Origin of the sequence: Pseudarthrobacter sp. NCCP-2145 (assembly GCF_023708005.1) — a bacterium.
In the GTDB taxonomy this organism is placed as follows: domain Bacteria; phylum Actinomycetota; class Actinomycetes; order Actinomycetales; family Micrococcaceae; genus Arthrobacter; species Arthrobacter oxydans.
Genome location: NZ_BRCG01000013.1, coordinates 1 through 115,343, shown reverse-complemented (window position 1 = coordinate 115,343; position 115,343 = coordinate 1). Strand labels below are relative to the sequence as shown.

The following is a 115,343-nucleotide window of genomic DNA, read 5'->3' as shown; positions in this document are numbered from 1 at the left end:
ACAGCCGCAGCCGTGGCGGAGGCCAAACGGCTTGGCGTGGTCACGCTGATGACACTGCACACCGCCAAGGGACTCGAGTTCCCGGTGGTCTTCCTGACCGGGATGGAGCACGGACTGTTTCCGCACCAGCGGTCAGCCACTGACCCCAAGGAACTGGCGGAAGAACGCCGGCTTGCCTACGTTGGCCTGACGCGCGCCCGGAAACGCCTGTACGTCACCCGTTCCGAGGTCCGGAGCATGTGGGGCCAGAGCCAGTACAACCCCGCCAGCCAGTTCCTGGAGGAAATTCCCGCCGAGCTCCTGGAATGGAAGCGCGAAGGAACCAACAGGCAGTCAGGCGGGTGGGGCGGCGGGTCAATCGGTTCGAACCGCTACAGCGGATCCTTCTGGGGCGCCGGAACGGCCCGGGGCGCGGCTGCTGACTCGTCAGCCGGATTCAACGCCGACGTGCCCGCGGCCATTGCGAAGAACCGTGTGCAGCCGCAGAAAGAAATCGTGGCGGTCACCGTGGGGGACAAGGTCAACCACACGAGCTTCGGCAACGGTACCGTCCTCGCGCTTGAGGGGGCAGGGGACAAGACCGTGGCCAAGGTGAAGTTCGACGTCGGTGAGAAGCGTTTGCTGCTGCGCTACGCGCCGCTGACCAAGCTCGACGCCTAGCAGTTCACGGACAGCGACGGCGGGGGCCGGCAGGTACGACTCCTTGCCGGCACCGGGCGCCCGGGACTAAGGTTCAGGAACCGTCCTGCTGCAGCGCAGGACCAGTCGGAGCACGGCCATGAAAATCCTGTTCGCCAGCCAGGCCATCGATGGGCACTTCAACCCCATGACGGGGGTGGCGGTCCGCCTCAAAGAACGCGGGCACAACGTCGCCTGGTACACCGGTCCCGTCTTCCGTGACAAGCTCCGGGACCTGGACATCCCGCTCCTTCCTTTCCAGCGGGCCATTGAGCACCGCGTGGATAACCTCTTCGAGCTGTACCCTGAACGCGCCGAGCTCAAAGGACCGCGGGCTATCGGGTTCGATGGGGAAAAGATCTTTGCCAGCAACGTCAGCAACTTCTTCGAGGACATCCGGGAACTGGAACAGGACTTTTCCTTCGACGTGGCCGTGGTGGACAGTTCCATGTTTATCCACCGCCTCGTGGCGAGCCTGATGGGCAAGCCGCTGGTGAACTTCGTGGCTATTCCCAACATGGAGAGCGACCCGCTGGTACCGCCGCTGTTCTTCGGCTTCAAGCCTGCCCGCAACCCGGTAGAGCGATCCATCCAGGCGGCGGCGGGCTTCCTGTCCGACAACGTCATCCTGCGGCCCGCCGGCCTGAGCTACCGCCGCCAGCTTGCGGCCTACGGGCAGGCCGCCCCCAGGCACGGACGTCTGACGGACGAGCCCTACCGGTCCTCAGCGGCCGTCATCCAGACCGGCCCGGAAGCCCTGGACTTCCCGCGGCGGCACCGGAACCCCGCGGTGCACTATGTGGGGGCACTCCTGCCGTACAGGCCCCCGGGACCGGCCGGGGCCGTGGCTGAACGTGACACCAAAGAAGCGGAACGCTGGCCGCAATACCCACGCACGATGCTGGTGACCCAGGGAACCGTGGACAACGTGGACCAGGACAAGCTGATAGTCCCGGCGCTCGAGGCGGTCAAGGACATGGATGCGCTGGTGATTGTGGCCACCGGTGGCCGCGGGACGGAGGCCCTCAGCGCCCGCTACCCGCAGCCCAACATCGTGATCCGCGACTTCGTGGATTTCGCCAGGGTGCTGGATTTTACGGACGTGTTCATCACCAACGGCGGCTTCGGCGGGGTGCAGCTCAGCCTGTCCAAAGGAGTGCCAATGGTGGTGTCAGGGATCAACGAGGGCAAGAGTGACGTCAACGCCAGGGTGGAATTCGCCGGCGTGGGCATCAGCCTTAAAACGGAACGGCCCAAGCCATGGCGAATTGCCCAAGCTGTGCAGGAGATCCTCTCGAATGCTGCCTGGCGGACGCGGGCACAACAGATGCGTGACCACTTCGCCGCAGGGGATCCCGCCGCTGTTGCCGCCGCCGTCGTCGAAAAGGCAGCCGGCCTGGCACCAGACTGAGCGCCGCCATGAAGCATAATGGACCGCATGCGACGGACTGTACGGGGGATGCTCGCCGCCCTTTTCCTCCTGGCTGCAACAGGCTGCACCGTGACGGTGGAGGACCCTGGATACGTGGCACCGCCTCCACTGCCGCCGATTGAACAGCTGGAACAGGCGCCGCTCGTTGACCGGCAGGAATTTTCCCGCGGTGACGATGTCCTCTCCTTCATTACCGAGGACCGGACAGTGGCGTGTTCCCTGACGGCAGCCCGCGGGCCGCACATCAACCTTCCCTATGAGCAGAACAGCTTCAGCGACAGCGACAACAACAAACTGGCCATTGTGCCGGTAGCCCACTGCGAACTGGCCGGATACCCGAAACCCGCCCCGGACGACGTGGCGGATGACTGCGCGGGAACGAATCTCGGATACCTGGGCGGGGTGGCCCTGCTGACGCCGGACAAAGCAACGTACGGAGAGTGCCGGTCCGGCGTCACACAAATGGAAGCAACATACGGCCCCCGCGGCAGCAAGGCCGGCCCGATCGCGGAATTGGCTGTTCTGGCTGACGGACAGAACCTCGAACGCAACGGACTTCGCTGTTCCGCCTACAACGGCGGCGTAGCCTGCGGAAACGTCTCGGCCGGTGTGGGGTTCTTTGTTTCGGAGAACCGTTACGAGCTGATTTCCAGCCCTCCGGAAAGTACCCCGCCGGCACCGTGAAGCCCTCAAAAACCGCGGAAATCCGCGGTTTTTCTACGCTCCATAGAATAGTGTCCTTACTCACATAAGGGGTACTCTGGGACGGCCCGGTCCTCCCAAAGGACTAGAGTTCCCAGTGGAGCATCACGCCGCGTGGCTCGTTTCCAACAGGCCGCCGGTGCGTGCAATTCCGCAGCCCGGTCATCGTCTTCGATGGTGTCCGACTGTACAGAAACTACTTCGACGTAGAAGGACACTAAACCGTGGACCTGTTTGAATACCAGGCGCGCGATATGTTCGAGGCGCACGGTGTACCCGTGCTTGCCGGCATCGTGGCGTACACCCCAGAAGAAGCAAAGGCAGCTGCCGAGAAGATCGGCGGCGTAACTGTCGTTAAGGCCCAGGTTAAGGCCGGTGGCCGCGGTAAGGCCGGCGGCGTCAAGGTTGCCAAGACCGCCGATGAGGCACTCGAGCACTCCACCAACATCCTGGGCATGGACATCAAGGGCCACACCGTTAATAAGGTGATGATTGCCCAGGGTGCGGACATCGCCGAGGAATACTACTTCTCCGTCCTGCTGGACCGGGCCAACCGCAACTACCTGGCCATGTGCTCGGTTGAAGGCGGCATGGAAATCGAACAGCTCGCCGTCGAACGCCCTGAGGCGCTGGCGAAGATCGCCATCGATCCCGCCGTGGGCATCGACCAGGCCAAGGCTGACGAGATTGTCGCAGCAGCCGGCTTCGCCGAGGAACTGCGCGGCAAAGTCGCCGCCGTGATCCTGAAGCTCTGGGATGTCTTCAAGAAGGAAGACGCCACCCTGGTGGAGGTCAACCCGCTGGTCAAGACCGGTGCCGGTGAGATCGTGGCCCTGGACGGCAAGGTCTCCCTGGACGAGAACGCCGACTTCCGCCACGCCAAGCACGCCCTCCTTGAGGACAAGGACGCTGCTGACCCGCTGGAGGCCAAGGCCAAGGCGCAGGACCTGAACTACGTCAAGCTGGACGGTGAAGTAGGGATCATCGGCAACGGTGCCGGCCTGGTCATGTCCACCCTCGACGTCGTTGCCTACGCAGGCGAAAACCATGGCAACGTCAAGCCCGCAAACTTCCTGGACATCGGCGGTGGAGCTTCCGCCGAGGTCATGGCCGCAGGCCTGGACGTCATCCTGGGCGACGAGCAGGTCAAGTCGGTATTCGTCAACGTCTTCGGTGGCATCACCGCGTGTGACGCCGTCGCCAAGGGCATCGTTGGTGCGCTGGCCGAGCTGGGCCACTCCGCGAACAAGCCGCTGGTAGTCCGCCTCGACGGCAACAACGTTGAGGAAGGCCGCCGCATCCTGGCCGAGGCCAACCACCCGCTGGTTACCCTGGCCGCAACCATGGACGAGGGCGCCGACAAGGCCGCCGAGCTCGCCAACGCAGCTAAGTAAAGGGACGCACCATGTCTATCTATCTGAACAAGGACTCCAAGGTCATCGTCCAGGGCATCACCGGCGGCGAAGGCACCAAGCACACCGCCCTGATGCTCAAGGCCGGCACCAACATCGTTGGCGGCGTCAACGCCCGCAAGGCCGGCACCACGGTCCTGCACGGCGACAAGGAAATTACTGTCTTCGGCACCGTCAAGGAAGCCATGGCGGAAACCGGCGCGGACGTCTCCATCGTCTTCGTGCCGCCGGCATTCACCAAGAGCGCCGTTGTTGAAGCCATCGAGGCCGGCATCGGCCTGGTCGTTGTCATCACCGAAGGTGTGCCGGTCCAGGACTCGGCCGAGTTCTGGGCACTGGCCCAGTCCAAGGTGGACGCCGACGGCAACCAGGTCACCCGCATCATCGGACCGAACTGCCCCGGCATCATCACCCCCGGTGAGGCGCTGGTTGGCATTACCCCGGCCAACATCACCGGCAAGGGCCCCATCGGCCTGGTCTCCAAGTCGGGCACCCTGACCTACCAGATGATGTACGAACTGCGCGACCTGGGCTTCTCCACCGCCATCGGCATCGGCGGCGACCCCATCATCGGCACCACCCACATCGACGCCCTCGCCGCGTTCGAGGCCGACCCCGAGACCAAGGCGATCGTCATGATCGGCGAAATCGGCGGTGACGCTGAAGAGCGCGCTGCCGACTTCATCAAGGCCAACGTCACCAAGCCGGTTGTCGGCTACGTGGCAGGCTTCACCGCTCCCGAAGGCAAGACCATGGGCCACGCCGGCGCCATCGTCTCCGGTTCCGCCGGAACCGCCCAGGCCAAGAAGGAAGCTCTGGAGGCCGCAGGCGTGAAGGTCGGCAAGACGCCGTCCGAGACCGCCAAGCTGCTGCGCGAAGTCTACGCAGCGCTCTAGTTCCAGTAAGAACCAACGCGGGGTCACTCCCGGCCCGATCCATCCCCTGGATTGGGCGCAGAGTGACCCCGCGTTGCTGTTTAACGTACGACGACGGGAGGTCACCTTTCCAAGCGAAAGGTGACCTCCCGTCGTCGTACTTTTTGCCTGTCAGACCTTGGCGCCGCTGAGGAGTTCGTCCAGCCGCTCATAGCCCTCGCTCATGCCGCCTTCCATTCCGGACTGCGCCATGCCGTCGCGGGCCTCCTGCGTGGGATAGACCGAATGTCCGCGGAGGCGGCACCGGCCATTGCCCAGGTCCTCGAACGTCATGAACTCCAGGCTGACGACGTCCGGATACCCGCCGAACTCGAAAGTCTGGATGGCGAAATCGTTCTCGCGGACCGTGTGGAAGATGCCTTTGAACTCATAGGGCACTCCTTCCGGCCCGGTGTGCAGGTAGCTGTAACTGCCGCCGGTCCGGAAGTCGTAGTGGTCGATGTCCATCTTGTAACCACGCGGACCCAACCACTGGACGAGAAGGTCCGGCTCCTTGTGGGCCCGGAACAGATCAGCGACAGGAAAATCGAACTCACGCTCGTAGTCGATGAAGGGGACTCCCTCAGGAACGCTGAGCTTCAAAGAATTGCTCACGATGACTCCTTTGTATCTGGGCCGCTGCCGGGTGCAGCGTTCGAGATCAGCACGGCATCGAGGCTGCGGAACTGCCCCTCGCGGACCAACCTGTACTGGTCGATCCATGCGGTGAGTGCCTCAAGCCGCGCGGGATTCAGGTGCACGGGCCGCCGCTGTGCTTCCCTGGTGCGGGTGACCAGTTCCGCCTGCTCGAGTACCTGGATGTGCTTCGAGACAGCCTGTTTGGAGATCTCGAAGGGTTCCGCCAATTCATTCACGGTGGCCGGTCCCCGGCTGAGCCGGGCGATGATGCTCCGCCGCACGGGATCGGCCAGGGCCATAAACGCCGAGTCCAAGGCTGCGCTTTCGGAGCCCATCAGAACCTTTCGTATTCAACCACATATTTTATCAACCAACTGGTTGTCTAAGAATATTCCGTCTGCTTCTGTTGCACAAGATGCCCGAAAGTCTTGCCGCCGTTCCAATAACTTTGTTAGTATGTCAGTACAAACTTAAAGGAGAGACAATGCCACTCGTTCGTATCGATGTAAACCAGGGCCGCAACCGGGGGGACCTTCAGAAACTGAGCCGCGGGATCCATGACGCGATCCTTGCCGAGTATGGCATTCCGGAGCGCGACTACTTCCACATCCTCACCGAGCACCCGGAGGGGCAGATTTTTGCGCAGGATGCCGGTCTTGGCTTTGAGCGGACCAAGGGGGTTGTGATGATCCAGATCTTCACCCAGGGCGGCCGGTCCCAGGATGCAAAGCAGCGCCTCTTCGCTGCCGTGGCCGGGAAGCTCGCTGAGGCGGGCATTGCCGGGGAGGATGTTTTCATCGGCTACGTGGAGAACACGGCCGGCGACTGGTCATTCGGCTTTGGCCGCGCCCAGTACGTCACCGGCGAGCTGGCCGTGCCCCGGAAGTAGGGCGTCGTTCAGGCGATGAAAGGCCGCAATGCGCGGCAAAACAGGCCTTATGGCAAGTTGTAAACATGTCAGTACAAACCTTTGACAGGACATTAATTCTAGGGCAAAGTAGTGGATGTGACCCCGCTCATGGAGGGGCCAGCCAGTCACTGGAGCTCTAGCTGTTGAGGACAGAGTCCACATTAGAAAGGTCCGCGATACCGTGACCCACGAACTGCTCACGATCGGGCGCATCAGCGTTGATATCTACCCGAACGACATCGGGGTGGACCTGGAGGACGTGACGTCCTTCGGCAAGTACCTCGGCGGGTCACCGTCGAACGTTGCCGTAGCAGCCGCCCGGCATGGCCGCCGGACAGGCGTGATTACCCGCACCGGTGACGACGCTTTCGGCACGTACCTCCACCGGGAACTGAAGAAGTTCAGCGTTGACGACACGTATGTCACCCCGGTCAAGGAATGGCCAACGGCGGTGACGTTTTGTGCGATCAAGCCGGCCACGGACGAGTTCCCGCTCTACTTCTATGGGCGCTTTCCTACCGCCCCGGACCTGCAGATCAGGGCCGACGAACTTGACCTGGAGGCCATCCGCGAGGCGGGCATCTTCTGGTCCACTGTTACCGGGCTGTGCCAGGAACCCAGCCGAACAGCCCACATCAAGGCACACGAGGCACGTCCCCGGACCGGGCTGAAGGAAGGCCAGTTCACCATCCTGGATCTCGACTACCGGCCCACGTTCTGGGCATCTGAAGGGGAAGCGCGGGCCGAGGTGGCCAAGATCCTGCCGCACGTCACCGTCGCCATCGGCAACGACAAGGAATGCGCCGTGGCGGTAGGGGAGGGAACCCCCGATGAGCAGGCGGACCGCCTGCTGGCCGCCGGAGTCGAGATCGCCGTCGTCAAGCTTGGGCCCGAAGGCGTCATGGCGAAAACCCGCACGGAACGCGTAGTCTCCGCCCCCGTGCCGGTGCAAACCGTCAACGGCCTGGGAGCCGGCGATTCCTTCGGCGGTGCCTTCTGCCACGGACTGCTGTCCGGCTGGCCGCTGGCCCAGGTTCTGGACTACGCCAATGCCGCCGGCGCGATCGTCGCCTCCCGCCTTTCCTGCGCGGATGCCATGCCGACGCCGGATGAGGTCACCTCGCTGCTCGCGGAACGCGGCCGCCTGTTGCCTGGCCAGTTTGCCACCGAAGGAGCAGCACTGTGACCCTTACACCACTGGCCTCGAACAATGCGCTGGACGACGACCCGCGCCGCTATGCCCACCTGAGCACCATCCGGCTCGAGGACCCGGACGCCGTTGCCCGGGCAGCGAAGGCACGGCGCCGCCACCCTGGGCTGAAGTACGGCAGGCAGAACTTCATCGTCGCCGCCGACCACCCTGCCCGCGGCGCCCTGGCCGTGGGCAGTGACCCTGTGGCGATGGCAGACCGCCGCCAATTGCTGGACCGGCTCCAGATTGCCCTGGCAAATCCGGACGTGGATGGCGTGCTTGCGTCGCCGGACATCATGGATGACCTGCTCCTGCTGGGTGCGCTGGAAGGAAAACTGGTTTTCGGCTCAATGAACCGCGGCGGACTCGCCGGCCTGGTCAATGAAATCGATGACCGCTTCACCGGCCACACGGCAGCCGCCCTGGAAGCGCTGGGTGCCGACGGCGGAAAGATGCTGACCCGCATCTGCCTGGGGGACCCGGACACGGTGGCAACCTTGGAGGCTACTGCCAAGGCCATCGACTCCCTTGCCGAGCGCAAGCTCATTGCCATGGTGGAGCCCTTCCTTTCGGTCCGGGACAACGGCCGCGTACGGAATGACCTGTCCACGGACGCCGTCATCAAGTCCATCGCCATCGCCGAGGGCCTGGGATCCACCAGCGCCTACACCTGGATGAAGCTTCCCGTCGTGGCGGACATGGAGCGGGTCATGGCGGCCACCACCATGCCCACCGTCCTGCTGGGCGGGGATCCGGACAGCAGCCAGGACGAGGTTTTCGCCAGCTGGCAGGCAGCCCTTGCGTTGCCGGGAGTGCAGGGCCTCACTGTTGGCCGGACGCTCCTGTACCCGGCCGACGGCGATGTTGCCGGTGCCGTGGCCACGGCCGCCTCACTGCTGAACCACACCACCCCAAACCGAACCGAAGAAGTATCGGAGTAGCCTCCCCATGGGAACAACATCAGGAACTGCCACCCGCAGAATGACGGTCGCCCAGGCCGTGGTGGAATACCTTTCAAAGCAGTACACGGTGGACTCCATTGGCGGGGTTGAGTACCGTGAGCGGCTGATTCCGGGAACATTCGGCATCTTCGGGCACGGGAACGTGGCCGGCGTGGGCCAGGCCCTGAAGCAGTACCAGCAACTGGACCCGGCCATCATGCCGTACTACCAGGGCCGGAACGAGCAGGCCCAGGCGCACCAGGCCGTGGGGTATGCCAGGCATACCCGCCGCCGCCAGACCTTCGCCATCAGCACCTCGATCGGCCCGGGGTCCTCCAACCTGCTGACCGGCGCCGCTCTGGCCACGACGAACCGGCTGCCGGTGCTGCTGCTGCCCAGCGACACCTTTGCCACCCGCGCCGCGGACCCGGTGCTGCAGCAGCTCGAACAGCCCTACGCCTACGACATCACCGTTAATGACGCCTTCCGGCCACTGTCCAGGTTCTTCGACCGTGTTTCCCGCCCGGAGCAGCTGTTCTCCGCGTTCCACCACGGCCTCCGTGTCCTGACGGATCCGGCGGAGACCGGCGCCGTGACCATCTCCCTGCCCCAGGACGTCCAGGCCGAGGCGTTTGATGTGCCCGAGGAGTTCCTGGCCGAGCGGGAGTGGCGGATCCGCCGCCCGGACGCGGACGACGACGACATCGCCCGCGCTGCCGCGGCCATCCGCTCTGCGAAGCGGCCGCTGATCATCGCCGGCGGCGGCGTCCTCTACGCCTACGCCAACGAGGAACTCGCGAAGTTCGTGGAGCTGACCGGAATCCCGGCGGGCAACACCCAGGCGGGCGTCGGCGTCCTGCCGTGGGACCACAAGTACTCCCTTGGCGCCATTGGCTCCACGGGCACGACGGCGGCCAACGCCATCGCCGCCGAAGCGGACCTGATCATTGGCGTCGGCACGCGCTACGAGGACTTCACCACCGCCTCCCGGACCGCGTTCCAGAACCCGGACGTGAAGTTCATCAACATCAACGTCGCTGCGATCGATGCCTACAAGCACGGCACCGCGCTGCCGATCGTGGCGGACGCCCGCAAGGCCCTGGTCAAACTGAACCAGGCACTGGGCGGCTACCGCGTCGGAGCGGACCTCGAGCAGAAGATCGCGGCGGAGAAGAAGCGCTGGGACGCCACCGTGGACGAAGCCTTCGACACCCGCTCCACGCCGTTGCCTGCCCAGAACGAGATCATCGGTGCCACGTCCCGCGCCATGGACCCGGCCGACGTCGTTATTTGCGCGGCGGGTTCGCTCCCCGGAGACCTGCACAAGATGTGGCGGGTCCGTGACCCGTTCGGCTACCACGTGGAATACGCATACTCCTGCATGGGCTACGAGATTCCGGGCGGCCTCGGAGTCAAGCGCGCGGCGCTGGCTGAAGCCGCCAACGGCGGAACCCAGCGCGACGTCGTCGTCATGGTGGGGGACGGCTCCTACCTGATGATGCACACCGAACTGGTCACCGCCGTCGCCGAACGGATCAAGCTGATCGTGGTCCTGATCCAGAACCACGGCTACGCCTCCATCGGATCCCTCTCCGAAACCCTGGGCTCGCAGCGGTTCGGCACCCAGTACCGCGCGCTGAACGAGGAACAGCACAGCTTCGACGAAGGCGACACCCTGCCCGTGGACCTGGCACTGAACGCGGAATCCCTGGGCGTGAAGGTCATCCGGGTGGAACCGGGCGAGAAGGTCATCGCCGAACTCGAGCAGGCCATCCGCGACGCCAAGGCAGCGCCCGAACGCGGCGGCCCCATCCTGATCCACGTCGAATCAGACCCGCTGCTGGACGCGCCGTCCTCCGAATCCTGGTGGGACGTTCCCGTCTCCCAGGTTTCCGAGCTCGACTCCACCCAGCAGGCCTACCAGGCCTACACCAGCCACAAAGCCCGCCAGCGCAAGCTGCTCGGCTGATTCCCTCGTCGACACCCGAACGCTTTCAACTCAAGGAAGAGCCCCATGACTGTTACAACCGAGACCTCCACCATCAACCACTTCATCAACGGCGCCGAAAGCGCCGGCGAGGGTGACCGCACCACGAACGTCTACAACCCGGCCACCGGCGCCGTGTCCGCACAGCTGCGGCTGGCCAACCGGGCAGACCTGGACGCCACCGTCGCCGCTGCCCGCAAAGCCGCCGACACCTGGGGCGACATCTCCCTGGCCAAGCGCACCGCCGTGCTGTTCAAATTCCGCGAACTCGTCGCCTCCCACGTCGAGGAACTCGCCCAGCTGGTCACCGCCGAACACGGCAAGGTCCTCTCAGATGCCAAGGGTGAAATCGGCCGCGGCCTGGAAGTCATCGAGTACGCCTGCGGCATCCCCACCCTGCTCAAGGGCGACTACTCGGACCAGGTCTCCACGGGGATCGACGTCTTCAACTTCCGCGAGCCCCTCGGTGTGGTCGCCGGCATCACCCCGTTCAACTTCCCGGTGATGGTCCCGCTCTGGATGGCACCGATGGCCATCGCCACCGGCAACGCCTTCATCCTCAAGCCCTCCGAACGCGACCCCTCCGCCTCCATGCTCCTGGCCAAACTCTGGAAGCAGGCCGGCCTGCCCGACGGCGTGTTCCAGGTCCTGCACGGCGACAAGGAAACCGTGGACGGTCTCCTGACCCACCCGGACGTGGACGGCATCTCCTTCGTCGGCTCCACCCCGATCGCCCAGTACGTGCACGAGACCGCCACCAAGCACGGCAAGCGCGTCCAGGCCCTGGGCGGGGCGAAGAACCACGCCATCGTGATGCCCGACGCCGACCTGGACAACGCCGCCGACCACCTCGCGGCCGCCGCCTTCGGCTCCGCCGGGGAACGCTGCATGGCCATCTCCGTCGCCGTCGCCGTCGGGGACGCCGCGGACCTGATCGTCAAGAAAGTCGAAGAACGCGCCCTGGCCGTCAAGGTCAACAACGGCACCGCCCCCGACGCCGAAATGGGCCCGGTCATCACCCCGGCCTCCAAGGAACGCATCGTACGGATCGTCACCGAAGCCGAAGCAGCCGGCGCCGCCATGGTGGTCGACGGCCGCGACCTCATGGTCCCCGGCCACGAAGACGGCTTCTGGGTGGGCCCCACCGTGATCGACCACGTCAAGACCGAAATGACCGCCTACACCGAGGAAATCTTCGGCCCCGTGCTTGTGGTGGTCCGCGTCGACACCCTCGAGGACGGCATCAGGCTGATCAACGCCAACCCGTACGGCAACGGAACTGCGATCTTCACCTCCTCCGGCGCCCACGCCCGGAAATTCCAGCGCTCCGTCACGGTCGGCATGATCGGGATCAACGTGCCCCTGCCCGTCCCGGTGGCCTACCACTCCTTCGGCGGCTGGAAGGCATCGCTCTTCGGCGACAAGCACATCTACGGCCCCGAAGGCGTCTCCTTCTACACCCGCGGCAAAGTCATCACCTCCCGCTGGCCCGAACCCACCCACGCCTCCGGCGCCTCCTACAACTTCCCCTCCAACTAGTCAGAGAAAGACAACGCTGTCATGACTGAGAACAAGCTGATCATCGGCACGGCGCCGGACTCCTGGGGAGTCTGGTTCGCGGATGACCCCAAGCAGACGCCCTGGGAACGGTTCCTCGATGAGGTTGCCGAGTCCGGTTACAAGTGGATTGAACTGGGCCCCTACGGCTACCTGCCCACCGATCCCACGCGGCTGGCGGAAGAACTGAAGCAGCGCGACCTCCAGGTTACGGCAGGCACGGTGTTCACCGCCTTCCACCGCGGACTGGACCAGTGGGAATCCGCCTGGGAACCGGCGCGCAAAGTCGCCGAACTGACGGCCGCTATGGGCGGCGAGCACATCGTGGTCATCCCGGCCATGTGGCGTGATGACGTTACCGGCGAGGCGGTGGAGAGCGGCACCCTGACCGACAAGGCGTGGAACGACCTTTTCGCCGGCCACAACCGACTGGGGAAGACCCTGCTGGAGGATTTCGGGCTCAAGCAGCAGTTCCATTCCCACGCTGACTCCCACGTCGGGGAGCAGGAAGACATCGAAACCCTCCTGGCCGCCACGGACCCGAAGTACCTGAACCTGTGCCTGGACACGGGCCACGCCGAATACTGCGGTGCCTCCAGCCTCGAGCTGATCAAGAACTACCCGGACAGGATCGGCTACCTGCATTTGAAGCAGATCAACCCGGAGATCCTCAAAAGGGTCAACGAGGAAAACATGACCTGGGCCGCCGCCAACCTGGCCGGCGTCATGACCGAGCCGCCGAACGGGCTTCCCGACCTGCGCGCCGTCATCGAAGCGGTGGAGGCCCTCAACCGGCCCATCTTCGGCATCGTGGAGCAGGACATGTACCCGGTAGCCTTCGATGTGCCCATGCCCATTGCCAAGCGCACCCGCAACTACCTGCTGTCCTGTGGTTCCCGAACCACTGTCAACTGACAACCACACTGCAGCATCCGCTAAGACCCCTGGAGGAACGAAAACAATGACTGAAGCACTCCGCGTCGCCGTCATCGGCGCCGGGCGCATGGGCGCCGACCACATCCAGCGCCTTAACACCCGAATCCACGGAGCCGAGGTTGCCGCCGTCGTGGACGTTGACCTGGCCCGCGCACAGGCGGCAGTTGAAGGCATTCCGGGCACCGTGGCCCTTGCCGACGCCGAGGAAGCCCTCAACAACGGCGACGTCAACGCAGTACTCATCGCCACGCCGGGCTTCCTGCACGAGGACATCCTGCTGAAGGCCATCGCCAAGGACATCCCGATCCTGTGCGAGAAGCCGCTGACCCCCGATGCCGAGTCCTCCTGGAAGATCGTGGAGGCTGAGGTTGCGCTGGGGCACAAGCGCATCCAGGTGGGCTTCATGCGCCGCTTCGACGCCGAATACGCTGCCCTGGGCCAGATCATCGGCAACCACGAGCTGGGCGAACTGCTGATGCTGCACCACCAGCACCGCAACCCCACCACGCCGCCGGGCTTCACCAACGAGATGCTGATCAACGATTCCGTGGTCCACGAGTTCGATGCCATCCGGTTCTTCACCGGAGAGGAAATCACCAGCGTCCAGGTCCGCATGGGGAAGGCCACCAAGAACGCCCCGGCCGGCCAGCACGATCCCCAGCACGTCCTGTTGGAGACGGAATCAGGCGTCCTGGCCGACGTCGAAATCTATGTCAACGCCAAGTTCGGCTACGAAGTGGCCACCCAGGCCTCCTTCGAAGAGGGCATCGTCAACATCGGCGGCGACAAGGGCCCTTACACCCGCAGCGCCGGCCGCTGGGGCGGCAACGTCACCCCCGGGTTCGAAGAGCGCTTCGGCGCGGCGTACGACGTCGAAATCCAGTCCTGGGTGGACGCTGCACTCAAGGGCGAAATCGGCGGTCCCACCGCGTGGGACGGCTACGCCACCGCGGCCTGCTGCGAGGCCGGCGTCGAAGCCCAGAAGAGCGGCGAGAAGGTGGCCGTGAAGCTCGCCGCCAAGCCGGACCTTTACCGCTGACCCGCGGAGTTTTGTCCAGATATGCCGACTTCCGGGCCTTCCAACCCTGCGTATCCGGACAAAAACTCCTCCTGACTGATCCACAATGGAGTGTTCCTCGTGAAAATCGCGCTTGACCCCACCCCGTTCCACCACAGCCACGGTCTGCTGGAGTTTCCCCGCGTGGCTGCAGATCTGGGTTACAAGTACCTGCAGCTGACGCCGCATGCAGACATGATCCCCTTCTACAACCATCCAAAGGCGGATGACGAACTCGTCACCAAAATGAACAAGGCGTGCAAGGATGCCGGCGTGGAAATCGCTTCCGTCCTTCCCGTGTTGCGCTGGTCCGGCCCGGACGAGGATGCCCGCGAAGCAGCTGTCCGCTACTGGAAGCGCGCCATCCAGATCACGGTGGATCTTGGCGTCGGCACAATGAACACCGAGTTCAGCGGCCGCCCCGAGAAGGCTGAAGAGTCCGAGCGGGCGTTCTACCGCTCCATGGAGGAACTGCTGCCGATCATTGAACGCGAAGGACTCGATGTCCTGATTGATCCGCACCCGGACGACTTCGTTGAAGACGGCCTGGCCGCCATCCGGGTCATCCGTGGCGTCAACTCTCCCAACATCGGCATGGTCTACGTCGCCTCGCACAGCTTCCACATGGGCAACAAGGCGCTGGAAATCATGCGGACAGCAGGGGACAAGCTCCGCCTGGTCCATGTGTCCGACTCGATGGACCACCATGCCTCCCACGGCCTGCGCTACATCACGAATCCGCCGGGCAATGCCGTGCGCGTGCACCAGCACCTGAAGATCGGCGACGGCGACGTGAACTGGGACGAGTTCTTCGGCGGCCTCAAGGAAATCGGCTTCCTGGACAAGGACAACACAGTGATGGTCTCCAGCGTGTTTGCCGAGGATGAGAAGGCCGAGGACGTCTCCCGGTACCAACTGGAGACCATGCAGAACTACATCGCCACAACCAAGTAGGGGAGGCGCCGATGGAACTCAGCAAAGCAACCCTGGCAGCGGCCGATGCGGCGGGAACGCCGGACGCCGGTAAGGCCCCCGCACCGTCCCGGCCCTCCGATCCGAAGAAGTTCATGCGGAAGGTGGCCCTGTTCTCCACGTTCGGCGGCCTGCTGTTTGGCTACGATACCGGGGTCATCAACGGGGCACTGCCGTTCATGCAGCGGGACCTTGGCCTGACACCGCTGACAGAGGGGCTGGTCACCTCAACGCTGCTATTCGGTGCCGCATTTGGCGCCATCAGCGCCGGCCGCCTGTCCGACCGGTTCGGCAGGCGCAAAACCATCATGGGGCTGGCACTGATCTTCGTTGCCGCCACCATCTTCTGCACCCTTTCGCCAAGCACTGAGCTGCTGATAGCAGCCAGGACCCTGCTGGGCCTGGCCGTGGGCGGCGCCTCAGTCATCGTCCCCGTGTACCTCGCGGAAATGTCGCCGGCGGCACAGCGTGGCCGCATCGTCACGCAGAACGAATTGATGATCGTCACCGGTCAGTTCCTGGCGTTCACGTTCAACGCGGTGCTGGGCAACGCCTTCCCGGAAGAAGCGAACATCTGGCGCTGGATGCTCGTGATCGCCACGTTGCCGGCTGTGGTGCTGTGGTTCGGGATGCTGGTCCTGCCGGAAAGCCCGCGCTGGCTGGCGTCTGCCGGCCGGTTCGGTGCCGTCCTGGAAGTGCTGCGCTCCACCCGGGCTGCCGGGGACGTCTCCACGGAGTTCGACGAGGTGCGGCAGGCGGCCCGCGAGGACTACCAGTCCAAACTCGGAACGGTGAAGGACCTTACCGTTCCTTGGATCCGCAGGATCTTCGTCGTGGGCCTTGGCATGGCAGTCATCAACCAGATCAGCGGTGTCAACGCCATCATGTACTACGGGACGTCCATCCTGTCCTCGTCAGGATTTGGCGACCGGGGAGCCCTGATCGCCAACGTGCTCAATGGCATCACGTCCGTCGTTGCAGTGGTCGTCGGGATGTACCTGATGTCGCGTGTTCCCCGTAAACCAATGCTTATTGTGGGCCTTTGCGGCACGTCCTCATCCCTGCTGGCCATCGCGGTCATCTCCCTGGCCCTGCCGGAAAGCACCCTGCGCGGCTACCTGGTTCTGTTGTTCATGGTGACGTTCCTGGCGTCCATGCAGGGCTGCATCGGCACCGTGACCTGGCTGACGATGTCCGAGATTTTCCCGATGCACGTCCGTGGTGTCGCTATGGGTATCTGTGTGTTTGTCCTGTGGATGGTCAACTTCCTCATTGGCTTCTTCTTCCCGCAGATGGTCTCGTGGATCGGCGTGTCGGCGACCTTCCTCATCTTCGTGGCCTTGCAGCTCGGCGCTATCGTCTGGGTCAAGCGCGTGGTCCCGGAAACGAAGGACAAGTCCCTGGAGGAGCTTGAGCACCTGTTCAAAGAGCGTTCCAGTATCCACGCCTAAGAACAGTGAACAACGGAGGCGGCGCGCAGGCGCCCCACGGGAAACGCCCGACGCCGGCCGGCGTCGGGCGTTTCTCCGTCCAGGTTGACGGGGGTGCGAGAGCTCAACGACAGCGTTCCGCAGAGCGCTCTCGCCTCGGGTCACGGCGCCCGTTGTGGCAGACCGAAAGACAGCGGGCGGGGGGGCGCTGGGGCGCCGCCCCTCCTGCTGTCTTGGGTGTCCCGCGTTATCAGGCGGTCAGGTTCAACGAAGCCGAGAGGGCTGCATCGGCGTCCTTCAACACTTTGGCGGCAACTTCCAGTCCTTCGATCCTGCCCAACGACACGTCCTCATGCTCGATATTGACCAGCATTTCCGGATCCACCTCGTGCAGAGCGCGGAGGAACTCAGTCCAAAAAGCGGTGTCGTGCCCGCGGCCAAGGGCCACGAAGTCCCAGGCGGAGTTCTTGGGCCACTCGTTGGCCCACTCGTCGCCGCCGAGGTTGGTGCGGTTCTCGTTCGGCGAAAGCCGGCGGAAACTGTTGTCCAGCACGCCGTACAGCGCGGCGTTTTCCCTGTTCACGCGGACATCCTTTGCCGCGGCCTGGAACACAAGTGGGCCAAGCTCGCGGACCACGGCCACCGGATCCATTTGCTGCCAGAACAGATGGGAGGCATCAAGCTCCACGCCAACGTGCGTTGCGCCCGTGAGCTCGATGAGTTTGCGGACGTCGGCGGTGTTGAAGACGATGTTCTGGGGGTGCAGTTCAAGGGCCACCTTGACGTCGTGATCAGCAGCAAGGCGGTCCGTTTCCTTCCAGAACTTCGCTGCCACGCCCCACTGGTAGTCCAGCACGTCCAGCGCAGCCGAATTCCAGGCGTTGACCACCCAGTTGACGGTGCTGGCCCCCGGTTCGCCCCCGGGCAGGCCGGACATGGTAACAACCCGGTTCTGCCCCAGGCGGTGTGCCAGTCGGATGGAACGCCGGATGTCTTCGGCATGCTTCTCACCGATGTCGCGCTTAGGGTGCAGGGGGTTGCCGTTGCAGTTCAGGCCCGCAATTGAAACACCCGTGCCTTCGAAGATTGCCAGGTAGTCGTCCCGCGCGGCGTCGCTTTCCAGGATCTGGTCCATGGTGGGGACATGAACCGCGGGCAGGAAACCGCCCGTATTAATTTCGATGCCCGTCAGGCCGAGATCGGCGATGACTTTGAGTGCCTCGGGAAGGGGCCTGTCGTGCAGGATGGCGTTGTAGACACCAAGTTTCATAGCGTGATCTTCTTTCCATCGTTCAGGGCGGACTCGGTGACAGCGCCGAGCAGCTCCATGTTGCGGACACCCTCGTCGAAGGTGGCGCACCGGGGGAGGGACTCTGCCTCGCTGAGGCCTGCCACTTCTTCGAGGAAAGCACGCGCCTGGTAGCCGAACGCGTCATTCTGGCCGAAGCCAACCTCGGGGGCGTCCATGGCGAGGCCTCCGGCGATGTAGGGGTGCCCGGGGCCGAGAATGACCTGCCGGTAGCCGTTGTCGTTGCTGGAGCCCTCATTGAGGAACAGCTGGATTTCGGCCGGCCGGCGCTGGTCGAACTTGGCGGCGCCGTTTTCGCAGAACACTTCGAACTGCAAGCTGTTGGCGTGGCCGGCGGCAACGCGCGAGACTTCGAAGCTTCCCGCGCCGGTGGCGAATTCCGCATTGAATGCTGCGTAGTCGTCGTTCTCCACAGCCTCGAAGGTGTCGCTGACAGCGGCGTGGTCGTGGCCCATCACGGCGGCGAGCGGCAACGGGCGTTTGTTGATAACCGTGCTGAGCTGCCCCCCAGAGACGGACTGGATGTCGCCGCAGAGGAATTCGGAGACGTAGGCCAGGTGGGATCCGACGTCGGCAAGCGCGCCTGAACCCGGACCCCCTTTGTAACGCCAGCTCATGGGAGCGGAGGGGCTGAATCCGTAGTCGGTCCAGTAACGGCCGCTGAAGTGCAGGACGTTGCCGAGCACCCCGGTCCGGATGAGGTCCCGAATGTAGGCGATGCCCGGCGTGCGGCGGAAGGTGAAGCCGATCCGCGCGATGCTGGACGAGTTGCGTGCGGCATCGGCCATCGCGCGGGCGTCTTCCGTGGAATCGCTCAGGGGCTTTTCGCACAGCACGTGCTTTCCCGCGGCGAGCAGGCCCTCCACAACTTCACGGTGGAGGGAGTTGGCGATCACCACGCTGACCACATCGATGTCATCGGCCTCGGCAATTGCCTGCCACGAGGTGTCGTTACGCTCATAACCGAAGCGGCGGGCGGCCAAAGAACCGAATTCGGCGTTGACGTCGCCGATGGAAACCAGTCGTACTGGGGGTAGCACCGGGCTGTACAGGGCGGACGCCGTCCGGTAGGCGGCGGCGTGCGCCTTTCCGGCCATGCCTGCGCCGATAACGGCTACGCCAAGGCTTTCAGCCATTGATTTCTCCTTTGAAAATCAGCCGCGGCGGGAACGCCCTACGGCATTTTGTAGCGCTACAATTTTTACGCTGACCTTGAGCGTATACATGTCTATATGTCCTGTCAATCAATCCTCAGGATATTCTCGACGCAGCGACGAAAGGCATTTTTTGATGACGCATGACCGCTCGAAAACCCGACGACCCACCATCTATGACGTGGCGAAGCAGGCGGGTGTTTCGCCGTCGCTGGTTTCTTTGGTCCTGCAGAACCCTGTGCGCGTGAGTGAGAAGCGGCGCGAAGCTGTGCAGGCAGCAATCTCTGAGCTTGGCTATCGGCCCAGCCGGGCCGCCACGGCGCTCGCCAGCACCCGGACGAAGAGTGTAGGCCTCGTGATCGACGACTACCGGAACCTGTGGTTCGTCGATCTGCTGCGCGGCATGGAATCCGTGCTGACGAAGGATGGCTACCATGTGCTGCTGGCCGATTCCAGGCCGGGTGAAAACCGCATCAGTGAGGCTGTCGACGGACTGCTTGCCATGCATATTGACGGGCTGGTCATCGCGGCGGAACCCAGTGAGTCCATGCTGTCCGGCGCCGGTGTTCCTACCGTGGTAGCCGGTTGGCGGAGCGGCGTGCCTGCCGGGGCGGACCTGATAACCAATGACGACGACGCCGGCGGTGCCATGGCTGCCGACCATCTGTTGGGCCTCGGCCATACCAGGATTGGACACCTGTCGGGATCCGGAGGTGCCGCCGCCCACCGAAGGGACGGCTTCACTGGCCGACTGCGGGGGGAGGGCATCGACGTACTCGTGGTTGGGGAGTCCGGAGGGACGTCGGAGGAGGACGGCTATGCGTCGGCAGGCTGGCTGCTGGACCACCACCCGGAGACTACGGCTATTTTCGCCGCCAACGACACCATGGCCCTTGGCGCCCTCGGGGCCATCAGGGAACGGGGGCTGGCTGTCCCATCGCAAATTTCCGTGGTCGGGTATGACAACTCCACGTTGGCCAAGTCCAGGTACTTGGAGCTGACTTCCGTCGACAACCGAAGCGACGTTGTCGGCGCTGATGCAGCGGCGGCCTTGCTGGAGCGGATGGGGAATGGTGCCACGGCGGGTTCCCGGAAACTTATCGAGCCGGTGTTGGTGATTCGCGGCACCACTGCTCCGCCGGCGGCAAATCCGGGCCAGTAACACAGGGCTTCGTTAAAACATCCTAATGTCAGGACAAACTCTTGACATTGGTGAGCCAAGTCACCATGATCTACATAGACAGAGCTCATGGGGCTGCAGAGTGGCAGCCCGGGGCCTGGGATCAAAGGAGATTATGGTGGCTACTATTTCTTGGCGTAAGGCGGCTCTGGTTGCGGCGGTAGTGCCGATGTTGGCGTTGAGCGCCTGTTCCAGCGGCGGCGGCCGTACCCCTGAGACAGGGACCGGCGGAGGTGGCGGCCAGGTTGCCACCACCGAGCGGATGAAGATAGCGCTGATTGCGCACGCCCCCGCTGGTGACACTTTCTGGGATACCGTCCGTAAGGGCGCAGAAGAAGCTGCAGCAAAGGACAATGTCGAACTGCTCTACACGTCAGATCCTGAGGCCGGCCGGCAGGCGCAGCTGATCGAGCAGGCGGTGGACCAGAAGGTGGACGGAATCGCGGTAACGCTGGCCACTCCCGACGCGCTGAAGAGTGCCCTCAAGAAGGCCTCTGATGCGGGAATCCCGATCGTCAGCTTTAACGCTGGCGAAGCGGCTTCTGCCCAGCTCGGGGCGTTCACCCACTTCGGCTCGAATGAGAAGCTCGCGGGCGAAGCAGTGGGTTCCAAACTCGCCGAGGGCGGCTACAAGCACCCGGTTTGCGTTATCCAGGCGCAGGGGCACGTAGGGCTCGAGGCCCGGTGCGCCGGTGTGAAGGCCAAAGTGCCGGGGACCGAAATCCTGTATGTCAACGGTGCAGACATGACGTCTGTTGAGTCGACAGCGACCGCAAAGCTCCAGGCTTCCGCTGATGCTGACGTCATCATCGGCCTCGGCGCACCCATCACGCTGACGCTCATGAAGTCAGTGTCTACGGCCGGAAGCTCGGCCAAGGTTGCCAGCTTCGACCTGAACAAGGAACTCGCACAGAAGGTTGCTGATGGCAGCGTACTGTTCACCGTGGACCAGCAGCCTTGGCTGCAGGGCTACGGCGCAGTGGATGCGCTGTGGCAGAACAAGCGGGGCGGCTTCAAGCTCGGTGGCGGACAGTCCGTCCTCACCGGTCCGGCAATCGTCGACCAGTCCAATGCAGCCGAAGTCCTGAAGTTCGCCGAACAGGGAATCCGCTAACAGCCCGCTTGGCGGGCCGGCCGGTGCCGGCCCGCCAGCAAGGAGAAACATCATGACCATCACCCAGACCAAGATCGCATCACCGGCGACCGATGAGCGCGTCGCCAAGCGCAATCCCCTGCAAAAGCTCCTCGGCCGGCCTGAGGTCGGTGCCCTGGTGGGCGCAATCGTCCTTTTTGTCTTCTTCGCGTTGGTGTCCCCGACGTTCACGCAGCCCAATGCGCTGGCGACCATTCTCTACGGCAGTTCCACAATCGGCATCATGGCCGTAGGGGTGTCGCTGCTGATGATCGGCGGTGAGTTCGACCTTTCCACAGGTGTTGCCGTGATTTCATCGGCGCTGACCGCGTCAATGTTCAGCTGGTACTTCAGCACGAATGTCTGGGTTGGGGTCCTCCTGGCTTTGCTGGTGTCCCTCGGTATCGGCTTCATCAACGGCTGGATCCTGATGAAGACCAAGCTGCCAAGCTTTATCGTCACCCTCGCAACCTTCCTGATGCTGACCGGCCTGAACCTGGGCCTCACTCGTTTGATCGGTGGCTCCGTCTCATCGCCGTCAATCTCCAACATGGATGGCTTCGATACGGCCCGCGGTGTCTTCGCCTCCGCGGTGAACATCGCCGGCATCGAAGTAAAAATTACGGTCTTCATCTGGATCGCTCTCGTCGCCGTAGCCACCTGGGTGCTGATGCGGACCCGCGTCGGTAACTGGATCTTTGCCGTGGGCGGGGACGAGAACGCGGCCCGCGCCGTCGGCGTGCCGGTCAAGGCCACCAAGATCGGCCTGTTTATGGGCGTGGGATTCTGTGGCTGGGTCCTCGGGATGCACAACCTCTTCGCCTTCGATACCGTGCAGTCCGGTGAAGGGGTGGGCAACGAGTTCCTCTACATCATCGCCGCGGTGATCGGCGGGTGCCTCCTGACCGGCGGCTACGGTTCTGCGATCGGCGGCGCGATTGGAGCCTTCATCTTCGGCATGGCCAACAAGGGCATCGTCTATGCGCAGTGGAACCCTGACTGGTTCAAGTTCTTCCTAGGCCTGATGCTGCTTCTCGCCACGATCGTCAACCTCATCGTCAAGCGCCGCGCGGAACTGAAGTAAGGGGCCGGAAAATGAACGCACATAAAATCGACCAGCAAACGCTGCTCAAGAACGAACGGGACCCCCTCACTCACACCCCCGTCCACCTGCTCTCCCTTGAGGGCGTGGGCAAGCATTACGGCAATATCATCGCCCTGAGCGACGTCACCATGGCCGTGGACAACGGCCGGGTCACCTGCGTCCTTGGCGACAATGGTGCAGGCAAGTCAACCTTGATCAAGATCATCGCGGGACTGCACCAGCATGACGCAGGGGTGTTGAACATCATGGGCGAGGAGCGGAAGTTCTCTTCTCCCCGTGATGCCTTGGATGCAGGCATTGCCACCGTGTACCAGGACCTCGCGGTGGTGCCCCTGATGCCGATTTGGCGTAACTTCTTCCTCGGCTCGGAACTGACCAGCGGTTTCGGCCCGTTCAAGAGCATGGACGTCGAGAAGATGAAGGACATTACCAAGAAGGAACTCGCGGACATGGGCATCGACCTCCGCGACGTGGAACAGCCCATCGGCCAGCTCTCCGGCGGTGAGCGCCAGTGCGTGGCCATTGCACGGGCCGTGTACTTCGGCGCCAAGGTCCTGATCCTGGACGAGCCGACGGCGGCGCTCGGCGTGAAGCAATCGGGCGTCGTCTTGCGCTACATCCTCCAGGCAAGGGACCGGGGACTCGGCGTCATCTTCATCACCCACAACCCGCACCATGCCTTCCCGGTAGGGGACCGGTTCCTTCTGCTCAAGCGTGGCAAGTCCATCGGCTACTACGACAAAAAAGACATCACCCTGGACGAGCTCACCGCCCAGATGGCCGGCGGCGCTGAACTTGCCGAACTTGCGCACGAACTCGAACAGCTCGGCGGCCACAGCGATGTGGTCAAGGAAGTGCAGGCAGAAGTCGCCGACGTCACCCACGGCGCAGAGACGCCGAAGGAAAGCGGCCCCCGGCACGCCTAGTACTGACCGGAACGGGGCCCCCGGAATGCCGGACGGGCCCCGCTCCACATCGCCCACAGACAACGAACAGCAGACAGGAAGAGAACATGCCGATCCGTGTGGGCGTCATCGGCGCCGGCGTCATGGGCGCAGACCACATCAGGAACCTGACCACCGCCGTCAACGGTGCAGAAGTCACCTTCGTGGCAGACCTCGACGCCGGACGGGCAGCGGCAGCTGCACCGCCGTCGGCCCGGACCACCACCGACCCTTCCGAGCTGATCAACTCCAGCGAGGTGGACGCCGTCGTCATCGCTTCCCATGACTCGACCCATGCGGGACTGGTGCTGGAATGCTTCGAAGCTATGACGCCCGTGCTCTGCGAGAAGCCCCTGGCCCCCACCATCTTGGAAAGCCTCGACGTGGTGGAGGCTGAGGCGGACATCCTTGCGGCAACAGGGGCCAGGCTGCTGTCGATGGGCTTCATGAGGCGGTTTGATCCCGGCTACACAGCACTCCGCGAAGCCACGCGGGTCCGCAGCAACGGCGAACCGCTGCTGGTGCACTGCACCAGCCGCACCGCAACTGCGGGACCCGGTGCCGGCTCGGAATCAGCCATCACCAATTCGGCCATCCACGAGTTCGACATCATTCCCTGGCTGCTGGGGACACCCATCACCGAAGTTTCATGGCAGGCGGGGCGCAGCTCCCGGCACAGCACCGGAGACCTTCAGGACCCGGCCTTGATGCTCCTCCGGACAGCCGACGGCACCCTTGCCACCCTCGAACTGTTCCTGAACGCACAGTATGGCTACACCACCCGCTGCGAGGTGGTGTCCGAGAGCGGTACAGCTGCCCTCCCGGAACCCGCCGCGCTGCTGGTCCACCACGAGGGCCAGCAGCGGTCCGTCATCCCCGCTGACTGGCGCCCGCGCTTCGCCGACGCGTACCGCCTGCAGCTCCAGGCCTGGATCTCTGCCCTGGAACGCGGAGACACCCCGCCGCTCGCCACGGGGGAGGACGGCCTGCGGGCATCGCAGGTGGGCCAGGCAATGATCCGTTCACTGCACAGTGACGGATCCTTTACGAAAGTGATCTATTGATGGCTGCCGCCGTCCTGCCGGCATCACGCGTCCCCGATTCGAAGGACGCACCGTCGCTGCGGTGGGGCATCATGGGGCCGGGGTGGATTGCCGAGCGGTTCACGGAGTCGGTGCAGGCGCATTCGCGCCAGGTGATTGCCGCCGTCGGTTCCCGCTCGTTGTCCCGCTCCAAGGAATTTGCCGAAAAGTTTGGCGTGCCCGCCGCGTACGGAAGCTACGAGGAACTGGCATCTGCTCCTGATGTCGACATCGTTTATGTCACCACGCCGCACAATTTCCACCACAGCGCTGCCCTGCTCGCCCTCGAAGCAGGCAAACATGTCCTGGTCGAAAAACCCATCGGACTCAACGCGGAGCAGGCGCGGGACATCGCCGCGCGTGCCAGGTCCGCTGGCGTTTTCGCCACCGAAGCGATGTGGACGTTCTTCCTGCCGAAATTCGACATCATCCGGCAGATTCTCGAGGCCGGAACGCTGGGGACCGTAACCACCGTCGTGGCGGAGTACGGCGAGCACTTCAACCGCACCCACCGGATCTTCGATCCGGCACTTGCCGGAGGTCCGCTGCTGGACCTCGGAACCTACCCCTTGGCGCTCATCACCGAACTCCTGGGCGCCCCGGAGCGGATGCATGTCCTGGGACAGCCGCACGAATCCGGGGTCCACGCCCAACTCTCGGCCATCATGGGATTCGCGGGCGGGAGCCAGGCTGTCATGAACACGCAGCTGCACAATTTCACACCAACGGCTGCCACGATTGTCGGCTCCCAGGCGACCCTGACCATCGATGGGCCCTTCACTATGCCCGGCGGTTTTGACGTGCGTTTCCCCGACGGGACACAGCTGCGCCACAACGAACCCGCGGGCGGGCACTTCGAGGGTTTGCACTACGAAGCGGCCGCAGTTGCCCGTTGCATCGCTGCCGGTCGGACGGAAAGCCTCGAGCGCCCGCTGGACGCCTCCGTCCGCACCATGGAAGCAGCAGACGAAATCCGCCGCCACCTCGGCATCACTTTCCCTGGTGACGACAGAACAAAGGAAGAACTGTGAAGGACATAACTCTTGGATTGGTGGGCGTGGGCCGTATCGGCGCCATGCACGCGGACAACATCTCCATGCTCAACGGCGCATTCAAGGCTGAGGACATCAACGTCCGGCTCCGGCTGACGGACGTCGCCGAAGAACACGCCAGGGCCGTGGCTGCCAGGGTGGGCGCCGAGTTCCTGCCGTCCGTGGAAGCACTGCTCGCGTCGGGCCTGGACGGGCTGGTGATCGCCACCGGCACGGGCACCCATCCCGGCCTGATCAAGGCCGGCGTGGACGCCGGAATCCCGGTCTTCTGTGAAAAGCCGGTAGCCATGAACGTTGCGGAGGCCCTCCCGGTGCTTGACTACATCCGGGAGAGGAACGGCATGGTCCAGATCGGACACCAGCGCCGTTTCGACGCCGGCTACCTTGAAGCCAGGCGGGCTTACCGGTCCGGCGAGCTGGGCTGGATCCACTCCCTGCGCGCAGTCACCTGCGACATGGCACCGCCGCCTGTCGAGTTCCTCGCGACCTCCGGCGGGCTTTTCCGCGACTGCTCGGTCCACGACTTCGACATCTTGCGCTGGCTGACCGGCCGCGAAATCGTCGAGGTCTATGCCAAGGGCTCGAACAACGGCGACCCGGCGATCGCCGACGTCGGTGACGTGGATACCGCGCTGGCGTTAGTCACTTTCGACGACGGGACGGTAGGCACAGTCTCGGCGACGCGGTACAACGGGGCTGGCCATGATGTGCGGCTGGAAATCCAGGGGTCCAGCCGGTCGCTTATGGTGGGGCTGGACGAGAAGACCGCCATGGCATCGGCCGAACCCGGAGTGGGCTTCCCCTCGGGCGGGCCGCACAGGACGTTTGCGGAGCGCTTCGACCAGGCCTATCGATCCGAGATGGCCGCCTTCGTTGAGTTTGTCCTCGGCCGGAGGGGCAACCCTTGTACACCTGAGGACGCTGTGGCCGCCTCCCGCGTGGCCGATGCTGCCCAGGAGTCCCTGGCCACCGGCCTTCCGGTGAAGGTGGCGCTGGCCCCGGCCTAAACGGCGGAGGGGTCGGAGGAGCGCCGGACCATCAGGGCAGGTGGGCAAAAATGGCCGTAGGCAGGGTGGCTCCGGAAGCCAGGAATGCCTCCATGACAGCCCGCCCGCCGCGCTCCGTCATGTCGCTGTGCATCAGCATCGGCTCAAGGCCGAACTGCCTCATCGCGTGCAGGTAGCCTTCCCGGCGGGCCAGGTAGGGCAGCGGTCGAGGAAGAGGCTCCACTATGCCACCGCCCGTCCATGCCGGGGTCAGGCGCCGAACGGGAGCCGCGGATCGACGTCCCGGCCGTCCCAGGTCCGCCGCACCCAGCCATGGTGGGGGTCGTCGCTGATGAGCCATTCGCGCACGGGCCCGGGCCCGGCCATGACGTTCAGGTAGTAGAGGTCGTACCCGGGTGCGGCCATGGCAGGACCGTGCCAGCCGTAGGGAACCAGGACAACGTCCCCGGTGCGGACCTCCGCAGAGACGTCGATGGGGCGCTCGTCCGAGGCGTAGACGCGCTGGTAGCCGATGGCGTCCGCGTCGTCGGGAGCGGCCGAGCCCTCCGCCACCCGCGTCTCGAAGTAGTAGATCTCCTCGAGGTGGGTCTCGCCGTCCTTCTCCTCGTCGTGCTTGTGCGGGGGATAGGAGGACCAGTTGCCGGCGGGGGTGAGGACCTCGCAGACGATGAACCGGTCAGCCTCCAGTGCGGCCGGTGTGCCAAAGTTGTGGACCTGCCGAGAGCAGTTGCCCGCGCCGCGCAGCTCAACCGGGGTTTCGGCGGCGGTCACCAGGCGGGTGGGGTACGCGTCCTTCGCCGGCGCCGTGGCTACCGCTACCCTCCCGCCGTCGGCCGAGCGGATGCTGACGGCGCGTCCTGTGCCGGAGTACAGAACGTCGCTGGGGCCGTGGAAGACGGAGGCGCGGCCGTCCAGTTGGTAGGCGGTGCCGTCGACCGTGACAGTGAAGGGTCCATTAAGGGGCACCACGATGCGTTCCTCGTCTGCGGCGGGAAGGACGACGTCGGCCCCTGCGGCGAGCGTGGCAACTTTCAGCCCGGTGTGTGCCCAGCCGTCCACGGACAGTGCCGAGTCGGAGGTACCGATCGAGACGTCCCATGTGCCGTCGGTGGCGGTGCCCAGTGGGTAGACCCAGTTGGTCATGGAGGGTGGCTCCTTGCGTTAGCGCTGTACGAGTGTCATTTCAAAGCTGTAGGAATCCCCGCGGTAGACGTGGTGCCCGGTTTCCACGCGGCGGCCGGTGTCATCGGTGGCAGTACGCTCCATGGTCACCAGCGCGGATCCGGGCGCGGTCTCGAGGAGGGAGGCCTGGTAGTCGTTGGCCACCACGGCGCCGATGCGCTGGTTGGCGAGCCGGAAGTTGACGCCGCCGCGGCGCAGGATGGCATAGAGGCCTTCCGCGGACAGTGTGGCTTCATCCATTTCGGCGATGTCGTCACGGACCCAGTTCTCCATAAGCGCCAGGGGTTTGCCTGCCACTTTCCGCAGCCGGGTGAAGTGGTAGACCTTGGAGCCGGCCGGAAGCTGGAGGGTGGCCAGGGTGGCGTCGTCCGCCTCCACGTGGGCGAAGCTCAGGACGTCGGTGGTGGGCTTCTTGCCGTTGTTGGTGAGGTCGTCGTAGAGGCTGGAGAGCTCAAGCGGGCGGCGCACCTGGCTTGATACCACCTGGGTTCCGACGCCGCGTTTGCGCACCAGCAGCCCGGACCGGACCAGTTCATCCATGGCTTTGCGCATCGTGGGGCGGGAAAGGTTCAGCTGGGCGGCCAGGTCAATTTCGTTATCAAGCCGGCTGCCGGGCTCCAGCACTCCGCTGAAGATTGCGGCCTCTATTCCCTGCACCACCTGGTGGTAGAGCGGGACGGGGGAGGAGCGGTCGATGCTGAGACCCAGGTTGTGCGCCACGGTACTTCCCTCATGTTCCTTGTCGCGGACGTTGTCGCCCGGGTGGGGCGCGAACGGCCGCTTTGCCGCCATATGTTTGCTTGATAGGACATACTTTTCTTCTTCTCCGATCCTAGCAGTCCGGCCATCCGGGTCAAGGGGAGCGGGGCCGCGTTGCTTTAGGTTTAGAGAGTGAACCTCTCCGGAAACGTGGGCCCCCACCCGCACAACCTTGAAGTGCAGGACCTGGACAGCTTCGACCGCCTGGTCAGCGCCGGTGCGGTGGACATGCGCGGCTGGCACGCGCAGTCCCTGGACCTGAGGGGGAGGACCGGCGCACTGCAGCGCCTGCACGTGGAGGGTGCCATCTTCCTGGGCTGCACCTTCGACGACGGGGTGGAGGACGTGCTGCGGCGGCGGGGAGCACTGATCTTCCCGCGGCTGGAGACGGTGCCCTTCAACCCCTACCGGGCCGATTTGTACTCACCCCAGGAGCTGTACGCCGGGCTGCCCGACGCCCCCTACGAAGCCCTTCCGGACGCCCGGATCTACCAGTGGAGCATCCAGCCAGGCATGCGGCACCGGCTGGACGCCACCCTGGCCTCAGCGCTGCACGACCACGCCATCGGCGACGCCCTGGACGATGTGACCCGGACAGGCCCGTTCCACGGCCGGGCCATGGTGGGTGTAATGGGCGGGCATGCCGCACAGCGCGGCAGCACCGAATTTGCCCAGGCCGCCCTGCTGGGCAGGCTCCTGGCGCAGGATGGGCACGTGGTGGCCACCGGCGGGGGACCGGGGGCCATGGAGGCGGCGAACCTCGGCGCGTACCTCAATGAAGTGGACGACGACGGCGTGCAGGCGGCGCTGGACATCCTCGCCTCCGTCCCCGGCTTCCGTCCCTCGGTGTCCGCGTGGGCGCGGGCGGCGGCAGCCGTCGTCGAACGCTTTCCCGGCGGTACGCCGTCGCTTGGGATCCCCACCTGGTTCTACGGGCACGAGCCGCCCAACTACTTCGCCACGCACATCGCAAAATACTTTGCCAATGCCATCCGGGAGGCGATCCTGCTGGAACTGTGCACGGGAGGGATCGTGTTCCTGCCCGGAGCTGCCGGCACCGTCCAGGAGATCTTCCAGGATGCGTGCGAAAACTACTACGGGGCGCGGGAGAAGGTGACGCCCATGGTGCTGGTGGGCCGGCACCACTGGGAACGCCAGTACCCGGCCTGGCCCATGCTGCAAAGCCTTGCGGCCGGCCGGCCGATGGAGGACCGGATTTTCCTGGTGGACACTGTCCAGGAGGCGGTGGAGGTGCTGCGGCTGTCCGCCTGAGCGGTGGGGCAGCCGGCCGGTCAGAGATCCTTCCGGCACTGCGCCTTGCTGAGCTCATAGAGCCCGTTGAGGTCCCCGGCGGACAGTCCCTCGGGGGTACCGATCTCGGGATACATCAGTTGGGTGGGGTCGTCCACATGGTCGAGGCCCATCACGTGGCTGAGCTCATGCAGGATCACGGCCCGTGCATACAGGTGGCCGTCCGGGTTCAGCAGTTCATCGGCGATTTGTGGCGCGTCCAGGTCCAGCCCGCCCGTGACGAAGGCCTTGGGGCCGTCGTCGTAACTGAAGTGGGTGCTGCCCCCGGTCCCGATCACCTTGCCCTTGAGCTGCGGAGCCACCTCCGGTGTTGTCCAGGCGATGAGCAGCGGCGCCCAGCGCTCGCCGTAGGCCCCGGGCTGGTACGGCGGGCGTTGGGGGGAGGGCTGCTCTGCGGTGGTGCCGTCGTAGATGAACCGGATGCCGGTGGCGGCGGAGATGGTGGCGATGGATTCCGTGACCAGCTGCTGCGAGCCGGCCGGTGCGAGCTCGTCATTGATGACGTAGTGCAGCGGCCGGCAGGGGGAATACCCCACCGGGCTGCCGTCCCCGTTGACGGCGAGGAAGCGGTAGGAATCGCTGCCCAGCGGCGGAGGGTCTGCGGCGGCCAGGGGAGCGTCCGACTCCTCCAGTCCCGGGGGAGGCGCGCCCAACCGGCCCTCGGCCTGGGGTACCTGGCCTGCTTCCCCCGCGCTGCCGGGGTCCTGCTGCCCGGCGGACTGCCCGTTTCCCGGGCCGATGCGGACGTTCAGCAACTCCTTGAAGCGCGGGTCATTGAGTGCCAGTGCTGCTCCGAACACAGCACCCGCGGTCAGCGCCGCGGTGAGCAGCAGCTCCACGACCCGGCGCACGCCCAGGCGGGCCTTGCTCCCCGCATGGCGCGACGGCGCGCGGCGCGGCGGCCGGTTCTCCACTAGCCCACAACTGTGCCGAAGGCCAGCCCCAGCAGGTAGGTGACGGCTGCCGCGCCTAGGCCAATGGCCAGCTGGCGGAGTCCACGCGTCAATGGCGACGTGCCGGAAAGAAGGCCCACCGTGGCGCCGGTGACCAGGAGGGCGAGGCCCACCAGAATGCCCGCCGTCACCAGGGCGGCGACGCCGGTCAGGCCAAACAGGAACGGCAGGATTGGAACGATCGCGCCGGAGGCAAAGAAGCAGAAGCTGGACAGGGCAGCGCCCCACGCGGTCCCCACGGCTTCATGCTGGTCCTCGACGTCGGGCAGTTCCGGCTGCAGCGACAGGCTGGGATCGCAGTCGCAGGGCAGCAGGCCCATACGTTCGGCCACCCGGTGCTCGGCTGCTTCCTGGGTCATGCCCCGGGCCAGGTACACCAGCAGCAGTTCGTTGTGTTCCAGGTCCAGTTTGGGGGCCGCCAGCAGGGTGACCTGGGTGGGGCGCGTTGCGGCCAGCAGTTCGCGCTGCGACCGGACTGAGATGAACTCCCCGGCGCCCATGGACATGGCTCCGGCCAGCAGCCCCGCGATTCCGCTGAGCAGCACCACACTGCTGGCGACGCCGGACGCGGCCATGCCCATCACCAGCGACAGGTTGCTGACCAGGCCGTCATTCGCGCCGAACACGGCGGCCCGGAACGTGCCCGCCAGTCTGTTGCGTCCCCGGGTTGCCAGTCCGCGGACCACTTCCTCATGGATCTGCTCGTCCGCCGCCATCGCATCCGTGGCGTTGGGGTCCTTGGCGTAGGGGGAGCGGCCCTCTGCGCGCTGGGCCAGGGCCAGCACAAACACCGACCCGAAGTGGCGGGCCAGGAACCCCAGCATCCGGCTGCGCAGCGAGGCGCGCCGGGGCTTGCCCGCACGCTCCCCCAGCAGTCCCAGCCAGTGTGCTTCATGGCGGCCCTCGGCTTCGGCCAGGGCCAGGAGGATGTCGCGCTCTTCGCCCTGGCGGTTCTGTGCCAGGTCTCGGTAGACGGCGGCTTCTGCCCGTTCGTCCGCGAGGTATTGCCGCCACCGCTTGACGTCCGACGGCGAGGGCTGGCCCTGCTGGCGTGCGCCGGCTTGGTCCTGGGGCGGTGAGGGTTGCGACGCTTGCGGCATGGCGTGGCGGTTGAACCTGGCGTGCTGAGACACGGAAACTCCTGGGCTGGATGGGGCATGGTGCGGCCCCATTGCAGTGCAAGCTTACTGCGAAAATCCGCGGATTTTTGGCCGGTCAGCCTCCTCCGGATATTTCGGTGTGCCTTAAACATGGCGGGATCCATGGGTCCCGCGGCACGCTATTGACCCCTCTGCAGTGCGGTGCTGTGATGAAGGTGTGGCGCGTCCAGCGCCCTCACTGAAAGAGCACGTCAGGCGAACAAACGGAGGTTCAATCATGAGCACCACCGGACAGCACCCGGACATGCCGCACCTGGATGCCGTAGAGGCGGATCCCGCCTATGACTACGCCGAGGATGCACCGGTAGTTGAGGACGACTGGGGTACCGAGGACGAACTCCTGGACGAGGAAGAGCCGGTGGTCCAGGTGCCTCCCGTCGTGGTCGACGCCGAGGACCGAGTGGTCCCGTTGGATGACCCTGACGAGGTCCGCGAAACCGACTAGGAAACCAGGACACAACGACGGCGGCACCTCTCCTTCGCCGGAAAGCGAAGGTGGGGTGCCGCCGTCGTGCGTTGCTCCTGTTGTCCTATCCTGCCGGGGCCTAGCGGGCAGCGGTGGGAAGGGGGGCTTCTTCTGCGGCCTGTCCTGCCACCCGGCGCTGCCAGTTGCGCATTACCTGCGGGTCGGTCGGTTTGCTCAGCAGGGAAACCGCAACGTAGACCAGGGCGGACGCCAGCAGGCCGTAGTAGATGGGCTCGTTCGCGTAGATGCCGTCCAGCGGTGCCTTGGCGTTGATTTCCAGGATGATCATGGTGCCCAGCGTCACCACGGAACCCACGGCCATGGATGCAGCCGCAGCGATGCCCGTACCGCGCTTCCAGACCAGGCCGCCGAGGATCGCCACGAGGAGGCCGCCCACCAGGATGTCGTAGGCAATGGTCAGGGCTGCCACCACGTCCTTGGTGATGATGGCGATGACGATGGCGATGATTCCCAGCGCGAGGACCCAGATGCGGTTGGCCTTGACGTCGTGCTCGGGGTTGTCCGAGTCGTCCGTGTTGATGTCCTTGCCGAACCAGCTGGCAACGAACGGCAGGACGTCGGCACGGGCCACGGTTGCGGCGGCGATGAGGGCGCCTGACGCGGTGGACATCATCGCTGCCACGGCTGCTGCCAGGACCAGCCCGCCGATGCCGACGGGAAGCAGCGTCTGGGCCACCTCCGCGTAGACGTCGTCCTTGACTGCGATGTCGACGCCGGCAAGGGCCACGCTGGCGGCCATGCCGATCAGGGCGCCGGCAACTCCGTAGAGGATGCAGTAGATGCCTGCGGTGGCGCCGCCCCAGCGTGCCACGGTGGGGGTCTTCGCCGTGAAGACGCGCTGCCAGATGTCCTGGCCGATCAGCAGGCCCAGGGTGTAGACAACGAAGTACGTGATGATCGTCTGGACGCCGATGCCGTCGATCTGGAAGAAACTCTCGTCCACCCGGCTGCGGATCCCCTCAAAGCCACCCGCCGCGTTGAGCGTGAAGGGCAGCATCAGGAAGAAGATGCCCACGGTCTTGATGATGAACTGCACCTGGTCGGCCAGGGTGATGGACCACATGCCGCCCACCGTCGAGTAGACCAGCACGATGGCTCCGCCGACGGCGATCGCAATCGGACGCTCCCAATCGAAGAGCACCACGAAGATGGTGGCGTAGGCGCCGGTGGACGTGGCACACAGCATGAGGGTGTAGGCGAGCATTACAATGCCGGAGGCCTCCGTGGCCCTGCTGCCGTAGCGCAGGGTAAGCATCTGGGAGACCGTATAGATCTTCAGCTTTTGGATGGTTCCGGCAAAGAGGAGGCTCAGCAGCAGGACGCCGGCGCCGATGGCCACCACCAGCCACATGCCGGAGATGCCGAATTTGTAGCCGAGGCCCACACCGCCCACGGTGGAGGCGCCGCCCAGGACGACGGCGGCCATGGTCCCGGTATAGAGGAAGGGCCCGAGGCGGCGGCCGGCCACCAGGAAGTCGCTGTTGTTCTTGGTGCGGGACTTGCCCCACCAGCCGAAGGCCAGCATCGCGAGCAGGTACACCACCACGATGGCGATGTTGATGAAACTTGCATCCATGTTGGGCTCCTTGGAGCGTGTTGGCAGCGTGGGGCACACCGGAGTGACGGTGGACCGGGTGCCGCTGCGGGATTTTGGGGAGTGAGAGGGGATTCTCGGCTATTGCTCTATAGGCAACAAGTGTTTCCAAAGCGTAGGCTGTGACGGTGATAACAGTCAAGACCGCGTTGGACCACGGGCCACGCGTGCAATGAGGCGTCACAGAAGGGGCCGGCCACTAGTATTGCTCCAAAGTGGGGCCGGGCTGCCGGCCATGAAAGGTTCGTAGATGAAGGCACTGCCAGTTGAGCCGAGCAACGTTCCAGTGGCTATCGGCTCGAGGATCCGGGCCGCCCGGCAGTCGCAGCGGCTGACCATTGAGCAGGTTGCTGACGCGACAGGGCTGACCAAGGGATTCCTCAGCAGGGTGGAGCGCGACCTTACATCCCCGTCTGTGGCCTCCCTGGTCACACTGTGCCAGGTCCTCTCGGTCTCGGTGGGAGACCTCTTTGCGGCGCCCGAGACGCACCTGACCAAGCGCAATGACGGGCCGCGGATCTCGCTGGGCGGCCAGGGCATCGTGGAGCGGCTCCTCACCGCCCGCTCGGAACGGCGCGTCCAGATCATCCAGGCCTGCATCGAACCGCACGGCCGCGGCGAATCCGAGCTCTACGCTGTGGACTGCGACGTTGACGTCCTGCATGTGATCAAGGGCAGTATCCGGTTGATCCTCACCAACGAGGAATACGACCTCAGTGCAGGGGACACCGTCACCTTTCCCGGCCGCGAGCCGCACACCTGGATCAACCCCACCGACAAGCCCGTCGAGGTTCTCTGGGTCCTGGTGCCGGCCGCCAGCCGCTGAGTTCCTGCCCGGTTGCCCGGCCGCCCTGTGCGCTCCCGCCCGGTTGCCCGGCCGCGCTCCGCGGATTTGCGCTGCACCGCGCCCGGCCGGCCCTCGGCCACCGCAGGAAACTGGGCGGGAGCGTCCGCTGGTCAGCCTCGGGATGCCAGGGCAGCCCTGATCTCGGAGACAACCTGCTCTGGGTTGAACCAGATGTGCTCGGGCATGTAGCGGAGAACGGCGTAGCCCTTAACCGTTGAGGAATTGTTCCTGTCCCGGTCCCTGAGCATGTCGGCACGCTTGGAGTGGAACGCGTAGCCGTCGATCTCCACGATAAGGAAGCCGTTGAGGAGGAAGTCCACCCGTCCAATTCCGGGTAAGTGGACCTGCGCGTCAAAGTCGATGCCGTTCAACCGGAAAAGATGCTGGGCGTCCACTTCAACGATGGATTCGGCGCGGAGATCCAGATCCCGGAGGGCCCGCAGTACCGGCGCGGACCGGTCCGCGCGGAGTTCCTGTTTCAGAAGCTCCAACGGCAGGCTGTAGAGCCGGATGGCCGATGTCGCCAGGGCGGTTGACGCCGGCCGCGGCAGGCATCCCAGTGCGTGCAGCACGACGTCTTCGACGCCCGCCACCGGCAGGGTTGGGTGGCCGCTGAAGCGCACCGATCGGTGCCGGATGAACCCTGCACCGTGGCCATGGTTGCAGGCCAGGTGCAGTTGGGCTGGCGGCTTCCTGAGCCAGAGCCCATAGTGCAGCGCTGCGCTCGCGCAGGTCAGCCGCGCGTTGTGGTGGATGGCTGCCGCCAACTCTTTGGTGCAGCCGGGCGCGAGGAAGGCGCACGCTCGGTGCTTCCCGGCAGAGCGCCCCCCCGCCCGCGGGCTGCGTAGTGCAGAAGGGGAGGGGCCCGGGGCAACTGCGGAGGAGCGCGCATGGATAGAGGAACCAGGGCGGGACCCCTGCCGATGAAGTAAACAAGTGATGCACATAGGGAAACCACCTGTATGATTGCAGTCACACCAGTCCCTCAACTCCTCGAAGGAGAGGCCTCCATTGGAAGAGCTGCGCATCGAAGCCAACGGCAACCTTGGCCCCATCGATTCATCCAGGATTCCCCGTTACGCGGGAGCCGCCACCTATGCCCGCCTTCCCCGCCTGGACCAGGTGGCCAAGGCCGACGTCACGGTGGTGGGTGTGCCTTTCGATTCCGGCGTCTCGTACCGCCCGGGGGCCCGCTTCGGTGCAAACCACGTCCGTGAAGCAAGCCGGCTCCTGCGCCCGTACAACCCGGCATGGGACGTCAGCCCCTTCGAGAACATCCAGGTAGCCGACGCCGGGGACATGGCCGTCAACCCCTTCAACATCAACGAGGCCATCGAAACCATCCAGCAGAACGCCCTGGACCTCACGGCAGGCGGCGGCAAGCTGGTGACCCTGGGCGGCGACCACACCATCGCCCTGCCGCTCCTCCGCGCCGCTGCCGAGCGTGCCGGCGGGCCCATCGCCATGCTGCACTTTGATGCGCACCTGGATACCTGGGACACCTACTTTGGAGCCGAGTACACGCACGGCACCCCGTTCCGCCGCGCCGTCGAGGAAGGCATCCTGGACACGGAAGCCATCAGCCACATCGGCACCCGCGGCCCCCTCTACGGTAAAAAGGACCTCGACGACGACCATCGCTTTGGGTTCGGCATCGTCACCTCTGCCGATGTCTACTACCAGGGCGTCCTGGAAACGGTGGCGAAGGTCCGTGACCGGATCGGCAACCGCCCGCTGTACATCTCCGTTGACATCGACGTCCTGGACCCCGCCCACGCCCCGGGCACCGGCACTCCCGAGGCCGGCGGCATCACCAGCCGGGAGCTTCTGGAAATCATCCGCGGCTTCCGAGGCATGAACCTCGTGGGAGCGGACATCGTGGAGGTGGCCCCCGCCTACGACCATGCCGAGATCACCGGCGTGGCCGCCAGCCATGTCGCCTACGAACTGGTCACGCTGATGGCCGACAACGCCGTGGCAGGGGACCGCTTTGGAGCGGCCAACGGGTACGCCGCCCAGGCCCTGGGCCAGGAATCCCGCCGTCCGGCGGGGTTCGCACCGGCAGGCAAGGAGTAGCCGGATGGGCGACGTCACTGCGGATGGGGCGGCAGCACAGGCTGAAAAGAATCCGGGCGAGGGTGTGCGCAACGGCGGGGACCTCGTCGTCGAAACCCTTGAGGCGCTGGGCGCCAAGACCGTCTTTGGCATCCCCGGCCAGCATGCCCTGGGCCTCTTCGACGCCATGGGCCGCGGCAACCTGCAGTTCGTCTCTTCACGGGTGGAAAACAACAGTGCATTCGCCGCGGACGGGTATTCCCGCGCAACGGGCGAGGTGGGTGTCCTGTTCCTGTCCACCGGTCCCGGCGCGCTGACGTCCCTGGCCGGGCTGCAGGAAGCCTACGCCACGGGGGTTCCCATGGTTGTGGTGGCCAGCCAGATCCCGCTCGAGGGCCTGGGGGCCAGGCGCAAGGGCATGCTGCACCAGCTCGATGACCAGAAGGCGTCCGCGGCCAACGTCACCAAGAGCCAGCGGCTGATTCAGCACGCCTCCGGCATCCCCTCTGCCATCCAGGACGCCTGGACCGAGGCGATCTCCTCGCCCCAGGGTCCGGTCTGGCTGGAGATTCCGCAGAACGTCCTGCTCGATCCCATCATGGTGCCCCCGGTGGAGGATGCGCTCGCCGAGGCGGCGGACAATCCACCCCGGGTGGAGCTGGTCCGGGAAGCCGTGAAGTGGCTGCAGTCCGCGGAACGTCCGGCCATCATCGCCGGCGGCGGCACGCGGCGGGGCCGGGCCGAAAAGTCCCTGCTCTCGATTGCCGAGAAGCTTCGTGCTCCCGTGATCTGCACTCCGGGCGGGAACGGTGCCTTTCCCTGGAACCATGAGCTCTCGCTGCAGTCCTGGATCGAGGACCGCTACATGACCGACCTGCTGGAGGACGCGGATGTCCTGGTGGTGATCGGATCATCCCTGGGCGAGGTTACCTCCAACTACTTCACGTTCGAGCCCCGCGGCCGGATTATCCAGATCGACGCCGAACCGAGGGTCCTGGAGTCCAACCGCCCCGGGCTGGGGATCCGGGCAGACGCAGGCCAGGCGCTCGCCGCCCTTGATGAAGCCCTGGACGCCGGGGCGGGCCGGACAATGCCGATCTGGCACGGAAAACCGCCCGAGGAGCTGGTCAGGGAATCCCTGGCGAAGGTCCGCGCACGCCTGGAGTCGCAGGACCTGTCCAAGGAACTGAAGTTCATGGCGGACATCCGCGAGGCGGTGCCGGCGGACATGCAGACCTTCTGGGACATGACCATCGCGGCCTACTGGGGCTGGAGCTGCTGGGACGCCCGCGAGGGCCAGTTCCATTCAGCCCAGGGCGCCGGCGGGCTGGGCTTCGGGTTCCCGGCAGCCATCGGCGCGGCCGTGGGACTCGAAACTGTTGGCAGGCCCTCCGGCTCTGCCCGGGTACTCGCAGTGTCCGGTGACGGATCCTCGATGTACTCCATCTCCGAACTTGCCACCGCGAGGCAGCACAACGTTCCGGTCACCTGGCTGATTGTGGACGACGGCGGCTACGGCATCCTCCGCGAATACATGGTGGGCGCCTTCGGCAAAGCCACGGCCACCGAATTGGCCCGCCCGGACTTCGTCAAACTTGCCGAGGCGTTCGGTGTGCCTGCCGTCAAGGTGGCGCCGGAGGGCGTGGGGGACGCGCTGAGGGCAGGATTCGCCGCTGACGGGCCGAACGTCGTCGTGGTGGAAACCCTGCTGAAGATGTTTGCGCCCACGCACCTGGCGGAATGACCGCCTGCTCCTCCACACCCGGACGCCCCAAAGGCCCCAGCTCGCATTGAGCTGGGGCCTTTTGCGTGCCCCGCCGGGAGCGTTTAGTTTCCCAAAGCAACGAGTTTAAGATATGGTTGCTTCAGGCAAACAACTGAGGAGCCCTTCAACCATGGCAGTAGCGCCGGATACGGCAGCGGATCTTGTGTACCAAATCTTCGATCTCCAGCGGGCGGTGCGGTGCATCGCCACGGCCAGCGTGCGCGGGCAGGACACAGGTGTGGCGCTCCAGGGCGTGCTGCGCTTCGTGGGGGAGGGGGAGGCCAGGGCCACGCGCCTCGCTGAGCGGCTGGGAGTCAGCGCGCCGGTGCTCAGCCGGCACATCGCGGACCTGGAGGAGCATGGGCTGGTGGTCCGCAGGCAGGACCCGGACGACGGCCGTGCCCAGCTGGTTGCCCTGACGCCCCTGGGGGCGGAGAAACTCCGCCACATCGAGGACCAGCGGACGGCGGTCCTGCAGGACTACCTGCGCGACTGGAGCGAGGAAGACGCCGGTAACACGGCCAGGATCCTGCACAAGCTCACCGAATCACTCAAACAATCAGCCCGGGCAACGGCGGCCGGCACCATCACAACCACCGCTTAGGAGCAGACCTATGGCAAGAACTGCCGCCCCCGCCACATCAGCCGGCGCCCCAGCAGGCACTCCGCCCGAGATGTCCCACCGCCAGATCATGGAAGCCCTCACCGGTCTCCTTGCCGCCTTCTTCACGGCGATCCTCAGCAGCACCATCGTGGCCAACGCGCTGCCCACCATCATGTCCGACCTGCACGGCACGCAGACCGACTTCGCCTGGGTCATCACCGCAGCGCTGCTGGCCAACGCCGCCACCACCCCCATCTGGGGCAAACTCGCAGACCTCTACAACAAGAAGGTCCTGGTCCAGCTCAGCATCATCATCTTCGTGGCCGGCTCCGTCATGGCCGGCCTGTCCCAAACCATCCCGCTGCTGCTGGGTGCCCGCGTGATCCAGGGCGTGGCCATGGGCGGACTCACTGCTCTGTCCCAGGCCATCATCGGCACCATGATCCCGCCGCGGAACCGCGGGAAATACTCCGGGTACATGGGAGCGGTCATGGCAGTCGGCACCGCCGGCGGACCGCTGCTGGGCGGCTTCATCGTGGACAGCCCGCTCGGCTGGCGCTGGACCTTCTTCGTTTGCGTGCCGCTCGCCGTCGTCGCCCTCATCCTGCTGCAGGTCACCCTCAAGATCAGCCACGTGCGCCGACCCGCCAAGATTGACTGGCTGGGCTCCATCCTGCTGACCTCCGGCGTGAGCCTCCTGCTGATCTGGGTCTCGTTCGCCGGCAATCCCGCCTACTACGACTGGATTTCGTGGCAGACCGCCGTCATGGTGGGCGGCGGAATCCTCCTGCTGGCCCTGCTGGTGCTGGTGGAATCCAAGGTGGAGCAGCCCATCATCCCGCTCAAGATCATCTCTGAGCGCACCACGGCGCTGGCCATCCTCGCCTCCGTGGCCGTGGGCGTGGCAATGTTCGGGTCCTCCACCTTCCTGGGGCAGTACTTCCAGGTGGCGCGCGGTGCCAGCCCCACGGAAGCCGGGCTCCTGACCCTTCCGATGATCGCCGGAAACCTGGTCGGTTCAGTGGTCTCCGGACAGCTGATCAGCCGGACGGGCAAGTGGAAGGGCTACCTGATCGCCGGCTCCATCCTGCTGATCGGCGGGCTGGGACTGTCCGGAACCCTGGACCACACCACCGAACTCTGGCACGCAGGGGCCTTCACCGCAGTGCTGGGCCTCGGCCTGGGCATGCTGATGCAGAACCTTGTCCTGGCCGTGCAGAACACTGTCCGGGCGTCAGACATCGGCACGGCAAGTGCCTCGGTTGCCTTCTTCCGGTCCGTGGGCGGCGCCATCGGTGTCTCCGTCCTGGGCGCCATCCTGGCCAACCGGGTGAGCGAGCTGGCCACGCAGGGCTTGGCAACCGCAGGCATCCCCGTTGAGGGAGGCGCGGCCGGTGCCAGCATGGACCTGGCGCACATGCCGGAACCTGTCCGCGACATCATGCGGGCTGCCTATGGTGACGCCACGGCGGAGGTGTTCCTGATCTCGGCTGCCGTGGCCGTCGTGGCGCTGGTGTCCGTGCTGTTTATCAAGGAGAAGCCCCTCCGGCGCACGGTGGACATCCAGCCGGGTGCCGGGGATAAGGGCACGACGGCGGAGCTCGCCACGGCAGGCAGGTGACCCTGAGGGGTACTCCCCGCGGATGATCTTTCCCGGGGCCTGTTTCACCACGGGAAGGAGTTTCGTAGAGTGGGAAGGCTGAGGATGTCGGCCCCGGCTGCTACTACTTAAGCCTCCTACTCTTTGCGAACCCATCATCAAACTCATCACTAAGGACACGTGGGCATGCTCCTCACCCTCATACGGCGGTTTTCCAGGCCGTATAGGCCGTTTATCGCGGCCGTCATTGTGTTCCAGCTGGCGTCCACCATCGCGGCGCTATACCTGCCCAGCCTGAACGCCCAGATCATCGACCAGGGGGTCTCCCGCGGGGACACCGGCTTCATCTGGCGGACGGGTGCGGTGATGCTGGCGGTGGCGTTCATCCAGGTGGGCACCGCCATTGCGGGTGTCTACTTCGGCTCGAAGACCGCCATGGCCATGGGCCGCGACCTGCGCCGCGGGGTGTTCCGCAAGGTCACCAGCTTCTCTGCCATGGACGTCAATGCCTTTGGTGCCCCGACGCTCATCACCCGCGGCACCAACGACGTCCAGCAGGTCCAGATGCTTGTGCTGATGGGGCTGAACTTCATGGTGGCAACGCCCATCATGTGCATCGGCGGAATCATCATGGCGCTGCGCGAGGACCTCAACCTGTCCTGGCTGGTGTGGGTGTCGGTGCCCCTCCTCACCGTGGTGGTTGGATACCTGGTGGTCCGGCTCATGCCGCTGTTCCGGTCCATGCAGAAAAAGATCGACCGCATCAACGCCGTCCTGCGCGAGCAGATCATCGGCATCCGGGTGGTCCGCGCCTTCGTCCGGGAACCGTATGAAACGCAGCGGTTTGGCGGAGCGAACAAGGAACTGACGGATGTCTCGCTGAAGATCGGCGCCCTGTTTGTCCTGATGTTCCCTGCCATCGGCATGATCCTCCACCTGTCCACCGCGGCCGTGCTGTGGTTTGGCGGGCAGCGCGTGGACTCAGGCGAGATGCAGGTGGGCGCCCTGACCGCCTTCCTGCAGTACCTGCTCCAAATCCTGATGGCCGTCATGATGGGCACCTTCATGGCCATGATGATCCCGCGCGCGTCAGTCTGCGCGGACCGTATAGGCGAGCTGCTCGACGTCGAGCCCTCCATCCACGATCCGGAACACCTGGAGGTGCCGGGCACGCTGGCCGGCGTGGTGGAGTACCGGAACGTCACCTTCGCCTACCCTGGCGCTGAGTCGCCGGTACTGAGCAACATCAGCTTCACGGCGCAGCCCGGCCAGACCATCGCGATCATCGGTTCCACAGGCTCGGGGAAAACCTCCCTCCTGTCCCTCCTGCCGCGGCTTTACGACCCCGCCGAGGGGGAGGTGCTGCTGGACGGGGTCCCGGTCAGCAGGATGGACCGGGCCGACATCACCCGGCGGGTGGCCCTGGTGCCCCAGCGGCCCTACCTCTTCTCCGGCACCATCGAGCACAACCTGAGGTTCGGAAAAACCGATGCCACGGACCAGGAACTGTGGGAAGCGCTGCAGGTGGCGCAGGGCGACGAGTTCGTCCGTGCCAAGAAAAACGGCCTCGGATCCCGCATCTCCCAGGGCGGGACCAACGTCTCCGGCGGCCAGCGCCAGCGCCTCTGCATCGCCCGGGCACTCGTGAGCAGGCCCCGCGTGTACCTCTTCGACGATTCGTTCTCCGCACTGGACGTGGCCACCGATGCCCGGCTCCGGGCCGCGCTGAAAGGCATCACCGCAGACGCCACCGTGATCATCGTGGCGCAGCGGATCTCCACCATCACCGAGGCGGACCAGATCCTGGTGCTGGACAACGGACGCATCGTGGACCGCGGTACGCACCAGGAACTCCTGGAAACCTCGCCCACCTACCAGGAAATCGTTGAATCCCAGCTGAGCGTGGAGGAGATGGCATGAGCGCCCGCAGGAAGGACTCCACCGAGATCAGCGCAACATCAGCTGCCCAGGACGCCCCCGACGCGGAGCTGGTGGAGGGATCCGTCGAGGACGACGACTTCGTGGAGGAGGAATTCAAGCCCTCCGAGGCCGACGGAGACATGTTCGGCGGGATGCCCGCCAAGAAGGCCCAGCACTTCTGGCCCTCCGCCAAGCGGCTCATGGGGCTGCTGAAGCCTGAGGCCCTGGGCATTTACGTGGTGGTGGGCATGGTGGTGATCGCCGTGGTCCTGAACGTCATCGCCCCCAAGATCCTGGGCCAGGCCATGGACGTCATCTTTGCCGGAGTGGTGGGAAAGCAGCTTCCGGCCGGCGGCAGCAAGGAACAGTTCGTGGACGGTCTGCGCCAGCAGGGCCAGGACAACTTTGCAGACATGGTTTCCCGGATGGAACTGGTGCCGGGCACCGGCATCAACTTCGACAAGCTCAGCATGCTCATTGCAGTGGTCCTGCTGATGTACTTCGTGGCCAACATCTTCCTCTGGCTGCAGGGCTACGTGCTGAACCGCATCGTGATGAAGGTGATCCGGCGGCTCCGCGATGACACCGAACGGAAGCTGAACCGCCTCCCGCTCAACTACTTCGACACCCGCCAGCGCGGCGACGTGCTGTCCCGGGTAACGAACGACGTCGACAACATCCAGCAGGCGCTCCAGCAGGCCTTCGCCCAGCTCATCAACTCGTTGCTGACCGTCGTCGGCATCGTGGTGATGATGTTCATCGTGTCCTGGCAGCTGGCCCTGATAGCGCTGGTTGCCCTTCCCCTCTCGGGGGTGGCAGCGGGCATGATCGGCGTGCGCAGCCAGAAGCTCTTTGCCGCCCAGTGGAAGAACACGGGCGCGCTGAACGGGCAGATCGAGGAATCCTTCTCGGGGCATGACCTGGTGCGGGTGTTCGGCCGCGACGCGGACATGCTGGAACGGTTCGAGGAACGCAACGAGGAACTGTACAAGGCCAGCTTCGGGGCGCAGTTCGTCTCCGGCATCATTTTCCCGGTCATGCAGTTCGTCTCCTACCTCAGCTACGTGGGCATCGCCGTGGTGGGCGGCTTGCGGGTGGCTTCCGGGTCCATGTCCCTGGGCGACGCCACCGCATTCATCCAGTACTCCCGCGAGTTCACGCAGCCGCTGGGCCAGATGGCCGGCATGGCAAACATGCTGCAGTCCGGCGTGGCCTCCGCTGAACGGGTCTTCGAGTTCCTCGACGCCGATGAGCAGGATGAGGAAACCGCCACCGAGCACCTCCCGGCCAGGACTGACGGGCACGTTGACTTCAACAGCGTCACCTTCAGCTACACGGAGGACAAGAAGCTGATCGAGGACCTGTCCTTCACCGCCGAACCGGGAAACACCGTGGCCATCGTGGGGCCGACCGGCGCCGGAAAGACCACCCTGGTCAACCTGGTCATGAGGTTCTATGAGCTCAATGCCGGCTCCATCATGCTGGACGGCGTGGACATCACCCACCTCAGCCGCTCCGAGCTCCGCTCCAAGGTGGGCATGGTGCTGCAGGATGCCTGGCTGTTCGGCGGGTCCATCTACGACAACATCCGCTACGGCAACCTTGAAGCCACGGAGGATCAGGTGATGGCGGCCGCCAAGGCCACTTTCGTGGACCGCTTCGTGAGGGCCCTGCCGGAGGGCTACAACACGGTCATCGACGAGGAAGGCAACAACGTCAGCGCCGGCGAAAAACAGCTGATCACCATCGCCCGGGCCTTCGTGGCGAATCCCTCGCTGCTGATCCTCGACGAGGCCACCAGTTCCGTTGACACGCGCACCGAGCTGCTGGTGCAGAAGGCCATGGCCGCGCTCCGCACGGACCGCACCAGCTTTGTGATTGCCCACAGGCTCTCAACGATCCGCGACGCCGACACCATCCTGGTGATGGAGAACGGCAGGATCGTGGAGCAGGGGAACCACAAGGTCCTCCTCGCTGCACGGGGCGCGTACTACCGCCTGTACATGTCCCAGTTCGCCGGGGCGGATGCAGGGGACGTCCCGGTGGACGATTCGACGGCGGTGCACAGTTGAGCACCAACGGAAGCCAGCGGATCGAGGTCCTTGTCCCCATGCGCTGGGGAGACATGGACGCTTACGGGCACATCAACAACGTCCAGATTGTCCGGATGCTTGAGGAGGCCCGCATCGCGGCCTTCGGCCCGCCCCGCGGTGCCGGCGCGCCCGGAATTGATCCGCATGTCTCGCTGTTCAATGACGTCCCGGAAGGCACCATGGCTTTGGTGGTGGACCACAAGATCCGGTACGTCAGGACCCTCGAGTACCGGAACGTGCCGGCCGTGGTGCAGGTGTGGATTGGCGCCGTCAAAGGGGCCAGCTTCGATATCCACTACCTCATCCAGGACCCCGTCACCCTGGAGGACTGCGTCAGGGCGAGCAGCCACCTGGCATTCGTGGACGAGGCCACGGGCCGCGTGCAGCGGCTGACGCCTGAACAGAAGGAACGCCTGGCGCCTTTCACGGCGTGACGCGGATGCGCCGGCACACGCCCCGTTGCGCGGGAGCAGCAAGCATCGGAAACTGAGAACCTATACAAGGAGCAAACATGGCCCAGAAAAAGACCTGGAAAGAAATGTCCCCGTCAGCAAAGGCCGGCACCATCCTGGTGGCCATCGCGCAGGTGTCCCTGCTGGTGGCGGCGCAGCGGGACATTTCGAAGCGGCCCGCGGCGCTCATCAATGGCCCCAAGGCCGCATGGCGGGCAGCATCCTTCATCAACTTCATCGGCCCCGTGGGCTACTTCACCTTCGGCCGGAAGCGTCCCGGCGCAGGCAAGTAGCGGCACCGGAGCTGCCGGGGGCGTACGACCTTTAAGGGCCCGTCCAGCTTGACCCTGTAAATTTGGAGGCATGACCCCCGCCTCCCCTGCTGCCATGACCCGCGCCCTCGGCATCTCACGGGAGATAGAGGACGCGGCCTGGTTTGTGCTGGGCCCGGGGCTGCTGGGGAAGCCGTCGGCCCTGGATGGCCGGACCCTGACGTGGACGTCGGAGGCCGCGGCCGAGCTCCTGGAGCGGCTGGAGCGGGGCACGCCGGACCCCAAGGCCCCCATGATGACCAACCTCCGGCGGAACCTTGAGGGTGCGTCCCGGGAAGCGAAGCAGCTGGCCGTCGAACTGCTGTTCCTGCAGTCGCTGCCCCTGGCGCACGAGGTGAAGTCGCTGAAGGTCAAGCGTGCCCGCGTCGCAGAGGCCGCGTCCTGGCTGGAGCCTCCGCTGGAGCTGCCGGGTGAGCTCTACCAGGGAATGACGGACCACGGCGTGATCAGGGACCGGACGGCGGAGTTCAACTGGACCATCTGGGACCACTTGAAGTGGCTGTGCCGGTTCGTGCAGCACGTGGACCAGCAGCCGCCGGCGGTTATCACCGGTGCGCTGCAGGATCCGCTTAACTTCCATCGGCTGGCGGCGGGAACGCCGGACGACCAGCCGGCCATCCGCCGCAGCATCGAATTCCTGTCCTGGCCGAGCTACTTCGAGCCCGTGGTGGCCGATGTGGAGCGGCAGGAAATCCGGGACGCCTTTGCCTCCCTGGTGGGCGGCGCCATGGGGGACGCCGAAGGGGACATCACAGCCGATATCCACCGCATCCGCCTGCACCTCGACGAGCAGGCCGGGCAGCGCATCGACTGGTACTCGCGCCAGCTGGTCAGCCAGTGGCGCAAGGTGGGCGACCCCGGCCGGCGGGCCTGGCTGCTGCGCACGCACAGCGACAACACCGAGCTCCTCACAGCCTGGCAGGGCGAGGAGAAGGCGACCCTCGACGTCGAACATCTCCGCCTGCTGGACCCCGGCGTTACCGCAGGGCTGGTCCAGCACGCCGTGGACGAGGACTACAAGCACCTCGGCTACGTGGAGCGGGAGGACACCAAGACTGCTGTCTTTGCCTTCCTGACGGTCATGAAGCCGGGGGACGTGGTGCTGTACCAGCACGCCGGCACCGTGAGCCTGGGGGTGGTGCTCGGGGAGCCCGAACACAACGACGACAACCGGCGCCTGCGCCGCAAGGTCCGCTGGTTCGACGAGGGACACACCACCACCAGCCTGCCGCGGCACGTCCAGCGGCAGCTGGCCACCGCCGGAATCGTCGTGGACGTTACCAAGGTGGTGCAGGCGCTGCAGGCGCTCCTGCCGGCCGAAGCGGAAACAGAGCCCGACGGCGACGCTGAAGCGGCCGCCGTCGTGCCTCCCGTCCAGGAGGGCTTCCGCCCGCTGACCCGCGAGTTCGCCGACTCGCTGCACATGGAGCTCGAGCCGCTCCAGGAGATCGCCGAGCTGCTGGAGGAGAACCGCCAGCTGGTCCTGTATGGGCCGCCGGGGACCGGCAAGACCTACCTGGCCAAGCACCTCGCCGCCGAACTGGCGGATGACACCACGGACGAGCGGGTCAAGCTGGTCCAGTTCCACCCCTCCTACGCGTATGAGGACTTCTTCGAGGGATACCGGCCGGACAAGACCGACGAAGGCCAGGTCTCCTTCAAGCTGGTGGCGGGGCCGCTGCGCCGGCTCGCGGAGGAAGCGGCGAAGCCCGGCAACGAAAACAAGCCGTACTTCCTGATCATCGACGAGATGAACCGCGCCAACCTGGCCAAGGTGTTCGGCGAACTGTACTTCCTGCTGGAATACCGGGACGACCGGATTTACCTCCAGTACAGCCCCAACGAGCCGTTCACGCTGCCGGACAACCTCTACATCATCGGCACCATGAACACGGCAGACCGTTCCATCGCCATGATGGACGCCGCCATCCGCCGCCGGTTCTCCTTCATCGAGCTGCACCCGCAGACCGAGCCTGTGAAGGGCTCCCTGCTGCGGTTCCTCCAGGCCCGGCAGCTCGACCTCACGCCGGCGCTGCTGCTGGATGCCCTGAACAGTGCGATTGACGAGTGGGACCGGGACCTGATGATTGGCCCGTCCTACTTCATGAAGCCCGCCGCCCAGACCCCCGCCGGGCTCCGCCGGATCTGGAAGTACGAGCTCATGCCGCTGCTGGAGGAGCACTACCACGGCCAGCTGACCCGGGCGCAGCTGGAGGAGCGCTTCGGGCTGGACCAGCTGCTGGGACGCCTTGCGGCCCGCTGACCCCGGCACGTCTGTCCGGCACCTGGTGCTGGATGAACTGTCCCGCGGCATCGTGGAGCGGCTGGACCCGGCCAGCGCGTCCTTCCTGAATTCCAGCGGCCTGGCCAAGGCATCACCCATGGGCCTTGGGCTGTACCGGATCGAGCCGGTGGGCAACGTGGGTTCGGTGCGCACGGCCACGGTACAGCTCGACGTGCGTCCCAAGGACCGGCTGGGGCTCAGCCGGCTCCTGTTCCTGCTCAGCTACGCCGGCGAGCAGGGCTTCCGCCCCGATTCGGTCTCAGCCGTGGAGGACCGGGAGCTGTGGAGCGCGCTGGCGGAGTCGCTGGCGCAACTGGCCGAACGTGCCCTGGGACGCGGCGTCCTGCAGGGCTATCTCACCGTGGATGAATCGCTCCGGACGGTCAAGGGACGGATCAGGATTTCGGACCAGATTTCCCGGCGGCCCGGCATGCTGGTGCCCCTGGAGGTGTCCTACGACGAGTTCACCGAGGACATTGCCGAGAACCGGATCCTGCGCGCCGCGCTGGAACGGATGGGCCAGGTGCCGCGCGTCCGCCCCGAGGTGCTGAGCCGGCTGCGCCAGCTCAAGGGAAAGCTCGACGCCGTTACGCGCCTCCCGGCAGGAGCACCGCTGCCCCGGTGGAAAGCAAACCGCATGAACCTCCGCTACCACGCGGTGCTGCGCCTGGCTGAGCTGATCCTGCGCAATGCCTCCGCCGAGGCCGGGCAGGGAACCCAGCAGACCGCCTCCTTTGTGGTGGACATGGTCCAGGTGTTTGGGGATTTTGTGGGCACCGCGCTGCGTGAGGCGATGGCTGCCTACCCCGGGGAACTCCGGCTCCAGTTCAGCACCCTCCTGAGTGAGGCAGTGAACGACGCGGACAGGCTCTCGGTGCGGCCGGACGCTGTCCACCTGCTCGGCGGACGGCCCGTGGCGGTGTACAACGCCAAATACAGGGCGGCCACTGATCCCGGCGCTTCCCTGACCGCAGACCATTACCAGATGCTGGGGCACTGCACGGCACTGGCTGTGCCCACAGCCTGGCTTGTGTACGCCGGCGCCGGCGAGGTAAAGCTCCGCCGCATCCTCAACACGGACATCGACATTGTGGAATTTCCGCTGGACCTGTCCCGGCCGCCGTCGGACATCCTCGCCTCAGTGCGGGAGCTCGCACGGCAATCATGGGGAGAAGTAGTCCCCACCCGCCCCGACTAGACCGGAACCCGGAACGTGAAGGTTGTCCCTTCGCCTAGGGCGCTGTCCACCTCGATGGTACCGCCATGGGCCTCAACGATCGCCTTGCTGATCGGCAGGCCCAGCCCCACCCCGGGGATGGCTGTCCGGCGGACACTGCTGGCCCGGAAGAACTTGGCGAAAACCTCAGACGCATCTTCCGGGCTCAGGCCCATGCCGGTATCGGTGACCCGGCAGGCCACGTGCCCGTCCTCCTGCGCGAGCGAGACCATCACGCTGCCGCCGTCGGGGGAGTACTTGATGGCGTTGGACACCAGGTTGTCCAGCACCTGCGCGATTCTGGGCCCGTCCACGTGGGCCTCCAGCCGGTCCGGGGTGTCAGCCTCAAGCGCCACTCCCGAAGCCGCCGCGCGTGGGATGGCGGAGGAAACGCTGGAGCGCACCAGTTCTGCCACGTCCACGGCCTGGGGCGTCACGATCAGCTGGCCGTTCCGGCTGGACAGCAGGTCCGACACCAGCGTGAGGAGCCGTTCGGAGTTCCGGCGGATGATGTCCAGCATGTCGCGCTGGCTGTCCTCCGGCTCTTCGGCGAGCAGGATTTCAACGTAGCCCAGGATCGAGGTCAGCGGCGTCCGGAATTCGTGCGAGACGCTGGAGACGAAATCATCCTTGGCCGTCAGGGCGTTCACGAGGTCCGTCACATCGCTGAAGACAATCACGGAACCGGCAAACGCGCCGTCGTTGTCCTTCATGGCCCGCGCGGTGGTCACGAAGGCGCGCTGGTCGCGGCCGGAGCCCAGCCACACAAGGTAATCGGTGAAGGTTTCCCCGAGGACGGCGCGGCGGACCGGCCGCTCCTCAACGGGAACCAGCGTCACGCGGTCCGGCCCGAAGACCAGCAGCTGGGACTCGTTCGGATCCGCAATGTCCTTGGGCCGGGCGAGCTCGTGGTTGACCCGCTGCCTCCTGTTCATCAGGACGTCGTGCCCGTCCGCATCGACTGCCAGGACTCCCAGATGGACGGTGTCCAGGATGGTGTTCAGGAGCGCCCCCTGGCGCTGGCTGGTGCCCAGGTTGTCCTGCAGCTGGGCGTCCTTCTCCTCAAGAGCGCGCTGCTGCCGCGTCATGCTGAGCGTCAACACGCTGACGGACACACCGATGCCGAGCATCATGACCGGAAGGAGCAGGGACCGCGCCAGGTCCTGGGGCGTCGGGTTCCCCTTCAGCAGCAGCGGGACCCAGATGATGGCAAGCGGGGCCACGAAGGACAGCCACAGGGACGTCCGGGGGTAGTACCCGGATGCGCACAGCCAGATCACCGGGAACACGGCCAGCAGGCTGATTCCGGTGAGGCTTTCCTGGCCGCCTCCCTCCCGGCCCACGGCTATGGAGACAAAATCCAGCAGCGGAATGATCAGGAAACTCGTGTACGGCAGCCGGTCCCACGGGACCAGGTAGCAGAGGGCCATGATCACCAGCTGGGACACCAGGAAGGCCACGAACAGCGGGTTGTCCATAGTGACGGGGAAGAACGCCCACACGAGGAATGCCGTGAGGAGAGTTGTCACGAACAGCGGCATCTGGCTCAACGCCACCCGGTCCGTCAGCCGGTACTCGTGGAAGGGCCGCCGGAAGAACCTCAGCTTGCCCGAGGACCAGGCCACGGGGTGGTCCATGGCACGGAACTTGCGGGGCGGAGTGTGTGAGGCCATGCCAGCAGGATATCGGCAGCCAGCTATACTTCAGACGTTGGCTGCTGAGGGGGCGCTATGAGTGATGCACGAGTGGGACTGGTCATCGAGGATGACCACGACATCCGGGAACTGGTACGCACCGTGCTGTCCCAGGCCGGGTTCGACGTAAGCGTGGCCAGCAGCGGGGCAGAAGGTGTCCTCGTGGCCAAGACCCTCAACCCTGACGTCATCACCCTGGACCTCGGCCTGCCGGACATCGACGGTTTTGAGGTGTCCCGCCAGATCCGCGAATTTTCGGACGCGTACATTGTGATGCTCACGGCCCGCACCGAGGAGCTGGACACCCTGATCGGGCTGGAGTCCGGAGCTGACGACTACCTCACCAAACCTTTCCGCCCCAGGGAGCTCCGCGCCCGCATCGCCGCGATGATGCGCCGCCCCCGTTCTGTCGCCGAACCTTCTGAAGCCATGCCAGGAGATGCCGCAGCCGACAGCGGAGCCGTCCACCCTGAGCGGGGGAACTTCAGCCACAACGGGCTGGAGCTGAGCTACGCGTCCAGGACCGTGGTTGTTGACGGCAAGGAAATGAACCTGACCCGCACGGAGTTCGAACTCCTGCATGCCCTCCTGGAAGCGGGCCGGACGGTCCGGACCAAGTCCGACCTGGTGCGCCGGCTGCGGGACGAGGATTACGACGTCGGCAGCTACATTAGCGAGGCGGACGAACGGTCCGTCGAGGTCCACATGGGCAACCTCCGCAAGAAGCTGGGCGACTCACCGCAGAAGCCGCGCTGGCTCCAGACTGTCCGCGGCGTTGGTTACCGCCTGGCTCCGGGCGAGCACTGAGACTGCAGGCGGTGCATGGTCTGCCGGCTGCACAGGTTGATGGGCCGGAGGAATGCGGCGGCCAGCTGCGGCAGGACGACTGCCACATCCGAGTGGCGGGCCTCGTTGCGGAGCTCGCCCTCCAGATCCATGGCCAGGCCGGCCAGCCGCTCGGCGCCCACCATCTGGCTGGAGGTTTTCAGGCTGAGGACTGCGTCCACTGAACCCTCCAGGTCTCCCGTGGTCAGCGCCAGCCGGAGGCGTCCAATCCGGTGCGGCAGGTACTCGATGAAGTTCCCCACGAAGACCCTGCAGTACCCCTCTTCTTCTTCCAGTTCCTCCCTCAACCGGTCGAGAACCGACTGGTCCACCAAGGGCCGGGGGGCATCATCTGCGGCGCTCATGACGGTCCTTTCGGCGGGAACAGTCCCTTCCTGGAAGGGGGCGGTTATGTGGGGCATTTGTTTCACTTCAGGTTAGGGGCGTTGCTTTCGCGCGACGGGTTTTGGAAACAGAATTGTGGGTTTCTTGATGAGACTGCGGGTTTACCCCTAATCCGTGGGCCCATAGTTTTCTCCCTTGATTTTCCGCACCGTTCCAACAGTGGGAGCGGTTGCAGCGGGGCCAGGAATTTCTGTTGTAATTGCCGTGATTTGAACCCATCCATCTTTCCGGCCGGCACTCAAGAACCGCGGCGGGAATGCCGAAAGATTCGCTCAAGATGCCTGAAAAGCGGCGAATCCTCATTGGGGCAGGCACGCAGGAGCGGCGATTCAGCGGCCGGTGTCCAGGAACCGCACCAGCTCGGTTTCCAGCGCGGAGCTGTCCTTGAGTTCGCATTCCCACACGGTGAGCACCTGCCAGCCGGCGTCCTCCAGCAGGCGGCGTTGGCGGGCGTCGCGTTCGCGGGTCCGGCTGCGCTTGGCAGCCCAGAATTCGGCGTTGGCCTGGGGCGCGTGCAGGCCCACGCGGCAGTCATGGAAGTGCCAGAAGCAGCCGTTGACGAAGATCACTTTGCGGCGGCCGGCGAACACCAGGTCCGGGTTGCCGGGCAGGCGGGTGGCGCCGGCTTTTCCGTGCAGCCGGTAGCGGTATCCCTTGGCGTGGAGGAGCCTGCGCACCAGCAGTTCCGGCTTGGTGTTCTTGCCCCGGATCCGGGACATGTTCCAGCTGCGCCGCTCGGGAGTGAGCTTGTCCGCCATGCCTTCAGTCTAGGAGCTCCTAGATTTCGCGTTCTGGCTGTTCTCCGAATTCGAAGTGGCGGCCGCTGACGGAGGTGGGCTCAATCTCCACGTAGAAGTCCTTCAGGGTGGGCACCCAGGTCTTCAGCCCGAGCTCCTCCACTGCTGCCAGTTCCGCGGAGTTGCTGAGGACGCGGGCTTTTCCCCGCAGCACCACGGACCAGGCTTCCTCCGAGAGGATGCCGTCCGTTTCGAAGAGAACCGTGGAGTTGATGGTCAACTGGGCCAGCTTGTTGCCCGGAGCCGTCCGGAGATAGATTTTCCGGTTGGCCGTGACGTAGTTCACCGGGAAGATGTCCGGCTCTCCCGCGACGGACACCACCAGCCTTCCGTGCTTGGTGCCCTCCAGCAGGCGCCAGGACTGCTCGTCGTCGAGTTCCAGTACGGGTTGTCCATCCACATGTTCAAACATCATGAAGCCATTCTTCTACGTTATGTAGAAACGCGCCAGAGGGTTTGGTGAACTTTGGGTCAGGAGGCGGTGGTTCCATGGCGTGAGCAGGTGGCCGTCCAGGCGTGGGGTGACACCTGGACCTTGAGGCGGCGTCCGCACTGGCCGCAATAGCGCGGCGGTTCCAGCTGAAGCCGCGCAGCGCACTCCTGGTGAGGGGCGGCCGCCACCTGCCCATCGCCCGTCTGGAGGACGTTCGACGGCGGTGCGCTCCCGCCGTCGAACGTTTCCTTCGGGTACGACTCGCCGCAGTGGCCGCAGAAGCTCCCGATGATTGAGCTGGTTGAGCGGGTGGGGATCATAGGGTCTTCTGGAGTTCCTTGATGGGCATGTTGAGGTCCACCAGCAGGTTGAGGTCGGCGGCGGCGGGACGGCCCAAGGTGGTGAGGTAGTTGCCGACGATGACCGCGTTGATCCCGCCCAGCAGCCCCTCGCGGGTACCGAGATCGCCGAGGGTGAGCTCCCGGCCGCCGGCGTACCGGAGGACGGTGCGGGGCATGGCCAGCCGGAACGCGGCGATGGCGCGGAGGGCGTCCTTGCCGTCCATCAGTTCCTGGTTTTCCAGCGGCGTGCCGGGCCTCGGGTTGAGGAAGTTCAGCGGCACTTCGTGCGGTTCCAGGGCAGCCAGCTGCGCGGCCAGCTCTGCACGCTGTTCGAGTGATTCGCCCATGCCGATCAGCGCCCCGCAGCACAGTTCCATGCCGGCGTCCTTGACCATGGCGCAGGTCTCCAGCCGCTCCTCGTAGCTGTGGGTGGTGACAACCTGGGGGAAGTAGCTCCGCGCCGTCTCGAGGTTGTGGTTGTAGCGGTGCACTCCCCACGAGGCGAGCTGGTCAACCTGGCGGCGGGTGAGCATGCCCAGGGAACAGGCGATGTTGATGTCCACTTCCTCATTGATGCGGTCGATGGCGAACTTGATCTGGTTCATGAGTTTGATGTCGGGTCCGCGGACGGCGGCGACGATGCAGAATTCGGTGGCTCCGGTGGCGGCCGTTTCCTTGGCGGCCTTGACCAGTTCCGGGATGTCCAGCCAGACGCCGCGGACGGGGGAGTCAAAGAGGCCTGACTGGCTGCAGAAGTGGCAGTCCTCGGGGCAGCCGCCGGTTTTGATGGAGATGATCCCTTCAACCTCCACGTCCTCCCCGCAGTGCTTGAGGCGGACCTGGTGGGCAAGCTCCAGCGCGGAGGGGACTGCGGGGTCGGGGAGGCGCAGAACCTCCAGCAGTTGCGCTTCCGTGAGGCCGATTCCACCCTCCAGGACCTGCTGCCGGGCCGTCTCCAGGATTGGGTATTCCGTGGTGCGGGAAATGGTTGTCATCGCCGTCCTTGCTTTCGGTTGTGATCTCCTTTTCGACAGTAATTCCGGCAGATGCGGCCGGTTTTGTGGAAGGCCAACAATGGGCGGTAACTGCTTTTGTTTACACCAGCAGTCAAGGCTTAACGCCGCCGAAACAAGCCCGTGACCGGGCTGTCGTTCGTGCCGGATAGCGTCGCATCAGATCCCTTAGACACGAAAGCGACGCAATTCCATGAGCAATGACAAAGAGACAACGCAGCTGCTGGACCCGCCGGCACAGCCTGGTGCCGCCGTCGTCGGAAGCGCTCAAGCGGCCCCGGCGGCGGGCAACGCCGCAGCGCTGAACGCCACCAAGGAAAGCCTGGAGGACTACACGCTCCGCTTCGCACCACGCTCCTACCGCAAGTGGAGCGCGGGGGTGGTGGCAACCAGTGCGCTGGGCGGCATCGCCTATCTGGCGGACTTCTCCATCGGCGCGAACATCGGGATCGCCTATGGGACGGTCAACGCCATCTTCGGCATCCTGGTTGCCGCCGTCATCATCTTCGCCACCGGCTTCCCGCTGGCATACTACGCGGCGCGGTACAACATCGATCTTGACCTCATCACCCGCGGCTCCGGCTTCGGCTACTACGGGTCGGTGGTCACCAACGTCATCTTCGCGACGTTCACCTTCATCTTCTTCGCCCTGGAAGGCTCCATCATGGCGCAGGGCCTGGAAGTGGGCCTGGGCATTCCGCAGTGGTTGGGGTACGCAGCCTCCACGGTAATCATCATTCCGCTGGTGATCTACGGGATGAACACCCTGGCCAAGCTGCAGGTGTGGACCACCCCACTGTGGCTGCTGCTGATGGTGGTGCCGGTGGGATACCTGCTGGTCTCGCACCCGGAGAGCATCAACACCTTTTTTGCGTACACGGGCGAATCGGGCGACGGCGGCCCCAACCTTGCGTCGGTGATGCTGGCAGCGGGTGTCTGCCTGTCCCTGATGGCGCAGATTGCCGAACAGATCGACTACCTCCGTTTCATGCCGCCGCGCACCGAAGCCAACAAGGGGGCGTGGTGGCGGGCGGTCATCCTGGCCGGACCCGGCTGGGTGATCTTCGGCGCGATCAAGCAGATCGTGGGCCTGTTCATCGCCATCTACCTCATCGCGACCCTGGACCCGGCGGCGTCTGCCACGGCGAATGAGCCGGTGCACCAGTTCCTGGGCGTCTACCGGGAGATGATGCCGGCCTGGCTGGCGATGACGCTGGCCGTGGTGCTGGTGGTCATCTCGCAGATCAAGATCAACGTCACCAACGCGTATTCGGGTTCGCTGGCCTGGACCAACAGCTTCACCCGCATCACCAAGACCTATCCGGGACGCATGGTGTTCGTGGTGGTCAACCTGGCCATTGCCCTGGTCCTGATGGAAGCCAACATGTTCGACTTCCTCAACACGATCCTGGGCTTCTATGCCAACTGCGCCATGGCCTGGGTTGTCACGGTGGCGTCCGATATCGCCATCAACAAATACCTGCTGAAGATTTCCCCCAAGGTCCCCGAATTCCGGCGGGGCATGCTGTATGCCGTGAACCCGGTGGGCTTTGTGTCGATGCTCGCCTCCGCTGGAATTTCGATTGCCGTGTTCTTTGGTGCATTTGGTTCCGCGATCCAGCCGTTCTCGCCGATCTTCGCGGTGGGCCTTGCCCTGGTCCTTCCGCCGGTGCTGGCGCTGGCCACCCGCGGACGGTACTACCTCCGCCGCACCGACGACGGCATCGACCTGCCGATGTTCGACGCCGACGGGAACCCCAGCGACGCCAAGCTCCTCTGCCACGTCACGGGGATTGAATTTGAGCGTCCGGACATGGTGCGGTCGGCGAAGGACGCGCCCAACGGCGGCCCGCAGTATGTCTCGTCGCTCGCCTTGTCCACGGACAAGACAGGGGAGTTGGTGTTGCCTCCGCAAAAGTAGCTTCGCCTGGTCACGGGAAAGGGCTTTGAGGGAAGGGAGCCGGCGCATTCATGCGCCGGCTCCCTTTATGACGTCTTTCAGGGCTTCTGTGGTGATAAACCATTGGCGGTAGCTGTGGATAAGTTTGATGGGTGAAATGTGACCTGGGCTACCCTTAAGTCATTGTCCGGAGTTAGCCGTCTTGAAACTACTGGGGGATTAGCGGCCCATGACATCAATCAACGTCTCCACGCCTTGGGGAATCCGGTCAGCTGCTGCCGGTGCTGCTGTTGCTGCGGCACTCATGCTGGCCGGCTGCGCGGGTGGAGCCCCCGCAGATCCCGGTGCCGTGCCCTCCACACCGACGGGTTCGGCCACGTCCAGCCCTCCGTCCACCCCGACCCCGACACCCACCGCCGTGTACAAGCCGGCCGACGCGTCCGGTCCCGCCCAAAACGTCCCCGTCCCGGTGCTGCCCGAGGTGGCGAAGACGGAGACGAAAGAGGGGGCAGAAGCCTTCGCGAAGTATTGGTTCAGTGTGCTGAGTTATTCGTACGAAACTGGGGACGTCGCTACCTTCGAGAGCATCGAGCCACCGGCCTGTGCGGCGTGCCAAAAAGTTAAAGGAGTGATCGTCAACTGGAACTCGGAAGGACGATGGCTTGTAGGCGGAAAACTCACCACACCTGTTGCGGACACAACATTTGAGAAGGACGAACCGGGAAACTACAAGGTCGCTGTTCAAGTTCGTCAGGAGCCCTTGTCTTACATGCGTGCTGACGGAACCATAGCTCGGACTGACCCGCCGATGCCTGATCAAGGTAATCTGCTTGTCCTCGCTTACAAGAACGGCGCTTGGTCAGTGACTGAGCTCGGAAGTATAGTCGGCTAGCAGTGGGTGGTTATCGTCCGCTCAGTACCTTCCTCGTTGCGGCGGTCTTAATTGCCCTTTCTGCCTACCCGTCGAGTGCAGAAGACGCGAGCGATCCTGAGTTCGGTGGGGAATGGAACCCCGGCCTGCAATTCAATGGATATGCGTGGGACGCTGGGATCAAGGATTTCGTACGAGCTGATCCATCCCTCCCATATACCGACCCGAACGAGTACAAGTACGAACTCCAGTGCCACCTCGGTGGGGGAGACTTTGATACTCCTTGCCTTGCCCGCCAGTTGGAGTGCAAGGACGGGCCCGACGGTGAAGAGGGCATTCCCGTCACCTGGCTCTCCCGCCCCCGAGGTGTGCCCGGCGCTGTTTGGGCTCATCACTCCGGCCCCACGTGCCTTTTCGACGCCAGGCCCGAGGACTTGCTGCCCAGGATCGCAGCTGACATCCAGCGGGAGTTCCAGAGCCTGCCGGTCAATGCTGGAACAGTGGTGGCACAACCCAGCCCGCACACGTTGCGGGGTGCTGAGACCAACTTCTACGCGGAGGCAGCCGAGCAGCAGTTCGACGTCACCATGTTCGGGCAGCAGGTGCACATCGTGGCCACCCCATTCCAGTACACGTGGAACTACGGCGACGGGACCGTGTTCGGACCCCAGCCTTCCATGGGCGGGCCGCTGCCCCAGGACCGGTGGGGCGAAAAGACCCGGACGAGCCACGCCTACGGGGCTACTGGTGACTTCCAGGTTGTGCTGACCACCACCTTCCAGGGAACCTATTCGGTCAATGCCGGGCCGCCCCTGCCGATTCCCGGCCAGGGCCAGTTCAGCGCTCCTCCGCAAACCATCAGTGTGTGGCGCTCGCTGACGCGCAACTACGCTGACGACTGCAACGCCAACCCGAGGGCCAGGGCTGCCCCGGGGCTGCAAGGTAGGCGGCGGCCGAAGGCCCCGCAGCCCGCCGTCCACCTGCTGTGATTCCCATCGCAACAGGAATAGTTGCTGCAGTATCTCGGTTGGCCAAGGCAGTACGTCTTCAGCCTTCGAAAGGAACCGCGCATGCTGTTTTCCCCCCTCAGCCTCGGCGAACTTGAGCTTCCCAACCGCCTGGTCATGGCACCCTTGACGAGGCTCCGCGCAGGTGAGGCAGGGGTCCCCGGTCCGCTTGTCGCAGAGCATTACCGCCAGCGCGCGTCCCTGGGCCTCATCGTCAGCGAAGGAACGTTCCCGACCCGGGTTGGCCGCTCCTACGCCGGCCAGCCCGGCATCGTCACCGAGGAACAGGTTGCCGGCTGGAAGAAGGTCACCGACGCCGTCCACGCCGAAGGCGGCCGCATGTTCGCCCAGATCATGCACGGCGGACGGGTATCGCACCCTGACATCACCGGCGGGCTCGAGCTGGTGGCCCCCAGCGCCGTCGCAATTGACGGCATCGTCCGCACCCCGCAGGGGAAGCAGCCCTACCCGGTGCCGCATGCCCTGACCACTGACGAACTCCCCATGGTGATCCAGGAATTCGTCAACGCGTCACTCAATGCCATTGAGGCCGGATTCGACGGCGTGGAGCTGCACTCGGCCAACGGGTACCTGCTGCACGAATTCCTGGCCCCGAACTCCAACGTGCGGGACGACAGCTACGGCGGCTCACCCGAGAACCGTGCCCGGTTCGTCATCGAAGCGGTCAACGCGGTGGTGGCAGCCGTGGGCGCCAACCGCGTCGGCATCCGCATCTCCCCGGAGCACAACGTGCAGGGCATCGCCGAGACCGACGCCGCTGACGTCCGCGCCACCTACGAGGTGCTGGTGGACAGCATCGCCCCGCTCAACCTCGCCTACCTGAGCATCCTGCACCACGAGCCCGCGGGTGACCTGGTCCAGGACCTTCGGGTCCGTTTCGGCGGGACCTTCCTGGTCAACACCGGCTTTGGCGTGATCACCACCCGCGACGAGGCAGCAGCCCTGGTGGACGACGGACATGCCGACGCCGTAGTGGTGGGCCGCCCCGCCATCGCCAACCCGGACCTCGCCCGCCGCTGGAAGGAAAGCCTTCCCCTCAACGAGCCGGACCCCTCCACGTTCTACGCGGACGGCGCGGAGGGCTACACGGACTACCCCGCCTACCAGAACTAGGACGGAAATTAACGACGGCGGCGGCACCCGGCCTGGGTGCCGCCGCCGTTGGCTGCGCGGTGTGCTGTTCCGGCAGCGGGCGCCGCAGGCCATCCGACGGCCTTTGGCTCAAACTCTGGAGATTTGGCCCGCCGGGTCCTCCAGGATGCCGGCGGTGATCAGATCGTACTCCAGCGAATGGACTTTTACTAGGGCCATATTTCGAGCTGCTTTAACCCGCTACAGCAGCGCCTCCCTGCCGGTTCCCTCTTTCATCACAAGCCTGCCGTCCTCGATCGAAACCAGCACGCTCTTCGGCCTGCCGCTCACCTTGGTGATGGCCTTCAGGCCGCGGTTCGTCACCTCCACACCCACCTGCGCGCCTTTTGCCGGCAGCTCAACGGACACCTCGTTGGCGATGCCAAGGATCGGATTGGTGGAGACCCCAATATCCCGCCGCGCCTGCTTCCCGTTAACCGTCACGGTGATGTTTGCCTCGTCGAACCCCTCCTGAAAAATGATAAGCAGTTCCCTCATGGTGGCCTCTTCCTCGAGCATTGGGTGCCTGTGACGGCACCTCAACTACAGCACTTTGCCGGCGGCAGCGGAATACCCTTGCCCGGAACAACCAGGGTGGAGCGGACTCGCGCCCCAGCAGTGGAGCCGCGCAATCCGGTAAGGCAAGATGTTCTGGTGACTCAACTGCCGCAGGCCCCTTCCGCCCCGTCCGCCTCCCCGACAACGGACGATGCCATCCATACCCAGATCGCCACCGAGCTGGGCGTCAAAGCATGGCAGGTGAAGGCAGCCGTTGAACTGCTCGACGGCGGATCCACCGTGCCATTCATCGCCCGCTACCGCAAGGAAGCCACCGGGACGCTGGACGACACCCAGCTCCGTGAGCTCGACGAACGGCTCCGCTACCTCCGCGAACTTGCCGACCGCCGTCGTGCCGTCCTGGAAGCGATTGACGCACAGGGCCAGCTGACGCCGGAGCTGAAGAAGGCCATCCTCGCGGCGGACACCAAGTCCCGGCTGGAGGACATCTACCTGCCCTTCAAGTCCAAGCGGCGGACCAAGGCGCAGATCGCGCGGGAAGCCGGCCTTGAACCCCTGGCAGACTCCCTGCTTAAGCGGCCGGACCTGGACCCGGAACGCGAAGCCGGCAAGTACCTCAACCCCGAACACGCCGTCACCGACGCCGCAGCGGCTCTCGCCGGGGCACGCTCCATCCTGGTGGAGCGGGTGGCCCAGGATCCGGACCTGGCCGCTGACCTGCGGGAGCGCCTGTGGGTGCAGGGCCGCATGGTCTCACGCGTGAAGAAGGGGAAGGAAAGCGACGGCCAGAAGTTCGCTGACTACTTCGAGTTCGCCCAGGCGCCTGCGGGCATGCCGTCCCACCGGGTCCTCGCGCTGCTGCGCGGGGAAAAGGACGGCGTCCTCGAGCTGGACCTTGCCGAGGCAGATCCACAGGACGACGCCGCCCTTGCCGCCGCACGCACGCGCTACGAGTCAGCGCTGGCCAGGTGCCTCGGGGTCGCCGACAGGGGACGTCCCGCCGACTCCTGGTTGATCCAGACCGCGCAGGTGGCGTGGCGTTCCCGCCTGCTGTCCCGGCTGACGGCCGACCTTCGCGGCAGGATGTTCGCCGCCGCGGAGGACGAAGCCGTCCGCGTTTTCGCGGCGAACCTCCGGGACGTCCTCCTGGCCGCCCCCGCAGGGAACCGGGCAACCCTCGGCCTGGATCCGGGGCTCCGGACCGGCGTCAAAGTGGCCGTGGTGGACGGCACCGGCAAGGTCGTGGCCACCGACACCGTGTACCCGCACGCCCCGTTGCGGAAGTGGGACGAAGCACTGGCCACGCTGGTCCGGCTGGCGCGGCAGCACGACGTCGAACTTGTGGCCATCGGTAACGGCACGGCGTCCCGGGAAACCGACAAGCTCGCCGCCGAACTGATCAAGCGGCTGCCGGAGGTGGACCGCAAACCCCAGAAGCTGGTGGTCTCGGAAGCGGGCGCCTCCGTGTATTCCGCCTCGGCACTGGCTGCGGCGGAGCTGCCGGGCATGGACGTGTCGCTGCGCGGTGCAGTGTCCATTGCACGCCGCCTCCAGGACCCCCTCGCCGAGCTGGTGAAGATCGATCCGAAATCCATTGGCGTGGGCCAGTACCAGCACGATGTGACAGCCTCGAAGTTGGACCGCAGCCTGGACGCGGTGGTGGAGGACTGCGTGAACGCCGTGGGCGTGGACGTCAACACCGCCTCGCCCGCGCTGCTCAGCCGCGTGGCCGGCGTCGGACCCTTGCTGAGCGAAAACATCGTGGCCTACCGGAACGAACACGGGCCCTTCGCCAGGCGCACTGACCTGAAGAAGGTGCCGCGGCTGGGTGCGAAGGCGTTCGAGCAGTGCGCGGGCTTCCTCCGGATCACCGGGGGAGCGGAGCCGCTGGACGCCTCCAGCGTCCATCCCGAGTCCTATGCGGTAGCCCGGAAGATCCGGGCGGCAGCGGGGTCGGCTCCGGCCTCCTCCCTGGACCCCCGTGACTTCGTGGACGAGACGTTCGGCCTGCCCACGGTGCAGGACATCCTCTCCGAGCTGGACAAACCGGGACGGGACCCGCGTCCCGCGTTTGCGGCCGCAACCTTCTCAGACGGGATTGAGAAGATTTCCGACCTCAAACCAGGGATGGTGCTGGAAGGAACCGTGACGAACGTTGCGGCGTTCGGCGCGTTCGTGGATGTGGGCGTCCACCAGGACGGACTGGTGCACGTGTCCGCCATGGCGAACCGCTTCGTCTCCGATCCGCGGGAAGTGGTGAAGTCCGGCCAGGTGGTCCGCGTCAAAGTGCTGGAGGCCGACCCGGACCGGAAGCGGATCTCCCTGACACTGCGGCTCGACGACGAACCCGCTGCCGGACGCGCGGGCACAGGGCGCGCCGGCGGCAACCCGCAGAACCCGGGCCGCGGCAGGGAGCAGGGTGGCGGCCCGGCCCGAAGGGCGCCCTCGCCCGGGCGTTCCCCTGCGGCTCCCGCGCCTGCGAAGAAGGAAGCTCCCCTCAACACAGCCATGGCAGAGGCGCTGCGGAAGGCCGGCCTGGGCAAGTAGCTGTTTTGTGGGGGCTCAGGCGAGCGACAGGACGAACGCGAGGACAAAGCCCGCCGCAGTGCTGAGGGCCACCGCGGGGCCGCCGTGTTCGTAGGCTTCCGGCATCAGGGTGTCCGCCAGGGAAGCGATCACAGCCCCGGCGGCAAAGGCCAGCGGTATTGATATTGCTTCCGGATCGGTCCCGGACAGGGGCCCGGCGCCGAGCACGACGGCGATGACCAGCAGGGCGGCACAGGCCACCCAAAGCCCGATAATGCTGCCGGCCGACCGGCCCTGGCTCCGCATGGAGGCTGAACCCACGAGCGCTTCAGGAAAGTTGGAGACAAAGATTGCGGCCAGCAGCGCCAGACCGCCTGTTCCTTCGCCCAGGGAGATGCCAAGGGCCAGGTTTTCCGGGACGCCGTCCAGGGTGACGGCGGCCAGCAGGGCCAGGCCGGCCGCTCCGCTTGTGGACGCTGAGGTGGGGCGCTTGTCGCTTGCCGCTGCGTCAGTGTCGAGCTTGGCGCTGCCCTGGACCTCGTCAGCCGCCTTGGCGCGCTTCAGGTCTCCGGCCTGCGCCCACCGGTCCAGCAAAGCGCTCAGGACCGTGAACACCACTGCGCCCAGCATCAGGCCAAGGGCGGCGCGGATAATGCCGCCGTGTTCGTAGGCGTCCTCGAACAGTTCGAAAGCGAGGGCGGTGATGAGGGCGCCGGCGGCGAAGGCCAGGAGCATGGCCAGCAGCCGCTTGGGAAGTTCGAACCGGACGCCGATGAAGGCACCCAGAACCAGGGCACTGGATGCTATGACGCCAAACCACAGCGACATCATCATCCGGCAAGTATAGGAGCGCCCGCTTGACGTGGGAAGACGCCGCGTTGGCTCCTGTTGGCCCCTGCGAACCCCTCTGTGCGGGTGGGCTTTCGGCGCCGGGGGGATTCTGCAAAGGTGGTTTCATGACGTATTTCCTGGAGTACACGATTCCTGCGGCAGCCGAAGACACCGGGTTCGATTTTCCCCACGACGAGATCAACCCCGGCACCACCATCCCGTTGTCCGAGACCGGTGCTGAGACCGTGCACACCACGGAGCTGCCGGCCAGGACCGGCATCCTCGGAGCCACCGTTCCGGAGGCGAAACTTGAAGCTGAGCAGCTGATCCTCCACAGCCGCGCCTCTGAAGGGTCCCTCTTTTTTGACCCGTCCAACTCTCTCCAGGCCGGGGTTGGAACGCTTGTTGCCACATTCAGCGAAGGCCGGGGCTGGCAGGACGCCTGACTTCCGGGCCTTGGCTTTGCTCCCCGCCTTAACCGTGAGCGCCGGTCACAACCCTCGGCCAGCCGAACTGGGTCCGCACGCCGGGGGAGTAGAGGACCGATTCCGGCGGGCCGCCCACCTCGATGCTGGCGGAGCTGATGAGGCCATCGTGAAGCTCGTGGACATCGGCCTTGTGTAGCGCCCAGGGTTCATGGGTGTTGGGGATGTGGATGGTCCGCCCGTGGAACCTGCTGTGCAGTCCGAACCGTGCTGTGACGTGGATGGACAGGGGGTCGCCAGCAACCGAGCGCGGGTCCGGAATGACGCTGAAGCGGCTGGATGCGCCTCTCCGGAAGCGGCTGACGGAGTAGCCGCTGGGGCCGCCGCCCTCGTCTCCAGACGGTGTTCCCCAGGACCGGATGCGGGACCACACATAAGGTATCCCCGCTTGCCGGGCAGCCAGGACAACGGGAAGCCGGTTCGCATCAAGGCTCAGGAACACCACGCCCCTGGTTCCGTCCGGCTCCCGCGAGTAGAGCCGGACGTTGACCTCGTTGAAGCTGCCCAGGTACGGAATTCCGGGGCCGCGCCCTATCCCGGCGTCCTTCATGCGGAAGCCGATGAGGCCCACCCAGGAAGAGCCGTCGAAAACGTCCGGCTCCACCCCCGGCGGCATGAACCGGGCCGCGGATGATTCCGGAATCCGCCAATGCAGGAAAACTGCGTCAAGCCAGCGCTGGTCCATGATGGTCGGCAGGGGCAGGTCAGGCGGATCGGGCCAAAGGGCAGCGGCGCCCAAGCGTTGTTCCATGGCCAAAATTCCCTACGTAGGACGCGATATTAATGTGAGTACACATTACTGGTGTCTACCTTGCGGGCCGACCCTATGCTCAACCTACCCGGGTCCTGGGAAGGAACCAAGGCCCGGTGATCGCTCCTGCAGTGGGGCGTCCAGAGGTCGGAGTTCTCCGAGTGCAGTGAAGTGGTGAGGCGTTTGTCCATTTCCACCCAGCCCCCAAATTCTTTCTCCAAGCCTTCGGCAGCGCCGGAGGGAGCATCCATCAGCGTCGTCATCCCCACCCTGAACGAGGCCCAAAACATCCCCTGGGTCCTTCGGCGCATGCCGTTGTACGTGGACGAGGTGGTGATTGTTGACGGCCGTTCCACGGACAACACCGTTGGGGTGGCCCAAGCGCTGCGCAAGGACATCGTGGTGGTGAACGAGCTGCGCAAAGGCAAAGGCGTAGCGCTGCGGTCAGGGTTTGCCGCAGCCACAGGCGACATCATCGTCATGCTGGACGCTGACGGAAGCATGGATCCCAGGGAAATCGGCTGGTTCGTTTCTCCACTCCAGCACGACTACGACTTCGTCAAAGGCTCCCGGTACGTCACGGGAGGGGGGTCTGAGGACCTGACGTGGCTGCGGCGCACAGGAAACCGTGCGCTGACCGGGCTGGCCAATGCGGTCCTGCACAGCAACTACTCTGATCTTTGCTACGGCTACATCGCCTTCCGGCGTGAGTGCCTGGAAGTCCTGCAGCTCGAATCCGACGGGTTCGAGATCGAGACCGAGCTGATCGTCAGGGCCGCCAAGGCCGGCCTCCGGATAGCAGAGGTCCCCAGCCTGGAGTTGAACCGCATCTCCGGGGCGTCAAACCTCCAGACGTTCCGGGACGGGTGGCGGGTACTGGGGACGATGGCCCACGAGTGCCTCCTCTGGGAGGCCCCCACTGCCGGTGCGCGCCCCGAGGCGCTGCGCCGCGTGAAGTACGCCTACGCCAACGTGAGCTTCCCGCGGACGCCCACCGATCCGATGAGTGTCCTCCCTGCCATAAGCGTGGCGTGACCATGTCGCATGTTGTGTTCCCCACGGTCACCGTGATCATCTGCGCGTACACGGCCGAACGCTGGGTGTGGCTGCTGGACGTCATCGATTCGCTCCGGTTGCAGACCTGGGCACCCAACGAAGTCTTCGTGGTTGTTGACCACAACGAGGAACTCTTCGAACAACTATCCAGGACCGTCGATGACGTCACCGTCGTCAGGAACACCGGCCCCCGTGGACTTTCCGGGGCACGCAACACGGGCGTGGGCCTGGCGGATTCAGACGTCGTCGCCTTCCTCGATGATGATGCAGAGGCTGCGCCCGACTGGCTGGAACGCCTGATCACCTTGTACGACGATCCCGAGGTTCTCGCAGTAGGCGGCCGGGTGGAACCTGTCTGGGAGGCCGGCCGGCCCGGCTACTTTGCTGAGGAGCTGGACTGGATCGTTGGCTGCAGCCACCGGGGCTTGCCGCGGGTCGCAACCGAGGTCAGGAACGTTATTGGTGCCAACATGTCGTTCCGGCTTGATGTCATCAGGACGGTGGGCGGTTTCAACCTCACCCTGGGCCGGCGCGGCTCCATCCCGTTGGGCTGTGAGGAAACCGAGATCTGCATTCGGTCGAAGATGGGGGCCCCCGGGTGCCGCATTGTTTATGAGCCGGCAGCGCTGGTGCGCCACCATGTACCCGCCAGCAGGGGAACGGTCCGTTACATGCTTTCGAGGTCCTGGTCGGAAGGTATCTCCAAGGCCCAGGTCAGCCACATCGTAGGGCACAAACGCGCGTTGGGCCCCGAGCGCAGGTACGTCCGCAGAATCCTGCCCCGGGCCATCTTTGCGGGGATGAGGGACTGGAGCCGTGGCGATCCGGCCGGCCTTGGCCGCGCGGCCGCCGTGGTGGCGGTCGTGGCCTTTACTTCCGCAGGCTACTTCCGGGGACGCCATCTTGCGCACTTTCCCGGACGCCCCCTGGACCCGCCGGTCCTTGCCGGGGTCAGCCAGTGGCGGGAGGTGCAGTGAACGTCGCCACCGGCCCACCCGGGGCCACCTGCTTCCGCTACGCCACCGCGGACACCGTGGACACGGCCGGCGCCGTCCACATCATCTGACCGACACCACCCAGACAGGGACGACAATGCGCACATCGCAGACCAACGCACTGCACTTCGATATCCACGGCCGCGTCACGATCCGCGTTGACGCCAAGGCGCCGGCAGCCCACCAGCTCCGGAGCATGCTGGCCTGTTTCGCCACAGACGCCGAGCGGCCGGCCGACATTGTCGTTGATGACCAGCCGGAGCCGATGCCTGATGCCGGCCTGCTCGAGCACGAGCTTGCTTACACGGAAGACAGCGTCCGCTTCAATGCCGACAGGGTCCAGGTGGTGAGGGACGGAGAACAGTGGCGCATCCACGGCGCGGGCGAGCTGCTGACCTCCGTGGTACCCGTCCTGGACGCCGCCATGATCGGCCGGGGAGCCGCCATGATCCACGCGGCAACGATGGCTTACCGGGGCCAGGCCATCGCGCTTCCTGCCGCCGGGGGAACCGGCAAAACGAGCACCGCCGCCAAGTTGATGCGCCGCGACGGGTGGTCCTTCATGGGCGACGACTGGGCCTTCCTCGCCGAGGACGCCACGCTGCTTGGCTACGCAAAGCCGATGTTCATCAAACCCCATCACCGGGCCATCTACCCGCACCTGTTCGAAGGTGTCCGGAAGCCCCTCGTGCCGTCGCAGCTCTCGCAGGGCGTCGGCCGGCTCACCACGATCGTGCACCCGTATGTCATCCGTTATCCGCGCCTTGCCGACTTCTCCCGCCGGTGGTCGCCGGAGCACCGCATGGTGACGGCGGAGACCGCGTTCCCAGGACGGAAAGTCACCACCTCGGCCCCCCTTGCGGCCGCCGTGTACGTCGAGCGCTTCGAGGGCTCACGGACCCGGATTGTCGAACGGACGGCCGACTGGATGGTCGACCGCATGATCGGCAACTTCCATATCGAGATGGCGGGTTTCTCGCAACAGGTTGTGACCGGCCTGGCGGCCACGTCCGTTGTCCCGTGGCGGGAGCACTTCGCGGCCAAAGGGGTCGTGCTGAGCAAGGCACTCGACGGACGGCCGTGCCACCTGCTGCAGGTACCCTCGGCGTACACGGCAGACGAGGCATCGGACGACATTGTCCGGCATCTGGAACAGCTCCTGCCGTCGGTCCTCGACGAGCAGGACTAGGGGGCGGACACCGTGGATCACAGTCCTGCCGAGGTCACCGCGGTTGTCCCTGCCCGGAACGCGGAGCACATGCTGCCCCGGTGCCTGGAGGCCCTGCGCCAGTCGGGGGTCGCCGAGATCATCGTCGTGGACGGACGCTCCACGGACGCCACCGTCGCCATCGCCCGCGCGGCCGGCGCCCGGGTGGTCAGTGACGAGGGCCGCGGCCTGCCGTGGGCTCGAACTCTTGGTGTGCGGAACAGCGGCACCCGTTGGGTCCTGCTGGTCGACTCCGACGTGGTGTTCGGGCCCACGGGGGTCGCCGACCTGCTCAAGGAGCTGCTGGAGGGCGGCTATGACGCGCTCCAGGCCGGGTTGGAGAGTGTGGGCGGACCGGGATATTGGGGACAGGCGCTCGCACACCACCATCGGACCGGGCGCAGCCGCAACTGGTTCGGGCTCGTCGCCACGCTCGTTGACCGGGAACTGATGCTGGGTGTGGGTTTCGACGACTCGTTCAAGTCGGGTGAGGACATCGAGCTGCGCTGGCGGATGCGGGACTCTGGCCTGCGGACGGCTGTGTCGCAGCGTGTGATGGTGGAACACCGCTTCGCCGCAGACGACTTCGACTTCGCGCTGGACCAGTTCCTCATGGACGGAACCGGCCTGGGAAAGATGATCCGCAAGCACGGCTGGCGCGGTGCGAGGCTTGCGCTGCTGCCCGCCGCAGCGGCAGTCCGGGGCAGCGCCTTGAGCCTTGCCGCGGGCCAGCCGCGGTGGCTGCGCTACTACGTTGCCTTCTGCTGGTACAACTATGCAGGCCTGGCGCGGGGTCTCGCGTCGTGAGGGCCGGGCGGGGGACAGCTGAGACGAACGCCTCAACCGTCCGGCACTCCGCCCTGCGCAGCTCGCTCGGCCTCGTCATCGCAAAAGCCGCCCAGACAGGCGCAGGTTTCGCTTTTTGGGTCGTGGCCGCCCGTGCCACGTCCGACCGTGAAGTCGGGCTCACCATGGCCGCGGTCTCGGCGGTGATGCTCTGCACGCAGCTCGCGGTGCTGGGTGCAGGGTCCGCCGTGATCGTCTCGGTGGGGCGCGGAGAGCCGCCCGCGCGGGTGCTGGACGCCGCGTTCGCCATCGTGGGGGTGGCCGGCACGGGGCTGGCCCTTGGCTACCTTGTGCTGCAGGCGGCCGTGACGCCGGACACGGCCTCCCTGTCGGTTCTCTTCTGGCTCACGTTCCTCGTTGCTGCCGTCACCGGCACCTTGGTCATCGTGCTGGACCAGGCGCTCGTGGCGCTGGGACGCGGTGCCAGCGCGGCCCCAAGGTACGCGTTGGGCGGCGGGGTGGCACTCGGGGCCGCAGGGCTCGTGGCCTGGCGGGCGCACGGCGCCTCCGCCGACGTGCTGATGGCCTGCTGGACGCTCGGAACCACCGTGGCGTGCGTTGTGGGTGCCGTCCAGCTGCGAAGACTGGTCGGCTACCGGCCGAGGCCCACCTTGCGGGCGGCGCGAGGCCGTTCACTGCTGGCACTGGGCCTGCCGAACCAGATCCTGACGCTCACCGAACGTGCCCCCGGGCTGTTGCTGCCGCTCCTGCTCGCGCACCTGGTGTCGCCGGAGGCTGCTGCCTACTGGTATCCCGCCTGGATGATGGCCTGGGCCGCCTACACCGCTCCCATGCTGATGGGCATCGTCCAGTTTTCCGAAGGTGTCCGCGAGCCGGACCGCCTGGTAGCCACCACCTGGGCGAGCCTCCGGTGGTCGCTCGCCGTAGGGGGCCTGGCCGCCGTCGTCCTGGTGGTCTTTGCCCGCCCGCTGCTCGGCCTGATGGGCGAGCGCTACGCCGACTCGTCCGCGGATGCCCTGCGGCTGTTGGCTGCCGGACTGCTGGCCTACGCCGTGCTGCAGGCCTACAACGCCGTGTGCAGGGCCCGCGGCCGGTACGCCGAGGCGATCATTGTCGGCATGACCTTTGGAGCCGCGCTCTGCGCCGCGGCCCTGCTGGCCGCCGGGAGTGGAGCCAGCGCCATGGCGCTGGCGTGGCTGGTGGTGCTGTCCACCGGTGCAGCGGCGGCCGGCATCCGGCTGGTCGCCGTCCTCCGGCGAGTCAAACAGGACGCAGGATGACCAGGACGCTTGATGCCCCCAGCCGCACCGGGCGTCGCTGGAAGCCCCGCGACGTGGGATGCGCTGTGGCGGGCGCCGCATCGCTGGCTCTCGCCGCGGGAGCCGCGTCCACCGTGGCGGTGCCCGTTGACAGCGACCTTGGGCTCCTCGCCGTGCTGCCCTACCCGTTCTGGGTGGGGGTCGTGCTCCTCAACGTCGCCTTCGCCGTCGCGCTGCGGGGTGACGACGCGGGCCCGGCACGGCGCCCGGTCATGCTCTGGCTCATCGCGGTGCTTGTGCTCATGCTCTTCGGGACCGCAGCCTTCGTAACGGACATCCCGCGGGGGGAGGTCGCTTTCCGACACCTCGGCATCGCCGACGCCCTTTCCACGACGCAGGGGATCAACCCTGACATTGACGCCTACTTCAACTGGCCGGGCTTCTTCGCCCTCCTGGCGACCATCCTGGGGGCGACCGGCCTCGACCCGGTCGCCGTTGCCCTGTGGGCACCGGTTTTCAACATGAGTCTGTGGCTCGCTGCCATGGGCGTGCTGACACGTTATCTGACGCGCGATCCGCGGCGTCGGTGGCTGGCGCTTTGGCTCTTCTGCCTCGGCAACTGGCAGGACCAGGACTACCTGTCGCCCCAGGCCTTCGGCTTCTTCCTGTACCTTGTCGTCATCGCACTGCTCGTCGGGCCCCTGGCCGCACGGACCCCGGTCTTCGCAGGCTTCAAACGTACGGCCCTGGAATGGTGGTGGAGGGAGCGATCGCCCGCTGAGCCGCGGCAGGCCCACCGGGTAAGCGCCATCGCGGTGGTCATCCTGCTCGTCGCTGTCATCTGCGCGAGCCACCAACTGACGCCGTTCATGCTGCTCATCGCCATGATCGCACTCACCCTGAGCGGACGTGTCTGGCCGAGCCGACTGCCCCTGATCACCGCTGTCCTGTTGTCACTCTGGCTCGTCTACCCCGCCAGTGCATACCTCGTGGGGCACCCGCCCCTCGAGGACGCTGGCCTGCTGGCCGCGGCCGAGGCGAACGTCGTCGACCGCGTGAGCGGAACCGCCGGACACCTGGTCGTGGTCCAGGTCCGGATGGCCCTCACCGTTGTACTGTGGCTGCTCGCCGCAGCGGGAGCCCTGCGCGACTGGCGCAGGGGGCGTCTGGACATCCGTGTGGTCCTCCTGGCGGTCAGCCCACTGGTGCTCTTCCCCGCGCAGGCCTACGGCGGGGAGATGCTCATCCGGGTCTCGTTGTTCGCGCTGCCCTTTGTCGCGGTCCAGGCCTGCTCGGTCCTGCTTCCCAGGCATCGCGGCTGGCGGCCCTCCGCCGGCGCCGCGGCCGGGCTTGCCCTGACCTGCTCCATGCTGGCCCTGCTGACCGTGACGGGGCGCTTCGGGAACGCCCAGTATGACGTCTTCACCGACGGCGAGATGGCCGCCGTCGCCGCCGCGCAGCGCCTGGCGCCCCCAGGCTCCGCAATCATCTCGGCCGCCCACCCGACGCCGTGGCGCAGCGATTCCTACCTTGAGCACAAATACCGGACGATCGACGAACTGTGCCAAACGGACTTGTCAGCGGAGGTGTGCGGCCCCCTCGTCTACAACTACGCCCGGCACAACCCTGCCGGTGCGGTCCTGCTGCTCACGCGCTCGTCAGAGGCTAGCCTTGTGCTCCAGGGCGCCACCAGCGAGCGCGGCTTCGCCGAACTGGAGGACTGGCTGGGAGCACAGAACGGCGTGGAATTCGTCTTCGGCAACGCCGACGCACGCGCGTACCGGGTGGCGCCATGAGCGGCAGCGTCAGCCGGTTCACGCTGGCGCTCGGTCTTGCGGCGGTGGTTCTGTCGCTGGTGACACTTGTCGGGCTGCCGACACCGCTGCAGGCCGTGACGGCGACGGCCGTCCTGGTCCTGTTGCCGGGGCAGGCCCTGGCGCGGCTTACGCCGGTGACCGACGCCGCGCTCGGCGCCCTGCTCGTCCTGGCGCTCGGACTCGCCACGCTCACGGCGGTATCCACGGCGATGTTCTACCTTGCTGTGTGGTCGTGGCAGGCGTGCGTCGTCACCATGGGCGCCATCACCGTCCTCGCCTGCCTGGCCCGCGCGCGGACGGAGGCGTCATCATGATCGATGTGGTGATCGACCTGGCGGGCCTGCTCGGGGCCGCAGCATTGCTTTTCACCCTTGTCGCGCTTGAGGTCGGGCGCACCCAGCCGGGCACCGGGCAGCCCGCCCGTCCCAGGATCTTCGGCCGGACAGTGGGCCCCAGGGTGGTCGCCGCCATGTGGGTGGTGTACGTGATCCTGTTCCTTCCACGCGTGCTGGGACTGCTTGTATGAGCGGCGCAGCGCGGTGGCGGCTCCTCAGCGACCTCCACCTGGATGTGACGGACCAGGACCCCCGGTATCCCGGCAGGGTGCTGGCCGGGTTCCTGCGGCGCGAGGTGCCCGCGGCTCCCGGTCCGCAGCAGAACGTCGCGTTCGTCGGCGACACGTTCGAGCTGACCGGCTGCAGCGGTGACGGAAGCGTGGCCCGGCTTGAGGCCATCCGCGCCCGCCATCCCGGCACGTTCGAGGCGCTGCAGGAGTGTGCCGCACGCGGCGTGCAGCTGCATTTCGTGTGCGGCAACCACGACGTTGAGCTGGCCCGCCCCTCGGTGGCCGCACGCCTGGCGGCCCTGCTGTCACCGGCCGAGCCCGCGCGTGTCCAGGTGCACCCGTGGTTCCTGCATGTCCCCGGCGTGCTGGTGGCCGAGCATGGACACCAGCACCACGCACTGCACCGGATACCCGACATTCTCCGCACTGCGGTCAATGGCACCGACGGGCTGGATCTTCCCCCGCTCGCCGCCTGGAACGCCGATCAGTCGAGGTCACGCCTGGGACGTGCCGGGGCGGTGGCCCAGGCCTGCCTGGCGTCCGAGCGTGCGGAACGCCGCGTGCGGGAGCCCGCCTACGCAGAGCTGTTGCAGGCCGAGTCGTTCCGGCTGGGGCTCGACGGGGTTGCCGTCCGGGACCTGGCGCGCCTGTCCCGTTTCCGGACCGCGTCGGCGCTTCCGAGGGCCGCGACCCGCTTGGCGCTCGCGGCTGCCGGGCGCAGTGCCGCCGTCGGGAAGCCTCCTGCCTCGGCGGTCCGGGTGGCACGTACCCTTGAGGCGCACGGTTCCGGGGTGGCCTGGTACATCTCGGGCCACACCCACCGGGCCCTGGAGTCGGCGCTCGGGTCCCGCCCTACCCGGTACGTCAACACCGGCACGTGGTGTTCTGACGTCCGCGGCCGCGGGCCCGACCAGTCCGACCGCCGGGTGTTCCCGTTTGCCGTGGTGGACGTCGCCCCTGGCGGCGGCACCAGCGGCGGCCTGCGGTACTGGCGTCCCGACGCCGGCTGAGCAGCGCCAGCGCCGGCTGCAGCAATGCGCCGGCGCCCGCTGCCGGGCGGAAGCTAGGGGTGGCGAACCCCGGTGCCGGCGAGGACGGCCTGGTAGCCCTCACGGAATGAAGGATAGGTGAACGCGAATCCGGTGCTGCGCAGGAGCCTGTTGCGGCAGCGCTTGTTGCCGCCCCGCGCCGGCCCGGCATCACCCGCCGGGGGTTCGGGGAGGCGCATCTCCGTGGCGAGGAAGCGCAGTACCGTACCGAGATCGGCGGGATCGTTGTCCACGCCAAGATAGGTCGGTGCCAGGCCTGCGGCCATCGTGGCGAGGTGGACGATGGCAGCAGCGGCGTCGTCCCGGTGGATGCGGTTGGTGTAGCGGATATCCCCGGGAACAACGGCGGAACCGCTGCGGACCTGGTCGATTAACCTGGTCCGTCCCGGTCCATAGATGCCGCCCAGCCGGAGGGACGTTGCCGTGGTGGCCGTGCCCCTGAACCGGTCCCGGATGAGCTGCTCGGCTTCCAGCAGGACCCGTCCGGAGTACCCGCCCGGCGCAGTCGGGGTGTCTTCGTCCACCCAGCCGCCCCCGGCATCGCCGTAGACGGCCGTGGAGGAAACAAAGAGCACCCGGCCCGGCTGCACGCCGTCGCGTTCCAGGGCGTCGAGGACGTGGGCGGATCCATCCACATAGGCTGCGCGGTAGGCGTCCTCGGAGGGCGAATCGGCAGCGACGGCTATGACGACGGCGGTGGTGTCGGCGGGAACCGGCGGCAGTCCGGGTGCGCCCAGGTCAGCCGCGACACCTTCGATGGCGGCCGGCAGTTTCGAGGGGGAGCGGCGCCAGCCAACCACGCGGTGGCCCAGGGTGTGGAACCGCAGTCCGGCTTCGGTACCGAGGTCGCCACAGCCGGCGAGGAGGATGGTCATGGGTTACGGTGCCTCCACCGGGAAGAACACGCGCGGGTCCTGGAGGAGCGCCGGGTAGGTGAACGCGGAACGGTCGATGACTTCGGTGACCGTGAAGTTCCTGCCGAACCTGCCGTCCTCCAGCGTGATGGGCCGGCCGACGACCTGCCCCACCGCGAACTTCGCACCGTGCTCGAACGGGACGGCAACGGGCGTCTTTCCGGGAAGAGTGGAGAAGGCCTCCTCCTGCGCCAGCCGCTTGCGGGTGGGCTTCTTCACCAGCTGCTTGGGCGGTGCCTTGCGGGACTGGCGGGACGGGCGCCGGGACCCGTCGTCGACGAACACGGGGGAGTAGTCCCCGTCCGCGCCCGGCGCATCAGCGGCGGCAGCGGGGCTCCCGTTCACCGGCGGAAGGGCCACGGTATCCAGCGTCTGGGGATCGACGTCGTCGTGCGGGGACCTCAGGATCCACAGGATCTCACCCTCGGGCTCCTGCGGCAGGAACTCGTGCCGCGGCTCGGGCCAGACGTAATCCATCTCCGGTATCGCATCCGCGAAGACCGGGGTGTAGAACCTGGGTTCCTTGCGGACCAGCTTGGAGCGGTGGCTCAGGTGGAAATCCGGGTCGCCAAGCCACGGCGGCATGGGGATCTTCGCCGCATAGTCCGGGTGGGCTGCCTGCGGCGCGAACTCCGCAATGTTGGCGCGGGTGTTGTCCGGGTGCCCGCGCCTGGTCCACTCGTCAACCATTGCCAGCCCGTACATGGTGAGGGCAGGCACGTACCCCATCCACATCCGGATGGCCGGGTGGGTCTGCCATCCGTAGCCGGGAATCACCAGGGCACGCAGGCTCTGCAGCGCCTCGACGCGCTGCTTGCCCAGCCTGGCGGTGTCCAGGGCAGCGGCGCTCTGCCGGAAATCAGGGTACGGGAGGAAGGTTTGCATCCCTTCAGTCTGACGGCACCTGGCGGATGTGCCAATTGCAGTGCCACGGACCACATGTACACGGCAAGGATGTTCACATAGTGGACCTATGCATACGACGGTGCTCTCCACCCACTAAGATCACCCCAACCACCCCAGCGTTTTGGAAGCTCCCTCATGACATCAACACCTGAAAAAACCACCGCAACCACCCCCGCCCTGCCCCGCTACGGGCAGATGCTGGCCCCGGAAGCAAAGGGCATCCTCGTCCTTGACGAGTTCACCATTGATCCCGCCGCCGCCCGCAAGGAACAGCACCGCTTCCGCGACGGCATGGCCGCGGTCGCCCTCACAATGCGCCGCATCGCCGCGCTCCGCATTGTGATCGCCATCGTGGCCATTGGAAACCTGCCGCTGTTCCTGCTCTCGAGCGGGTGGTGGATCTACGGCGTTTCGCTCACCCTCGTGGTTGCCGTCCACGCCGCCGTCACCTGGCTGAACCGGCACGAGCCGCGGCTGAAGCAGCGCTCTGCCCTGGAGCTGCACAGGCACCGCGAAAGCAGCGCGAATTACCGCAAGGTCCGCGACGCCGTGAAGTACATGATCGATACCCCCGCAAGGATGAACGAGCACCTCTACCTTGAGCTGCTTGCTGCCAAGCGCGTCGCCCTCAACCTCGCCCACGGCACAGTCGCCCTGCTGGACACCAGCGACGATTCAGCCTGGAAGGTGCGGATCGTCCGGGAACTCCCCGCCGTCGCATAGCGCCCCGTCCGGGCTGCGGCTCTACAAGCGTTAAAGAACGACGCCGGCACATCCCCTCGTGGGGGTGTGCCGGCGTCGTATTTGGTCAACGGAATTTGTCTATCGCCGACCTGATCTTGGTGCCCCGAAGGGCAGCTGCCTCAACAGCCACTAGGCCGGAAGCTGGATGACCTGTCCCTCGAACACAACGTTGGGGTCCGCAATGGTGTCAAGGTTGGCGTCGGCAAGATGCTGCCAGCCGCCCTCGATCCCCAGCTTCTCCGCCACGATGCTCAACGTGTCGCCGGCCTGCAGCGTGTAGGTCTCTCCGCTCAGGGCCACGGCCGTCACGTGCTTTGCAACCGGGGCTGCCTGCTCGGCGGGCACGCTCTGCTGCACCGGTGCGGCCTGCGCCGGAGCCGCCTGTACTGGTGCGCTCTGGACCGGCACGGACTGCGGCGCAACGCCGGTGCCGCTGCCGCTCAGGCCCAGCTGGGCGGAGCAGGAGGGCCAGGCGCCCCAGCCCTGCGAGGCTTGGACCTGCTCGGCTACGGCGATCTGCTGCTCGCGGCTGGCGTCAGCGGCGGAACCCGTGCCGCCGTAGGCAGCCCAGGTGGTGGGGCTGAACTGCAGGCCGCCGGAGTAGCCGTTGCCGGTGTTGATGGACCAGTTGCCGCCGCTCTCGCACTGTGCCAGGGCATCCCACGTGGAGGTGCTGGTGGTGGCGTTTGCCGCCGTGGCTGAGAGGGCCAGTCCTGCCGCGGAGATGGCGGCTACGGTGGCTCCGCGGCGTGCGGCAGTGCGGAATTTGGTGTTTTTCATGATGGGTGATGCTCCTGAAGGCCACCTGCGCTGCTTCCGTCCCCGGAGATCATCGCGCCACTGCCCGCCCCTGACGAATAGAGGTCATGTCGGTAGCTGCCTGCTGGGCAGTTGTGGTGAAGGCAGCACCGGGCATTCATGGGCCCGCCAGCAGCGGGCATGCTTTTCACGCTAGGACATTGCACCGGCGTTATCAAATCGAGATGTTTCTGGGCGTTAGCTGGTGGTTCCCTGACCGAGGGCGGTTGCGAGGTACGCGGCGGTGCGGCTATCGGTGGAACGGGCGACGGCGGCAGGCGTCCCGGTTGCCATGATCCGGCCGCCTTTGTCCCCTCCTGACGGGCCGAGGTCAATGACCCAGTCGGCGCCGGCAACCACGGCCATGTCGTGTTCAACAACCACCACGGAGTTGCCGGCATCCACCAAGCCGTGGAGCTGGGCCATCAGGAGCTGCACATCGGCGGGGTGCAGGCCGGTGGTGGGCTCATCCAGGAGGTAGAGGCTGTGCCCGCGCTGTGCCCGTTGCAGCTCCGTGGCCAGCTTGATGCGCTGCGCTTCCCCGCCCGAGAGCTCTGTGGCCGGCTGTCCCAGCCGCAGGTAGCCCAGGCCAACATCCCGCAGGCTCTTGAGGCTCCTGGCTGCGGCGGGCACGGCGGCCAGGAACCCGGATGCGGCGTCCACGGTCATGGCCAGGACCTCGGCGATGTTCTGCCCGCGATACTGCACCTCAAGGGTCTCAGGGTTGTAGCGGGACCCAGCGCACTCCGGGCACGGGCCGTAGCTGCCGGGCAGGAAAAGCAGCTCGACGGCGACGAACCCCTCGCCCTGGCAGGTTTCGCAGCGACCGCCCGCAACGTTGAAGGAGAACCTCCCGGCGCCGAAGCCGCGGGCCCTGGCCTGCTCCGTGGCGGCAAATTCCTTCCGGACGGCGTCGAACAGCCCGGTATAGGTGGCCAGGTTTGACCGCGGGGTCCGGCCGATGGGCTTCTGGTCCACCGTCACCAGGCGGTCAATGCGGTGGCCGCCCAGGACGCTTCCCAGCTCCAGGGGCTCCGCGGAGCCGTCCTGTTCCACGGGGGTCCTGAGCCCGGAGCCGACAGCCTCGCCCAGGACCTTGCTCACCAGCGTGGACTTGCCGGAGCCTGACACCCCCGTGACAGCCGTCAGCACGCCCAGGGGGAACTCGGCATCCAGCCCGCGCAGGTTGTGCCGGGTGATGTCCTTCAGCTCCAGCCACTCCTCCGGTTCCCTGGCCCCGCCGTCACGGTAACCGCCGCCCGGGACGGATGCGCCGTCGTCGAACAGGAACGGCCTGGTGACGGATTCCTCAACCGCGGCGAGGCCGTCAACGGGCCCGCTGTAGAGCACCTCGCCGCCGCCTTCGCCGGCGCGGGGGCCCACGTCGACCAGCCAGTCCGCCCTGCGGACCACATCCATGTTGTGCTCCACCACGAACACCGAGTTGCCGGAGGCCTTCAGCTGCTCCAGCACCTCCAGCAGCGGCTCGGCGTCGGCCGGATGAAGCCCGGCGGACGGCTCATCCAGCACGTAGATCACCCCGAACAGGCCGGAGCGCAGCTGGGTGGCAATCCTTAGCCGCTGCATCTCGCCCGGCGACAGGGTGGGGGTGGCCCGGCCGAGCGCCAGGTAGCCGAGCCCGAGGTCCAGCAGGACCGTGATGCGCTGCAGCAGGTCCCGGGTGATGGCCACCGCCACCTCATTGGACTCTCCGGAAAGCTGCGTGCGGGAGGCCGTGCCGGCGTCGTCCAATATCGCGGTGGGCCGGACAACCTCGGCGAGTTCCACTATGGGGAGCCCATTGAGTTCCGCGATGGTCCTGCCCGCAAACGTGACGGCCAGGGCCTCGGGCACCAGCCCCGTCCCGGAACAGCGGGGGCACGGCCCGGACTCCATGTAGGCCAGTACGCGTTCACGCATGGAGGCGCTCTGCGAATCGGCCAGCGTATGGAGGACATAGCTCCTGGCGCTCCAGAAACGCCCCTTGTACGGTTTGGCCACGCGGTCCCTCTGCGGTGTCACTTCCACCACGGGCTGTTCCTCGGTGAAGAGGATCCAGTCACGGTGTTTTTTGGGCAGCTTGCGCCACGGGACATCGACGTCGTAGCCCAGGTGGGTGAGGATGTCCCGCAGGTTCTTCCCCTGCCAGGCACCCGGCCAGGCCGCGATGGCGCCGTCGCGGATGGTCAGGGACGGATCCGGGACCAGCGAGGACTCTGTCACGGTGTGCGCGACGCCCAGGCCGTGGCATTCCCGGCAGGCGCCGGCAGCGGTGTTGGGGGAGAAGGCATCCGAGTCCAGCTGCGTGCTGCCGGCCGGGTACGTGCCCGCCCGGGAGAACAGCATGCGGAGGGAGTTGGAAAGCGTGGTGACGGTTCCCACCGTGGACCGGCTGCTGGGAGCGCCGCGGCGCTGTTGAAGGGCGACGGCGGGCGGAAGCCCGCTGATCATCTCCACCTTGGGGTTGTGCCCCTGCTGGATCAGGCGGCGGGCGTACGGGGCGACGGATTCGAAGTAGCGCCGCTGGGCCTCGGCATAGATGGTGCCGAACGCCAGGGAGGACTTGCCGGACCCGGAGACGCCGGTGAACGCCACGATCGCATCGCGCGGGACATCCACGTCCACGTTGCGCAGATTGTTTTCGCGCGCTCCCCGGACCCGGACAAAGCCGTCGGTGGCGGGGGCCGGAACCGGGTACTGCAGGTCATCAGCGTGCTTGGCGTTCTGCATTGGTCCGACTCTAGTGGTGATTCCGGCGCGGGGCATTATCCTGACCCGATGGATAACTTTGCCGGCGGCACTGCCGTGCCCGAAACAGAATTGGACGCAGCAGAGCTGGAAGTCCCCGCCAGGATCCTTCCGGTGGCCGAGCTGCACCTGCACATTGAGGGAACCCTCCAGCCGGAGCTGATCTTCGCGCTCGCGGAGCGGAACGGCATCGCGCTCCCGTATGCAGGCCTCGACGAGCTCCGGGAAAGGTACGAGTTCACGGACCTGCAGTCATTCCTCGACCTGTACTACGCCAACATGGCCGTGCTGCAGACGGAGCAGGACTTCGCCGACATGACCCGCGCCTACCTTGAGCGGGCCGCTGCCGCAGGGGTGCGGCATGCCGAGATCATGATGGACCCGCAGGCGCACCTCTCGCGCGGCATCCCGCTTTCAACGTGCGTCAACGGCGTTGCGTCCGTCCTGGCCACCTCGCAGGAGGAGTTCGGGATCTCCACGTTGCTGATTGCGGCCTTCCTGCGGGACCTCTCCGAGGAATCCGCGCTGGAGGTCCTGGACGGACTGCTGGCCATGAATGCTCCGATTGCTGCCATCGGTCTGGATTCTGCCGAGGTGGGGAACCCGCCGTCCAAGTTCGAGCGGCTCTATGCGAAAGCCCGCGAGGCAGGGCTGCGGCTGACCGCCCACGCAGGGGAGGAGGGGCCGGCGTCGTACATTATCGAGGCCCTGGACATCCTTGGCGTCGAGCGGATCGACCACGGCATCCGCTGCATGGACGATCCGGATTTGGTGGAGCGCCTGGTGGATGCGCGGATTCCGCTCACCGTCTGCCCGCTGTCCAACGTCCGGCTCCGGGCCGTTGACACCCTGGCAGACCATCCCCTTCCCGCCATGCTGGCGGCCGGGCTGAACGTGTCCGTCAACTCCGATGATCCGGCCTACTTTGGCGGCTACGTGGATGACAATTTCGCCCAGCTTGGGGCGGTCTTCGAGCTCTCCGACTTCGACAAGGCCAGGCTCGCCGCGAACTCCATCCACTCGTCGTTTGCCTCCGAGGAGCGCAAGGCTGAGCTGCTGGATGAACTGAACGGCGGGGACGTGGCGCACGCGTAACGTGTCCGAGGCAACAGCAGTGCCGTCATACCGCTAAACTGGGTGCCGCAGGCGTGTCTGGGAAGTGCAGTGCGGCACCCATGTCAGCGCTCAAGGGTTGTGCAGCCAGCCCGTTTCCCGAGACCTCAGCCTCACTTGTTGGGACGTCCGCTTAACAGTCGGTCACGACACGCAGTGTTAACCATTTCAAGTCGCGCGATTTAACGGGCAGTTGGCAAGATGCCTAAGACCGATCGCTTTTATAAAGGGGAATCATGGCCAAGTCCACCGCAGAAAACACCTTCCTTCGACTCAAGACCGTGCTGGATGTCCTGACCGAAGGTGTGTGGTCCGGCGATGCACTGAACGCGGGCCAGGTCCTCGCCGAGGCAACGGCCCGGGTGCCGTTCAACGAGCACGAGGCCGAGCTGCTCAGCGGCGGCATTCCCCGCGGCCACAAGACGCTCACCTCGGCCACCGCAAAGCTGGTCAAGGCCGGCTGGCTGGTCAAGGGCCGCTCCGGCTGGACCATCACTGACGAAGGCATGCGCGCCACGGTTGCCTTCCCGGACGCCGTCTCCTTCGCCAGCGCCCTCGACGCAGGCACGCCCATCCCCGCGGATGTCCAGGTTCCCACCGCTCCCGAGGGCTTCGTCCGAAAGACCACCGCGGTTCCCGAAACGGCAGTTGCCGCCACGGACACCAAGAAGGCCACCAAGAAGACGCCTGCCAAGAAGGCTGCCGCCGCCGTTGGCAAGGCAGCCAAGGTACTCGAGGACGCCGTCGAACCCGTGGTGAAGGCTGTCCGCAAGGGCAAGGCTCCGGCCAAAACTGAGGAAGCTGCCGCACCCGCACTCGCAGAGTCCTTTGAAGGCCCGGACGTGGAGACGCACCCCCAGCCTGAGGCCGTGGCTGTAGCCGGCGACTTCAACACCATCCTGGGTGCTCCCGAGAACTGGGCGCCGCAGTACGACGAAGCGCAGATGGAGTTCGACTTCCTGGACCAGATCTGGAAGAAGAGCGCCGAACTGCCTGCCGGTTTCTACACCTTCAAGATCGCCCTCAACCGCTCTTGGGATGAGAACTATGGCGCTTTCGGCGCGTTCGACGGCCCTAACCACGAACTGCACCACGCCGGCGGCACCGTCACCATCCGCTACAACCACAGCACCCGCGACATCACCATCAACTAACGGGTTGTCCTTCCGCCCAGCCAGGTAGCAGGTGATGTCGTTTTGGCGGCTCAGAACGACACTTACTGCTACCTGGTTGGGCAGGGGGCGCTGATTCAGGGGAGGCACCATGGCGAGGCATGCAGGGCCGCCATCCGGGGCGCCTGATGCCCCGGACAATGACGCTGTGGCGGGCACGGTCCGGCTGGAGGCGCGCGTTTTCGGCATCGTGCAGGGAGTGGGCTTCCGCTTCCGGACCATGGGCAAAGCGGAGGAACTGGGCCTGGCCGGCGAAGCGAGGAATCTCAGTGACGGTTCGGTCGCCGTCGTTGCCGAAGGCTCCGAGCTGCAGGTCCGGGCGCTTCTCGACTGGCTGAAGTCCCGGAACACCCCCGGCCGGGTGGAGAGGGTTGATGACTCTTTCTCAGCAGCGCAGGGCAACTTCCGCGGGTTCAGGGCCCACTGACCGGCATCTCCTGTCAGGGGCGGGGGCTAAGGCCCAGGAACGCGCCCAGCTCCTCCAGTGCTGCGGGCCGGTGCGGCATGTAGCTGGTGAGCTCGGGGGAGCGGATGATCACTGCCCGCCACTGCCCCCGTGAGACGGCAACATTGATCCGGTTCCTGTTCAGCAGGAACTCTGCACCCCGCGGTGCTTCAGCCACGGCCGAGCACGCCATGGACACCAGTACCACGGGTGCTTCCTGCCCCTGGAACTTGTCCACCGTGCCCACCCTGACCTGCGGCAGGCCGGCTTCCTCCAGTGCCTTGCGGACCAGGTGGACCTGGGCGTTGTAGGCGGCCACCACCAAAATGTCCTGCTGACCGAGGGGCCGGAACTCATTCTCGGCACCAGGCTTCCACTTCAGTCCCAGGTGCCGCTTCGCCTGACGAACCACCTCAGCGGCCTCCTCCACGGATGCCGTGGTATTGCCGGAGTGCTCCACGAACACGGTCTCGACGCCGGGCGGCAGCTCCTCGAGGCTGCGCAGCGAAGCCGCCGGTGCGGACTGCAGCTTTCCTTCGTAGCTGAGCCGTGACACCGCACGGCACAGGTCCGGATGCATCCGCCAGCTGTCTGCCAGGAAGTAGCCAAGGCTCGCGGGCAGGGTGGCGTGCCCCGCGGCAAGCCAGCCCAGCGCCGATTCATCCACCGGTTCCGGGTGGGCGCCCTGGGTGACCTGGGGGAGCTGCTGCGGATCACCGAGCAGGAGGAGCCGCTTGGCCGCCCGCGCAACGGCAAGGGTGTTGGCCAGCGAAAACTGTCCGGCCTCGTCAACCACCAGGAGGTCCAGCGAGCCGGCCGGGACCTCCTTGCCCGTCATGGTCCACGCGGTTCCGCCCACAAGGCAGCCGCCGGCGGATGCGAGCAGCTGGGCGACGTCGCCGTCTCCCGTCCGGGTCCACGGGACGTCGTGTGGTGCAGCGAGCTTCTTGGCCACGGACGAGGGGGAGACCCCGCCCGTGTCGATGGCACGGCAGAGCAGGTTTTCCACCACGTTGTGCGACTGGCCCACCACGCCAATTTTCCAGCCCTCAGCCACCAGGCTGCCGATAACGTGGGCGCCCACGTACGTCTTTCCGGTTCCGGGAGGACCCTGCACTGCCAGGTAGGAATACTCAAGATCCCGGAGGGACGCCGTGATGGAGGCGGCGTAATCCGGCGGGCCCATGGTGCCATGGCGCACCTCCACCGGCCCGGAAAGCGTGCGGAACCGCGGGGCCTTTTTCCGCAGGATGTCCAGGCCGGGGTGGGCCAGCAGTGACGGCACGTAGGAACCAACCGTGCGGGCAAGCTCGGCGATGGCAGCCTCAATGCTGGTGGTGGCCAGCGGCTGGTCCTCGGTCAGGGCGACGGGAAGATGCGGGTAGGCGGCCACCTTTCCGGTCTCCCGCTCGGCAACGGTGATGATGGTGTGCTCCGGGTTGTCAGGCGCAGGGGCGACGTCGCTGATCCTCGTGCCGAACGAAAAGGCCCGTGCGCCGGGCGCAGCATCCGGGGCAGCCATGCCTTCCGGTGGCGGCGCGTCGTAGAGCCGGCACCAGGTGGAGTCCGCGCGGAAATCCGAGCCTTCGGTCATGGTGCCGCGCAGCCGGAGGGTGCGGGTCCGCATCCGTTCCCGGGGTTTGGCCAGCGCCCAGTCCGAGGCAACCTCCGCCGACGACACCAGGAACACGTTCCGCTGGTCCGCCCAGTTCTCGACCGGTGCCTCGACCCGGTCGAAGTGCTGCCACCAGAACTGCTTGCGTTCCCGGCGGTGGTAGCCGGTGGCGGCGGCCACCATGGCGATGGCGCGTTCGTCGTCAGTCCAGGCCCGGTCCTCCGGCAGGCCTGCCAGGTATTCACGCAGCGTGGCTTCCTCAGCAGTTTCCTGAGGCGCATCGGTTTCCTGAGCCGCTTCCCCTGCCGCCGCTGGCCGGCGGGCCCCGGCCTCGCTGGCTTCCGCTCCGCCGGCCTGCCCGGCGACGTCCAGCAGCCAGTCCCGGAGGCGGAGCGTGGACAGGCAGTCGTACTGGTTGTAGTCGGAGATGGACGCCAGGACCTTGCCTGCTTCGGTGTGATCTCCCGCTTCCCTGGCCGCGCAGTAGGCAGCGTAGGCCACCACGGACGCACCGGCGTCTTTGACGTCACCCGAGCGAAGGTTGCTGCCCATGTACAGCGGTTCCAGTTTCTTGATGGAGTAGGACGCTTCAGAGATGCGCAGCGACTGCCGGACCGTGGCGTAGAGATCCACCAGCAGCCCTTCCCGCAGCCAGGAGTCCACGGTGTCCTCCCCGGCCTGGTGCGCCAGCGAGAGGTTGCGGAGGGCCGTCTTTTCATAGGCGGCGTAGTGGTAGACGTGCATGTCCGGGAAGCGGGCGCGGCGTTCTTCCACGTACCCGAGGAAGTCCAGGAAGGCGCGGCGCTCCTCGGAACGGGAATGCGCCCAAAACGGGCGGAACACAGGATCGCCGGGGTGGTCCGCGTCCGGCGCCTCAACCACGCCGAACAGGTACTCGATGCCCCAGGCTCCGGTGGCGGGATCCTGCCAGAGGGGATCGCCCTCGAAGTCGAAGAAGATGTCCCCGGGGCTGGGCGGTGGGAGCAACCCTATGGTGTTGTCGGGCAGGACGGTGAACGAGACGGTGTGGGGCCCGCCGTCCTTGGTGAAGGTCCGGGACCCCGCCACGGCGTCCAGCCCCAGTTGCATCCGCGCCTGGGCCCGCAGCCGGACCACGGAATTCCGGGCGTCCGAGGCAGGCATCGCCGCCAGTTCATCAATGGTGGTGATGCCTGCCGCGTGCAGCTTCTTCCGCTGCACCACGGACATTCCCGCCACCATCAGCAGGTCCCGGTGCGCCTGGACCTGCCCGGCGCAGTAGTCGCACCGGCCGCAGTGGACGATCCCCGGTTGCTGCCACTGCACAGTGGCCTCACCTGCCCTGTGCTCCGCGGTCAGCTCGCGGAAGCGCCGGCGCCGTTCACGGAACACCGGCAACAGGTCCGGGAGGGAATGGCTGCTGCGGAGCCAGTCCCCGCCCACGCGGGTCCCCAGGACCAGGGTGACCACCGGCGAGGGGTCCAGCCCCATCCCGAGCAGCTGGTCGCCGTAGGCCGCAAGCTGCAGGAGGGCGCCCACCTTGGCGTGCCGTGCAAGTTTGGTGTCCCAGACCTCGTACCGGCCCGGGCTGCCTGTGCCCGCGGCCTCGTTGACCAGGAAATCCGCGTAACCCAGGAACTCCCCGTCAAAGAAGGTGGCCTGGAAGACCACGTCCGCCCCGGACCGCAGGGCGAGTTCGGTCTCCGCGTGCCTGGCCTGCAGGTCCCCGCGCAGGTTCGGGCCGCGTTCGAGCGAATAGACGCCGGCGCCGCGGCTGGCATCCCACTCTCCGTACCGTGCAACCAGGCTGGCCAGGACGGTCTGCTCGTGCCGGTCGCCCAGCTCGCCGGCGCGGACCTGCATCTCGTCCGCGGGGAACTCCGCCTTGGGGGCGCGGCCCAGCTTCTCGTCAAGGATCCGGAGCGTGCGGTACTCACACTCGCTGGCGGCCACGAGGTCGCTGGCGGAAAACACCAGGTCCGGCGGCGCGCCGGCCACTGCGGCTTCGAGCAAGAACACGGGGCCTCCCCATAGACAGCCGGGCTGTCATTGCCAGGCCGGAGGCGGATCCCCTGGCCCTGGTCCAAACGTAGCAAGGGGCACTGACAAACAGACAAGCTTCAAAGTGGGTAGCAGTAAGTGTCGTTCCGAGCCCTCAAAACGACACTTACTGCTACCTGGTTGGGTGGGACGGTCAGTTCTCCGCGGCCGCCCGCACCTGGGCTTTGTCGTGTTCGTCGTGGGCTTTTCGCAGCAGGTCCAGGAATTCGGTCTCGTTGCGGATGAGCCGCTTGTACTTCTCCGGCAGCTTCCGGATCTCGTTCTCCTCGCGGCACATCGCGGCGAAGATCTTGTCCCGCTCGTTCATGTCCGTCTCGTAGTTGAGGTCCAGGTACTCGACGGCGTGCCGGCGGGCGCCGGAGACGGCATTTTTGGCCTTGCCCTTGGGGCTGAAGATGGACGCCAGCACCGTGATCACCAGGACGCCGAGGATGACGCTCAGGGAAACGCCCGTGCTGACTTCCACCACGCTGACGTGCTCGCCGTCGTTGATGAACGGCAGGGTGTTCTCATGCAGGGCGTGCAGGATGAGTTTGACGCCGATGAAACCCAGGATGACGGCGAGGCCGTAGGACAGGAAGATCAGCCGGTCCAGCAGTCCGTCGATCAGGAAGTAGAGCTGGCGCAGGCCCATCAGGGAGAACGCCGTGGCCGTGAAGACAATAAAGACGTTCTGGGTCAGGCCAAAGATCGCCGGGATGGAGTCCAGCGCAAACAGGATGTCCGTGCCGCCGATTGCCACCATCACCAGGAGCATCGGGGTCAGGACGCGCTTGCCGTTCTCGACGGTGAACAGCTTGTCGCCGTCGTAGTGTTCCGACGCCGGCAGGAACTTCTTGGCGAGCCGGACCACCAGGCCCTCGGAGTCGTCGTCGTGGCTGCCCGGCTTGAGCAGGTTTCCGGCGGTGATCAGGAGGATCAGGCCGAAGATGTAGAACACCCACGCGAAGCTGTTGATCAGCGCAGCGCCCAGGAGGATGAAGCCCGTGCGCGCGATCAGGGAAAAGACGATGCCGAACAGCAGCACCTTCTGCTGGTCCGCGCGGGGCACCCGGAAGCTGGCCATGATGATCAGGAAGACGAAGAGGTTGTCCACGGACAATGCCTTCTCCGTGATGTATCCGGCGAAGTATTCGGTGCCCATGGTGGGTCCCCCGAACAGCAGCACGCCCAGTCCAAAGAGCACGGCGATGCCCACATAGATCGAGGACCAGAGGGCGGCTTCCTTAAGCGAGGGCGTGTGGGCCTTGCGCACATGGAAGAAGAAATCGAAGGCCAGCAGGCCCACGATCCCGGCAATGGTCAGGGTCCAAACATAAGCAGGTACTTCCACGCTGCGGGCCTTTCGTCGGAGTCTCCTTAAAGCCTACCCACCTATGCCGGCTTCAGGAGTCCGTGTTCCACAACGGCGGCGCGCGAGAGGGTCTTGTAGCCCTCGTGTTCGAACAGGACGGTGATGACGTCGTCCTCATGCCGCATCACCAGGCCCGGCCCCCACTCCTTGTGGACCACGGCGGACTGGAGCGGGAACGGCTCCGCCGCCCGCCCACCCGGGGCTCTGCCGCCGTCGTCCGCCCCGTCACGGGAGGGGTGCCTGGCGGCGTCAGCGCAGGCATCACAGTTGCCGCAGGCCTCCGCCAGGTCCTCGCCGAAATAGCCCAGCAGGAACTGGCGGCGGCAGCCGTCCGTCTCCGCATAGGCGCGCATCATGGTGAGCCGGGACTGGTCAACGCGCTGGCGGGCCTCGGCGAGTTCGACGGCGCCGCGCACCAGGGCGGGCAGCCTGGCTGTGGAGGCCAGCCGGACGCCGCGCTTGCCCAGGGCAACGGCGCCGGTTTCCTCCAGCTGGTTCAGCAGCCCGGTGATGCGCCGGGCGGGAAGCCCCGTGAGATCAGGCAGCGATGACTTGGGCGTGGGCCCGTCCGCTGCCTTCAGAACTTTCAGCAGAGCCAGCAGAGAGGCGGGATCGGGGGTGTGGGTGGCAAAGAACTTCCGCAGGCCCAGGTCCTCTGACCGGTAGTGGAGCACAGCGGACGCGGGTTCCCCGTCACGTCCGGCCCTGCCGATTTCCTGGTAGTAGGAGTCCAAGGATTCCGGAATGTCCGCATGGACCACGAAGCGCACATTGGGTTTATCGATGCCCATGCCGAAAGCGGTGGTGGCCACCACCACGTCGAGGCCGTCCGCCAGGAACTGTTCGTGGATGCGTTCGCGATCCGCGGCCGAACGGCCTGCGTGGTAGGCCTCCGCGCGCAGCCCCACCTTGCACAGCTTGGCGGCGTACTTTTCGGTGTCCTTGCGGGTGGCGGCGTAGAGGAGCCCCTGACCGTCACGGGCCAGGGCGGCCACCTGCTTCAGCACGGCCTTGCGTTTGTCCTTGTCCTCGTGGTGGCGTACGACGTCCAGCGTGATGTTGGGCCGGTCGAACCCGCGGACCAGGACCAGCGGGTCCTTCATGCGCAGCCGCTCCACGATTTCGTCCCTGACTGGGGGAGATGCGGTGGCGGTAAGGGCGGCCACGGGAGGATTGCCGAGCTGTTCGCGGATGCGGCCCAGGCCGAGGTAGTCGGGGCGGAAATCGTGGCCCCAGGAGGAGACGCAGTGGGCCTCGTCCACCACAAACAGGGAAATGCCCAGCGCTGCGATGCGGTCAACGGTCTTGTGCTTGGCCAGCTGCTCCGGGGCCAGGAACAGGAACGTGGCTGTGCCGCTTTCCACCGCCTGCCAGGCCGCCTCCACCTCGGAATCGCTGCGGGAGGAGTTGACGGCCACTGCCGCACCCGGACCCAGGTCCCCGTCCAGCCCCTCAAGCTGGTCCTCCTGCAGGGCAATGAGCGGGGAAACCACGACGGCGGGACGTCCCTTGGTGTTGTGCAGGTGCTGCGCCGCGACCTGGTAGATCGCGGATTTGCCATAGCCGGTGGGCATGACGGCCAGGACGTCACGGCCCGCGGCGAGGGCTGCCATGCCGGCCAGCTGGCCGTCCCGCAGGTGGGGCAGGGAGAAGGAGGAGGCCGCGAGGGCGGCAAGGACGAGATCGTCGGACATGGTGGCGCTCCGCGCAGAGTGGTTCCTGCGGCCGCTTGCTTCAGCCAAGGTAACCAGCCTAACGCCAGCTGCGTGCCGCCGTCGTCCGTTGCCCATGCTGCCTGCGCGGCGGGGAGCTGCCCTCCTTGACTTCCCCGCCACCCTGAACAAGTGTGGGGAAGGAACCGGCCCGCCGAAACATCGGAAGACGGCCGCGCCTGCAGAACGCAAGGAGAACCAGCCGTGACGCGCAAGAATCCCGAAGTTGAAGAGGCCGACGAATCCGACATCGAAGTCAGCGGCCACCCGAAGACATGGGCAGCGGGAGTGCCGGGCGTCTACCATTCCATGCAGCCGGCTCTGAAGCACATGGGCCTGGAACGGTCCAGGAAGACCCTGCTGGCGCTGAACCAGAAGGACGGGTTCGACTGCATGAGCTGCGCGTGGCCGGACCCGGGCCACCGCAAGACGTTCGAATTCTGCGAAAACGGCGCCAAGGCCGTGACGTGGGAGGCCACCCCGGTGGTGATTGGCTCCGATTTCTGGCAGGAGCACCCCGTCAGCGAACTGCTGCAGCGGTCCGAGTACTGGTTGGGCATGCAGGGACGCCTGACCGAGCCGGTGTACAAACCAGCAGGTGAGGACCGCTACCGGCCCGTCAGCTGGGACGAGGCGTTCGGGATCATCGCGGACAAGCTGAACTCCCTGCCCAGCCCGGACCAGGCGGCCTTCTACACCAGCGGCCGCACGTCGAACGAGGCCGCCTTCCTCTACCAGCTGTTCATCCGCGGGTACGGCACCAACAACCTGCCGGACTGCTCCAACATGTGCCACGAGTCCTCCGGCTGGGGCATGGGCCAGACCATCGGCGTGGGCAAGGCCACGGTCTCCTATGACGACTTCGCCAAGGCGGACCTGATCATCATCATGGGCCAGAACCCGGGCACCAACCATCCGCGGATGCTCACGGCCCTGGAAGAGGCGAAGGAAGCCGGTGCAAGCATCGTGGCGGTCAACCCGCTGCCCGAGGCGGGGCTGATGCGCTACAAGAACCCGCAGAAGGTCAAGGGCATCATCGGCCGCGGCACCGATCTGGCCGACCAGTTCCTCCAGGTCCGGATTGGCGGGGACATGGCGCTGCTGCAGGCGGTGTCCCGGCGGGTCCTCGACGCCGAGGCGGCCAACCCGGGAACCGTGCTGGACCACCAGTTCCTCGAGGAACACTGCCAGGGACTTGAGGAGCTCCGGGCGCACCTTGCCGAACTGGACGAGGCAGCCGTCCTGGAAGCCACCGGCCTGCGGGCCGAGGAAATCGACGAACTGGCCGACCGCTACCTCCGCGCGGAGAAGGTCATCATCACGTGGGCCATGGGCATCACCCAGCACAAAAAGGGCGTGGCCACCATCAAGGAGATCATCAACCTGCTGCTGCTGCGCGGCAATATCGGCAAGCCGGGCGCGGGCGCCTCACCCATCCGCGGGCACAGCAATGTCCAGGGGGACCGCACCATGGGCATCTGGGAGCAGATGCCGCCGGCGTTCCTGGACGCCCTGGGCAAGGAGTTCAGCTTCGAACCGCCGCGGGAGCACGGCGCGGACGCGGTGGAAACCATCAGGCAGATGCGCGACGGCGGGATCAAGGTTTTCATCGCGATGGGCGGCAACTTCGTGGGCGCCATGTCGGACACCCGGGCTGCCGAATCGGCAATGGCCGGCACGGACCTCTCCGTCCAGATCTCAACCAAACTCAACCGCTCCCACGCCGTGACCGGCGCCGAGGCATTGATCCTGCCCACGCTGGGCCGCACCGAGATCGACCTGCAGGAATCCGGCCCGCAGTTCGTCTCGGTGGAGGACACGGTCTGTGCCGTGCACGCCTCCCACGGCACCGTTGCACCGGTGGCCCCGCACCTGCTCTCCGAGGTGGCGATCGTCTGCCAGCTGGCGCAGCGTGTGCTGGGAGACAGGATTTCCGCAGACTGGGCCGGGTTCCAGAAGGACTACGACCTGATCCGCGAGCATATCTCCCACGTGGTGGTGGGCTGCGAGGACTACAACCGAAAGATCCGGCAGGAAGGCGGCTTTGTCCTGCCCAACGGCCCCCGCGATTCCCGCACGTTCAACACCCCCACCGGCAAGGCCATGCTCACCGTCAACGAACTGGAACATGTGGAGCGTCCGGCCGGCACCCTGATACTGCAGAGCATGCGCTCGCACGACCAGTTCAACACCACCATTTACGGCCACAATGACCGGTACCGGGGGATCAAGAAGGGCCGCGAGGTGGTGTTCGTGAGTCCGGAGGACCTGGCCGAGCTGGGGCTTGAAGACGGGCAGCACGTGGACGTGCGCGGGGTGTATCCGGACAACGTGGAGCGGGTCCTGCGGAACTACCGCCTGGTGTCCTATCCGTCAGCGCGCGGATGCGCGGCCGCCTACTATCCGGAGGCGAATGTCCTGGTACCGCTGGAGAGTGTGGCGGAAGGCAGCCAGACGCCGGTCTCCAAAGCCGTGATCGTAAAGCTGGAGCCTGTTACTGAAACTGCGCCCGCCACGGCCTAGGGTGCCTGGCTAACACGAGCGGCCCGCGCCCGCATAAGCGGCGCGGGCCAGCACCGTGTTTGCGGCCCAGGCCCGCTATTGGGCTGTGTCCGCCCAGCCCTTGCTGGCCGGGCCGCCGTCGTGCCCGTCCTCGCACAGCTGGAAGGCCACGTCCGCCGCTTTCTCTACGGAGGCCGTTGATGCCTCCTTGGTGCCGGCACTGCCCGTGCCGGCTTCCAGGCCCGCGGCATATCCCACCATGAAGGTGGTGATGGGGGCGGCGGCATGGGTCACGGAGTCGGCAGACTTGCGGGCCAGGTCCAGGAGCAGATCGTGGTCCACCTTCAGGTCCAGGATCTGCAGCGCCTGGGCCAGCCGGTTGCTCCATTGGTCCAGGATCTGCATTTCGTCCTCGTTGGCTGGCATGTCCGCTCCTTGGTTTTCCGTCAGTGTCGGGACATTGGATCGTCCTCCGTGCCGAGACTACAAGGCTTCGCAGCGGAAGTCATCGGTTCCGGCGGATGCCCGCGTAACCCCCAATCCACAAACAGGTAGTCAGCCGGGCTTACTACCCCTAGCTATGGCGGCTATCCGTGCTTAGACTGGGCGCACCCCACTCCAGGAAGCTCTCCGGCAACTGATCCCCAGCCATCAGCAGATGCTGGACGGTGCCTGTCCGGCGGGGTGTGCATCACCACTCATGAATCACGGCCGCCCTACCGGGTGAACCGTGGGATAACAGGAGAAAAAGATGACAGGGAACAAAGCCGTTGCCTACAAGGGCCCCGGGAAAGTCGAACTGATCGACATCGACTACCCCACGTTCGAACTGAAGGACGGGCCGGGGGTCAACCCGGCAAACGTCGGACGCGCCGTCAACCATGGCGTGATCCTGAAGACTGTGGCCACCAACATCTGTGGCTCGGACCAGCACATGGTGCGCGGCCGCACCACCGCACCGCCGGACCTGGTGCTGGGGCACGAGATCACCGGCGAAGTGGTGGAAGTTGGCCGCGACGTTGAATTCATCAAGGTGGGGGACCTTTGTTCAGTCCCGTTCAACATTGCCTGCGGCCGCTGCCGGAACTGCAAGGAGCGCAAGACGGGCATCTGCCTGAACGTGAACCCGGACCGTCCGGGCAGCGCCTACGGATACGTGGACATGGGCGGCTGGGTGGGCGGCCAGGCCAATTACGTGCTGGTGCCGTACGCCGACTGGAACCTGCTGAAGTTCCCGGACAAGGACCGGGCCATGGAGAAAATCCTTGACTTGGCCATGCTCTCGGACATCTTCCCCACGGGATTCCACGGGGCCGTGACTGCCGGCGTGGGGGTTGGGTCCACGGTGTACATTGCGGGGGCCGGTCCCGTGGGCCTGGCAGCGGCTACCAGCGCTCACCTGCTGGGCGCCGCCGTCGTGATTGTGGGCGACCTGAACGAGGACAGGCTGGCGCGGGCGCGCAGCTTCGGCTGCGAAACGGTGGACCTCACCAAGGGGGGACCGGCGGAGCAGATCGAGCAGATCCTGGGTGTGCCGGAAGTGGACTGCGGCGTGGATGCGGTGGGCTTCGAGGCGCGCGGCCACGGACACGGCAAGGACGCCGAGGAGGCTCCGGCCACGGTGTTGAACTCGCTGATGGACATCACCGCTGCCGGCGGTGCGCTGGGCATCCCGGGGCTGTATGTGACGGGCGATCCGGGCGGCGTCGACGAGGCAGCCAAGAAGGGTGCCCTGAGCCTGAGCCTGGGTACCGGTTGGGCGAAGTCGCTGAGCTTCACCACGGGCCAGTGCCCCGTGATGAAGTACAACCGGCAGCTGATGATGGCCATCCTGAACGACAAGGTGCACATCGCCAAGAACGTGAACGCCAAGGCCATCACGCTTGAAGAGGCGCCCCAGGGCTACGCGGAGTTCGACGCGGGTGCTGCCACCAAGTACGTCCTCAACCCGAACGGCTACCTGAGCTAGGCCGGAACGGGCCAGGCGGCGCCGCAGGCGGGGCGGCGGGACGGTGATGTCCGGTAAGGGACGGGTGCGGAAATAGATGCCCTTCGGCTGAGGTTAGGCTGAAGGACACACCGCATCGAAGGAGATCCCCTTGAGTGACATCACCGTCCGCCATAACCCCGACCGCGACCGCTTCGAGATCCTCGACGCCGGCAATGTGATTGGCAAGGCGGCGTACAAGGAGTACGACGGCGGCGCCTCGCCGGAGCGGATTTTCTACCACACGGTGATCAATGAGGAATACGGCGGGCAGGGCCTGGCGGGCCAGCTCGCCACCGTTGCCCTGGACGAGACGGTCAGGGCGGGCGTGGGCATTGTTCCTGTCTGCCCCTTCATTAAGAAATTCCTCGCCAAGCATCCCGAATACGCCGGCGATGCTGTGACCGTGAAGCCCGCGCACCTGGAGTTCCTCGATGGGGCCCTGGCGAGCCGCACCCGCTGACGTGCAGGGCATCCGTCCGATTGTGTGATCGTCGAGGTGGCAGGAGCTCACATGGCGGCGGACCCGCGGCTGCGCCCGGCCGGGCGCCATTTCCGCCAGCCCCGCCGGGTGCGGAAGAGGCTGGTGGCGCTGTTCTCCGCCGTGGCACAGGTCATTGCGGCAATCGTTGGTGTGGCCGCAGTCCGTTCCGTGCCCTTCTCCGGCACGGCAGTCCCGGTCCCAGCAGCCATCCAGGAGACCCCGGTGGCTGTTGCCCCGGCGTCACTCCAGGACCGCATCGACGCCGTCCTGGCGGAGGACACCGGCTACAGGATCGGGCTGGCTCTGGCTGACGTATCGGGTGACGCGGCGCTGGCCTTCGGTGACATGGACGAATTCGCGGCCGCCAGCACGGCGAAGATCATCACGGCCGCGGCCTACTACCATCTGGTTGAAACCGGAAAAGCTGACCTAAACGGGCCGCTGGGGGACTACGACGCGGCGTTCCAGCTTGAAGCCATGGTGAACCAAAGCAACAACGATTCCTGGCTTTTGCTGATGGACGCCGTGGGATACCCGGAGCTGACAGGCTACGCAGCCTCAATCGGCGTCACCTATGACCCGGAGGAGAACCGCCTGGCGCCCGCGGATATGGCCCTGGTCCTGAAGAAGCTGTACGCCGGGGACCTCCTGGATGAGGACCACACGGCCCAGTTGCTCGGCTACATGCAGGAGACCAACAACGAGGACCTGATCCCGGCAGGGTCACAGGCCGGCGTTGACGTGTTCCACAAGTATGGGGAGTTGGGCGGCGCCCTTCACGACGCCGCCGTGCTGAGCTACCGCGGCTCGGCCTTTGTGCTGGTGATCTACACCGAGAATCCCGAGGGTATGGAATTGCCTGGCCAGTCCGAGGTGATCCGCAGGCTCACCGGCATTGTTGAAGAAAGCCTGTTCCCGCCCGTCCAGCCAGGCGCCCTGGGACGGTAGGTTTCCTCAAAGTCGCGCCGGCCCGGCGGTATGCAGCAGACTGTTTCCGTGAGCAACAAAACCCGGACTGCACTGGCCGTCGCCGGCCTCAGCCTGGGCACGGCACTGAACCCCCTCAACTCCTCCATGATCGCCGTCGCCCTGGTGGTGCTCCGCGCTGATTTTGGGCTCGACGTCGCCGCGGTCACCTGGGTGGTCACCTCGTTTTACCTTGCCTCAGCGGCGGGCCAGCCGGTGATGGGCAGGCTTGCGGACAGGTTTGGGCCGAGGCGGATGTTCATGCTGGGCATGGCGCTGGTGGCGCTGACCTGCGCGATGGCGCCGTTCGCCCCGAACTTTGCGCTGCTCTGCGTGGCCCGGGCCGTGATGGCGCTGGGCACGGCCACCGCCTATCCCAGCGCCGCGGTGATGGTGGGCGCCATTGCGCACCGGGCCAACGTGGAACCGGCACGTCCGCTGGGCACCCTGCAGATGGCCAACACATCGGCGGCAGCGGTGGGGCCTGTGATCGGAGGGCTGCTGGTGGGCTTCGTGGGCTGGGAGGCGTTGTTCCTGGTCAACGTCCCGCTTGCGCTCGCAGCGCTGCTGATCGTGCGGCGGGCGGCGCCGGCGGACAAAGCCCGGGAACGCGGCAGCGTGGCCGAGTTGCTGCGGGACTCGGACATTCCCGGCATCCTGGGCTTTGTCACCGCGCTGCTGCTGGTGATGATGGCCGCCCTAAATGTCGTGGCGGGCTACCGCTGGTGGATGCTGGGCGCGGGAACGGCAGTGGCGGCACTGTTCGCCTGGCGGGAGCTCCGCTTTGCCCGCCCGTTCCTGGACCTGAGGCTCCTGGGCCGCAACAGGTCCCTCATGCTCATCTATCTCGGCTTCGCGGTTTTCAGCAGCGTCTATTACTTCGTCTTCTTCGGCCTTCCCCAGCTCCTGCAGGAGGCCGGCGGCTACGGGCCCGGCGCGGTGGGCCTGCTGATGCTGCCCCTGGCGGGCATGTCCGTCCTGGCCACCCCCTGGGCGGTGAAAGCGATGGGAAGGTTCGGCGTGCGGCGGGTGCTGGTTGCCGGCGTCGTGCTCCTGACCGTGGCCGCCGCCCTGATGTGGCTGCTCACCGGCACCCTGGCGATCCCGCTCGTGGTGGTGCTGACAGCACTGATGGGTATTCCGTACGGGACCGTGGGCATCGCCACCAACCAGGGCATGTTCGTGTCCATCCGGCCCCAGGAACGGGGCGTCGCGGCGGGCATCTACCAGACGTGCCGGTACGTCGGCGCGATCACGGCCACGGTGATGATCGGCGTGTTCGCGGGCGGCGGCGTGGACCAGGAAAGCTGGGCCCGGATGGTCCTGGCAATGCTGGTCCTGTGCGTGGTGACGTTCGCCGTGAGCCTGCTGTGGAGGCAGCGGACGGAGTAGGACCGCTGGAGGCGCGCCTAGGTGTACATCAGCGAGCCCGGGGTCGTCAGCGTCTCACCGGTCTCCAGCCAGGTCTTCAGCCCGGAGAGGATCATCGGCCAGCCGCCGTAGAGCTGTTCGTTGGCGCCTTCGCGGAGGTCGCTGTGGGTGACGGTCAGGCGGCAGGAATCGCCCACCGGCTCGATCTCCCACGTGACCTTCGAGGTCCCCTCGGCCTTGACGTCCTCGCCCCAGAGGGCCCGCATGGTCTGGACCAGCCGCCGGGGCGGGTCCACCTCCAGGTTCTCGCCCTCGCCCAGCGGAGCACCCGCCTTGACGTTGTTCATGGTGAAGCTGCTGCCCGGGGTCCAGTCCGTTTCTATGGTGTTTCCGAACTGGTACTTGCTCCGGATATCGCTGTCCGTGATGGCTTCCCAGAGCCGTTCCGGCGTGGTCTTGATGTAAATTTCGAAGATCTTTTCCATGGGACTTTCCAATCTGGATTTGAGGTCGCTGAGGCCAGCGGCCCATGGTTCTGAATATTTGCTCACCCAGCGGTCGTGGATGAGCCTGATGGGCACGGGATTCAGGAAATGCAGCTTTTCACGCCCCCGACGGCGGGTCACCACCAGGCCCGCATCCTCCAGGAGCTTGAGGTGCTTGGCAATGCCGAAGCGGGTCATGTCGAAGCGGGCCTCAAGCGCACTCAGGGACTGCCCATCCTCGCGGAACAGTTCATCGAGGAGGTCCCTGCGTGTGGGGTCGGAGAGTGCCTTGAACACTGCGTCCACAAAGAAAATGATAGGTGACCATATGGTCACCTATCAAGGGATTTCTCTGGTTTGTGGGAGGAGCCTAGGAGCGCCCGCCCACCTTCTCCGGTGCCGGTGTTGCGATGGGCCGCGGCTCCAGCCACACCCGCTCCCGCGGGCCCTGCGGGTAGGCGTGCTTCTTGTTGGCCATGGTGATGATCCAGGCTGCCACGACCGGCAGCGCCGCCGCCACGGGAACCAGCAGCGGACCACCTACCACCAGCGCCGCGGAGCCATACAGCGCGCCCACGGTGATGCCGAGCTGGATGGTCAGCACGGTGAGGCCGTTCGCGGCCTCCTGGTACTCGCCGCCCGCCCGAAGGATGGCGGACTGGTTGTAGATGCCGATCGCACCAAGCCCTGCACCCCAGACGGTCATGAGCACCAACGCCACGGCGAAGTTGCCCACCGCGAGGGGCAGGAAGAACATGGACAGGGCGATTGCCGCCGTCGTCACCAGCAGGGATCGTCGTGGCCGGGAGTCCACGGTGAGGCCCGCGATCCAGATGCCCAGCAGCCCGGAGCCGCCCAGCACCGTGAGCGAGAGGCTGGTGGCGTAGTCGGGGAAGCCGGCGTCGCGGATGAACGGGGCGATGTAGGTGAACAGCGCGAAGTGCGCCAGGACCAGCAGCGGCCAGGCAATGGCCACCGGCTTCACCCCGGGCTGGGCGATGGCCTTGCGGAGCGAGGGGCGGACGGCGTCGGAAATCCGCTGGACGCGCGGCAGGAGGAAGAACGCCAGCACGGTGAGGACCAGGCCGAACCCGGCAAGCACCATGAACGCGGCCCGCCAGCCCAGGAACCCGCCCAGCGCGGTGCCCACGGGAGCACCGATGGCCAGGCCCAGGCTGTTGCCGCTGAAGACGATGGCCAGGGCCTTGCCCACCTTGTCCGCCGGGACCACCCTGGTGACGAACGGGGCCATGGTGGTCCAGAGCAGGCCATGGGCCAGGCCGCCCACCAAACGGGCAATCATCGCGGACGTGAAGTCAGGCGCCAGTCCCACCATCGCATTGCTGGCGGCGAATGTCAGGACCAGCCCCACCAGCAGCGCGTGCCGCGGAATCTTCCCCAGCAGCCGGGCCGCCGGCACCACCGTGACCACAATGACCGCGGCATAGGCGGCAGCCAGGTAGCCGGCCACCGGCTCGGACACGTCCAGGCCGGCGCTGATCTGCGGCAGGAGCCCGGACGGGAGGAGCTCGGTGGTGATGGCGGTGAAGGCGATGGTGGCCAGGACCACCATCGCGGCGTACGGAAAACGGGCAGGTGCCGGCGCGGAAATCGCGGAAGACATGGGGGAGGGATCCATTCAAGGGGGAGGGGTGGAACGCGGCTCGCTGGCCGGACAATTCCTCCCTTAAATTTACAGGATCCCGCCCCCTGCTCCGTGCCGTTCCCGGCGCGTCCCCGTGCCGTGTACGGCGCGTCGGGAACGCACCGTGGGAATCAGCGGGCGGCCGGTTCCCTGACCTGCGCGGCGGCGGTCAGCCGTGAGTCCAGCAGTCCGGCCGCGACGGCGGGAGCAAGACCCGGCGCCAATGGAAGGCGCGGCACTACCAGGCAGTGCCAGAGGTGGTAGATGTCCGCCTTGCCCGACCACACGGTGGAGGTGACATTGCCGTGCTCGTCGAGCTCCTGCTTCCAGGATCCGTGCTCGTAGTCGATGAACCAGTCGCGGGCGTGGTCCCAGATCCGCTCGTACCAGTCCGCATACTTCTTCTCGCCGGTGGCAATGTAGAGTGCTGCCGCCCCGCCGATCGCCTCCGCGGGAACCCAGCGGATGCGGGTGGTGACCACCGGCTTGCCCTCCCAGTCGACCGTGTACACGAATCCGGGATTGCCGTCCGGCTGCCAGGCGTCGCGGATGGCGGCGTCGAACAGGCCGCGCGCGTCGTCGAGCAGCCAGTCCGGGACGTCCAGGCCGCGGGCCTCGAGTCCGGCACGGAGGTGCAGCAGCAGCCGTGCCCACTCAACCCAGTGGCCGGGCGTCCCGCCATAGGCCCGGAACTGGCTGGCCCGGTCATCGGTGTTGTACTCCGGCATGGGGGTCCAGTCCGGGTCGAAGTGCTCGAAGACCCGGTAGTTGTTGTTGCGCGCAAATTTGTGGATGAGCACCTCGGCAATGTGCAGGGCCCGTTCCAGCCAGCGGTCCTCGCCGGTCACGTCAGCGACGATCAGGTAGGCCTCCACCGAGTGCATGCTCGCGTTGCCGCCGCGGTAGGCCTCGGTTTCCGTGAACTCCCGGTTCCAGGAGTCGAAGCACATGTTGGCTTCATGGTCCCAGAACTTTGTGTCTGCTATCCGCAGGGCCTCGTCGAGCAGTTCCCGTGCTCCGGGGCGGTCCGCCGCAACGGCGCTGGCGGCAGCGAGGAGCACGAAGGAGTGCTGGTAGCCGGATTTGGTGTCGTTCACCGGCCCGTTCGCGTCAATCTCGGCGTACCAGCCGCCGAACTCGTCATCATGGAAGGCTCCGTTGAGCGCCGCGATGCCGTGGTCCACGAGCGTCCCCGCGCCCGGCCGTCCCATAAGCGCGGCGACAGCGAAACTGTGGACCATCCGGGCGGTGATCCAGAGATGGGTCGGCTTGTCGGCAAACACCTTGCCGTTGTTGTCGAGCCAGCCGAAACCCGTGGGCACCTTTGACCCTGCGGCGAAATTGACCAGCCGGTCGGTTTCTGCCTCGAGCCATCGTGCGTGGGCGGCACTGTTCAGCCACGTCATGTCATGTCCTCTTTCTGATGCGGGTGCACGTCCGAAACTAGCGCGTGCCGAAGTCGGTATCTGTGTATGCGCCGGCGCGCCGGGCAGCGCCGCCGCAGGTGCAGTCGTTTCCAACGTCAAGCTGGATGTTCACCGGAGCGCCGGTGCCAACCGTCAGCGAGATGGTCTCGCCGTTGCTGGTGGACACGCGCAAGGGGCTTTTGTGCGGGGAGATGGCAGGCATGGCCGCCCTTTCGTTGGTGGTTGGTTTGGTTGGAGGGGTGTGGCTGGCTACCCGACGGCGTCGAGCAGGCCGCGGACAATGGTGGCCGCCGCGCCCAGGTAGGCCAGGACAATCAGCAGGATCTGGGCCGCGCGGGCGGGGACAAAACGGGCAGCGACATCGCCGAGGACCAGCCCGACGAGGCAGGCTCCGGCGACCGCCGCCCACATGGCCACGGGAAGAGAGGGGAACGTGGCGGGCGCCGTGAGGGCTTTCGAGGCCAGGGACAGCGCGCCGATGGTGAAGAAGTACGGCTGCATGGTGGCGGCGAAGGACTTGTGCTGCCACCGTGTGGCGATGGAGTACATGCTCACCGCCGGTCCGCCGACGCCGGCCGCAGTGTTCATGAACCCGCTGAGGCCGCCCGCGGTGAGGAGGTAGCGGCGCCGGGGCGGCAGCGTGGCGGACTTCAGGGCCAGCAGGACGGTCAGCCCGACCGCCAGGATCACCCCGATGGAAATCTCCAGGACCGCCGGCGGGATGAGCCGGATCAGGAAGGCCGCCGGCACGATCCCCAGCACCGCCGACGCCGTGAGGGCCGCGTACCGTTTCCAGTCGATGTCCCGGGCTACCCGGAAGATGATGGCACCGGCAGTCACGGCGCCGCACACGTTCACCAGCACCACCCCCTCCACCGGGCCCAGGAGCAGCACCAGGAAGGGGGCAGCCACCAGGGCGAAGCCCATGCCGGTGATGCGCTGCATCCCGGCACCCATGACAACGGCGCCCAGCACCAGCCCGGTGGTCAGCATTTAGGGCCGCCAGGCCACGTATTGGACCTCCTCGAACTCCTCCAGCCCCAGGCTTGCGCCTTCCCGGCCCAGGCCTGACTGCTTGGCACCGCCCATGGGTGCGAAGGCCACGGACGGCAGGGGATCGTTGACGCCCACGATGCCGGCTTCGAGCTGCTCCGGAATGTCCCAGCCCCGCTTTGGGCTGCTGCTCCAGACGTAGGCGGCCAGGCCCATCTCTGTGGCGTTGGCCTTCCGGATGGCGTCCTCCTCCGAGGAAAAGGTCACGACGCCGGCTGCCGGACCAAAGACCTCTTCGGTCACCAGGGGTGCGTCGTCCGGGACGTCCGCCAGGAGCGTGGGCGCCAGGAAAGAGCCCTGGGTGGGCACATCGGTCCGCTGCGTGACGCGGCGGGCGCCGCGCTCCAGGGCGTCGTCCACCAGCGCCTGCACGGCGGAGACCCGCTCCGCGTCGATCACCGGGCCAAGGTCCGGGACCGGCGTGCCGTCGTCGGGAACGCCGTGGCCGATGCTCATCGCGTCGAAGCGCGCGGCAAGCCTGGCGGCGAACTCCCCGGCGATGCTGTCCTGGACCAGGAAGCGGTTGGCGGCCACGCAGGACTGGCCCGTGTTGCGGAGCCGGCCCAGCACAGCCCCCTCCACGGCTGCGTCCAGGTCTGCGTCCTCAAAGACGATGAAGGGCGCATTGCCGCCCAGTTCAAGAAGCGGCCGGACCACGCGGTCCGAGGCGGATGCCATGATCTGCTTGCCAACGCCTGTGGAGCCGGTGAAGCTGACTGCCCGTACGGCCGGATGCTTGAGCAGCGCCGCGGTGATCTCCCGGGACGGGCCGTGGACCAGGTTGACCACGCCCGCCGGGAAACCGGCGTCATGCAGGACCTCGAACAGGCCGGTGGCGGCCAGCGGCGCTTTTTCGGAGACCCTGCCCACCACGGTGCAGCCTGCGGCGAGCATCGCGGCGAGTTTGCGGGCCTGGATGGAGACCGGGAAATTCCACGGCGTGAGGCTGAGGGCCACGCCGATGGGCTTCCGGAGGCTCAGGTGGCGGCGGCCCTGCAGCTCGGGCGGACTGACGGTGCCGGTGGTGCGCCGGACTTCCTCGGCGAACCAGCGGAAGTATTCCACGGAGAAGTCCACCTCGCCCTGGGCTTCAGGGAGCCGCTTGCCGGCCTCGAGGGCCAGGGTCTGTGCGAGTTCATCACGGCGTTCGGCGAGGAGGTCGGCTGCGTTGCGGAGCAGGTCGGCACGGTTCCGCACCGTGGTGCGGGACCAGGACCCAAAGGCCTCGGCAGCCGCGTCGGCTGCCTGGGTGGCGTCCCCGGCGGTGCCCCAGGCAACCTCACCGACGGTGCTGCCGTTTCCGGGGTCCGTCACGTGCTTGGAGGTGCCGGTGGCGTGCCAGGTGCCGTTGACGAGGTGCTGGGCTGATTTGAGGTTCACGGATGATGCCTTTCGTGGGGCGGGGAGAGGTCCGGGACGGCGGGGCGGGCGTGGAAGCCCGCCGCCGTCGTCGTGGTTCTCATCCCTTGCTGGCGCCGGCGGTGATGCCGGCAACGAAGTACCGCTGCAGGAAGACGTAGGCCACCACCACGGGCAGGGAGGCCAGGATGACGCCGGCGAACAGCAGCGGGTAGTTGGTCTGGAACTCGCCCTGGAAGCTCAGCAGCGCCAGCGGCAGCGTGCGGTTGCCGGGGGACTGGATGAACAGCAGCGGGTACAGCAGTTCGTTCCAGTGGATGACGAACAGGAAGATGGCAGCCGCGGCGATGGACGGGGCGGACAGCGGCAGGGCGATGGAGATATACGTCCGCCACGGGCCGGTGCCGTCAATCGAGGATGCTTCGTAGAGTTCCTTGGGCAGGGTCCGCATGAACCCGCCCAGGATGAAGACGGCGATGGGCAGGGTTGATACCAGGTTCGCCAGCACCAGGCCGGCCAGGCTGTCCAGCAGCCCCAGGCGGCCAAAGAGGACATACAGCGGAACCATGTTGGCCTGTGCCGGGATGGCCATGCCCAGGACCAGGAAGCCGAAGATGGCCCAGGACATGAAACCCTTGAGCCGGGAGACGGCGTAACCTGCCAGGCTGGCCAGGAACAGGGTGAGCGGGACGGAGATGGCGGTGACAATCACGCTGTTCATGAAGGACGAGCCCAGGTCCTGGCCGCCGATCACCTCTGCGTAGTTGCCCGGTGAGAGGGACTGCGGCAGGCTGAACGGCCCGGCAAACAGTTCCTGCGTGGACTTGAAGCTGCCGAACCCCACCACGGTCAGCGGAACGATGATGATGACCGCGTAGATCGCGAGAATTCCGCGGCGGGTTATTGACGAGAGCATGCTGTCATTCCCCCTTCGGGGTGAGGCGGAGCAGCCGGCGCTGGAGCCAGGTGACCAGGGCGATCATGGCCATGAAGATGATCGACTGGGCTGCGGCGTAGCCGAACTCCGAGTTGGCGAAAGTGCTGTAGATGCGGGTGGAGAGGATGTCCAGGGACTGCTTGGGCGGGTTGCCCGCGATGCCCAGGATCAGGTCGAAGGCCTTGAACGACTGCACGGTGGTGTAGGCCACCACAATGGACGTCGCCGGGGCCACGAAGGGCCAGGTGATGGACTTGAACTGCTGCCACTTGTTGGCACCGTCCATCTCGGCTGCCTCGTAGAGTTCCCGCGGAATGGCCTGCAGGCCGGCGATGTATACCACCATCATCTGCCCGGCGTGGAACCACACCTGGGTCACAGCCACCCAGTACAGGGCCTGGGCGTCGTTGCCGAGGTAGGAGCTCTGGAGGGCTTCCAGGCCCACTCCGCCCAACACCGCGTTGGCCAGGCCGAAGTTGGGATCGTAGATGAACTTCCAGATGAAGGCCACGGACACCGAGGACAGGATGGTGGGGAAGAAGAACAGGGCGCGGAGCAGGACGCTTCCCCGCGAGTTCTTGGTCAGCAGCAGCGCAAGGATCAGCGAGAAGAACGTTTGCGCGATGACCACCAGCAGCACGAACTTGAGGTTGTTCGTGAGGGCGTTGGTGAACAGTGAGTCGTTGGTGAACGCCCGGATGAAGTTGTCCAGTCCCACGTAGTTGAACGCTGCCGAGAAACCGTTCCAGTCAGTGAGGGCGTACTGGAAGGCCTGCAGCGTGGGCATCACCAGGAAGAAGGCGATGACCGCGACGGCGGGAAGCGGGAAGAGGTACAGCGCCGGATTCACCCGGGTGGGGGAGCGCCGGCGCCCCTTATTGTCATTCACGTCGGGAGGGCTGCCTGGTGCCTTCCGCTTCGCAGGCAGCCCGGTATGGGTGCTCATATCCGTTCGTCAACAATCTTCTGGGCGGCCTCTGCTGCCTGCTCGGGGCTGGTGCCCGAGATGACGGCGGTGGCGCTGGCTTCCACGGCATTACGGACGTCCAGGTTCTGGAACTGGAACCGGGCTGCCAGTGCTGTGTTCTTGTCCAGCCAGGGACTCAGGCGCTTCAGGTCCGGGTTGGTGTAGTCCACGTCCTTCACGGACACGTGCTGCGCCGTCTCGTTGGCGTAGTAGGCGGCGTTCTCCGGCTCGGAGAGGAAATCGATCCAGGCAGCCGCTGCGGCCTGGTTCTTGCTGGCCGAGTTGACGCCCAGGATGAAGGTGGCGTTGTAGACACCTTCATACTTGGCGTTGCCGTCGGAGGTGTTGGGGAACACCAGCTCGATGGGGAACTGGGCACCCAGGCCGCGGACGGCGGCAATGTGGTACGAACCGGTGGCGAGCATGGCTGCCTTGCCCTGCGAGAACAGGTTCTGGGCCGGTTCCACGGCGGTGCCCGTGGCGTTGGGCTGCAGGTAGGGGACCAGGTCCTTGTACTGGCCCAGCATCTTAATGAACCAGTCGTCGGTGACTTTGAGTTTGCCCTGTTCGATCTGGGCGCACATGTCGTCCACGGGGGCGTTGTTGGCGATCATGCAGTTGAAGAGCTGGCCGCCGTTTCCAACATCGCCGCCGGGCCAGGAGATGGGGATGACGCCGGAGGACGCCAGCTTCTCGCACATGGCCAGGAACGAGTCCCAGTCCTTCGGGGCGAGTTCCGCTCCGGCCTTGTCGAACAGGTCCACGTTGGCCATGGGCATGGGGAACACCACCTGGTACGGCAGTCCCAGCTGGCTCTCGCCAGATTTGCCGGCGGAGAGCAGCCCTTCCTGGTAGTTCGAGACGGCCTTGCTGTCCTTGAGCTCGGTGTAGATCCCGGCCTCGGTGAAGTTCTTGAACTGGGATCCGCGGAAGGTTGCAAAGGCATCGCCGATGGAGCCGCCGCGAAGCTTCTGCAAGGCCTGGGCGTTGTAGTCGTTGGACGTGGAAATGTCCTGGGCCACTTCAACGCCGTCGTGCAGTGCGGCAAAGCGCTTGATGAGCTCGTCGAACACCACCTTGTCCTCGCCGCGCCAGTGGGCGAAGGACACCTTGCCGGTGATGTCACCGGTGGCGGGGGCTGCCGGCCCGGTCGCGCCGCCGGGTGCCGTGGAACCGCCGGGGCCGGCGCAGGCTGCGGCAGTGGCGCCGAAGCCCAGGGCCCCCAGGAGTGCGATGGCCTGCCTGCGTGAAATCTGACTCACAATAATCTCCTCGTTGAGTGTTTTGCTGTGCCTGTTGTTGACTGCGGAACGGGTTGCCACGGTTCTGACGCTGTGGCTTCTCCAGGAGGGCTTATGCGTTGGTCCTTTGCGCGGTGACGACGTCGTCCACCACGGCGCAGAGGCGCTGCAGCCGGCGCACGGCGTCTGTGGACAAGGATTCGACGACGTCGGGCGCTCCGATGCAGGATGCCCAGACGGCGCGTCCGGAGAGGAAGCCGCTGGCGCCTTCCAGGCAGGCCCACCGGACTGCATCCGGGAAGACGTCTTCGGGGACGCCCGAGGAGAGCACCACCCAGGGGCCGTCGATGGCGTTGGTGAGCTCGGCGCATGCGGCGCGGACCTCGGCTTCGGAGGCCTGGCCGTGGAAGGGGACCTCCGCCTTGTACAGGTCCGCCCCCAGGCTGCCCAGTTCCCTGGCGGCGGCGAGGATCCCGGCGTTCCAGTCGAAGTCCCCGCCGGCCAGCGGCTTGCGGGAGACGGGCTCGATGATGCTGATGAGTCCTGCGGACCGGCAGCTCTCCACGAATTCGCGGACCATGGCCACCCTGCCCTCGGCGGGCTCGTCCGGGCGGTACAGCACCAGGAGCTTAAGCGCCTTGACGCCGAGGGCCTTGTACTTGTGCGGGTCCACCAGGCGGTCGATGGTCACCTCGCCCACCAGCTCGCCGTGCGCCGATTCGAAGTGGTCCGCCGAGGCGATCAGCCCGCAGTTGGGGTCCACCACGTTGTCCGCGATGGCCTGGTCCAGGGCGAACTGCCGGTCGATGAGGACGCCGGATGCGTAGGGGGTGAGGATTTTGGCGGCCTGGAGCTTGAAGTCCTGGAGGTCCTGGTCTGTAACGGGCTGGTCCGTGTGTTCGGCGAACATGTTGCGCATGGCTTCGCGCTGGTCGACCGCGAGCATCGCGAACGCGCCTGACGGGCGCTGGAGGGGTGAAAGGTCTGTGGGGCTCATGGGCTGCTTCTTTCAGCTAGGCGGTGTGGTTGGAAGTAAGGACAGGGGAGATGGTCTGGTGCGGGATCGCGGAGCGGCCGTCCAGTCCTTCGCAGGAAGCGGAGGCAGTGCGGCCGGCGAAGGCAGCCGCGTCAGCCAGGGAAAGACCGGCGGCGACGGCGGCGAGCAGGGCGCCGTGGTAGACGTCGCCGGCTCCCAGCGTGGAGACAATGGCGGCGGGTGTTGCGGGCACGTGGAGCGGGTCCGCGGTGCCGTCCTTGACCCAGGCACCGTCAGAGCCGGCGGTGGCGACGACGGCGGAGGCGCCGTCGTCGACCGCTTTGCCCAGGAGCGCCTCGGGGGAGTGGTGCCCGCCGTACTCTGCCTGGAGCCGTTCGATGGTTGGGACGTAGAGGGCCACTCCCCGCGGGCTGAACGACGCGATGGGGTTGCCGGCATCCACGCTGACGTCCAGGCTTCCGGCGCTGAAGGCCGGAAGGGATGCGACGGCGTTCCAGCCCAGGTGGTCCACATGGACCCAGGCTGCAGATTCCACGAGCTCATGGAAGCGGCTGCCGGCCGGAAAGCTGACGGGCGGCACGGGCCGGGTGACAATCGCCCGGCTTTCAGAGGCCTTGCTGACCACGATCACGCTGGCACCCGTTTTGACGTTGGGATCGCGGATCACCGCGGAGGTGTCCACGCCTTCGGCCTGCAGGCCGGCGATGATGCGGTCGCCTTCCTCGTCGGTGCCGAGGACACCCGCGAAAGCTGTGTTTGCTCCGGCACGGGCGGCTGCCACGGCTGCGGTGGCGGCCGGGCCGCCACCCGCCGTCGCGAAGTCCGAAGCGACGGTGCGGCTGTCCGCGGCGGGGTAGTCCTCCACCAAAGCGATGGAGTCAAGCGTGGCGCAGCCTACGAAGAGCAGGGTTCCAGTTGACGGTTGGGGCACGTTCCACCTCGTTGTAGTTCCGGCTGGTACTGAAGAAATATACACACGCTATGTTGGAATAACAACACTTTCGGTATAGTTCTGTTTGGGATGCAACGCCACGGTCCCCCAAAACTCAACGTAGAGAAACGGAGCAGCACATGTCATTGCCTTCTGCGGAAACGGTCCGGACCATCCGATACGGCCTCATCGGCGCCGGCCATATGGCCCGCGAACACGTCCGGAACCTCGCCCTGATTCCCGGCAGCCGGATCACCGCAGTCTCCGATCCCCAGCCCGCATCCCTGGAGGAGACCGCCGCTGAAATCGGCTACGAGGTGCAGACCTTCCCCTCGCACCAGGAACTGCTCGCCTCCGGGCTGGTGGACGCGCTGGTGATCGCCAGCCCCAACGACACGCACCTGGCCATCCTTAAGGACATCTTCGCCAGCGGAACCAACCTGCCCGTGCTCGTGGAGAAGCCGGTGTGCACCACCGCAGCGCAGGCAGATGAACTCGAGGCGCTCGCCGCGGACTACCCGGCACCTGTGTGGGTTGCCATGGAATACCGCTACATGCCGCCGGTCCAGGAAGTCATCCAGGCCGCGCACAACGGCAAACTCGGCAACATCTACATGCTGTCCATCGTGGAGCACCGGTTCCCGTTCCTGCACAAGGTGGATGCCTGGAACCGCTTCGCGGAGCGGACCGGCGGGACCCTGGTGGAGAAATGCTGCCACTTCTTCGACTTGATGCGGCTGATCCTGCAGGATGAGCCCGTGCGTGTGTACGCCAGCGGCGGCCACGACGTGAACCACATGGATGAGGTGTACGACGGCCGTGTGTCGGACATGATCGACAACGCCTATGTGATTGTCGACTTCAAGGGCGGCCGCCGGGCGATGCTGGAACTGTCCATGTTCGCCGAGGGCTCCAAGTTCCAGGAGCGGATCTCCATTGTGGGCGATGCCGCCAAGATCGAGACGCTCATCCCGGTGGCGGCCAACCACTGGATCGAAGGTGATGAAGCGGAAGCCACGGTTGAGTTCAGCCCGCGCTCGCCGCTCGGACCGGAAAAGCACGAAGTTCCGGTGGATGAGGCAGTGCTTGCTGCGGGCGCCCACCACGGTTCCACCTACTACGAGCACCTGGGGTACCGGAAGGCGATCCTGGGTGAAGGGCCGGTTGAGGTGACGGTGGCTGACGGCCTGCAGTCGGTCCGGATGGGGCTGGCGGCAGAGCGTTCCATTATGGAGGGGCGCCCCGTTGAGCTTACGAATGCCGGTGCCGGGGTACGACACTAGGTAAGTTGGTGTTGGAAAAGCAACACTTCGCGGGCCGGGGGCCGGCGGGTGGGGCAGGAAGAAGGGGATATGAGCACCGCACGTGAAGAGGCGCCGCTGACGCCCCGCCAGCGCACCATCCTGGAGGAACTTGGCCGGCGCGGGTTTATTTCCACCACGGACCTGGCCGAGACCTTTGCGGTATCGGACATGACCGTGCGCAGGGACACCCGGGTACTGTCCAAGCTGGGCCTGGTCAGGGTGGTTCACGGCGGGGTCAGCGCCATCCATGGACAGGGCCAGAACGCGGACTTTGCCGCCCGCGTGCGGGAGGACGCCGACGCGAAGCTCCGGGTGGCGCGGGCCTGCATCTCCATGATCGGGGAACGGGACGCGGTCATCCTGGACGCCGGCACCACCACGTACCAGATCGCGCAGGAGCTGCCCACGTCCTTCACGGGCACCATCATCACCCACTCCGCACCAGCCATCCAGCGCTGCCTGCAGCTGACGGCTGCCCGGACCATCTGCCTGGGCGGGGAACTGCTCCTGGACAGCCAGGCGTTCAACGGTCCCATGACTGTCAGCGCCGCCGCAGGCCTCCGTGCCAAGACGGCCTTCATTGGCGTGAGCGGAATCCACGACGAAGCGTTTTACATTGAGCGGGACGTGGAGCGCGCCACTAAGATCGCCCTCATGAACTCTGCGGAACAGGTGGTAGTAGTGGCAACACACCAGAAAATGCTGCGGTATGCGCTGGCCAGGCTGGCAGCCTTTGATGCGGCGGACGTGCTGGTGACGGACGCGCCGCCGCCGCGGGAAATCGAAACGGCGCTGCGGGCCGCGGACGTGAAGCTTGTGGTGGCCGCGTGAGGGCGCCGCTGCACGTTTCCCTTCCGGACCAGAAACTGCTGGACGCGCTCGCCCCGACTGCCGGCGTCGAGTTTTTCGTGTGGGACTTTTCCGGGCCTGCCCCCGCCGGGCGGTTGGACATCGTGGTGCCGCCGTACATGCGCGGGCCGGAGGTGCTGGCCGCGCTGGAGTCCGTGGACATCGGCCTGGTCCAAAGCCAGTCCATCGGGTACGACGGCGTGGCGGACGTGCTGCCCGCCGGGTGCGTTTTCGCCAACGCGGCAGGGGTCCATGAGACGTCGACGGCGGAGCTCGCCCTGGGCATGATGATTGCCAGCCAGCGCGGCATGGATGGCTTCGTGCGCAACCAGGCCACCGGGACATGGGACAACAGCCAGCGGCCCAGCCTCGCGGACCGGCGCGTGCTGCTGGTGGGCTACGGCGGAGTGGGCAAGGCCATCGAGGCCCGGCTGCTGCCGTTCGAGACGCACGTTACCCGGATGGCAAGCCGGGAACGGGAGGATGCCAGCGGCAAAATCTTCGGCATCGACTCGCTGTATGAGCAGCTGCCGCTGCACGACATCGCGGTGGTCAGCGTGCCCCTCAGCGAGCAGACCCGGCAGCTAGTGGACGCGAAGTTCCTGGCCGCGATGCCGGACGGGGCGCTGCTGGTCAATGTGGCCCGCGGGGCGGTGGCGGACACGGATGCGCTGCTGGCCGAGACATCCACGGGCCGGTTGCGTGCTGCTGTTGATGTGACGGATCCGGAGCCGCTGCCGGCGGACCACCCTCTGTGGACCACGCCCGGCGTACTGATCACCCCGCATGTGGGCGGGGCGAGCTCGGCGATGTTCCCCCGCATGGTCCGGCTGGTCAAGCAGCAGATCGGCCTCATGCTCGAGGGCAAGGAGCCGGTGAACGTGGTGCTCGGCGGGGCTGGGGAGTAGGGGCTCGGGTCGAGTCTGGGCGTTATCCACATAGCGATTTCCGCAGCCTCTGAATGTCAGGGGTCGCTGGAAGACTGTGGTTATGGATGGCACCGTTCAGGATTTGATTAACCAAATTCGGTGTTTGCCCGTGTCCTCTGACAGTGCCGCGCTGGTTGACCAGTTGCGGGCCCTGGAGGAGTTGAAGGCGGCTGCTGCGGCCGCGCAGGCGAGGGTAGCTGTGGCGTTCGATCGTGCCCAGCGCGCTGAGCAGACTGAGGCCGGGATTCCTGCGGCGGAGCAGGGTCAGGGGGTGGCGGCGCAGGTTGCGTTGGCCCGGGGTGAGTCGCCGTCCCGGGGCGGGCGGCTGCTCGGGCTGGCCAAGGCGCTGATGGCGGAGATGCCGCGTACCCTGGCTGCGCTGGATGCTGGCCAGCTGAATGAGTGGCGGGCCACGCTGGTGGTGCGGGAGACGGCGTGCCTGGGCGCGGCGGACCGGTGCGCGGTTGATGAGGAGTTGGCCGCTGACACGGGTACTTTTGCCGGGGCCGGGGACCGGGCCGTTGTGGCTGCGGCGAGGGCGGCGGCGTACCGGCGGGACCCCCGTTCGGTGACACAGCGGGCGGCCCATGCTGCCGGGGAGCGGTGCGTAAGTCTGCGCCCGGCCCCGGACACCATGGCGCGCCTGACGGCGCTGCTGCCGGTCGCGGAGGGCGTGGCGGCGTATGCGGCACTAAGCGCGCATGCCGATACTTTGCGCGCTGGCGGTGACGACCGTTCCCGGGGGCAGCTTATGGCCGATGCCCTGGTGGAGCGGACCACCGGCACCCCGGGCGGTGTCAGTGGTGTGGAGATCCAGCTTGTCATGACCGACAGGACTTTGTTCCAGGGTGATTCTGAACCGGCACGCCTTCCCGGTTACGGGATTGTCCCGGCCGGCTGGGCCCGCAGTCTGGTCTCCAGCGGTGGCAAGGGCGGCAAAGCCAAGAGTCCGGGATCAGCTGCCGGCGGCAGGGAGCCTGCGCTGGGTGGACCGGAAAGTCCGGGCAACAGGACGCCCGCCGCCGGCGCCTGCCAGCCCGCAGCCGAGGCGCTTGAGCCCGAGCCCGGGGAGAAGGACTTCAGGGTGTGGCTGCGGCGACTGTACACGGCCCCCGGGGCGGGTGACCTCGTGGGGATGGATTCGCGGGCGCGCTTGTTTCCTGCAGGGCTGTGCCGTTTTATCCAGGCCCGTGATGACACCTGCCGCACGCCCTATTGCGATGCGCCCATCCGGCACCACGACCACGTGGTGGCCTGGCATAGGGGCGGAACCACCAGCCTCGGCAATGCAGCCGGGCTATGCGAGGCCTGCAACCACACCAAGGAAAACCCCGGCTGGAAAACCACCCCTCGGCCGGGCCCAAGGCACACCATCGAATACAGGACACCCACCGGCCACACCTACCATTCAACAGCACCTCCACCACCCGGAAGCCCGCCAGCAGGTCACTTGGTGGGTACCGCGCGGCTCGTGCGTGTTTAGTTGTCCTGGTGCGTGCCGCGCAGTTGGTGGCGGCTGGCCTTCCGGATGGCCTTGGTGACGCGGTCGAGCCGCGGGGAGTCAAGCGTCCAGGTCTGCCAGTAGAGCGCGACGTCATGGTGCCCGCGCTCCTTCAAGACCGCCAGGGAGCCATCGGCGAGGTCCGTTCCCAGCTGCAACTCGGGAATCATTCCCCATCCGAGCCCTGCCCTCAAAGCTGCCAGGAATGCCTCGGATGACGGGATGACATGTGTTGGTGGCGCATGCTGTACGCCGCGGGCCTTGAGCTGCAGCTGCTGCAGGTTGTCCTTGGCATTGAACTGCAGCATGGGCATGCGCTGCCAGTCCACCCCGCTGCCTGCTGTGAAGCGTTTACGCAGCCCGGGGGTGGCTACGGGCAGGTAGCGCATGTAGCCCAGCCGTTCCGCCCGGCATCCGTTGACGGGCGTGGGGTCGGAGGTGATCGCTCCGAGGACGTCACCCCGGCGCAGGAGTTGGCTGCTGTGGTCCTGGTCCTCCACATGCAGATCCAGGGTGGTCTCCGCCCAGGTGCTGGCCTCATGGAGCACGTCCACGAACCACGTGGCAAGGGAGTCGGCATTCACGGCAAGGGGGGTTACGGCCCGGGAGGAAACACCGTGTCCGAGCGACTCCCACGTTTCCGCTTCAAGGACCTGCACCTGCCGGGACATGCGCAGCAGGATTGAGCCGGCATCGGTCGGGGTGCACGGCACGCTGCGGCGAACCACCACCTGCCCCACGGACTTCTCCAAGGCCCTGATGCGCTGGCTGACGGCCGAGGGGCTGATCCCCAGCAGATCGGCCGCGGCCTCGAAAGTTCCCTCGTCCACGATCGCGGCGAGGGCCCGGAGATGCTCAAAGTTCATGAAGATATTCTAATGGAAGTGCAGAATCCATCGTTTGTCTTCATCTGGTGCGGCGGGCTACCGTCAAAACATGTGGAGTATCTGGACTACCGGGCTGATGACGGGCCTGGCTTTGATCATTGCCATCGGCGCGCAGAATGCGTTCGTGCTGCGGCAGGGAATCCGCCGTGAACATGTTGGCGTGGTGGTGGTGCTCTGCATGGTCAGTGATGCGCTGCTGATCCTTGGCGGCACAGTGGGGATCGGGGTTTTGGTTTCCCGGTTTCCACTGGCACTTGAGGTGCTGAAGTGGGGCGGGGCTGCCTACCTGGCATGGTGGGCGGCGCGTTCTTTTAAGTCGGCACTCAAACCGTCAGCGTTGACGGCCGAGGCCCCTCGGTCCAAGGGATCGGTTATCGCCACCACCTTGGCGCTGACCTACCTGAATCCGCACGTCTACCTGGACACCGTGGTGCTGCTGGGCGGCCTGGCCAACCAGCACGGTCCGGACGCGCGGTGGGTCTTCGCGGCCGGGGCCGTGGGGGGCAGTGCCCTCTGGTTTTCGGCCCTGGGATACGGAGCCAGGACCCTTTCCGAGGTGCTCAGCAGCCCGCGGACGTGGCGGATCGTGGACCTTGCCATCGGCGTGGTGATGCTCGCCCTGGCCGTCAAACTCGTTCTCGGCTGACACGCCGACGGGGAGCGCTACCGCCTGAATTCGATACGGACGGAGTTGTCGTCAGGCAGGACGATGACCGTTCCGTCCCGCGGCGTCCAGCCGTCGTGAAGGAAGAAGAAACGTCCGCCACTGAGGACCAGCAAGCGGAGGCCGTCGTACCGGTAGAGCGTCCCGTCCCCGTCCCCCACCCTCACCTCCGTGACGGCGGTCGAGCCGATGCCCAGCGGTTTAGGCGAATAAACCTCCGCCCGGGGCATGTACTGGACTCCCTGCTCGAAGTTCAAGGCGAGCCGGCGGCCCACAGCCTGGGCGTAGTCGGCCGTGCCCCAGAAGAGCAGCAGCGTCACGATGCTGAGGATCAGCGTGGTTTCCACAGCCCGCTGCTCGGAGCTGAGGGCGAATGATGTGCGGGTCCGGCCCAGCCGGCGCAGGCGCATGCACCAGGTGGCCACGAGTACGCCCAAAGCCATCAGATACGGCGTGAACAGTGCTGTCCGGGCGGGTTCCACAACCGCCAGGACCAGGCTGACGCCCACGAGGAGCCCGCTGAGCAGGGCTGTTATGCCGGCGGCCTTCAGGATGAAGGCCCGGCCGCGGCCCTCTTCGATGCGGCGGCGCAGCCAGCGGTCCACGGCGAGCCAGACGACGCTGGCCGCCAGGATGCAGACGAGCGGCAGGAACAGCGCGTTGATGCTGATCAGGATGTAGTCCTGCACTGCGTACCCAAACAGGCTGACGTTCAGGCCCATCTGTGCCGCCTGTGCCTCCGCGCGGGCCCAGCCGAAGTAGAACAGCAGCGCCGTGGCCACCGTGACCGGCGGGCCGATAGCCGAGATCACTCCGAGTGCGCGGGACCAGGAGGAACGCTCGTCCCCGCCGGCCTCCGTCATGGCGCGGTGCCTGGCGCCTGCGGGCATGTGCCCTGGTCCGTTGCGTACTCGAAGGAAGCGGATCCGCTCACCGGCCAATCGGCGTCGGCAATGCTGACCTCGGAAAGGGCTGGCTGCCCCGGTTCGAGGGGCGGTGCCAAGAAGTAGAACTCAAGCGGGTGGTTCGTGTCGATGAAGCTTTGGCGCTGCATAAGGGGAGCAGTTGTGGTACCGACATAAACCGAGCGAACGGTCCCGGCAGGCAGGCCGGTGATGTTTCCGGACAGGACAATGGCCTGGCCGGGGCAGACCAGGAAAGGAGGGGAGTTGCCTTCGCTGTCCTCCAGGCCTGAGAGTTCGGGCGGCCACGCGGTTCCGCGGCGAGGGGCAAGCTCCACGGAGACGCCCGGATTCTGTTGCCGGACCACAGCTATGGTGCGGAGGATCTCGATGGCGGTGGCGGACCAGCAATCGCCCTCGAATGGCGGCGGCATCGTGTCCAGCGCAGAGGCTCCCGCATCCCAGGCAGCCTGGTCTCCCGTCAAGCCGAGGCACAGCGTTTTCGCCGCTTCCTCGACGGTGCTGAAGGGGCCGGTGTACTCGGGAAGGGATCCGCAGTCCATGCCCCTCAGGTTCCTGTACCAAATCGGGTCGCCCCTGCCTACGGGGCCTATCGGCAGCCAGTCGAGCACCACGGTCTCCGGGACGGGCGGCAACTGCGGGGCGGCCGGTCCCGGAGGCGGGGCGGGTGGCTGGTTCGGGGCAGGTGCGGTAGGCGGCTGGGCCGGTGCGGGCGGGCCCGGCCGCCTAC

107 protein-coding genes (1 of these 107 running past the window's edge) are annotated in these 115,343 nt (G+C 66.1%); 65 read left to right on the top strand and 42 right to left on the bottom strand.

All coding sequences use genetic code 11. From position 1 onward, the window contains the following. The 5 genes from pcrA to sucD all read left to right on the top strand — a co-directional run. On the top strand, positions 1–660 hold the 3' end of the coding sequence (gene pcrA / locus NFU08_RS12935; protein ID WP_397425786.1) for a DNA helicase PcrA. It extends 1,887 nt beyond the left edge of the window; 660 of the gene's 2,547 nt are visible here — the last part of the coding sequence; its start codon lies beyond the left edge, outside the window; it ends in the stop codon at positions 658–660. Positions 661–778: 118 nt separating this feature from the next. After that, a complete protein-coding gene (locus NFU08_RS12930) occupies positions 779–2,089 on the top strand; it encodes a glycosyltransferase (RefSeq protein WP_251423854.1) in 1,311 nt (436 codons plus the stop codon). 18 nt (positions 2,090–2,107) lie between these two features. Continuing rightward, positions 2,108–2,794 carry a hypothetical protein gene (locus tag NFU08_RS12925; RefSeq protein WP_397425778.1) on the top strand — a complete coding sequence of 229 codons (687 nt, stop codon included), beginning with the start codon at positions 2,108–2,110 and terminating at the stop codon, positions 2,792–2,794. 242 nt (positions 2,795–3,036) lie between these two features. After that, positions 3,037–4,206, top strand: a complete 1,170-nt coding sequence (gene sucC, locus NFU08_RS12920; RefSeq protein WP_174176011.1) for an ADP-forming succinate--CoA ligase subunit beta — start codon at positions 3,037–3,039, stop codon at positions 4,204–4,206. Positions 4,207–4,217: 11 nt separating this feature from the next. Continuing rightward, positions 4,218–5,120 (top strand): succinate--CoA ligase subunit alpha, encoded by a 903-nt coding sequence (gene sucD, locus NFU08_RS12915; protein ID WP_157239019.1) that lies wholly within the window; start codon positions 4,218–4,220, stop codon positions 5,118–5,120. Positions 5,121–5,270: 150 nt separating this feature from the next. Here sucD and NFU08_RS12910 read toward each other — a convergent pair whose 3' ends face one another. Together NFU08_RS12910 and NFU08_RS12905 are read right to left on the bottom strand one after the other, a co-directional pair. Then, complete coding sequence (locus NFU08_RS12910) at positions 5,271–5,753, bottom strand: SRPBCC family protein (protein WP_174176009.1); 483 nt, start codon at positions 5,751–5,753, stop codon at positions 5,271–5,273. Continuing rightward, the gene (locus tag NFU08_RS12905) at positions 5,750–6,112 is read right to left on the bottom strand and encodes a helix-turn-helix transcriptional regulator (RefSeq protein WP_174176007.1); all 363 of its coding nucleotides are present in this window, start codon (positions 6,110–6,112) and stop codon (positions 5,750–5,752) included. Before NFU08_RS12905 ends, NFU08_RS12910 begins: the two co-directional genes overlap by 4 nt. A gap of 149 nt (positions 6,113–6,261) precedes the next feature. Here NFU08_RS12905 and NFU08_RS12900 point away from each other — a divergent pair, with 149 nt between their 5' ends. The 9 genes from NFU08_RS12900 to NFU08_RS12860 all read left to right on the top strand — a co-directional run bounded on the left by NFU08_RS12900 (position 6,262) and on the right by NFU08_RS12860 (position 16,780). Further along, positions 6,262–6,666 (top strand): tautomerase family protein, encoded by a 405-nt coding sequence (locus tag NFU08_RS12900; protein WP_174176005.1) that lies wholly within the window; start codon positions 6,262–6,264, stop codon positions 6,664–6,666. 202 nt (positions 6,667–6,868) lie between these two features. Next, on the top strand, positions 6,869–7,873 hold the full coding sequence (gene iolC, locus NFU08_RS12895) for a 5-dehydro-2-deoxygluconokinase (protein ID WP_251423851.1): 1,005 nt from the start codon (positions 6,869–6,871) through the stop codon (positions 7,871–7,873). Beyond that, complete coding sequence (locus tag NFU08_RS12890; protein WP_251423848.1) at positions 7,870–8,820, top strand: deoxyribose-phosphate aldolase; 951 nt, start codon at positions 7,870–7,872, stop codon at positions 8,818–8,820. Before iolC ends, NFU08_RS12890 begins: the two co-directional genes overlap by 4 nt. A 40-nt stretch (positions 8,821–8,860) precedes the next feature. Next, the gene (gene iolD, locus NFU08_RS12885; RefSeq protein WP_251423904.1) at positions 8,861–10,789 is read left to right on the top strand and encodes a 3D-(3,5/4)-trihydroxycyclohexane-1,2-dione acylhydrolase (decyclizing); all 1,929 of its coding nucleotides are present in this window, start codon (positions 8,861–8,863) and stop codon (positions 10,787–10,789) included. A gap of 45 nt (positions 10,790–10,834) precedes the next feature. Beyond that, positions 10,835–12,346: a CoA-acylating methylmalonate-semialdehyde dehydrogenase gene (locus NFU08_RS12880; RefSeq protein WP_251423845.1), complete on the top strand. Its 1,512-nt coding sequence runs from the start codon at positions 10,835–10,837 to the stop codon at positions 12,344–12,346. A 21-nt stretch (positions 12,347–12,367) separates the two neighbouring features. Then, positions 12,368–13,279 (top strand): sugar phosphate isomerase/epimerase, encoded by a 912-nt coding sequence (locus NFU08_RS12875; protein WP_251423842.1) that lies wholly within the window; start codon positions 12,368–12,370, stop codon positions 13,277–13,279. Positions 13,280–13,325: 46 nt separating this feature from the next. Beyond that, entirely contained in the window at positions 13,326–14,339 is a 1,014-nt protein-coding gene (locus NFU08_RS12870; RefSeq protein ID WP_251423839.1) for a Gfo/Idh/MocA family protein, read from the top strand. A 99-nt stretch (positions 14,340–14,438) separates the two neighbouring features. Further along, positions 14,439–15,311 carry a sugar phosphate isomerase/epimerase family protein gene (locus tag NFU08_RS12865; protein ID WP_251423835.1) on the top strand — a complete coding sequence of 291 codons (873 nt, stop codon included), beginning with the start codon at positions 14,439–14,441 and terminating at the stop codon, positions 15,309–15,311. Between the two features lie 11 nt (positions 15,312–15,322). Continuing rightward, positions 15,323–16,780: a sugar porter family MFS transporter gene (locus NFU08_RS12860; RefSeq protein WP_174175989.1), complete on the top strand. Its 1,458-nt coding sequence runs from the start codon at positions 15,323–15,325 to the stop codon at positions 16,778–16,780. Positions 16,781–17,009: 229 nt separating this feature from the next. On the opposite strand, the gene NFU08_RS12855 is transcribed toward NFU08_RS12860, so the two are convergent. Further along, positions 17,010–18,029, bottom strand: a complete 1,020-nt coding sequence (locus NFU08_RS12855) for a sugar phosphate isomerase/epimerase (protein ID WP_251423832.1) — start codon at positions 18,027–18,029, stop codon at positions 17,010–17,012. After that, the gene (locus tag NFU08_RS12850; RefSeq protein ID WP_251423829.1) at positions 18,026–19,204 is read right to left on the bottom strand and encodes a Gfo/Idh/MocA family protein; all 1,179 of its coding nucleotides are present in this window, start codon (positions 19,202–19,204) and stop codon (positions 18,026–18,028) included. The genes NFU08_RS12855 and NFU08_RS12850 overlap by 4 nt, the downstream gene beginning before the upstream one ends. Positions 19,205–19,358: 154 nt before the next feature. On the opposite strand from NFU08_RS12850, the gene NFU08_RS12845 reads away from it, so the two are divergent. The 7 genes from NFU08_RS12845 to NFU08_RS12815 all read left to right on the top strand — a co-directional run bounded on the left by NFU08_RS12845 (position 19,359) and on the right by NFU08_RS12815 (position 26,724). Then, entirely contained in the window at positions 19,359–20,384 is a 1,026-nt protein-coding gene (locus NFU08_RS12845) for a LacI family DNA-binding transcriptional regulator (RefSeq protein WP_174175983.1), read from the top strand. Positions 20,385–20,517: 133 nt separating this feature from the next. Further along, the gene (locus tag NFU08_RS12840) at positions 20,518–21,516 is read left to right on the top strand and encodes a substrate-binding domain-containing protein (RefSeq protein ID WP_174175981.1); all 999 of its coding nucleotides are present in this window, start codon (positions 20,518–20,520) and stop codon (positions 21,514–21,516) included. A gap of 52 nt (positions 21,517–21,568) precedes the next feature. Continuing rightward, positions 21,569–22,618 (top strand): ABC transporter permease, encoded by a 1,050-nt coding sequence (locus NFU08_RS12835; protein ID WP_174175979.1) that lies wholly within the window; start codon positions 21,569–21,571, stop codon positions 22,616–22,618. Positions 22,619–22,629: 11 nt separating this feature from the next. Then, positions 22,630–23,565 (top strand): ATP-binding cassette domain-containing protein, encoded by a 936-nt coding sequence (locus NFU08_RS12830; protein ID WP_174175977.1) that lies wholly within the window; start codon positions 22,630–22,632, stop codon positions 23,563–23,565. Positions 23,566–23,651: 86 nt separating this feature from the next. Then, positions 23,652–24,647, top strand: coding sequence for a Gfo/Idh/MocA family oxidoreductase (locus tag NFU08_RS12825; protein ID WP_174175975.1), 996 nt, complete (start codon positions 23,652–23,654; stop codon positions 24,645–24,647). Further along, a complete protein-coding gene (locus NFU08_RS12820) occupies positions 24,647–25,696 on the top strand; it encodes a Gfo/Idh/MocA family protein (RefSeq protein WP_246255981.1) in 1,050 nt (349 codons plus the stop codon). The genes NFU08_RS12825 and NFU08_RS12820 overlap by 1 nt, the downstream gene beginning before the upstream one ends. After that, complete coding sequence (locus tag NFU08_RS12815) at positions 25,693–26,724, top strand: Gfo/Idh/MocA family oxidoreductase (RefSeq protein WP_251423826.1); 1,032 nt, start codon at positions 25,693–25,695, stop codon at positions 26,722–26,724. Before NFU08_RS12820 ends, NFU08_RS12815 begins: the two co-directional genes overlap by 4 nt. Before the next feature lie 31 nt (positions 26,725–26,755). Here the strand turns inward: NFU08_RS12815 and NFU08_RS12810 are convergent, their stop codons facing one another. From NFU08_RS12810 to NFU08_RS12800, 3 genes are read right to left on the bottom strand one after another with little or no spacing between them, the layout of a single operon-like run. Next, on the bottom strand, positions 26,756–26,947 hold the full coding sequence (locus tag NFU08_RS12810; RefSeq protein WP_251423823.1) for a hypothetical protein: 192 nt from the start codon (positions 26,945–26,947) through the stop codon (positions 26,756–26,758). Positions 26,948–26,973: 26 nt separating this feature from the next. Continuing rightward, complete coding sequence (gene iolB, locus NFU08_RS12805; protein ID WP_251423819.1) at positions 26,974–27,867, bottom strand: 5-deoxy-glucuronate isomerase; 894 nt, start codon at positions 27,865–27,867, stop codon at positions 26,974–26,976. A gap of 18 nt (positions 27,868–27,885) precedes the next feature. Continuing rightward, the gene (locus tag NFU08_RS12800; protein ID WP_174175969.1) at positions 27,886–28,626 is read right to left on the bottom strand and encodes a GntR family transcriptional regulator; all 741 of its coding nucleotides are present in this window, start codon (positions 28,624–28,626) and stop codon (positions 27,886–27,888) included. Positions 28,627–28,797: 171 nt separating this feature from the next. Between NFU08_RS12800 and NFU08_RS12795 the strand changes: the two genes are divergently transcribed. Continuing rightward, positions 28,798–29,937 (top strand): LOG family protein, encoded by a 1,140-nt coding sequence (locus tag NFU08_RS12795; RefSeq protein WP_174175967.1) that lies wholly within the window; start codon positions 28,798–28,800, stop codon positions 29,935–29,937. A gap of 20 nt (positions 29,938–29,957) precedes the next feature. On the opposite strand, the gene NFU08_RS12790 is transcribed toward NFU08_RS12795, so the two are convergent. Then, a complete protein-coding gene (locus NFU08_RS12790; RefSeq protein WP_174175965.1) occupies positions 29,958–30,890 on the bottom strand; it encodes a matrixin family metalloprotease in 933 nt (310 codons plus the stop codon). Next, positions 30,890–32,029 carry a VIT1/CCC1 transporter family protein gene (locus tag NFU08_RS12785; protein ID WP_251423901.1) on the bottom strand — a complete coding sequence of 380 codons (1,140 nt, stop codon included), beginning with the start codon at positions 32,027–32,029 and terminating at the stop codon, positions 30,890–30,892. The genes NFU08_RS12790 and NFU08_RS12785 overlap by 1 nt, the downstream gene beginning before the upstream one ends. A gap of 277 nt (positions 32,030–32,306) precedes the next feature. On the opposite strand from NFU08_RS12785, the gene NFU08_RS12780 reads away from it, so the two are divergent. Then, positions 32,307–32,534 carry a hypothetical protein gene (locus tag NFU08_RS12780; RefSeq protein WP_251423816.1) on the top strand — a complete coding sequence of 76 codons (228 nt, stop codon included), beginning with the start codon at positions 32,307–32,309 and terminating at the stop codon, positions 32,532–32,534. Positions 32,535–32,634: 100 nt separating this feature from the next. Here NFU08_RS12780 and NFU08_RS12775 read toward each other — a convergent pair whose 3' ends face one another. Beyond that, a complete protein-coding gene (locus tag NFU08_RS12775; protein WP_251423813.1) occupies positions 32,635–34,152 on the bottom strand; it encodes a sodium:solute symporter in 1,518 nt (505 codons plus the stop codon). A 268-nt stretch (positions 34,153–34,420) separates the two neighbouring features. Here NFU08_RS12775 and NFU08_RS12770 point away from each other — a divergent pair, with 268 nt between their 5' ends. Beyond that, positions 34,421–34,996 (top strand): cupin domain-containing protein, encoded by a 576-nt coding sequence (locus NFU08_RS12770; RefSeq protein ID WP_104186205.1) that lies wholly within the window; start codon positions 34,421–34,423, stop codon positions 34,994–34,996. 131 nt (positions 34,997–35,127) lie between these two features. Here the strand turns inward: NFU08_RS12770 and NFU08_RS12765 are convergent, their stop codons facing one another. Further along, positions 35,128–35,784, bottom strand: coding sequence for an endonuclease domain-containing protein (locus NFU08_RS12765; protein ID WP_251423810.1), 657 nt, complete (start codon positions 35,782–35,784; stop codon positions 35,128–35,130). A 244-nt stretch (positions 35,785–36,028) separates the two neighbouring features. Here NFU08_RS12765 and speB point away from each other — a divergent pair, with 244 nt between their 5' ends. The 10 genes from speB (at position 36,029) to NFU08_RS12715 (ending at position 49,320) form a co-directional block, all read left to right on the top strand. After that, positions 36,029–37,093, top strand: a complete 1,065-nt coding sequence (gene speB, locus NFU08_RS12760; RefSeq protein ID WP_251423807.1) for an agmatinase — start codon at positions 36,029–36,031, stop codon at positions 37,091–37,093. Between the two features lie 4 nt (positions 37,094–37,097). Further along, a complete protein-coding gene (locus NFU08_RS12755; RefSeq protein WP_251423805.1) occupies positions 37,098–38,816 on the top strand; it encodes a thiamine pyrophosphate-binding protein in 1,719 nt (572 codons plus the stop codon). 151 nt (positions 38,817–38,967) lie between these two features. Beyond that, entirely contained in the window at positions 38,968–39,441 is a 474-nt protein-coding gene (locus tag NFU08_RS12750; RefSeq protein ID WP_066280320.1) for a MarR family winged helix-turn-helix transcriptional regulator, read from the top strand. 10 nt (positions 39,442–39,451) lie between these two features. Then, positions 39,452–41,062, top strand: a complete 1,611-nt coding sequence (locus NFU08_RS12745) for an MFS transporter (RefSeq protein ID WP_309296839.1) — start codon at positions 39,452–39,454, stop codon at positions 41,060–41,062. Between the two features lie 165 nt (positions 41,063–41,227). Further along, the gene (locus NFU08_RS12740; protein ID WP_251423802.1) at positions 41,228–42,961 is read left to right on the top strand and encodes an ABC transporter ATP-binding protein; all 1,734 of its coding nucleotides are present in this window, start codon (positions 41,228–41,230) and stop codon (positions 42,959–42,961) included. Further along, positions 42,958–45,033, top strand: a complete 2,076-nt coding sequence (locus NFU08_RS12735) for an ABC transporter ATP-binding protein (RefSeq protein ID WP_285835595.1) — start codon at positions 42,958–42,960, stop codon at positions 45,031–45,033. Before NFU08_RS12740 ends, NFU08_RS12735 begins: the two co-directional genes overlap by 4 nt. Positions 45,034–45,071: 38 nt before the next feature. After that, complete coding sequence (locus tag NFU08_RS12730; RefSeq protein ID WP_174176047.1) at positions 45,072–45,488, top strand: thioesterase family protein; 417 nt, start codon at positions 45,072–45,074, stop codon at positions 45,486–45,488. 77 nt (positions 45,489–45,565) lie between these two features. After that, complete coding sequence (locus NFU08_RS12725) at positions 45,566–45,799, top strand: PLDc N-terminal domain-containing protein (RefSeq protein WP_104186210.1); 234 nt, start codon at positions 45,566–45,568, stop codon at positions 45,797–45,799. A gap of 70 nt (positions 45,800–45,869) precedes the next feature. Next, positions 45,870–48,101 (top strand): McrB family protein, encoded by a 2,232-nt coding sequence (locus tag NFU08_RS12720; RefSeq protein ID WP_251423799.1) that lies wholly within the window; start codon positions 45,870–45,872, stop codon positions 48,099–48,101. Beyond that, on the top strand, positions 48,088–49,320 hold the full coding sequence (locus NFU08_RS12715) for an McrC family protein (RefSeq protein ID WP_251423796.1): 1,233 nt from the start codon (positions 48,088–48,090) through the stop codon (positions 49,318–49,320). The genes NFU08_RS12720 and NFU08_RS12715 overlap by 14 nt, the downstream gene beginning before the upstream one ends. Here NFU08_RS12715 and NFU08_RS12710 read toward each other — a convergent pair. Then, positions 49,317–50,975, bottom strand: coding sequence for a cell wall metabolism sensor histidine kinase WalK (locus NFU08_RS12710; RefSeq protein WP_251423898.1), 1,659 nt, complete (start codon positions 50,973–50,975; stop codon positions 49,317–49,319). The two genes, NFU08_RS12715 and NFU08_RS12710, sit on opposite strands and share 4 nt — an antisense overlap. A gap of 93 nt (positions 50,976–51,068) precedes the next feature. Between NFU08_RS12710 and NFU08_RS12705 the strand changes: the two genes are divergently transcribed. Next, on the top strand, positions 51,069–51,839 hold the full coding sequence (locus NFU08_RS12705; protein WP_251423793.1) for a response regulator transcription factor: 771 nt from the start codon (positions 51,069–51,071) through the stop codon (positions 51,837–51,839). On the opposite strand, the gene NFU08_RS12700 is transcribed toward NFU08_RS12705, so the two are convergent. The 5 genes from NFU08_RS12700 to bioB form a co-directional block, all read right to left on the bottom strand. Continuing rightward, the gene (locus NFU08_RS12700; RefSeq protein ID WP_174175947.1) at positions 51,812–52,222 is read right to left on the bottom strand and encodes an Hpt domain-containing protein; all 411 of its coding nucleotides are present in this window, start codon (positions 52,220–52,222) and stop codon (positions 51,812–51,814) included. The genes NFU08_RS12705 and NFU08_RS12700 overlap by 28 nt on opposite strands. 369 nt (positions 52,223–52,591) lie before the next feature. After that, positions 52,592–53,020, bottom strand: a complete 429-nt coding sequence (locus tag NFU08_RS12695; protein ID WP_251423790.1) for a very short patch repair endonuclease — start codon at positions 53,018–53,020, stop codon at positions 52,592–52,594. Between the two features lie 19 nt (positions 53,021–53,039). After that, entirely contained in the window at positions 53,040–53,474 is a 435-nt protein-coding gene (locus NFU08_RS12690; RefSeq protein WP_066273926.1) for a pyridoxamine 5'-phosphate oxidase family protein, read from the bottom strand. 56 nt (positions 53,475–53,530) lie between these two features. After that, positions 53,531–53,812: a hypothetical protein gene (locus tag NFU08_RS12685; RefSeq protein ID WP_251423787.1), complete on the bottom strand. Its 282-nt coding sequence runs from the start codon at positions 53,810–53,812 to the stop codon at positions 53,531–53,533. Further along, positions 53,809–54,828, bottom strand: a complete 1,020-nt coding sequence (gene bioB / locus NFU08_RS12680) for a biotin synthase BioB (RefSeq protein ID WP_251423784.1) — start codon at positions 54,826–54,828, stop codon at positions 53,809–53,811. Before bioB ends, NFU08_RS12685 begins: the two co-directional genes overlap by 4 nt. Positions 54,829–55,039: 211 nt before the next feature. On the opposite strand from bioB, the gene NFU08_RS12675 reads away from it, so the two are divergent. From NFU08_RS12675 to NFU08_RS12660, 4 genes are all read left to right on the top strand, one after another. Further along, positions 55,040–56,767, top strand: a complete 1,728-nt coding sequence (locus NFU08_RS12675) for a cytosine permease (protein ID WP_174175940.1) — start codon at positions 55,040–55,042, stop codon at positions 56,765–56,767. A gap of 208 nt (positions 56,768–56,975) precedes the next feature. Continuing rightward, a complete protein-coding gene (locus tag NFU08_RS12670) occupies positions 56,976–57,638 on the top strand; it encodes a DUF6318 family protein (RefSeq protein ID WP_251423781.1) in 663 nt (220 codons plus the stop codon). Between the two features lie 413 nt (positions 57,639–58,051). After that, positions 58,052–58,606 (top strand): hypothetical protein, encoded by a 555-nt coding sequence (locus tag NFU08_RS12665; RefSeq protein WP_251423778.1) that lies wholly within the window; start codon positions 58,052–58,054, stop codon positions 58,604–58,606. 81 nt (positions 58,607–58,687) lie between these two features. Next, entirely contained in the window at positions 58,688–59,758 is a 1,071-nt protein-coding gene (locus NFU08_RS12660) for an alkene reductase (RefSeq protein ID WP_251423774.1), read from the top strand. Positions 59,759–59,977: 219 nt separating this feature from the next. Here NFU08_RS12660 and NFU08_RS12655 read toward each other — a convergent pair whose 3' ends face one another. Continuing rightward, positions 59,978–60,295 (bottom strand): hypothetical protein, encoded by a 318-nt coding sequence (locus NFU08_RS12655; protein WP_104186219.1) that lies wholly within the window; start codon positions 60,293–60,295, stop codon positions 59,978–59,980. 135 nt (positions 60,296–60,430) lie between these two features. Here NFU08_RS12655 and NFU08_RS12650 point away from each other — a divergent pair, with 135 nt between their 5' ends. Beyond that, a complete protein-coding gene (locus NFU08_RS12650; RefSeq protein ID WP_285835594.1) occupies positions 60,431–62,842 on the top strand; it encodes a Tex family protein in 2,412 nt (803 codons plus the stop codon). 15 nt (positions 62,843–62,857) lie between these two features. Here NFU08_RS12650 and NFU08_RS12645 read toward each other — a convergent pair whose 3' ends face one another. Continuing rightward, complete coding sequence (locus NFU08_RS12645; protein WP_251423771.1) at positions 62,858–63,655, bottom strand: ZIP family metal transporter; 798 nt, start codon at positions 63,653–63,655, stop codon at positions 62,858–62,860. Between the two features lie 122 nt (positions 63,656–63,777). Here NFU08_RS12645 and NFU08_RS12640 point away from each other — a divergent pair, with 122 nt between their 5' ends. Further along, positions 63,778–64,098 carry a hypothetical protein gene (locus NFU08_RS12640; RefSeq protein WP_174175930.1) on the top strand — a complete coding sequence of 107 codons (321 nt, stop codon included), beginning with the start codon at positions 63,778–63,780 and terminating at the stop codon, positions 64,096–64,098. A gap of 28 nt (positions 64,099–64,126) precedes the next feature. Here the strand turns inward: NFU08_RS12640 and NFU08_RS12635 are convergent, their stop codons facing one another. Further along, entirely contained in the window at positions 64,127–64,888 is a 762-nt protein-coding gene (locus NFU08_RS12635; protein ID WP_251423769.1) for a YqjF family protein, read from the bottom strand. Positions 64,889–65,071: 183 nt separating this feature from the next. On the opposite strand from NFU08_RS12635, the gene NFU08_RS12630 reads away from it, so the two are divergent. The 9 genes from NFU08_RS12630 to NFU08_RS12590 all read left to right on the top strand — a co-directional run bounded on the left by NFU08_RS12630 (position 65,072) and on the right by NFU08_RS12590 (position 73,604). Further along, entirely contained in the window at positions 65,072–65,923 is an 852-nt protein-coding gene (locus NFU08_RS12630) for a glycosyltransferase family 2 protein (RefSeq protein WP_174175926.1), read from the top strand. A 2-nt stretch (positions 65,924–65,925) separates the two neighbouring features. Next, the gene (locus tag NFU08_RS12625; protein ID WP_174176038.1) at positions 65,926–66,921 is read left to right on the top strand and encodes a glycosyltransferase family 2 protein; all 996 of its coding nucleotides are present in this window, start codon (positions 65,926–65,928) and stop codon (positions 66,919–66,921) included. Positions 66,922–67,036: 115 nt separating this feature from the next. After that, complete coding sequence (locus NFU08_RS12620; protein ID WP_174175924.1) at positions 67,037–68,128, top strand: hypothetical protein; 1,092 nt, start codon at positions 67,037–67,039, stop codon at positions 68,126–68,128. Between the two features lie 12 nt (positions 68,129–68,140). After that, complete coding sequence (locus NFU08_RS12615) at positions 68,141–68,953, top strand: glycosyltransferase (RefSeq protein ID WP_174175922.1); 813 nt, start codon at positions 68,141–68,143, stop codon at positions 68,951–68,953. Then, complete coding sequence (locus NFU08_RS12610; protein WP_251423766.1) at positions 68,950–70,233, top strand: polysaccharide biosynthesis protein; 1,284 nt, start codon at positions 68,950–68,952, stop codon at positions 70,231–70,233. The genes NFU08_RS12615 and NFU08_RS12610 overlap by 4 nt, the downstream gene beginning before the upstream one ends. Beyond that, entirely contained in the window at positions 70,230–72,008 is a 1,779-nt protein-coding gene (locus NFU08_RS12605) for a glycosyltransferase (protein WP_251423763.1), read from the top strand. The genes NFU08_RS12610 and NFU08_RS12605 overlap by 4 nt, the downstream gene beginning before the upstream one ends. A gap of 59 nt (positions 72,009–72,067) precedes the next feature. Further along, positions 72,068–72,343 carry a hypothetical protein gene (locus NFU08_RS12600; RefSeq protein ID WP_251423760.1) on the top strand — a complete coding sequence of 92 codons (276 nt, stop codon included), beginning with the start codon at positions 72,068–72,070 and terminating at the stop codon, positions 72,341–72,343. Next, on the top strand, positions 72,340–72,555 hold the full coding sequence (locus NFU08_RS12595) for a hypothetical protein (RefSeq protein WP_174175914.1): 216 nt from the start codon (positions 72,340–72,342) through the stop codon (positions 72,553–72,555). The genes NFU08_RS12600 and NFU08_RS12595 overlap by 4 nt, the downstream gene beginning before the upstream one ends. Further along, positions 72,552–73,604, top strand: a complete 1,053-nt coding sequence (locus NFU08_RS12590; RefSeq protein WP_251423757.1) for a hypothetical protein — start codon at positions 72,552–72,554, stop codon at positions 73,602–73,604. Before NFU08_RS12595 ends, NFU08_RS12590 begins: the two co-directional genes overlap by 4 nt. Before the next feature lie 53 nt (positions 73,605–73,657). On the opposite strand, the gene NFU08_RS12585 is transcribed toward NFU08_RS12590, so the two are convergent. Beyond that, positions 73,658–74,518: an SDR family oxidoreductase gene (locus NFU08_RS12585; protein ID WP_251423755.1), complete on the bottom strand. Its 861-nt coding sequence runs from the start codon at positions 74,516–74,518 to the stop codon at positions 73,658–73,660. Positions 74,519–74,521: 3 nt separating this feature from the next. Further along, the gene (locus tag NFU08_RS12580; protein ID WP_251423752.1) at positions 74,522–75,442 is read right to left on the bottom strand and encodes an MSMEG_6728 family protein; all 921 of its coding nucleotides are present in this window, start codon (positions 75,440–75,442) and stop codon (positions 74,522–74,524) included. A 156-nt stretch (positions 75,443–75,598) separates the two neighbouring features. On the opposite strand from NFU08_RS12580, the gene NFU08_RS12575 reads away from it, so the two are divergent. Continuing rightward, complete coding sequence (locus tag NFU08_RS12575; RefSeq protein ID WP_251423749.1) at positions 75,599–76,186, top strand: hypothetical protein; 588 nt, start codon at positions 75,599–75,601, stop codon at positions 76,184–76,186. A 150-nt stretch (positions 76,187–76,336) separates the two neighbouring features. Here NFU08_RS12575 and NFU08_RS12570 read toward each other — a convergent pair whose 3' ends face one another. Together NFU08_RS12570 and uvrA are read right to left on the bottom strand one after the other, a co-directional pair. Next, positions 76,337–76,987 (bottom strand): transglycosylase family protein, encoded by a 651-nt coding sequence (locus NFU08_RS12570; protein WP_174175904.1) that lies wholly within the window; start codon positions 76,985–76,987, stop codon positions 76,337–76,339. A gap of 216 nt (positions 76,988–77,203) precedes the next feature. Then, on the bottom strand, positions 77,204–79,735 hold the full coding sequence (uvrA, locus tag NFU08_RS12565) for an excinuclease ABC subunit UvrA (RefSeq protein WP_251423746.1): 2,532 nt from the start codon (positions 79,733–79,735) through the stop codon (positions 77,204–77,206). Between the two features lie 48 nt (positions 79,736–79,783). Here uvrA and NFU08_RS12560 point away from each other — a divergent pair, with 48 nt between their 5' ends. The 3 genes from NFU08_RS12560 (at position 79,784) to NFU08_RS12550 (ending at position 82,465) form a co-directional block, all read left to right on the top strand. After that, entirely contained in the window at positions 79,784–80,848 is a 1,065-nt protein-coding gene (locus NFU08_RS12560; RefSeq protein WP_251423743.1) for an adenosine deaminase, read from the top strand. Positions 80,849–81,102: 254 nt separating this feature from the next. Then, entirely contained in the window at positions 81,103–82,020 is a 918-nt protein-coding gene (locus NFU08_RS12555) for a glycosidase (RefSeq protein WP_251423740.1), read from the top strand. Positions 82,021–82,129: 109 nt separating this feature from the next. Next, positions 82,130–82,465: an acylphosphatase gene (locus NFU08_RS12550; protein ID WP_251423737.1), complete on the top strand. Its 336-nt coding sequence runs from the start codon at positions 82,130–82,132 to the stop codon at positions 82,463–82,465. A gap of 13 nt (positions 82,466–82,478) precedes the next feature. Here the strand turns inward: NFU08_RS12550 and NFU08_RS12545 are convergent, their stop codons facing one another. The 3 genes from NFU08_RS12545 to NFU08_RS12535 all read right to left on the bottom strand — a co-directional run bounded on the left by NFU08_RS12545 (position 82,479) and on the right by NFU08_RS12535 (position 89,186). Continuing rightward, complete coding sequence (locus NFU08_RS12545) at positions 82,479–86,096, bottom strand: TM0106 family RecB-like putative nuclease (protein WP_251423734.1); 3,618 nt, start codon at positions 86,094–86,096, stop codon at positions 82,479–82,481. A gap of 175 nt (positions 86,097–86,271) precedes the next feature. Continuing rightward, on the bottom strand, positions 86,272–87,471 hold the full coding sequence (locus tag NFU08_RS12540; RefSeq protein ID WP_174175892.1) for a TerC family protein: 1,200 nt from the start codon (positions 87,469–87,471) through the stop codon (positions 86,272–86,274). A gap of 41 nt (positions 87,472–87,512) precedes the next feature. After that, the gene (locus tag NFU08_RS12535) at positions 87,513–89,186 is read right to left on the bottom strand and encodes an ATP-dependent DNA helicase RecQ (protein WP_251423892.1); all 1,674 of its coding nucleotides are present in this window, start codon (positions 89,184–89,186) and stop codon (positions 87,513–87,515) included. 222 nt (positions 89,187–89,408) lie between these two features. Here NFU08_RS12535 and NFU08_RS12530 point away from each other — a divergent pair, with 222 nt between their 5' ends. Further along, positions 89,409–91,727, top strand: a complete 2,319-nt coding sequence (locus NFU08_RS12530) for an FdhF/YdeP family oxidoreductase (RefSeq protein ID WP_251423731.1) — start codon at positions 89,409–89,411, stop codon at positions 91,725–91,727. 75 nt (positions 91,728–91,802) lie between these two features. On the opposite strand, the gene NFU08_RS12525 is transcribed toward NFU08_RS12530, so the two are convergent. After that, entirely contained in the window at positions 91,803–92,132 is a 330-nt protein-coding gene (locus NFU08_RS12525) for a DUF6457 domain-containing protein (RefSeq protein WP_251423729.1), read from the bottom strand. Between the two features lie 325 nt (positions 92,133–92,457). Here NFU08_RS12525 and fdhA point away from each other — a divergent pair, with 325 nt between their 5' ends. The 4 genes from fdhA to NFU08_RS12505 all read left to right on the top strand — a co-directional run bounded on the left by fdhA (position 92,458) and on the right by NFU08_RS12505 (position 96,535). After that, complete coding sequence (gene fdhA, locus NFU08_RS12520) at positions 92,458–93,675, top strand: formaldehyde dehydrogenase, glutathione-independent (RefSeq protein ID WP_174175886.1); 1,218 nt, start codon at positions 92,458–92,460, stop codon at positions 93,673–93,675. Positions 93,676–93,805: 130 nt separating this feature from the next. Further along, positions 93,806–94,156, top strand: coding sequence for a GNAT family N-acetyltransferase (locus NFU08_RS12515; protein ID WP_174175884.1), 351 nt, complete (start codon positions 93,806–93,808; stop codon positions 94,154–94,156). 51 nt (positions 94,157–94,207) lie between these two features. Continuing rightward, a complete protein-coding gene (locus tag NFU08_RS12510; protein ID WP_251423726.1) occupies positions 94,208–95,125 on the top strand; it encodes a serine hydrolase in 918 nt (305 codons plus the stop codon). Between the two features lie 48 nt (positions 95,126–95,173). Further along, a complete protein-coding gene (locus NFU08_RS12505) occupies positions 95,174–96,535 on the top strand; it encodes an MFS transporter (protein ID WP_251423723.1) in 1,362 nt (453 codons plus the stop codon). Positions 96,536–96,552: 17 nt separating this feature from the next. On the opposite strand, the gene NFU08_RS12500 is transcribed toward NFU08_RS12505, so the two are convergent. From NFU08_RS12500 to NFU08_RS12450, 11 genes are all read right to left on the bottom strand, one after another. Then, positions 96,553–97,305 (bottom strand): metalloregulator ArsR/SmtB family transcription factor, encoded by a 753-nt coding sequence (locus NFU08_RS12500; protein WP_251423720.1) that lies wholly within the window; start codon positions 97,303–97,305, stop codon positions 96,553–96,555. A 64-nt stretch (positions 97,306–97,369) separates the two neighbouring features. Beyond that, positions 97,370–98,623 carry an MFS transporter gene (locus tag NFU08_RS12495; RefSeq protein WP_251423717.1) on the bottom strand — a complete coding sequence of 418 codons (1,254 nt, stop codon included), beginning with the start codon at positions 98,621–98,623 and terminating at the stop codon, positions 97,370–97,372. A gap of 152 nt (positions 98,624–98,775) precedes the next feature. Further along, entirely contained in the window at positions 98,776–100,050 is a 1,275-nt protein-coding gene (locus tag NFU08_RS12490; RefSeq protein WP_251423714.1) for an AGE family epimerase/isomerase, read from the bottom strand. Positions 100,051–100,087: 37 nt separating this feature from the next. After that, entirely contained in the window at positions 100,088–100,273 is a 186-nt protein-coding gene (locus tag NFU08_RS12485) for a hypothetical protein (protein WP_174175872.1), read from the bottom strand. Between the two features lie 47 nt (positions 100,274–100,320). Then, entirely contained in the window at positions 100,321–101,064 is a 744-nt protein-coding gene (locus tag NFU08_RS12480; protein ID WP_174175870.1) for a sulfite exporter TauE/SafE family protein, read from the bottom strand. Further along, on the bottom strand, positions 101,065–102,504 hold the full coding sequence (locus NFU08_RS12475; RefSeq protein ID WP_174175867.1) for an NAD-dependent succinate-semialdehyde dehydrogenase: 1,440 nt from the start codon (positions 102,502–102,504) through the stop codon (positions 101,065–101,067). A 79-nt stretch (positions 102,505–102,583) separates the two neighbouring features. After that, entirely contained in the window at positions 102,584–103,399 is an 816-nt protein-coding gene (locus NFU08_RS12470) for a carbohydrate ABC transporter permease (protein WP_104186254.1), read from the bottom strand. Between the two features lie 4 nt (positions 103,400–103,403). Next, positions 103,404–104,309 (bottom strand): carbohydrate ABC transporter permease, encoded by a 906-nt coding sequence (locus NFU08_RS12465; protein ID WP_251423710.1) that lies wholly within the window; start codon positions 104,307–104,309, stop codon positions 103,404–103,406. Positions 104,310–104,362: 53 nt separating this feature from the next. Next, positions 104,363–105,649 (bottom strand): ABC transporter substrate-binding protein, encoded by a 1,287-nt coding sequence (locus tag NFU08_RS12460; RefSeq protein WP_251423707.1) that lies wholly within the window; start codon positions 105,647–105,649, stop codon positions 104,363–104,365. Between the two features lie 91 nt (positions 105,650–105,740). Beyond that, complete coding sequence (locus tag NFU08_RS12455) at positions 105,741–106,625, bottom strand: aldolase (RefSeq protein ID WP_251423705.1); 885 nt, start codon at positions 106,623–106,625, stop codon at positions 105,741–105,743. A 16-nt stretch (positions 106,626–106,641) separates the two neighbouring features. Next, the gene (locus tag NFU08_RS12450) at positions 106,642–107,556 is read right to left on the bottom strand and encodes a PfkB family carbohydrate kinase (protein WP_251423702.1); all 915 of its coding nucleotides are present in this window, start codon (positions 107,554–107,556) and stop codon (positions 106,642–106,644) included. A gap of 140 nt (positions 107,557–107,696) precedes the next feature. On the opposite strand from NFU08_RS12450, the gene NFU08_RS12445 reads away from it, so the two are divergent. The 4 genes from NFU08_RS12445 (at position 107,697) to NFU08_RS12430 (ending at position 112,121) form a co-directional block, all read left to right on the top strand. Further along, positions 107,697–108,839, top strand: a complete 1,143-nt coding sequence (locus NFU08_RS12445) for a Gfo/Idh/MocA family protein (RefSeq protein WP_251423699.1) — start codon at positions 107,697–107,699, stop codon at positions 108,837–108,839. Positions 108,840–108,908: 69 nt separating this feature from the next. Next, positions 108,909–109,691, top strand: coding sequence for a DeoR/GlpR family DNA-binding transcription regulator (locus NFU08_RS12440; protein WP_188730769.1), 783 nt, complete (start codon positions 108,909–108,911; stop codon positions 109,689–109,691). Further along, on the top strand, positions 109,688–110,617 hold the full coding sequence (locus NFU08_RS12435) for a 2-hydroxyacid dehydrogenase (RefSeq protein ID WP_174175851.1): 930 nt from the start codon (positions 109,688–109,690) through the stop codon (positions 110,615–110,617). The genes NFU08_RS12440 and NFU08_RS12435 overlap by 4 nt, the downstream gene beginning before the upstream one ends. An 82-nt stretch (positions 110,618–110,699) precedes the next feature. After that, positions 110,700–112,121, top strand: coding sequence for an HNH endonuclease (locus tag NFU08_RS12430; RefSeq protein WP_251423696.1), 1,422 nt, complete (start codon positions 110,700–110,702; stop codon positions 112,119–112,121). Here the strand turns inward: NFU08_RS12430 and NFU08_RS12425 are convergent. After that, positions 112,118–113,005, bottom strand: coding sequence for a LysR family transcriptional regulator ArgP (locus NFU08_RS12425; RefSeq protein WP_251423692.1), 888 nt, complete (start codon positions 113,003–113,005; stop codon positions 112,118–112,120). The two genes, NFU08_RS12430 and NFU08_RS12425, sit on opposite strands and share 4 nt — an antisense overlap. Positions 113,006–113,075: 70 nt before the next feature. On the opposite strand from NFU08_RS12425, the gene NFU08_RS12420 reads away from it, so the two are divergent. Further along, positions 113,076–113,672: a LysE/ArgO family amino acid transporter gene (locus NFU08_RS12420; RefSeq protein ID WP_251423689.1), complete on the top strand. Its 597-nt coding sequence runs from the start codon at positions 113,076–113,078 to the stop codon at positions 113,670–113,672. Between the two features lie 17 nt (positions 113,673–113,689). Here the strand turns inward: NFU08_RS12420 and NFU08_RS12415 are convergent, their stop codons facing one another. Both NFU08_RS12415 and NFU08_RS12410 read right to left on the bottom strand, forming a co-directional pair. Beyond that, the gene (locus tag NFU08_RS12415) at positions 113,690–114,580 is read right to left on the bottom strand and encodes a hypothetical protein (RefSeq protein WP_251423686.1); all 891 of its coding nucleotides are present in this window, start codon (positions 114,578–114,580) and stop codon (positions 113,690–113,692) included. After that, positions 114,550–115,155, bottom strand: coding sequence for a hypothetical protein (locus tag NFU08_RS12410; RefSeq protein ID WP_251423683.1), 606 nt, complete (start codon positions 115,153–115,155; stop codon positions 114,550–114,552). The genes NFU08_RS12415 and NFU08_RS12410 overlap by 31 nt, the downstream gene beginning before the upstream one ends. Here NFU08_RS12410 and NFU08_RS12405 point away from each other — a divergent pair. Further along, positions 115,154–115,343 (top strand): hypothetical protein (locus NFU08_RS12405; protein WP_251423679.1); only part of this gene is annotated, 190 nt, incomplete at its 3' end. The genes NFU08_RS12410 and NFU08_RS12405 overlap by 2 nt on opposite strands.

Coding starts and splice junctions, on each gene's coding strand:
- NFU08_RS12930 (WP_251423854.1), top strand. CDS start 779: ATGAAAATCCTGTTCGCCAGCCAGGCCATCGATGGGCACTTCAACCCC.
- NFU08_RS12925 (WP_397425778.1), top strand. CDS start 2,108: ATGGACCGCATGCGACGGACTGTACGGGGGATGCTCGCCGCCCTTTTC.
- sucD (WP_157239019.1), top strand. CDS start 4,218: ATGTCTATCTATCTGAACAAGGACTCCAAGGTCATCGTCCAGGGCATC.
- NFU08_RS12905 (WP_174176007.1), bottom strand. CDS start 6,112: ATGGGCTCCGAAAGCGCAGCCTTGGACTCGGCGTTTATGGCCCTGGCC.
- NFU08_RS12900 (WP_174176005.1), top strand. CDS start 6,262: ATGCCACTCGTTCGTATCGATGTAAACCAGGGCCGCAACCGGGGGGAC.
- iolD (WP_251423904.1), top strand. CDS start 8,861: ATGACGGTCGCCCAGGCCGTGGTGGAATACCTTTCAAAGCAGTACACG.
- NFU08_RS12880 (WP_251423845.1), top strand. CDS start 10,835: ATGACTGTTACAACCGAGACCTCCACCATCAACCACTTCATCAACGGC.
- NFU08_RS12875 (WP_251423842.1), top strand. CDS start 12,368: ATGACTGAGAACAAGCTGATCATCGGCACGGCGCCGGACTCCTGGGGA.
- NFU08_RS12870 (WP_251423839.1), top strand. CDS start 13,326: ATGACTGAAGCACTCCGCGTCGCCGTCATCGGCGCCGGGCGCATGGGC.
- NFU08_RS12860 (WP_174175989.1), top strand. CDS start 15,323: ATGGAACTCAGCAAAGCAACCCTGGCAGCGGCCGATGCGGCGGGAACG.
- NFU08_RS12855 (WP_251423832.1), bottom strand. CDS start 18,029: ATGAAACTTGGTGTCTACAACGCCATCCTGCACGACAGGCCCCTTCCC.
- NFU08_RS12850 (WP_251423829.1), bottom strand. CDS start 19,204: ATGGCTGAAAGCCTTGGCGTAGCCGTTATCGGCGCAGGCATGGCCGGA.
- NFU08_RS12845 (WP_174175983.1), top strand. CDS start 19,359: ATGACGCATGACCGCTCGAAAACCCGACGACCCACCATCTATGACGTG.
- NFU08_RS12840 (WP_174175981.1), top strand. CDS start 20,518: ATGGTGGCTACTATTTCTTGGCGTAAGGCGGCTCTGGTTGCGGCGGTA.
- NFU08_RS12835 (WP_174175979.1), top strand. CDS start 21,569: ATGACCATCACCCAGACCAAGATCGCATCACCGGCGACCGATGAGCGC.
- NFU08_RS12830 (WP_174175977.1), top strand. CDS start 22,630: ATGAACGCACATAAAATCGACCAGCAAACGCTGCTCAAGAACGAACGG.
- NFU08_RS12825 (WP_174175975.1), top strand. CDS start 23,652: ATGCCGATCCGTGTGGGCGTCATCGGCGCCGGCGTCATGGGCGCAGAC.
- NFU08_RS12820 (WP_246255981.1), top strand. CDS start 24,647: ATGGCTGCCGCCGTCCTGCCGGCATCACGCGTCCCCGATTCGAAGGAC.
- iolB (WP_251423819.1), bottom strand. CDS start 27,867: ATGACCAACTGGGTCTACCCACTGGGCACCGCCACCGACGGCACATGG.
- NFU08_RS12785 (WP_251423901.1), bottom strand. CDS start 32,029: ATGCCGCAAGCGTCGCAACCCTCACCGCCCCAGGACCAAGCCGGCGCA.
- NFU08_RS12780 (WP_251423816.1), top strand. CDS start 32,307: ATGAGCACCACCGGACAGCACCCGGACATGCCGCACCTGGATGCCGTA.
- NFU08_RS12775 (WP_251423813.1), bottom strand. CDS start 34,152: ATGGATGCAAGTTTCATCAACATCGCCATCGTGGTGGTGTACCTGCTC.
- NFU08_RS12770 (WP_104186205.1), top strand. CDS start 34,421: ATGAAGGCACTGCCAGTTGAGCCGAGCAACGTTCCAGTGGCTATCGGC.
- NFU08_RS12755 (WP_251423805.1), top strand. CDS start 37,098: ATGGGCGACGTCACTGCGGATGGGGCGGCAGCACAGGCTGAAAAGAAT.
- NFU08_RS12750 (WP_066280320.1), top strand. CDS start 38,968: ATGGCAGTAGCGCCGGATACGGCAGCGGATCTTGTGTACCAAATCTTC.
- NFU08_RS12745 (WP_309296839.1), top strand. CDS start 39,452: ATGGCAAGAACTGCCGCCCCCGCCACATCAGCCGGCGCCCCAGCAGGC.
- NFU08_RS12740 (WP_251423802.1), top strand. CDS start 41,228: ATGCTCCTCACCCTCATACGGCGGTTTTCCAGGCCGTATAGGCCGTTT.
- NFU08_RS12735 (WP_285835595.1), top strand. CDS start 42,958: ATGAGCGCCCGCAGGAAGGACTCCACCGAGATCAGCGCAACATCAGCT.
- NFU08_RS12730 (WP_174176047.1), top strand. CDS start 45,072: ATGCGCTGGGGAGACATGGACGCTTACGGGCACATCAACAACGTCCAG.
- NFU08_RS12725 (WP_104186210.1), top strand. CDS start 45,566: ATGGCCCAGAAAAAGACCTGGAAAGAAATGTCCCCGTCAGCAAAGGCC.
- NFU08_RS12720 (WP_251423799.1), top strand. CDS start 45,870: ATGACCCCCGCCTCCCCTGCTGCCATGACCCGCGCCCTCGGCATCTCA.
- NFU08_RS12710 (WP_251423898.1), bottom strand. CDS start 50,975: ATGGACCACCCCGTGGCCTGGTCCTCGGGCAAGCTGAGGTTCTTCCGG.
- NFU08_RS12705 (WP_251423793.1), top strand. CDS start 51,069: ATGAGTGATGCACGAGTGGGACTGGTCATCGAGGATGACCACGACATC.
- NFU08_RS12700 (WP_174175947.1), bottom strand. CDS start 52,222: ATGAGCGCCGCAGATGATGCCCCCCGGCCCTTGGTGGACCAGTCGGTT.
- NFU08_RS12695 (WP_251423790.1), bottom strand. CDS start 53,020: ATGGCGGACAAGCTCACTCCCGAGCGGCGCAGCTGGAACATGTCCCGG.
- NFU08_RS12690 (WP_066273926.1), bottom strand. CDS start 53,474: ATGATGTTTGAACATGTGGATGGACAACCCGTACTGGAACTCGACGAC.
- NFU08_RS12685 (WP_251423787.1), bottom strand. CDS start 53,812: ATGATCCCCACCCGCTCAACCAGCTCAATCATCGGGAGCTTCTGCGGC.
- bioB (WP_251423784.1), bottom strand. CDS start 54,828: ATGACAACCATTTCCCGCACCACGGAATACCCAATCCTGGAGACGGCC.
- NFU08_RS12675 (WP_174175940.1), top strand. CDS start 55,040: ATGAGCAATGACAAAGAGACAACGCAGCTGCTGGACCCGCCGGCACAG.
- NFU08_RS12670 (WP_251423781.1), top strand. CDS start 56,976: ATGACATCAATCAACGTCTCCACGCCTTGGGGAATCCGGTCAGCTGCT.
- NFU08_RS12660 (WP_251423774.1), top strand. CDS start 58,688: ATGCTGTTTTCCCCCCTCAGCCTCGGCGAACTTGAGCTTCCCAACCGC.
- NFU08_RS12655 (WP_104186219.1), bottom strand. CDS start 60,295: ATGCTCGAGGAAGAGGCCACCATGAGGGAACTGCTTATCATTTTTCAG.
- NFU08_RS12645 (WP_251423771.1), bottom strand. CDS start 63,655: ATGATGATGTCGCTGTGGTTTGGCGTCATAGCATCCAGTGCCCTGGTT.
- NFU08_RS12640 (WP_174175930.1), top strand. CDS start 63,778: ATGACGTATTTCCTGGAGTACACGATTCCTGCGGCAGCCGAAGACACC.
- NFU08_RS12635 (WP_251423769.1), bottom strand. CDS start 64,888: ATGGAACAACGCTTGGGCGCCGCTGCCCTTTGGCCCGATCCGCCTGAC.
- NFU08_RS12625 (WP_174176038.1), top strand. CDS start 65,926: ATGTCGCATGTTGTGTTCCCCACGGTCACCGTGATCATCTGCGCGTAC.
- NFU08_RS12620 (WP_174175924.1), top strand. CDS start 67,037: ATGCGCACATCGCAGACCAACGCACTGCACTTCGATATCCACGGCCGC.
- NFU08_RS12605 (WP_251423763.1), top strand. CDS start 70,230: ATGACCAGGACGCTTGATGCCCCCAGCCGCACCGGGCGTCGCTGGAAG.
- NFU08_RS12595 (WP_174175914.1), top strand. CDS start 72,340: ATGATCGATGTGGTGATCGACCTGGCGGGCCTGCTCGGGGCCGCAGCA.
- NFU08_RS12590 (WP_251423757.1), top strand. CDS start 72,552: ATGAGCGGCGCAGCGCGGTGGCGGCTCCTCAGCGACCTCCACCTGGAT.
- NFU08_RS12585 (WP_251423755.1), bottom strand. CDS start 74,518: ATGACCATCCTCCTCGCCGGCTGTGGCGACCTCGGTACCGAAGCCGGA.
- NFU08_RS12580 (WP_251423752.1), bottom strand. CDS start 75,442: ATGCAAACCTTCCTCCCGTACCCTGATTTCCGGCAGAGCGCCGCTGCC.
- NFU08_RS12575 (WP_251423749.1), top strand. CDS start 75,599: ATGACATCAACACCTGAAAAAACCACCGCAACCACCCCCGCCCTGCCC.
- NFU08_RS12570 (WP_174175904.1), bottom strand. CDS start 76,987: ATGAAAAACACCAAATTCCGCACTGCCGCACGCCGCGGAGCCACCGTA.
- uvrA (WP_251423746.1), bottom strand. CDS start 79,735: ATGCAGAACGCCAAGCACGCTGATGACCTGCAGTACCCGGTTCCGGCC.
- NFU08_RS12560 (WP_251423743.1), top strand. CDS start 79,784: ATGGATAACTTTGCCGGCGGCACTGCCGTGCCCGAAACAGAATTGGAC.
- NFU08_RS12555 (WP_251423740.1), top strand. CDS start 81,103: ATGGCCAAGTCCACCGCAGAAAACACCTTCCTTCGACTCAAGACCGTG.
- NFU08_RS12550 (WP_251423737.1), top strand. CDS start 82,130: ATGGCGAGGCATGCAGGGCCGCCATCCGGGGCGCCTGATGCCCCGGAC.
- NFU08_RS12535 (WP_251423892.1), bottom strand. CDS start 89,186: ATGTCCGACGATCTCGTCCTTGCCGCCCTCGCGGCCTCCTCCTTCTCC.
- NFU08_RS12525 (WP_251423729.1), bottom strand. CDS start 92,132: ATGCCAGCCAACGAGGACGAAATGCAGATCCTGGACCAATGGAGCAAC.
- fdhA (WP_174175886.1), top strand. CDS start 92,458: ATGACAGGGAACAAAGCCGTTGCCTACAAGGGCCCCGGGAAAGTCGAA.
- NFU08_RS12510 (WP_251423726.1), top strand. CDS start 94,208: ATGGCGGCGGACCCGCGGCTGCGCCCGGCCGGGCGCCATTTCCGCCAG.
- NFU08_RS12495 (WP_251423717.1), bottom strand. CDS start 98,623: ATGTCTTCCGCGATTTCCGCGCCGGCACCTGCCCGTTTTCCGTACGCC.
- NFU08_RS12490 (WP_251423714.1), bottom strand. CDS start 100,050: ATGACGTGGCTGAACAGTGCCGCCCACGCACGATGGCTCGAGGCAGAA.
- NFU08_RS12485 (WP_174175872.1), bottom strand. CDS start 100,273: ATGCCTGCCATCTCCCCGCACAAAAGCCCCTTGCGCGTGTCCACCAGC.
- NFU08_RS12480 (WP_174175870.1), bottom strand. CDS start 101,064: ATGCTGACCACCGGGCTGGTGCTGGGCGCCGTTGTCATGGGTGCCGGG.
- NFU08_RS12470 (WP_104186254.1), bottom strand. CDS start 103,399: ATGCTCTCGTCAATAACCCGCCGCGGAATTCTCGCGATCTACGCGGTC.
- NFU08_RS12455 (WP_251423705.1), bottom strand. CDS start 106,625: ATGAGCCCCACAGACCTTTCACCCCTCCAGCGCCCGTCAGGCGCGTTC.
- NFU08_RS12445 (WP_251423699.1), top strand. CDS start 107,697: ATGTCATTGCCTTCTGCGGAAACGGTCCGGACCATCCGATACGGCCTC.
- NFU08_RS12440 (WP_188730769.1), top strand. CDS start 108,909: ATGAGCACCGCACGTGAAGAGGCGCCGCTGACGCCCCGCCAGCGCACC.
- NFU08_RS12430 (WP_251423696.1), top strand. CDS start 110,700: ATGGATGGCACCGTTCAGGATTTGATTAACCAAATTCGGTGTTTGCCC.
- NFU08_RS12425 (WP_251423692.1), bottom strand. CDS start 113,005: ATGAACTTTGAGCATCTCCGGGCCCTCGCCGCGATCGTGGACGAGGGA.
- NFU08_RS12420 (WP_251423689.1), top strand. CDS start 113,076: ATGTGGAGTATCTGGACTACCGGGCTGATGACGGGCCTGGCTTTGATC.
- NFU08_RS12415 (WP_251423686.1), bottom strand. CDS start 114,580: ATGCCCGCAGGCGCCAGGCACCGCGCCATGACGGAGGCCGGCGGGGAC.
- NFU08_RS12410 (WP_251423683.1), bottom strand. CDS start 115,155: ATGGACTGCGGATCCCTTCCCGAGTACACCGGCCCCTTCAGCACCGTC.